The sequence below is a fragment of the Bordetella tumulicola genome, assembly GCF_965138755.1.
Taxonomy (GTDB): Bacteria; Pseudomonadota; Gammaproteobacteria; order Burkholderiales; family Burkholderiaceae_B; genus Bordetella_A; species Bordetella_A tumulicola.
The window spans coordinates 80,819-196,161 of sequence record NZ_CBCSFP010000012.1 but is presented as its reverse complement, the minus strand read 5'-3'; the positions used below and the strand labels follow the sequence as shown (position 1 = coordinate 196,161).

General features: G+C 56.3%; 88 protein-coding genes and 3 pseudogenes (1 of these 91 cut by a window edge). 28 read left to right on the top strand and 63 right to left on the bottom strand.

The features are described from left to right. From ACNAZS_RS22980 to ACNAZS_RS22970, 3 genes and pseudogenes are all read left to right on the top strand, one after another. A pseudogene (locus ACNAZS_RS22980) lies at window positions 1-3,182 on the top strand (type I polyketide synthase); its annotated part reaches 191 nt to the left of the window's first position; the annotation flags it as partial. Between the two features lies 1 nt (window position 3,183). Next, a partial coding sequence (locus tag ACNAZS_RS22975) for an SDR family NAD(P)-dependent oxidoreductase (protein WP_415792843.1) occupies window positions 3,184-7,603 on the top strand: 4,420 nt, incomplete at its 5' end. A gap of 16 nt (window positions 7,604-7,619) precedes the next feature. Then, entirely contained in the window at window positions 7,620-8,972 is a 1,353-nt protein-coding gene (locus ACNAZS_RS22970; protein ID WP_415792855.1) for an aminotransferase class I/II-fold pyridoxal phosphate-dependent enzyme, read from the top strand. Window positions 8,973-8,993: 21 nt separating this feature from the next. Here ACNAZS_RS22970 and ACNAZS_RS22965 read toward each other — a convergent pair whose 3' ends face one another. Continuing rightward, on the bottom strand, window positions 8,994-10,292 hold the full coding sequence (locus ACNAZS_RS22965) for a capsule biosynthesis protein (RefSeq protein ID WP_415792842.1): 1,299 nt from the start codon (window positions 10,290-10,292) through the stop codon (window positions 8,994-8,996). Between the two features lie 415 nt (window positions 10,293-10,707). Between ACNAZS_RS22965 and pgi the strand changes: the two genes are divergently transcribed. Both pgi and ACNAZS_RS22955 read left to right on the top strand, forming a co-directional pair. Then, entirely contained in the window at window positions 10,708-12,324 is a 1,617-nt protein-coding gene (gene pgi / locus ACNAZS_RS22960; protein ID WP_415792841.1) for a glucose-6-phosphate isomerase, read from the top strand. Between the two features lie 50 nt (window positions 12,325-12,374). After that, window positions 12,375-13,298 (top strand): glycosyltransferase family 2 protein, encoded by a 924-nt coding sequence (locus ACNAZS_RS22955; protein ID WP_415792840.1) that lies wholly within the window; start codon window positions 12,375-12,377, stop codon window positions 13,296-13,298. 199 nt (window positions 13,299-13,497) lie between these two features. Here ACNAZS_RS22955 and ACNAZS_RS22950 read toward each other — a convergent pair whose 3' ends face one another. Genes ACNAZS_RS22950 through gmd form a run of 5 tightly spaced genes read right to left on the bottom strand, consistent with a single transcriptional unit; the run spans window position 13,498 to window position 18,657 of the window. Continuing rightward, a complete protein-coding gene (locus tag ACNAZS_RS22950) occupies window positions 13,498-14,904 on the bottom strand; it encodes a mannose-1-phosphate guanylyltransferase/mannose-6-phosphate isomerase (protein WP_415792839.1) in 1,407 nt (468 codons plus the stop codon). A gap of 38 nt (window positions 14,905-14,942) precedes the next feature. Then, entirely contained in the window at window positions 14,943-15,398 is a 456-nt protein-coding gene (locus ACNAZS_RS22945) for a GDP-mannose mannosyl hydrolase (RefSeq protein ID WP_415792838.1), read from the bottom strand. Between the two features lie 30 nt (window positions 15,399-15,428). Next, window positions 15,429-16,595: a DegT/DnrJ/EryC1/StrS family aminotransferase gene (locus ACNAZS_RS22940; protein ID WP_415792836.1), complete on the bottom strand. Its 1,167-nt coding sequence runs from the start codon at window positions 16,593-16,595 to the stop codon at window positions 15,429-15,431. Next, the gene (locus tag ACNAZS_RS22935; RefSeq protein ID WP_415792835.1) at window positions 16,588-17,517 is read right to left on the bottom strand and encodes a GDP-L-fucose synthase family protein; all 930 of its coding nucleotides are present in this window, start codon (window positions 17,515-17,517) and stop codon (window positions 16,588-16,590) included. The genes ACNAZS_RS22940 and ACNAZS_RS22935 overlap by 8 nt, the downstream gene beginning before the upstream one ends. An 18-nt stretch (window positions 17,518-17,535) precedes the next feature. After that, the gene (gene gmd / locus ACNAZS_RS22930; RefSeq protein ID WP_415792834.1) at window positions 17,536-18,657 is read right to left on the bottom strand and encodes a GDP-mannose 4,6-dehydratase; all 1,122 of its coding nucleotides are present in this window, start codon (window positions 18,655-18,657) and stop codon (window positions 17,536-17,538) included. 966 nt (window positions 18,658-19,623) lie between these two features. On the opposite strand from gmd, the gene ACNAZS_RS22925 reads away from it, so the two are divergent. Then, complete coding sequence (locus tag ACNAZS_RS22925) at window positions 19,624-19,914, top strand: transposase (protein WP_415792832.1); 291 nt, start codon at window positions 19,624-19,626, stop codon at window positions 19,912-19,914. A 791-nt stretch (window positions 19,915-20,705) separates the two neighbouring features. Here ACNAZS_RS22925 and ACNAZS_RS22920 read toward each other — a convergent pair. The 11 genes and pseudogenes from ACNAZS_RS22920 to ACNAZS_RS22870 form a co-directional block, all read right to left on the bottom strand. After that, window positions 20,706-21,650: a Hint domain-containing protein gene (locus tag ACNAZS_RS22920; protein WP_415792831.1), complete on the bottom strand. Its 945-nt coding sequence runs from the start codon at window positions 21,648-21,650 to the stop codon at window positions 20,706-20,708. 514 nt (window positions 21,651-22,164) lie between these two features. Next, window positions 22,165-23,697, bottom strand: coding sequence for a DUF2442 domain-containing protein (locus tag ACNAZS_RS22915; protein WP_415792830.1), 1,533 nt, complete (start codon window positions 23,695-23,697; stop codon window positions 22,165-22,167). A gap of 1,287 nt (window positions 23,698-24,984) precedes the next feature. Continuing rightward, window positions 24,985-25,711, bottom strand: a pseudogene (gene tnpC / locus ACNAZS_RS22910) (IS66 family transposase); the annotation flags it as partial. A 54-nt stretch (window positions 25,712-25,765) separates the two neighbouring features. Further along, complete coding sequence (tnpC, locus tag ACNAZS_RS22905; protein ID WP_415792854.1) at window positions 25,766-27,301, bottom strand: IS66 family transposase; 1,536 nt, start codon at window positions 27,299-27,301, stop codon at window positions 25,766-25,768. Between the two features lie 66 nt (window positions 27,302-27,367). Further along, the gene (gene tnpB, locus ACNAZS_RS22900) at window positions 27,368-27,676 is read right to left on the bottom strand and encodes an IS66 family insertion sequence element accessory protein TnpB (protein ID WP_415792853.1); all 309 of its coding nucleotides are present in this window, start codon (window positions 27,674-27,676) and stop codon (window positions 27,368-27,370) included. 20 nt (window positions 27,677-27,696) lie between these two features. Next, on the bottom strand, window positions 27,697-28,089 hold the full coding sequence (locus tag ACNAZS_RS22895; protein WP_415792829.1) for a transposase: 393 nt from the start codon (window positions 28,087-28,089) through the stop codon (window positions 27,697-27,699). 88 nt (window positions 28,090-28,177) lie between these two features. Continuing rightward, window positions 28,178-28,594, bottom strand: a pseudogene (locus tag ACNAZS_RS22890) (transposase domain-containing protein); the annotation flags it as partial. A gap of 75 nt (window positions 28,595-28,669) precedes the next feature. Continuing rightward, window positions 28,670-29,005: an IS66 family insertion sequence element accessory protein TnpB gene (gene tnpB / locus ACNAZS_RS22885; protein ID WP_415792828.1), complete on the bottom strand. Its 336-nt coding sequence runs from the start codon at window positions 29,003-29,005 to the stop codon at window positions 28,670-28,672. A 169-nt stretch (window positions 29,006-29,174) separates the two neighbouring features. Continuing rightward, window positions 29,175-29,354, bottom strand: coding sequence for a transposase (locus ACNAZS_RS22880; protein WP_415792827.1), 180 nt, complete (start codon window positions 29,352-29,354; stop codon window positions 29,175-29,177). A gap of 1,603 nt (window positions 29,355-30,957) precedes the next feature. Continuing rightward, window positions 30,958-31,233 carry a hypothetical protein gene (locus tag ACNAZS_RS22875; RefSeq protein ID WP_415792826.1) on the bottom strand — a complete coding sequence of 92 codons (276 nt, stop codon included), beginning with the start codon at window positions 31,231-31,233 and terminating at the stop codon, window positions 30,958-30,960. 883 nt (window positions 31,234-32,116) lie between these two features. Next, window positions 32,117-33,154 (bottom strand): polysaccharide pyruvyl transferase family protein, encoded by a 1,038-nt coding sequence (locus tag ACNAZS_RS22870; RefSeq protein ID WP_415792825.1) that lies wholly within the window; start codon window positions 33,152-33,154, stop codon window positions 32,117-32,119. A 1,144-nt stretch (window positions 33,155-34,298) separates the two neighbouring features. On the opposite strand from ACNAZS_RS22870, the gene ACNAZS_RS22865 reads away from it, so the two are divergent. Further along, entirely contained in the window at window positions 34,299-35,807 is a 1,509-nt protein-coding gene (locus tag ACNAZS_RS22865; RefSeq protein ID WP_415792824.1) for a glycosyltransferase, read from the top strand. Window positions 35,808-35,958: 151 nt separating this feature from the next. Here ACNAZS_RS22865 and ACNAZS_RS22860 read toward each other — a convergent pair whose 3' ends face one another. The 11 genes from ACNAZS_RS22860 to ACNAZS_RS22810 all read right to left on the bottom strand — a co-directional run bounded on the left by ACNAZS_RS22860 (window position 35,959) and on the right by ACNAZS_RS22810 (window position 53,693). Further along, a complete protein-coding gene (locus ACNAZS_RS22860) occupies window positions 35,959-37,260 on the bottom strand; it encodes a hypothetical protein (RefSeq protein WP_415792823.1) in 1,302 nt (433 codons plus the stop codon). 63 nt (window positions 37,261-37,323) lie between these two features. Beyond that, complete coding sequence (locus ACNAZS_RS22855) at window positions 37,324-38,106, bottom strand: glycosyltransferase family A protein (protein ID WP_415792822.1); 783 nt, start codon at window positions 38,104-38,106, stop codon at window positions 37,324-37,326. Next, complete coding sequence (locus ACNAZS_RS22850; protein ID WP_415792821.1) at window positions 38,107-43,659, bottom strand: glycosyltransferase family 2 protein; 5,553 nt, start codon at window positions 43,657-43,659, stop codon at window positions 38,107-38,109. Next, window positions 43,660-44,691, bottom strand: coding sequence for a hypothetical protein (locus tag ACNAZS_RS22845; RefSeq protein WP_415792820.1), 1,032 nt, complete (start codon window positions 44,689-44,691; stop codon window positions 43,660-43,662). A gap of 497 nt (window positions 44,692-45,188) precedes the next feature. After that, window positions 45,189-46,355, bottom strand: coding sequence for a nucleotide sugar dehydrogenase (locus ACNAZS_RS22840; protein ID WP_415792819.1), 1,167 nt, complete (start codon window positions 46,353-46,355; stop codon window positions 45,189-45,191). Between the two features lie 456 nt (window positions 46,356-46,811). Further along, window positions 46,812-47,810 (bottom strand): polysaccharide biosynthesis/export family protein, encoded by a 999-nt coding sequence (locus ACNAZS_RS22835; RefSeq protein WP_415792818.1) that lies wholly within the window; start codon window positions 47,808-47,810, stop codon window positions 46,812-46,814. Window positions 47,811-47,916: 106 nt separating this feature from the next. Further along, window positions 47,917-49,029 carry an ABC transporter permease gene (locus ACNAZS_RS22830; protein WP_415792817.1) on the bottom strand — a complete coding sequence of 371 codons (1,113 nt, stop codon included), beginning with the start codon at window positions 49,027-49,029 and terminating at the stop codon, window positions 47,917-47,919. Window positions 49,030-49,045: 16 nt separating this feature from the next. Beyond that, the gene (locus ACNAZS_RS22825) at window positions 49,046-49,702 is read right to left on the bottom strand and encodes an ABC transporter ATP-binding protein (protein ID WP_415792815.1); all 657 of its coding nucleotides are present in this window, start codon (window positions 49,700-49,702) and stop codon (window positions 49,046-49,048) included. 3 nt (window positions 49,703-49,705) lie between these two features. Beyond that, window positions 49,706-50,503, bottom strand: coding sequence for an ABC transporter permease (locus tag ACNAZS_RS22820; RefSeq protein ID WP_415792814.1), 798 nt, complete (start codon window positions 50,501-50,503; stop codon window positions 49,706-49,708). 118 nt (window positions 50,504-50,621) lie between these two features. Then, on the bottom strand, window positions 50,622-52,769 hold the full coding sequence (locus tag ACNAZS_RS22815) for a glycosyltransferase family 2 protein (protein WP_415792813.1): 2,148 nt from the start codon (window positions 52,767-52,769) through the stop codon (window positions 50,622-50,624). A gap of 6 nt (window positions 52,770-52,775) precedes the next feature. Further along, the gene (locus ACNAZS_RS22810; RefSeq protein ID WP_415792812.1) at window positions 52,776-53,693 is read right to left on the bottom strand and encodes a glycosyltransferase family 2 protein; all 918 of its coding nucleotides are present in this window, start codon (window positions 53,691-53,693) and stop codon (window positions 52,776-52,778) included. Window positions 53,694-53,827: 134 nt separating this feature from the next. Between ACNAZS_RS22810 and ACNAZS_RS22805 the strand changes: the two genes are divergently transcribed. Beyond that, entirely contained in the window at window positions 53,828-55,054 is a 1,227-nt protein-coding gene (locus tag ACNAZS_RS22805) for an RNA-guided endonuclease TnpB family protein (RefSeq protein ID WP_415792811.1), read from the top strand. A gap of 25 nt (window positions 55,055-55,079) precedes the next feature. Here the strand turns inward: ACNAZS_RS22805 and galU are convergent, their stop codons facing one another. From galU to rfbB, 6 genes are all read right to left on the bottom strand, one after another. Next, window positions 55,080-55,916, bottom strand: a complete 837-nt coding sequence (gene galU, locus ACNAZS_RS22800; protein ID WP_415792810.1) for a UTP--glucose-1-phosphate uridylyltransferase GalU — start codon at window positions 55,914-55,916, stop codon at window positions 55,080-55,082. A gap of 201 nt (window positions 55,917-56,117) precedes the next feature. Then, window positions 56,118-58,112: a capsular polysaccharide biosynthesis protein gene (locus tag ACNAZS_RS22795; protein ID WP_415792809.1), complete on the bottom strand. Its 1,995-nt coding sequence runs from the start codon at window positions 58,110-58,112 to the stop codon at window positions 56,118-56,120. Window positions 58,113-58,124: 12 nt separating this feature from the next. Continuing rightward, window positions 58,125-58,673 (bottom strand): dTDP-4-dehydrorhamnose 3,5-epimerase, encoded by a 549-nt coding sequence (gene rfbC, locus ACNAZS_RS22790; protein ID WP_415792808.1) that lies wholly within the window; start codon window positions 58,671-58,673, stop codon window positions 58,125-58,127. A gap of 3 nt (window positions 58,674-58,676) precedes the next feature. Next, window positions 58,677-59,555 carry a glucose-1-phosphate thymidylyltransferase RfbA gene (gene rfbA, locus ACNAZS_RS22785; RefSeq protein ID WP_415792807.1) on the bottom strand — a complete coding sequence of 293 codons (879 nt, stop codon included), beginning with the start codon at window positions 59,553-59,555 and terminating at the stop codon, window positions 58,677-58,679. A 26-nt stretch (window positions 59,556-59,581) separates the two neighbouring features. Continuing rightward, window positions 59,582-60,490 carry a dTDP-4-dehydrorhamnose reductase gene (gene rfbD / locus ACNAZS_RS22780; protein WP_415792806.1) on the bottom strand — a complete coding sequence of 303 codons (909 nt, stop codon included), beginning with the start codon at window positions 60,488-60,490 and terminating at the stop codon, window positions 59,582-59,584. Beyond that, window positions 60,487-61,563: a dTDP-glucose 4,6-dehydratase gene (gene rfbB, locus ACNAZS_RS22775; protein ID WP_415792805.1), complete on the bottom strand. Its 1,077-nt coding sequence runs from the start codon at window positions 61,561-61,563 to the stop codon at window positions 60,487-60,489. Before rfbB ends, rfbD begins: the two co-directional genes overlap by 4 nt. Window positions 61,564-61,852: 289 nt before the next feature. Between rfbB and ACNAZS_RS22770 the strand changes: the two genes are divergently transcribed. Next, the gene (locus ACNAZS_RS22770) at window positions 61,853-62,773 is read left to right on the top strand and encodes a glycosyltransferase family protein (RefSeq protein ID WP_415792804.1); all 921 of its coding nucleotides are present in this window, start codon (window positions 61,853-61,855) and stop codon (window positions 62,771-62,773) included. Between the two features lie 4 nt (window positions 62,774-62,777). On the opposite strand, the gene ACNAZS_RS22765 is transcribed toward ACNAZS_RS22770, so the two are convergent. The 6 genes from ACNAZS_RS22765 to ACNAZS_RS22740 all read right to left on the bottom strand — a co-directional run bounded on the left by ACNAZS_RS22765 (window position 62,778) and on the right by ACNAZS_RS22740 (window position 69,336). Next, window positions 62,778-63,569, bottom strand: coding sequence for an SDR family NAD(P)-dependent oxidoreductase (locus ACNAZS_RS22765; RefSeq protein WP_415792803.1), 792 nt, complete (start codon window positions 63,567-63,569; stop codon window positions 62,778-62,780). A gap of 156 nt (window positions 63,570-63,725) precedes the next feature. After that, window positions 63,726-64,229 carry a Dps family protein gene (locus ACNAZS_RS22760; protein ID WP_415792802.1) on the bottom strand — a complete coding sequence of 168 codons (504 nt, stop codon included), beginning with the start codon at window positions 64,227-64,229 and terminating at the stop codon, window positions 63,726-63,728. Between the two features lie 47 nt (window positions 64,230-64,276). Then, window positions 64,277-65,242: a LysR substrate-binding domain-containing protein gene (locus tag ACNAZS_RS22755; protein ID WP_415792801.1), complete on the bottom strand. Its 966-nt coding sequence runs from the start codon at window positions 65,240-65,242 to the stop codon at window positions 64,277-64,279. Window positions 65,243-65,297: 55 nt separating this feature from the next. After that, the gene (gene recG, locus ACNAZS_RS22750; RefSeq protein ID WP_415792800.1) at window positions 65,298-67,751 is read right to left on the bottom strand and encodes an ATP-dependent DNA helicase RecG; all 2,454 of its coding nucleotides are present in this window, start codon (window positions 67,749-67,751) and stop codon (window positions 65,298-65,300) included. Window positions 67,752-67,795: 44 nt separating this feature from the next. After that, window positions 67,796-68,185, bottom strand: a complete 390-nt coding sequence (locus tag ACNAZS_RS22745; RefSeq protein WP_415792799.1) for a Rid family detoxifying hydrolase — start codon at window positions 68,183-68,185, stop codon at window positions 67,796-67,798. A gap of 254 nt (window positions 68,186-68,439) precedes the next feature. Next, on the bottom strand, window positions 68,440-69,336 hold the full coding sequence (locus ACNAZS_RS22740; protein WP_415792798.1) for a LysR family transcriptional regulator: 897 nt from the start codon (window positions 69,334-69,336) through the stop codon (window positions 68,440-68,442). A gap of 146 nt (window positions 69,337-69,482) precedes the next feature. Here ACNAZS_RS22740 and ACNAZS_RS22735 point away from each other — a divergent pair, with 146 nt between their 5' ends. The 5 genes from ACNAZS_RS22735 to ACNAZS_RS22715 all read left to right on the top strand — a co-directional run bounded on the left by ACNAZS_RS22735 (window position 69,483) and on the right by ACNAZS_RS22715 (window position 73,666). Further along, entirely contained in the window at window positions 69,483-70,835 is a 1,353-nt protein-coding gene (locus tag ACNAZS_RS22735) for an acyclic terpene utilization AtuA family protein (protein ID WP_415792797.1), read from the top strand. Window positions 70,836-70,882: 47 nt separating this feature from the next. Beyond that, window positions 70,883-71,287: an AtuA-related protein gene (locus ACNAZS_RS22730; protein ID WP_415792852.1), complete on the top strand. Its 405-nt coding sequence runs from the start codon at window positions 70,883-70,885 to the stop codon at window positions 71,285-71,287. Window positions 71,288-71,334: 47 nt separating this feature from the next. Next, complete coding sequence (locus ACNAZS_RS22725) at window positions 71,335-72,297, top strand: Bug family tripartite tricarboxylate transporter substrate binding protein (protein WP_415792795.1); 963 nt, start codon at window positions 71,335-71,337, stop codon at window positions 72,295-72,297. A gap of 148 nt (window positions 72,298-72,445) precedes the next feature. Further along, the gene (locus ACNAZS_RS22720) at window positions 72,446-73,042 is read left to right on the top strand and encodes an NAD(P)H-dependent oxidoreductase (RefSeq protein WP_415792794.1); all 597 of its coding nucleotides are present in this window, start codon (window positions 72,446-72,448) and stop codon (window positions 73,040-73,042) included. Window positions 73,043-73,063: 21 nt separating this feature from the next. Further along, window positions 73,064-73,666 carry a TetR/AcrR family transcriptional regulator gene (locus ACNAZS_RS22715; protein ID WP_415792793.1) on the top strand — a complete coding sequence of 201 codons (603 nt, stop codon included), beginning with the start codon at window positions 73,064-73,066 and terminating at the stop codon, window positions 73,664-73,666. Window positions 73,667-73,706: 40 nt separating this feature from the next. Here the strand turns inward: ACNAZS_RS22715 and ACNAZS_RS22710 are convergent, their stop codons facing one another. Then, on the bottom strand, window positions 73,707-74,483 hold the full coding sequence (locus ACNAZS_RS22710) for a ferredoxin--NADP reductase (protein ID WP_415792792.1): 777 nt from the start codon (window positions 74,481-74,483) through the stop codon (window positions 73,707-73,709). A 289-nt stretch (window positions 74,484-74,772) separates the two neighbouring features. Here ACNAZS_RS22710 and ACNAZS_RS22705 point away from each other — a divergent pair, with 289 nt between their 5' ends. From ACNAZS_RS22705 to ACNAZS_RS22695, 3 genes are all read left to right on the top strand, one after another. Next, complete coding sequence (locus ACNAZS_RS22705) at window positions 74,773-75,813, top strand: Fe(3+) ABC transporter substrate-binding protein (RefSeq protein WP_415792791.1); 1,041 nt, start codon at window positions 74,773-74,775, stop codon at window positions 75,811-75,813. Between the two features lie 157 nt (window positions 75,814-75,970). Continuing rightward, on the top strand, window positions 75,971-77,641 hold the full coding sequence (locus tag ACNAZS_RS22700) for an ABC transporter permease (protein ID WP_415792789.1): 1,671 nt from the start codon (window positions 75,971-75,973) through the stop codon (window positions 77,639-77,641). Window positions 77,642-77,645: 4 nt separating this feature from the next. Next, complete coding sequence (locus tag ACNAZS_RS22695; RefSeq protein WP_415792788.1) at window positions 77,646-78,425, top strand: ABC transporter ATP-binding protein; 780 nt, start codon at window positions 77,646-77,648, stop codon at window positions 78,423-78,425. A 51-nt stretch (window positions 78,426-78,476) separates the two neighbouring features. Here ACNAZS_RS22695 and ACNAZS_RS22690 read toward each other — a convergent pair whose 3' ends face one another. The 3 genes from ACNAZS_RS22690 to ACNAZS_RS22680 form a co-directional block, all read right to left on the bottom strand. Continuing rightward, window positions 78,477-79,478 carry an RpnC/YadD family protein gene (locus ACNAZS_RS22690; protein ID WP_415792787.1) on the bottom strand — a complete coding sequence of 334 codons (1,002 nt, stop codon included), beginning with the start codon at window positions 79,476-79,478 and terminating at the stop codon, window positions 78,477-78,479. Between the two features lie 154 nt (window positions 79,479-79,632). After that, the gene (locus ACNAZS_RS22685) at window positions 79,633-80,517 is read right to left on the bottom strand and encodes a pirin family protein (protein WP_415792786.1); all 885 of its coding nucleotides are present in this window, start codon (window positions 80,515-80,517) and stop codon (window positions 79,633-79,635) included. 273 nt (window positions 80,518-80,790) lie between these two features. Further along, window positions 80,791-81,489 (bottom strand): pirin family protein, encoded by a 699-nt coding sequence (locus tag ACNAZS_RS22680; protein ID WP_415792785.1) that lies wholly within the window; start codon window positions 81,487-81,489, stop codon window positions 80,791-80,793. 168 nt (window positions 81,490-81,657) lie between these two features. Here ACNAZS_RS22680 and ACNAZS_RS22675 point away from each other — a divergent pair, with 168 nt between their 5' ends. Then, entirely contained in the window at window positions 81,658-82,569 is a 912-nt protein-coding gene (locus ACNAZS_RS22675) for a LysR family transcriptional regulator (protein WP_415792784.1), read from the top strand. 136 nt (window positions 82,570-82,705) lie between these two features. On the opposite strand, the gene ACNAZS_RS22670 is transcribed toward ACNAZS_RS22675, so the two are convergent. From ACNAZS_RS22670 to ACNAZS_RS22640, 7 genes are all read right to left on the bottom strand, one after another. Next, entirely contained in the window at window positions 82,706-83,506 is an 801-nt protein-coding gene (locus ACNAZS_RS22670) for a hypothetical protein (RefSeq protein ID WP_415792783.1), read from the bottom strand. 174 nt (window positions 83,507-83,680) lie between these two features. Continuing rightward, entirely contained in the window at window positions 83,681-85,243 is a 1,563-nt protein-coding gene (gene ntrC, locus ACNAZS_RS22665) for a nitrogen regulation protein NR(I) (protein ID WP_415792782.1), read from the bottom strand. Then, entirely contained in the window at window positions 85,240-86,307 is a 1,068-nt protein-coding gene (gene glnL / locus ACNAZS_RS22660; protein WP_415792781.1) for a nitrogen regulation protein NR(II), read from the bottom strand. The genes ntrC and glnL overlap by 4 nt, the downstream gene beginning before the upstream one ends. A 61-nt stretch (window positions 86,308-86,368) precedes the next feature. Continuing rightward, a complete protein-coding gene (gene glnA, locus ACNAZS_RS22655; protein WP_415792780.1) occupies window positions 86,369-87,781 on the bottom strand; it encodes a type I glutamate--ammonia ligase in 1,413 nt (470 codons plus the stop codon). A 199-nt stretch (window positions 87,782-87,980) separates the two neighbouring features. Then, complete coding sequence (hemW, locus tag ACNAZS_RS22650; RefSeq protein ID WP_415792779.1) at window positions 87,981-89,198, bottom strand: radical SAM family heme chaperone HemW; 1,218 nt, start codon at window positions 89,196-89,198, stop codon at window positions 87,981-87,983. Next, a complete protein-coding gene (gene rdgB / locus ACNAZS_RS22645) occupies window positions 89,199-89,828 on the bottom strand; it encodes an RdgB/HAM1 family non-canonical purine NTP pyrophosphatase (RefSeq protein ID WP_415792778.1) in 630 nt (209 codons plus the stop codon). Between the two features lie 186 nt (window positions 89,829-90,014). Further along, complete coding sequence (locus ACNAZS_RS22640) at window positions 90,015-90,944, bottom strand: LysR family transcriptional regulator (RefSeq protein ID WP_415792777.1); 930 nt, start codon at window positions 90,942-90,944, stop codon at window positions 90,015-90,017. A 119-nt stretch (window positions 90,945-91,063) separates the two neighbouring features. Between ACNAZS_RS22640 and ACNAZS_RS22635 the strand changes: the two genes are divergently transcribed. Continuing rightward, window positions 91,064-92,224, top strand: coding sequence for an acyl-CoA dehydrogenase family protein (locus tag ACNAZS_RS22635; RefSeq protein ID WP_415792776.1), 1,161 nt, complete (start codon window positions 91,064-91,066; stop codon window positions 92,222-92,224). 35 nt (window positions 92,225-92,259) lie between these two features. Then, the gene (locus tag ACNAZS_RS22630) at window positions 92,260-93,633 is read left to right on the top strand and encodes an MmgE/PrpD family protein (protein WP_415792775.1); all 1,374 of its coding nucleotides are present in this window, start codon (window positions 92,260-92,262) and stop codon (window positions 93,631-93,633) included. A gap of 103 nt (window positions 93,634-93,736) precedes the next feature. On the opposite strand, the gene ACNAZS_RS22625 is transcribed toward ACNAZS_RS22630, so the two are convergent. Next, window positions 93,737-94,738: a hypothetical protein gene (locus tag ACNAZS_RS22625; protein ID WP_415792774.1), complete on the bottom strand. Its 1,002-nt coding sequence runs from the start codon at window positions 94,736-94,738 to the stop codon at window positions 93,737-93,739. Window positions 94,739-94,873: 135 nt separating this feature from the next. Continuing rightward, window positions 94,874-95,617, bottom strand: coding sequence for a ribonuclease PH (gene rph / locus ACNAZS_RS22620; protein ID WP_415792773.1), 744 nt, complete (start codon window positions 95,615-95,617; stop codon window positions 94,874-94,876). 298 nt (window positions 95,618-95,915) lie between these two features. Between rph and ACNAZS_RS22615 the strand changes: the two genes are divergently transcribed. Next, a complete protein-coding gene (locus ACNAZS_RS22615) occupies window positions 95,916-96,860 on the top strand; it encodes a YicC/YloC family endoribonuclease (RefSeq protein WP_415792772.1) in 945 nt (314 codons plus the stop codon). A gap of 158 nt (window positions 96,861-97,018) precedes the next feature. On the opposite strand, the gene ACNAZS_RS22610 is transcribed toward ACNAZS_RS22615, so the two are convergent. From ACNAZS_RS22610 to ACNAZS_RS22595, 4 genes are all read right to left on the bottom strand, one after another. Next, window positions 97,019-97,360, bottom strand: a complete 342-nt coding sequence (locus ACNAZS_RS22610; RefSeq protein ID WP_415792771.1) for a hypothetical protein — start codon at window positions 97,358-97,360, stop codon at window positions 97,019-97,021. Between the two features lie 22 nt (window positions 97,361-97,382). Continuing rightward, complete coding sequence (locus ACNAZS_RS22605) at window positions 97,383-98,750, bottom strand: type II toxin-antitoxin system HipA family toxin (protein WP_415792770.1); 1,368 nt, start codon at window positions 98,748-98,750, stop codon at window positions 97,383-97,385. A 19-nt stretch (window positions 98,751-98,769) separates the two neighbouring features. After that, window positions 98,770-99,072: a helix-turn-helix domain-containing protein gene (locus tag ACNAZS_RS22600; protein WP_415792769.1), complete on the bottom strand. Its 303-nt coding sequence runs from the start codon at window positions 99,070-99,072 to the stop codon at window positions 98,770-98,772. A 168-nt stretch (window positions 99,073-99,240) separates the two neighbouring features. After that, the gene (locus ACNAZS_RS22595; RefSeq protein ID WP_415792768.1) at window positions 99,241-100,734 is read right to left on the bottom strand and encodes an AMP nucleosidase; all 1,494 of its coding nucleotides are present in this window, start codon (window positions 100,732-100,734) and stop codon (window positions 99,241-99,243) included. A gap of 256 nt (window positions 100,735-100,990) precedes the next feature. Between ACNAZS_RS22595 and ACNAZS_RS22590 the strand changes: the two genes are divergently transcribed. Further along, on the top strand, window positions 100,991-101,623 hold the full coding sequence (locus ACNAZS_RS22590; RefSeq protein WP_415792767.1) for a C40 family peptidase: 633 nt from the start codon (window positions 100,991-100,993) through the stop codon (window positions 101,621-101,623). A 119-nt stretch (window positions 101,624-101,742) separates the two neighbouring features. Here the strand turns inward: ACNAZS_RS22590 and ACNAZS_RS22585 are convergent, their stop codons facing one another. After that, window positions 101,743-102,516, bottom strand: coding sequence for an SDR family oxidoreductase (locus ACNAZS_RS22585; RefSeq protein ID WP_415792766.1), 774 nt, complete (start codon window positions 102,514-102,516; stop codon window positions 101,743-101,745). A 116-nt stretch (window positions 102,517-102,632) separates the two neighbouring features. Here ACNAZS_RS22585 and gmk point away from each other — a divergent pair, with 116 nt between their 5' ends. Genes gmk through ACNAZS_RS22570 form a run of 3 tightly spaced genes read left to right on the top strand, consistent with a single transcriptional unit; the run spans window position 102,633 to window position 105,819 of the window. Then, the gene (gmk, locus tag ACNAZS_RS22580) at window positions 102,633-103,265 is read left to right on the top strand and encodes a guanylate kinase (protein ID WP_415792765.1); all 633 of its coding nucleotides are present in this window, start codon (window positions 102,633-102,635) and stop codon (window positions 103,263-103,265) included. Between the two features lie 36 nt (window positions 103,266-103,301). Then, the gene (rpoZ, locus tag ACNAZS_RS22575) at window positions 103,302-103,505 is read left to right on the top strand and encodes a DNA-directed RNA polymerase subunit omega (protein ID WP_415792764.1); all 204 of its coding nucleotides are present in this window, start codon (window positions 103,302-103,304) and stop codon (window positions 103,503-103,505) included. Between the two features lie 22 nt (window positions 103,506-103,527). After that, window positions 103,528-105,819 carry a RelA/SpoT family protein gene (locus ACNAZS_RS22570; protein ID WP_415792763.1) on the top strand — a complete coding sequence of 764 codons (2,292 nt, stop codon included), beginning with the start codon at window positions 103,528-103,530 and terminating at the stop codon, window positions 105,817-105,819. A gap of 54 nt (window positions 105,820-105,873) precedes the next feature. Here ACNAZS_RS22570 and ACNAZS_RS22565 read toward each other — a convergent pair whose 3' ends face one another. From ACNAZS_RS22565 to ACNAZS_RS22555, 3 genes are all read right to left on the bottom strand, one after another. Then, window positions 105,874-107,187: a TRAP transporter large permease gene (locus ACNAZS_RS22565; RefSeq protein ID WP_415792762.1), complete on the bottom strand. Its 1,314-nt coding sequence runs from the start codon at window positions 107,185-107,187 to the stop codon at window positions 105,874-105,876. Between the two features lie 58 nt (window positions 107,188-107,245). Next, window positions 107,246-107,755 carry a TRAP transporter small permease gene (locus ACNAZS_RS22560; RefSeq protein ID WP_415792761.1) on the bottom strand — a complete coding sequence of 170 codons (510 nt, stop codon included), beginning with the start codon at window positions 107,753-107,755 and terminating at the stop codon, window positions 107,246-107,248. Window positions 107,756-107,865: 110 nt separating this feature from the next. Continuing rightward, a complete protein-coding gene (locus ACNAZS_RS22555; protein WP_415792760.1) occupies window positions 107,866-108,858 on the bottom strand; it encodes a TRAP transporter substrate-binding protein in 993 nt (330 codons plus the stop codon). A gap of 210 nt (window positions 108,859-109,068) precedes the next feature. On the opposite strand from ACNAZS_RS22555, the gene ACNAZS_RS22550 reads away from it, so the two are divergent. From ACNAZS_RS22550 to ACNAZS_RS22540, 3 genes are all read left to right on the top strand, one after another. Further along, entirely contained in the window at window positions 109,069-109,791 is a 723-nt protein-coding gene (locus ACNAZS_RS22550) for a FadR/GntR family transcriptional regulator (RefSeq protein ID WP_415792759.1), read from the top strand. 189 nt (window positions 109,792-109,980) lie between these two features. Further along, a complete protein-coding gene (locus tag ACNAZS_RS22545; RefSeq protein WP_415792758.1) occupies window positions 109,981-112,074 on the top strand; it encodes a hydantoinase/oxoprolinase family protein in 2,094 nt (697 codons plus the stop codon). A gap of 10 nt (window positions 112,075-112,084) precedes the next feature. Continuing rightward, entirely contained in the window at window positions 112,085-113,767 is a 1,683-nt protein-coding gene (locus tag ACNAZS_RS22540) for a hydantoinase B/oxoprolinase family protein (RefSeq protein ID WP_415792757.1), read from the top strand. A gap of 99 nt (window positions 113,768-113,866) precedes the next feature. On the opposite strand, the gene glnQ is transcribed toward ACNAZS_RS22540, so the two are convergent. Together glnQ and glnP are read right to left on the bottom strand one after the other, a co-directional pair. Continuing rightward, window positions 113,867-114,595: a glutamine ABC transporter ATP-binding protein GlnQ gene (gene glnQ / locus ACNAZS_RS22535; protein ID WP_415792756.1), complete on the bottom strand. Its 729-nt coding sequence runs from the start codon at window positions 114,593-114,595 to the stop codon at window positions 113,867-113,869. Continuing rightward, window positions 114,592-115,251 (bottom strand): glutamine ABC transporter permease GlnP, encoded by a 660-nt coding sequence (glnP, locus tag ACNAZS_RS22530; protein ID WP_415792851.1) that lies wholly within the window; start codon window positions 115,249-115,251, stop codon window positions 114,592-114,594. Before glnP ends, glnQ begins: the two co-directional genes overlap by 4 nt. Window positions 115,252-115,343: the final 92 nt, after the last annotated feature.

Here is a 115,343-nt window from a genome sequence, read left to right as displayed (position 1 = left end):
GATTGGGGACGTGTCGGGTTTTGATGCGCAGTTTTTTGGTATTTCACCGCGCGAAGCGTCGTTGATGGATCCGCAGCAGCGTCTATTGCTGGAGCTCTGCTGGGAGGCGATCGAGAACGCCGGGGTCAAGCCGTCGAGTCTGCGCGGCAGTGATTGTGGCGTGTATATCGGTATCGCGAGCGCTGATTATTCGTATCGCATGTCGGATGACATGAGTGCCGTTGACGCCTCGATGGCGACCGGCAATACGTCGAGCATTGCGGCGAACCGGCTGTCTTATCTGTTTGACTTGCATGGCCCGAGCATGGCGGTGGATACCGCGTGCTCGTCGGCGCTGGTGGCATTTCACCAGGCGTGCCGCGCGATTGTCACGGGTGAGACGACGCATGCGATTGCGGGGGGCGTCAGCCTGCACCTGCATCCCTATGGGTTTATTACGTTTTCCAAGGCATCGATGCTGTCGCCCGGTGGGCGCTGCAAGGTCTTTGACGCGTCGGGCGATGGTTATGTGCGTTCCGAGGGCGGCGGCCTGTTTTTGCTGAAGGATTACGATCTGGCGGTCGCCGACGGCAATCATATTCTGGCCGTGATTGCGGGCAGTGCCGTCAATACGGACGGGCGCAAGTCGGGGCTGACCGTCCCGAATGCCAATGCGCAGATTTCGTTGATGCAGCAGGTGTACGAGCGCGCCGGCATTCCGGTGTCGGACATTGATTATCTAGAGGCCCACGGCACGGGTACGGCGGTTGGCGACCCGATCGAAACGCGCGCGATCGGCGCAGCGCTGGGTCAGCCACGTGGCGCGGATAATCCGCTGACCATCGGCTCGGTCAAAAGCAACATGGGTCACCTCGAGGCCGCGTCTGGCGTGGCGGGTTTGGTCAAGGCCGTGTACAGCCTGCAGCATCGCATGGTGCCCGCCACGATCGGCATCCAGACGCTGAATCCGGCAATCGAGTTCGACGACTGGAACATCTCGGTCGCGACGCAAAACACGCCCTTGCGCCGCAAGGGCACGCTGACAATCGGCGTGAATTCGTTCGGCTTTGGTGGCGCGAATGCGCACGTGATTCTGCAAAGCCCGCCGGTAAAGTCCAACGACCCGGCCAACAAGCTGGCCAATACGGCGGCGGTACCGGTGATCGTTTCCGGCAAGACGCCCGAGGCCCTGAAGGCCGCCGCGCGCAGCATGGCCGACGTGCTGCAAAGCCAGCCCGCTCGCGCCTTGTATGACGTCGCCTACCATGCGGCGATGCGCCGTGAATGGCACGCCGAGCGTGCCGTGGTGTACGGCACCGACAGCGAACACGTGGCGCAGGCCCTGGCCCAATTCGCCGAGGGCGACGCGCCGCGTTATAGCGTGGCGTCGGGTAGCGCGGTTGCCGACGCGCAAGGCCCGGTCTTTGTGTATTCGGGCAATGGCTCGCAATGGGATGGCATGGGCCGTCAGTTGCTGGCGGACCCCGTGTTTGCCGAGGCCGTCCACGAGATCGATACCTTGTTCGCGCCGCTGGCAGGCTATAGCCTGGGCGACGAGCTGGCGCGCACCGACAGTGCCAAACAATACGAACGCACCGAGGTCGCGCAACCCGCCCTCTTTGCGCTACAAGTCGGCGTCACGCGGATGCTGGCGCAACGCGGCATCCACCCCACGTCGGTGATTGGCCATAGCGTGGGCGAAGTCGCCGCAGCCTGGGCCAGTGGCGCACTGACGATGGCCGACGCCGTCCAAGTGATTTTCCATCGCAGCCGCCTGCAAGGCACCACCAAGGGCCGCGGCTGCATGACCGCGGTCGGCATCGACGGTGCTACCGCACAGGCCTTGCTGACCGAGCTACAGGTCACCGACGCGGTATGCGTCGCGGGCTACAACAGCGTGCGCGGCGCGACACTGGCGGGCGATCCGGCCGCCATGGCCACCGTCGAGGCCGTACTGGCCGAGCGACGCGAGTTCTACAAACGTCTGGACCTGGACTACGCCTTTCACAGTGCGGCCATGGACCCGATTCAGGCCGACCTGCAGCAAGCCCTGGCCAACGTGGTCTCGCAGCCTTGCCAGATCCCGTTCCTGTCCTCGGTCGACGGCAAGCCGCTCGACGGCACGCTACTGAACGCCGATTACTGGTGGCGCAACGTCCGCGAACCCGTGCGTTTTCATCAGGCCGTCGACACGCTGGTGTCGCAAGGCAATAACGTTTTCATCGAGGTCGGCCCGCATCCGGTGCTGCGTTCGTACGTCAACGACAGTCTCAACGCCGCCGAACGCAAGGGCGTGGTGCTGTTGACGGCCAGCCGTGGCAATGATGACCCCGCGCGTATCCACGACGCGGCCGGCCAGGCCCTGCTCAGTGGCGCGCAGACTGACTGGCAGGATCTCTTTCCCTGGGTGGGACGTCACATCGCCATGCCGGCCTATCCGTGGCAGCGCGAACGTTACTGGCATCCCATGTCGCCCGAGTCGCTGGGCCAGTTGCAACGCACTAACGTGCATCCCCTGTTGGGCTACCCGTTGCGCCAACACGAAGGCATGTGGGAAAGCCAACTCGACACCAAACTCCGCCCGTGGCTCGCCGATCACGTGGTCGGCGAGGCCGTCGTCTTTCCTGGCACCGGTTTCGTCGAGATCGCCCTGGCCGCCGCCCTGCAATGGCAACCGGGCGCCTGGGCCGAAATCGAAGAACTCGAAATCCGCTCACCCCTGCTGTTGGGGGCATCGCCCTCCAAGCGCGTGCGCGTCACGCTGGACACCGCCGATGGCGGCTTGCGTATCCAGGCCAAAGACGTGGGCAGTACGGAACCCTGGACCCTGCATGCCTCCACCCGCGTCCTGCGCGAAGCCAGCGCGGCCCTGCTGACCAGCACGCCGGTACAGTGCCCGGATCGCCCGTACGACTTTACGACTGAGAGCCATGCTCTCATGACGCGTGCAGTCGGCCTGGACTACGGCGAGGCCTTCCGCGCTATCCAGCACGGCTGGAAAGAGTCCGACGAATCCGTGCTCGCCGTGTTGCAGCCCGCACAGATCCTGCAAGACCAGTTGTCCAGCAGCCACCTGCATCCAGCGTTGCTCGACTGCTCCTTTCAGTTGATCATCCAACTGCTGCACGATGACCCCTCCTTTGATCGGGGTGTGGCCTTTGTGCCCGCCAAGGTTGGCCGCCTGGCGCTACGCGCCGATGGCGNCACGCCGCGCTACGTGCGCGCGCGCCTGTTGCGCCGCGCGCCGCATTCCCTGACCGCCGAGTTCACGCTTTACAACGCCGAGGGCGAACAAATCGCCGCCGTGCGCGAGGCCCGCTTCAAGAGCATTCGCCTGTCCAAGACGGCCGCCGATGCGTTGGACTTTGTCGACGACGCGGGCGTACCCCGCCCGCACGCCCAAGATCCGCGCAGCCATCAAAGCACGCTGGATGCCGCCACGGCCGCCGACACGTGGGCCGCGATGGCCGCGCGTGCCGCCCAGGACGAGACCCACACGCGCTACGCCCACGAAATCGAGCCCTTGCTCGATAGCCTGTGCGATCACTTCTTCATCCGTGCGCTGGGCACACTGGCCCCCAACACCAATCACCTGTACGACGACGTCGCCGAGCGCTGCCGCCAGGCCTCGCCCGAGTCCGCCGCGCTGCTGGATCACCTGCTGGCGCGCGCGACCGATTCGGGCCTGCTGGAACGCGCCCCGTCGGGCTGGACCATCAACGCCCAAGACGACGGCGCGGATGTCATCGATATCTGGAATAGCCTCCTGCGCGAATACCCGGACTACGCCCACGTCGTGCACGCGGTGGGCCGCGTCGGCTTGCATCTGGGTCCGCTGTTGCAGGGTCAAACCACACTGGATGCCATCTGCCCCGACGACGCATCCGCCAGCGCGCTGACCCGCCAGATTTTGGGTACCGAAGCGCGCGAACGCATGGGCGCCACACTGCAGACCCTGCTGACGCAAGCCCAGGCGGCGTTGCCCGCCGGGTCGCGATTGAGCGTTCTGGAAATCAGCGCGCATTCGCCGGCCTTTGCCGTGCACTGCTGCACCGCACTAGACTTCGATCTGGCCGACTACCGCTACGTCTCGACGCAGCCGCAGGCGCTGGAACACGCCCAACGCCTGCTGGACAGCCATCCCGACGCCTCGCACGGCCTGATTGGCGACGAGACCGACCTCGCCGACCATGATCTGATCATCCTGCACGCCGACGCCGACAGTCCCGATGACACGTTGCGCGCGCTGGAATATGCCCGCGCCCACCTGAAAACAGGTGGCACGCTACTGTTGCTCGGCCACCATCCCGTGGCCTGGCTGGACTTTGTCGCCGGTGGCAACCCCAACTGGTGGATCCCGGCCGACGGCGAAAATCCGCGAGCGTCGAGCCAGTATTCCGCTCGCACATGGCAAGACCTGCTGACCCAACAGGGCTGCACCTGCGGCCCCATCCAGGAATTCGTCCCCAACAGCCTCACCGGTCCGTACCTGCTCAGCGCCGTTGCCGCCGCACCCGCCTCGACGCTCGCCACCACGCGGGCGGTGCAGGCCGCGCAAGCCAACGCCGCCGCGAATATCGCCGCGAGCGTCACGACAGTCAACGCCACCCCTCATGCAGCCGTCAATGCCTCGGCAAACGGAGCCAAGAACGGCGCCGTCAACGCCACCGCGAACACCGCCACCCGGGCGACCCATTCGCCCGTTGACGCACAGGCCATCCCACCGGGCTGGCTGCTCTTGGCCGGCTCGCAAAACGCCGATCGCGTCCTGGCGCAGGCCGTGTCCACTCGTCTGAACGCCGCCGGTCATCGCACACTGATCCAGTACGACGCGGATCCCGCCGACTTTGAAGCGGTGTACGCCCAGGCCAAGCAACATCTGGCCAAACTGGATGGCATCATCCATCTCGATGGCTTGGCCCAAGCGCCCGCCGCCCAGACCAACGACGCCGCCCTGCAAACCCAGGTGCGCCGTTGCGCCCTGACCGCCGCGGCCGCCCAGACCCTGGAACATCACAGCAGCAAGGCCACCTTGTGGCTGTTGACCATCGGCGCCGCCCAGCACCTGGCCACCCCGGATGCCGAGCCCTTTAGCCTGAACGACACCGCGTTGTGGGGCTACGGCCGCACCCTGATGAACGAGGCCGCCCAGTTTGGCGTGCGCCTGCTCGATCTGCCCAACACTGACTTCAGCGACCCCGTGCTCGACGCCCTGGAACGCGAACTGCGTTGGCCCGATGCCGAACAAGAGGCCGCACTCACCGCACGAGGCGAGCGCTACGCGCCACGCCTGCACATCCAGCCACGTCCCGTCAGCGTCCAGGCGCCCGAGCACAGCGCCGACCACATCAGCCTGGGCTTTGAATTCCCGGGCCAGTTGCGCAACCTGCGTTGGGAACGTGGCCCCGCCAATGAACTCGCCGACGACGAACTCGAAGTCGAGGTCCACGCGACCGGCCTGAACTTCCGCGACGTCATGTACGCCCTGGGCCTGTTGTCCGACGAAGCCATCGAAAACGGCTTCTCCGGCCCCACCCTGGGTCTGGAATTCGCCGGCACCGTGCTGCGCGTGGGTACGAGCGCCGCGGGCGACTACCAACCCGGTGACGCCGTCGTCGGCTTTGGACCGGCCAGCTTCTCGAACCGCGTGCTGACCCAATCAAACGCGATCGCGCACATCCCGAACGACATTTCCTTCGAAGCCGCCGCGACCATCCCCAGCACCTTCTTCACCGTGTACTACGCGTTGCATCATCTCGCGCAACTCGAAGAAGGCGAAAAAGTGCTGATCCACGGCGCCGCGGGCGGCGTGGGTATTGCCGCGATTCAATTCGCGCAATCGCGTGGCGCCGACATCTACGCCACCGCCGGCTCCGACGAAAAGCGCGACTTCCTGCGCCTGCTAGGCGTACAACACATCTACGACTCGCGCTCGCTCGCCTACGCCGACGAAATCCTCGCCGACACCCATGGCCAGGGCGTGGACATCGTGCTGAACTCGCTCGCCGGCGAAGCCATCAACCGCAACCTGCGCGTGTTGAAGCCCTTTGGGCGATTCCTCGAACTCGGCAAACGCGACTTCTACGAAAACACCCGCATCGGCCTGCGCCCGTTCCGCAACAACATCAGCTATTTTGGTATTGATGCAGATCAGCTCATGCGCGAACGCCCCACCCTCACCCGCCGCCTGTTCGGTGAAATGATGGCGTTGTTCGAACAAGGCGTACTGCGTCCCCTGCCGTATCAGGAATTCGACGCCAACGACATCATCGATGCCTTCCGCTTCATGCAGCAGGCACGCCAGATCGGCAAAATCGTCATCACGTATCGCAATGGCATTCGTCATACGCAAGCCGTGCGTCACGTCACCGCGACACCCACGCCCCTGACCCTGCCCGAACAAGCCACCTATCTCGTCACCGGTGGCCTGAGCGGCTTTGGCCTGCGCACCGCGCAATGGCTCGCCGACAAGGGCGCGCGCCATCTGGTCCTGGTCAGCCGCAGCGGCCCGACCGCCGAACCCGCGCAACAGGCCATCGCCGAACTCGAGGCACGCGGCGTCACCGTGCACGCCACCGCCTGCGATGTCACCGACAGCCAGGCCGTCAACACCCTCTTGCAACACATCCACGACACGATGCCGCCTCTCAAAGGTATCGTGCACGCCGCCATGGTCATCGAGGACGGCCTGATCCGCAGCGCCACCGCCGAGCAGATCCAACGCGTCCTGGCGCCCAAAGTCCTGGGCGCCTCGAACCTGGACGCCGCGACCCAGGCCCAAGGCCAGGTGCTGGACTTCTTCATCATGTATTCGTCCGGCACCACCCTATTCGGCAACCCTGGCCAGGCTAATTACGTCGCTGCCAACATGTGGCTCGAGGGCCTGGCGCGCCGTCGCCGCGCTCAGGGCCTGACTGCGACCTGCGCGCGCTGGGGCGCGATCGACGATGTCGGTTTCCTTGCCCGCAACAAAAAAATCAAGGATGCCCTGCAAAGCCGCATGGGCGGCGCCGCACTCGCCTCCGAGGCCGCCCTGCAGGCGCTCGAAGACATGCTGCTCGCCGACGTCAGCGGCCTGGGCGTACTGGAACTGGATTGGCGCGCCTTACGGCGTTTTCTGCCCACCGCCGCCACGCCCAAATTCAGTCTCCTGGCCCGCCGCAGCAGCGACAACGGCGACGACGACGGTGACACCGGCGACATCGCCCACCTGCTCGCCACCCTGGACGACGAGGCCCTGCATCCCGTCTTTGTCGACATGTTGCGCAACGAAGTCAGCGAGATCCTGCGCGTGCCCGGCGACAAGATCAACCCGGACGTCTCCGTCTACGACATGGGCCTGGACTCGCTGATGGGTGTCGAGCTCGTCGTCGCCCTGGAAAGCCGTTTCGGCATCCGCCTGCCCGTCATGGCCCTGAACGAGAGCCCCACCCTGTCCAAGCTGGCGGATCGCCTCATCCTGCTGTTGCGTGGCGACAGTGACCATAGTGAATCCGACACCATGCTGGCCCAAGTCGAACAAGTCGTCTCGCAACACACCGACGAAATTCCGGCCGAAGCAATGGCAAAATTTGCCGATGATCTAAAATCCGGCAATATCAACGCCAAACGCATGATTCACTAGACGGGACGCTGTGAGCATTACCAAAAAAGGTCTACCGGGCCTGTCGGCCAGCATCAAAGACAAGCTGATCCAACAGGCCCTGGAGCGCAAATTGCGCCAAGCCGGCCAGGAACCCTCGTCACGCACGATGTTCCAGTCGTCCACGCGTAAAAGCGCCATTCCAGAGGCGTTTTACCGGTTTGACCAGCACCCCGGCTATCGGCAACTGCAGATCATGAACGAAGGCGCCGCCCGCATGGGCGTGCGCAGCCCGTTCTTCAAAATGCACGAAGGCACCGCCGGGGCAGACACGCGCATCGGCGGCAAGCTCTACGCCAACTACGCCAGCTACAACTACCTGGGCATGTCCGGCGACCCCGTCGTACAGGCCGCCGCCCGGCAGGCCATGGAACGCTACGGCACCTCGGTGTCCGCCAGCCGTCTAGTCTCGGGCGAGCGCCCCATCCATCGCGAACTGGAACGCGCGCTGGCCGACCTGTACGAGACCGACGACGCCATCAGCTTCGTCAGCGGCCACGCGACGAACGTCTCCACCATTGGTTATCTGTTTGGCCCGCGCGACCTGATCCTGCACGACGAGTTCATCCACAACAGCATCCTGCAAGGCGCCCAGCTATCCGGCGCGCGACGCCTGCCGTTTCCGCACAACGACAGTGCCGCGCTAGACGCCATCCTGAACGAACAACGCCACCAGTTCGAACGCGTGCTCATCGTGCTGGAGGGCATCTACAGCATGGACGGTGACTATCCCGACCTGCCACGCTTTATCGAGATCAAGCGCCGCCACAAAGCCTTTCTGATGGTCGACGAAGCCCACTCGCTAGGCGTCATGGGCAAACGCGGCTATGGCATCCGCGAGCACTTCGGTTTGTCGGGCAAAGACGTCGACATCTGGATGGGCACCCTCAGCAAAACCCTCGCGGGTTGCGGTGGGTACATCGCCGGCGAGACCGCCCTGATCGAACACCTGAAATTCCTGGCCCCCGGCTTTCTGTATAGCGTCGGCATGCCCCCCAGCGTCGCCGCCGCCTCGCTGGCCGCCCTGCGCCGCATGCAAGAGCTGCCCGAGCGTGTCGCCACCCTGCAGGCCCGCGGTCGCTATTTTCTAGAGACGGCCCAGGCCGCCGGCATCGATACGGGCACCAGCACCGGCCTGGCCGTGGTACCGGCCATTACCGCCAGCTCACTCAAGGCGGCACGCCTCTCGGCGGCGCTATTCGAACGCGGCATCAACGTGCAGCCGATTCTGTACCCCGCCGTGGCCGAACAATCGGCCCGCCTGCGGTTCTTCATCTCGTGCCTGCACACCGAAGAGCAGCTCAGCCACGCCGTAAAGAGCCTGAACGAGCTCATGCCCGGCCCAAAATAGTCCGCCGGATCACCCGCCGGGTCATTGACCGCCCGGCGTCACCCCACTGCCCTCCAGCGACTTGAAAATCGGCACATTGCGCTCCAGCGCCTGTGCCAGACGCGGGGGCGGATCCACAAATCCGCCCGGCTCGTTCACCTGATCATTCATCACCCGTCGCACAATCTCGCGGCAGGCATACTCTCGCCCCTCTGGGTGATAAAACGATCCGTGCACCTGGATCGTCGCCGCCAACGCACTGACCAACGCGTTACGCAGGGTTTTATCGACGCGCTGAGGCTTGACCCAAAACGTATCCAACGACCCTTGATGCGTCAGGCCGACGATGTCATACACCGCCATGCCCAAGACCTTGACCGGGGTGCCCGCCCGCAAACTATGCAGACCGACCGTCGAGTTAATCGTGATCACCCCGCGACTACGCCGTATCGTGCGCTTCAGATCGCAATTACTCACCGCCAGCACACGTTTTTCAACACCGTGCTGCTTGGCCAGACGCTTGACCCGCCTTTCCCAGCACTCGACGCCATTGTCCAGGGGATGCAACTTTACGATCAAATGCCCATCCGGATGCGCATGCTGCGCAAACGACGCGATCACCTCGGCGATCATATCGGCCTGACGCCGATAGCTGGAATTCACCCGCAGCTGATAATCCGCCTGGATCTGCAGCGCCAGCATCCAATAACGCTTGCGTTCCGTACGGAGACGTGTCGCCGCAATCGTGCGTGCGCGTTCCGTAAACATCTTGCGCAACGCACTGGGCAGCCAGCTTAAATAATCAATAATCGGGTGATAATATTTATCCGCGCGATACAGCGGATACCCATACGGCACCAACGACGTCAGCAGGTTATAAACCACCTCGTTCGTGGCTTCCTGTGCAAACCGGTGCGTAAAATGCTCTTTGGGCTGCGAAAAGGTACGCACCTGGCGCGCAATCTGCCGAATCACCTCTGGGTCGCTGGGAAAATGCGACAACGCACCCATCGCTCCGCGCTCCAGCGTCAGCCAATCCGGACGTAAATAACCAAATTCGACCGCGTAGGTACGTATCCCCAGGGCGGCGCCCAACTCACGCGCGACGGCGTGGTATGGCAAACGATCCGCGTAATACAAAATATCGGTAATCTGATGTTCAACCAGATATTTCCGTAAATACGCGCCCCATTTACTGAAGCGACCGCGATAATTATCGGCGCCGGGTTTGCGCCAATAAACCCAATCGCCCATCGAAAAATTGATGCGGCGCGTCGTGGCGCCCGCTGCCTCGAACTGATCACAGAGCTGGCGCCAAAACGTCGACGGAGGGCCCTGCAAAAATAATATTCTGCGCTGGGAATCAGCTATCATTCGTATCCGCTAGACGAGGCCAAAACGTCGACACCAAAAGCCGATGATTGTACCAGCCACCCTGGTGCCTCGGGCAGCACAACGCCCTGCTCATCCGGCAGTTGGGCGCGCATCTGTTACCAACCGTACCAGCGCAATTAGCTTATATGTTGCATCGCAATATTCCGTCGGCTATTCTCTCTGTGAAGTTTGCGCATTATTGCTATATATCAAGCGGCACCGTGAATATCGTGATCACAAAACGATAAAGACCCGTTACATTACTCCCAGAGAAAGAGCGTATGGTTCCAAGTGCTATGTAGCCCATGGCTACGCCGGCTTTAACGCGACATCCGCGTTAATCAGTTCAACTTATTAATTACCCGCCCCGATTGCGCACACAATGAAAGACTCAGCCACACGCCCGGCCGCAGTACCTGTGAACGACGTACCCGCCCTGTCCGCGCTACCCGAATGGCAGCAGTTTAAGGACGCGGCCGAAACCGCAGACCGCAAAGGCGGCACGCTGCGCGTCATCGAGGCGGCGGGCATGAGCATCGACCTGAGTGCCCAACCGCATTCAGACGCCTTTACCGAGGCCTCACACGCCCTGCTGCGTGTGCGCAATTTCAAGCAAATGCGCCGCGACCTGCTAGAGGGTGGCATCGTCAATCACACCGAAGACCGCGCCGCCTGGCACACCATGCTGCGCGAGCCGTCGCCCACCCCCGAGGTCGCCCACGAGCGCACCCGGCTGCTGCAATTCGTGCAACGCGCTGATAGCGAGCGCCGCTGGCGCCACGTGCTGCATATCGGTATCGGCGGCAGCGACTGGGGCTTGCGTCTGACAGTGGCCGCGTTCGGCTATACCGGCACCTGGCGCGACATTCGCTTTGTCGCCAACATCGACGGCCACGCCATCGAGGGCGGCCTGTCCGGGCTAAATCCCCACGAAACCGTCGTGGTAATCGCGTCGAAATCATTCACCACCGCGGAAACCCTGGAAAATGCCCAGCGCGCCCTGGAATGGCTGCGCGCCGCCGGGGTCAAGTACCCGGAACGCCAGCTCGTCGCCGTCACCGCCCGCCCCGCGATCGCGCGTAAATTCGGCGTCCCCAAAGACCAGATCTTTCCGTTTTGGGACTGGGTCGGCGGTCGGTTCTCGTTTTGGTCGTCAGTCTGCGTATCCACGGCGCTAACCGTCGGCACCGACGTCATGGCCGGCATGCTGGCCGGCGCCCACTCGATGGACGAGCATTTCCGTACAGCGCCTATTCATCGCAACGCCCCGGTACAGCTGGCCCTGGCCGGTGTCGCCAACCGCAGCGTACTCGGGTTCAGCTCGCTGAATGTCTCGGTCTACGATTCACGACTGTTCCACTTGGTGCCCTACCTGCAGCAGCTGGAAATGGAATCCCTGGGCAAGTCCGTCACCCTGGCCGGCGAACCGGTCGGCGTACCCACCGGCCCCGCCGTCTGGGGCATGCCCGGTACCGATGCCCAGCACACCTTTTTCCAATGGCTGCACCAGGGCGACGGCGCCGCGGTCGACTTCATCGTCTGCCAGCAGGCCGATCACCGCTGGCCTGATCACCATCAGCAATTGGTCGCCAATTGCCTGGCGCAACGCGAGGCCTTGCTGCGCGGCAAATCGTACGACGAAGTCCTGAGCGAGATCGGCAAAACCAGCGACCGTGAATACGCGGAATGGCTGGCCAAGCACAAAGTCTACGAAGGTGGCCGCCCGTCCAACCTGATTGTATTGCCCCGCCTCAGCCCCTATACCCTGGGTTCCTTGATTGCCTTGTATGAGCATAAAGTCTTCGTCCAGGCATTGATCTGGGGCATTAATCCGTTTGACCAATGGGGCGTAGAGCTAGGTAAAACACTCACGTCGCAAATACGCAAAGATTGGCAAAATATGGCCGAAGGCAAGGCTGTATCGGCGGCATCTCATGACGTCTCGACTCAGCATTGGTTACAACGCTTCGCCCCTCCGTCGGTCCAGCAAGATATCTGATCGAGCTATACTCGTTTGCTGTCCAACAATAAAAAAGATTGCGAGTGTCCTTGAAATTAAGTATCGCGGCCATCGTTAAAAACGAGGCCGACTCTTTGCTGGAATGGATTGCCTTTCACCGCGTTATCGGCGTACAGAGTTTCTTTATTGCCGATAACGATAGTAGCGACGGCACGAGTGAAATACTGGAAGCGCTCGCCGAACATGGCATCGTGCATCGGATGCGCTTTCCGACCCCCGAGGCCGGCAATGCCCAAATGCCCGCGTACGCAGCGCTGCTAGCGTATGCATGCGGGAAATGCGATGTCCTAGCGTTCATTGATGCAGATGAATATTTGCTACCGATGGATGGCAGCACATCCCTACTCCCGTTGATCGATCAACTGTTTGTCAGCCCGGATGTTAGTGCCGTGGGGTTGAACTGGGCAAACTTTGGATCCGGCGGTGCACTGTTTGCCGAGGATGGGCTAGTCATTGAACGCTTTACCAAGCGGGCAAAGCAAAGTTTTGGAGTCAATTTCCACATCAAGACGATGCTACGCCCCGAACGGGGGGTGAAATTTGCCAATCCCCATTTCGTGTATTTGTCCGAAGGACGATACGTGGACGCCACGGGTGCCGATATCACGCCACATCCTAAACATGGCAAGGGGTTAAGTAGCGAGATCGTCTGGAGCGGCGCGCGCATCAATCATTACGCGACCAAATCGCTCGAGGAATTTTTCGTCGGGAAAAGCCGTCGAGGTAGCGCTACGAAGAAAGCACGCGTCAAGCATAAAAAGTACTTTCTTAGTCATGACCGCAATGAAGAGGAATGTTTCATTGCAAAACAATTAAGCCAAGCAGTTCTCGCGGAACATGAAAAACTAAGAGAACTGATTGAAGCTACATTGAGCCAGCCTGAAAAAAAATCAACAGCCACATCTCGCTGGTATGCACTAACTCAACGTTTTCGGCAGAAAAATACGGTATAGAAGTAGAATTCTCGTAGTCCTTGATCGTGATGTTCCCATTTTTTTGGTAGGTGCTAAAAACATCATAAGGCTCGCAAACAAGCGAGCTTTTTTCTTTGTCTTGTAATCAAAATGTCATCTATAGCTATAATCAATGTTGCTGGGTTGATGATCTATATATGACGCACATAAAAATTCCAATTAAATTTGGATAAAGTATCTACACACGCCCATATTTATCTTCGAATCGAACGATATCGTCTTCAGCCAAATACGTACCAGATTGAATTTCGATAAGATGCAACGGAATCTTGCCCGGGTTCTCCAATGCATGCACTTCGCCAATCGAAATATATGTCGACTGATTTTCGCTGACCAAATACGTATTCTCCCCTTTTGTTACCTTTGCTGTGCCACTTACAACCACCCAATGTTCGGCGCGGTGGTGATGCATTTGAACGGAAAGTTTCGCGCCCGGTTTTACAGTAATTTTTTTAACTTGGTATCGATCTCCATTGCTAATAGAGTCGTATGATCCCCACGGTCTGTATACTTCACGATGAAGCAGATGTTCAGAACGATTTTTATTTTTTATTTCAGCTACTACTTCTTTTATATTCTGTGCATGCTCCAAAGTTGTTACTAAAACAGCATCTTTAGTTTCAACTACCACTAAGCCATCTACACCCAATACTGACACCAAGCGATCTTCTGCTCGAATCAAATTATTCTTGGATTTCAGTGCGATTACATCTCCCATTAGGACATTATCATTGCTATCTTTCTCACTGACTTGCCATAGAGTTTGCCACGAGCCGATATCGCTCCAACCTGCCGACAATGGGACAACGGCACCATTAGTAGTGTGCTCCATAACTGCATAATCGATAGAAATATTCGGGCTCGCCAAAAAATCAGTTTCAGTAATTCGGATAAAATCAGAATCTAAACTAGGGGTGGAAAGCGCGGCCTGGCAGGCCTGTAGTACCTCAGGACAATATTTCTCCAACTCCTCGAGATAACGGCCTGCTCTGAACATGAACATTCCGCTATTCCAAAAATAGTCCCCACTCTCTAAATACTCTTCGGCAATCTCTTTACTCGGTTTCTCAAAAAAACGAGAAATTCCAAATCCACCACATTCCAACTCCTCACCGCGCTGTATGTAGCCATATCCAGTTTCAGCTCGTTCAGGAACAATTCCAAATGTGACCAATCTTCCGGCTTCAGCGATGGGAATAGCGGTGTTTATGGCAGCATGAAATGCACCAATATCCCGGATCAAATGGTCAGCAGCTAGCACCAAGAGCAGTGGATCATCGCCGTTCATCCTAGCTTCTAAAGCCGCGAGAGCGATAGCAGGAGCGGTATTGCGCCCCTCTGGCTCCAGAAGAATATGCGGATTTGAAATACCGAGGACTCGCAGTTGCTCTGCAACCAAAAAACGATGCTGTTCATTGCAAATGACAGTCGGCCTTATGGTACTCAAGCCCTTCAATCGCCCTAGCGTAGCCTGAAGCATTGTTGATGAACCCTCCAGGTTCAAAAACTGCTTAGGATACTGTTGCCTAGAAGCCGGCCAGAGTCTTGTGCCAGCTCCTCCCGCAATAATTACTGGGCAGAGCATATTATAAGTCCTCATTGATATTTAGAGTGACCATTGGACTATAGAAGGAAACGACCATACGTTTGAGTATTAGGGTGAACGGAATCAGACTCGCATATATCTACTATAGACCACCACGAAAAATGTTCGTGTTGAGTCAATGGCAACTCTCGAATTGCATCCATCGAAAAACGATATGCAAGCGCCAAATAATGAGTGTCAACGAAATCACTAAACATGCTGTCGGAATAAAAATGTTCGAATACTCCTAAGAAAGTGGCGTTGCCACGCTCGTAAGAAATACCCAATTCCGCTCTAGTAATCCTAAAAAAAGCGTCATCTAATCGTTCATTTTTTTGAACCCGACCACCAGGCACAAACCAATATCCTTTGGCAGGACGATTAATTCGTTTACCCAACAAAATCTTCTCGCCATTTTGTTCAACGATTAGGTCGATAGATATAAGGGGTGCAGAAGAAATCACGTGCTGAAAATGGTCGTCACTTAAATACACATCACACCCCTAGCATACTTATTTCTCAACTCAGTCGCATAAACTTCTCACGTACTCGAGCTCTTTGGATACATCGTAGTGATGATTACCGATAAAAAAACCTTTCTCATCTATATAGCTAGCTGCCTCAAGATTTCCCACCGTTGTATAGTCAAACCACCGTAGAACTTCATTTTTAGCGAAGTTGCCAGCTACGATAGGGCGAACATCTATGTGCGCATTCCCCAATTTTTGCATTAGCTCTAAACGATTAATAGTTGCGTCAGGCTTTATAACTAGTGCGAAACCAAACCAACTGCTTTCGCCTACCTCTTCCTGTATATCGAGCCATGGGTGATTTTTAAAAAGTACCTGAAATTTTTCAGCATTCTTTCTACGGCCGGTAATAATGTTCGGCAATTTTTGTAATTGCTCTATCCCAATAGCACCGCTCATCTCAAGCGGGCGAAAGTTATATCCCGGCAGTACAAAACGGAATGACTCTTCGAAAGCATTGTCGCTCTTCGTTCCGCATACCAAATTATTCTTCGGCAAATTTCGAGTCCATCCATGGGCGCGAAGACATAGCGAGATATGGTATAGCTCGTCATCATCAGTGACCAGTACTCCGCCCTCCATTGTCGCAATGTGATGGCTAAAGAAACTACTAAATGTACCCATCAATCCAAACGTGCCGGCTTGTTTGCCGCCAAAAGTCGCGCCTAGCGATTCACAATTATCTTCGAGCAGAACGATATTTCGGTCACCTATAATTTCCTTAATAGCCGAAAAATCATTTGGATTACCCAATAGGTTTACTGCAAGAATAGCTCGCGTGTTCTCGTTAACCGCCTCACGTAAATCGGTCAAGTTAAAATTCAGAGTGGCCTTATCAACGTCCACGAATTTTACTTTCAAACCATATTGCTGAAGCGGGTAATAAGTTGTGCTCCAAGATACTGCGGGAACAATCACCTCATCGCCTCGTTTTAAAGGCGAGTCCTTCTTGAAGAACATTGCTGCAATCATCAACAAATTGGCAGATGATCCTGAATTGACCATCACCGCATATCTACTTCCCACGAAGTTAGCAAACCGCTGCTCAAACTCTTGGACCTCCTTGCCCATAGTAAACATGCCAGATTTAACGACCCGCTGAATTGCAGCATATTCAGCATCATCCCAAGTGGTAGTCGCCAGAGGGTAACGATTATCCATTTTTTCCGATCTCCTTAATATAGAATTCGTATGTGGCTTCCAATCCTGTTTTAAGTGTAGTGGTAGGAAGCCAGCCCCAATTTTTTGCCTTTTCAATACTTGTGAGTTTCTTGCTCATGCCAACTGGTTTAGTGAGATCATGCCTAAAAGAACCGGTAAAGCCAATGACTTCAGCAGCTGCCTGATAGTATTCATTGATCGTATAATCTACACCCAGGCCAATATTCAGCATATTCGGTAGACTATCGGCATTCTCGACTGCGGCTAACACTGCACCTGCGAGATCTTGCGCGTATAGAAACTCGCGTCGGGCTAAACCATCTCCCCATATTTCTATCTCGTCTATTCCCTGTACCTTAGCCTGATGCGTTTTATGTATGATTGCGGGGATTAGATGTGATCTGATAGGATCAAAATTGTCGTACCTTCCATACAAATTGCAAGGGATAAGGGAACGATAACAAAGTTCAGGGCGTTCTCGAGAAATATACTCAGCAAGTCGCGCAACGGCAATCTTTGCTAGAGCATAGCCCTCGTTTGTGGGCTCTAACTCTCCTGTCAGAATATCCTCTTCGCGAAGAGCATCTTGGCGATTCCGTGGATAGATACAAGAACTCGCCAAATTGATTAGACGAGGTATGGAATGTTGCGCCGCGGCGAGCAATACATTACGCCCCATATCTAGGTTATCTATAAGAAAGCGTACAGGCTCACGCATATTTGCATGAATTCCACCGACCTTACCGGCAGCATGCACGATCGCATCGGGTCGCTCCACTCCAATGTAATCAGACACCGATGAAAAGACGGATAAATCAAGTTCCGCATGAGACGGGGTCAACCATTGAAATTTGACAGCATGTGGATGTTCAAGCAGATTACGCCCAACCATGCCAGTACTGCCCGTTAGCAATATTTTCATTTTCCAAGCCTGTTCGTATTAGCGCTCAACACCAATATGCACATCAAAACCATGTTTCTTAAGTAATGCGTGTTGTTTTGCTTGCTCGAGATCGTTCATCACCATTTCTTTACACATATCTCGAACCGATATTTCTGGAGTCCAGCCTAGTTGGTTTTTGGCCTTGCTTGGATCACCTAGCAGGGTCTCAACCTCCGCAGGGCGAAAATACCGCTTGTCCACACGCACAACAACGTCACCAACTTTCAACGCAGGCGCTGAATCACCAGTAATAGACTCCACCACGCCTATCTCGTCTACGCCGTCACCCTCAAACCTCAATTGCAGACCTAACTCCTCTGCTGACCATTGAATAAAATCACGTACCGAGTGTTGCACGCCAGTCGCAATTACATAGTCATCAGGCGTATCTTGCTGCAACATCAACCATTGCATACGCACATAATCTCTTGCATGCCCCCAATCCCGTAATGCCCCTAAGTTTCCCATGTACAAACAATGCTCGATCCCTTGGCCTATATTTGCCAATCCACGTGTTATTTTTCTTGTAACGAACGTTTCACCACGTCTAGGGGACTCGTGATTAAAAAGAATACCATTGCATGCATACATACCATATGCCTCACGGTAATTCACCGTAATCCAATAAGCATATAATTTTGCTACGGCATATGGTGATCGAGGATAAAATGGAGTGGTTTCTTTTTGGGGAATTTCTTGCACTAAACCGTACAATTCTGATGTTGACGCTTGATAGAAACGAGTGTTTTTTTCAAAACCTAGCAGCCGTATGGCCTCTAATATACGTAGCGTGCCCATAGCATCAACATCGGCCGTATATTCAGGTGCCTCAAAACTTACCGCAACATGAGATTGGGCACCGAGGTTATATATTTCATCAGGTTTAACGTCACCGATTATGCGCGTCAGATTTGATGAGTCGCTGAGATCTCCATAGTGTAAAAAAAATCTGGGATTTTTTTCATGAGGATCTTGGAAAATATGATCGACTCTTTGTGTATTAAAAGAGGAAGCGCGGCGCTTGATGCCATGCACTTCATATCCCTTATCAAGCAAGAACTCGGCTAGGTAGGAGCCGTCCTGACCAGTCACTCCCGTTAATAACGCTCTTTTAGACATATATGCTCCAAAATTTCCTCGATGAGGACACGATAGACAGCTTGTCTATACTGCAGCGCAAACTTACCACATTATGGTTACACGATGGAGTACACTTCGCACTTTATACGTCAACTTGATCTCTTGATGTTGCGCCATACACCCAATTTCAGTTATTCCCTGAGGGAATGATGCTTTATAGCCAGAGTAATCCGTCGACGGCCAATTTACGTTGCAATCCTCTCAGAATCTGGTAAGAAAACTCATCAACACGGCCCTCGTGGAAGTCGTACAGCGTGGCTTTGAGCGGTTAGAACTTGCCAGATGCATACGCGGCCAAATTACACCTTGTAAGTAAGCATCCGGCCCATAGCATCTAGCGCTTCCCGTGGATCGCCGGAGAACTTGTTCCTCCGGGTACCCACAACTTTCTGCCCATAAAACGATTTTGTGGACATAAAATTGATGGGACCGACAGGCGGCGTAAATTCCATGATCATCCCATTGCGTTCAAGCGTGAGGTCGTTCAAGTCTCACTGAAGTCCGGAATGTCGGTCACACATTTAGCACTGGAGCCTGGTCTATACGCCACAACCAAAGTTAGACCGTGGCTCAAGCTGTACCGTGATGGTCGACCCTCGCTGGAGCAACAGTCCTTAATTTTGAAGGCGATGTCGCACAGGTACCATAGTGACGCCACCAATGACCACGCAGGTTCAACTGGAGATTGGGGTTTCCCTGTTTTTACCGGTTGCCAACTACCTCAATGTGTGTTCCGCAGCTTGCAATTACCCACAATTCTTGACGAGCTCCGCGCCCAATAGCAAATCGCTAAGCCGACCCATGCCTCTCCAGATAATCAAGTTGCTCGGAGGTGGATCATGCGTCTGCACCAGATAGCCGTAAGCGTCTGGCGAACCCACCTTGAGATAGCCCGCAGTCCGTAAGACTATACGTGTCCATTAAGTTAGTGGGCACGTACATACTATGGATTCACTAGAGCAGTCTGGGCGCCGACGTCGGCGTACGCATAGCGCTGAGTTCAAGGCAGAGTTAGTCGCCAGTTGCCCACAGCCCGGCGTGTCGCTAACGGCGATTGCCCTGGACCACGGCATCAATCCCAATTTGTTGCGCTGTTGGACGATTGAACATGAGCGGCTCGGGCATCATGAACTGGCAAGTGATTCACCCCCACAGCGCGATGTCGCGCGGCTCAATTCACCCCTCTACGGCTTGCGAAACCCCAAATGGTACCGACTTACTGCAGTCCCGCGGTAAGCGTCCGGCCATCCCATATTGACACGCCCGCGTAAGCGGGCGTCGTTGTCTATACGGCTGCCAGTTATGCGGCAGCAGTTCATCGAGCCGGCGGGCCGGTTGATTGTGTCTCCTGCAGAATACCCGCCAGTGTCCGCCACAGTCAGACGCGTCACTTCCTCGACCACATTGTTAATGGACGTTGTTGTGTCGATGATGGCCGTCACGCTCTAAATCCCGTACGTATGCGCATAGGCGCTGAAACACTGCCGTTGCCAATCAACTTCTTGACATAGCCGGGGCCCTTGAAATGGAGATTTACGTCGTTCGTTAAATCTTGGATCGAAAGCTGATTCATCTCGTAGTCCTCATCGGACTCAATGATGATAGGCTGGCCTTTGGCGTGCGTGATTGCTTGGGTGAACGGGGTAGTGTTCGTGACCGCACTTGCGGCTGGGCTAAAGCCGAAACTCCGAATGTTTATGACGTTACCTAGAGTCTCCCAAGCAAGGCATACAGCTAGCAGTTGTAAATAATTAGGTAATGGTCGCCTTTTCTTCTTCTGAGACGATGTGTATCTAGACGCTGGCCGGCGTTTGCTGGCGATCGTCCCAAGATGATCAGAAGACGGTTATCCATCCACGAGCTTGATCTTAGGTTAGCTAGGAGCATTGCCGGTCAGAGATCCCACCAACGGCTTGCTGATCCGAGACGGGCGCTAGGCTGTGTGGATCGAAACGCTTGAGCAAGAAGCAGATGCTAGGTTTCGGAGATACGCCAGAACAATTGGATCACGCTGAGCACCCTCACGATTAGGCTACTTTTTCAGATGGACTTTTTTTTGAAAAAAAGTTGTCAGCACGCTTAGCAATGCGAGCGCGGATTGCTGCTAATTTTTTACCACCTCGTATTACCAAGTGATCAAAGCCGGGGCGGGAGGCGCGCCGACGCATCTGGTCTTCCGGGCACAGCGTCGGCACGTCAACGTTCTGAAAAAAGTCACGATTCCCGCCGTCAGCCCAAGATTCCGAGTAGATGCCATGCGCGGTCATGACATCGAATTGATCGAGTTCCACGTGAAAGTAGGATATCTCTCGGACTGTCAGGTCTTGGACGATACTGCTGCCATTAAGCAAGTCCATCGCACGTATGAGCAGGCCACTAACGAATAGATGGTGCCATGGGGAGACTCGAATGTCATGTGTCGGCACATTCTCGTCTACGGCATGCGCTTTGATCGTAACGGGGCAGTGCGCAGCGCGATACTTGTCAGTACGAAATGCAGCAGCGCCAAAGGTGCGCCAACCAAGCCATTTCACTTCACGCCAGCCCGATAAGCATTTCACTTTATCGCCTGGTCGCAGATTCTCAATCGGCGAGGCGCCCTTGGAGGTTTCGATCAACGAGCCTTTGACAAAACACCCGGGCGGCAGCGGGTCATCGGTGTACTGCTTTTCCCATACAACAAAGGTTTCTGCATCACCGTATTGCTCGCTGGAGAGTACGTAATATTTACCGGTCGCAGGGTCTTGAAAAAGCGCGTCAGCCCAATGATACCCAACGTACTTCACAGCAGTTTCCCCCCACATTAGGTCATCGCCTGGATTGGGGTCGAACTCGGGAGTCGCCTCACTCGTTTCTGTCAGAGTCGTAGTCGGGTCGACAAGGGGAGTGGCACCGAAATAAACGTAGATATCCCCGGTGTCCCACATGTCGTATGTGGTTTCATATACATAAGTTGCCGATAAAGTTGCCATCTCCGCCTCGTCACGTAAATTTATATTCCAAATGTATCATTTGGATTCAACGGGCGGTTAGGATAACGGCCCGGGGTTTTCCCGTATACGTTCGCTAGACCACCTTGAGCTCATGCACTAGATCGTAGAGCAGGACGCTTACACGCTAATGCTCGAAACCTCAAATTTCTATCCATAAATTATTTGTGGACGGAAATTTGAGAGAACCGGATACACCGGTATTGGGTAACGCTTGCAAGCACGGTATTCATCAGAGCCTTACACACGAGCCAACAAAACCCGCTTTATGCGGGCGTATCCAAACGAGGCCGCCGCCGCTTATGTTTCATCGACGCGCCGTATGCGCTCATATCTGAGCATAGGAGCAGGTGATAACAATGTTTGCTAATCAGAATAGGCCTATCAAGCAGGCTGCGGCTGAGCCGTTGTCAGTGCACTTTGCACCCGTGAGTAAGCAGGAACTCGACAAGGTAAGAACAACCGTGGCTGGTGATGCGAGTGACAAGCACTTTCTTCACACTAAATAATCCGTCAATCGTTGATAAATATATCTAATTTTTTTTTTTAAAAAACTCTCCCCGTCCAGCTCAGGCAGCGTTTTTTTTTGGCGTATTGCTAGTGCCGAGACAGGATATTCAAGCATCAGCTTTCTTTGCTCTTCAGAGTTACTCCAATTATCCCTCAGAATATTTTCAACAAACTCTCCTACCACATCGTCTAAAATAATATTGTTCGCACCCTTCGGAACCTTAATATCATTCTGAAAAGAATATACTGTTTTTATATTTTCGCTGAGCGAAACTATTCCTGCAATGAAAGTCCCTCGTCCAGCCACCAAGGACCTTGCCTTTAGGATTTTTTGTATATCTTCACGCAATGAACTATTTTGCAAAACCATAGGAATGCGCTTTTCAAACAGGAATATTTTGAGCGCACCTATAACTGGATTCCCTTCGTCCTCAAATACAATATGAACAACTCTAGGTTTCACCAGATCTATTATTTTTTTATAATAAGAAAATGGTGGCTGCCCATATGCACGATGTGGTGTTTTATTTTTATTAAAAATATCTCCCGACCTTACGTGAATTACGAGTTCATCTTCTTTGATAACATCACTTGGGCCATAATCAAATCCCAGTCCATGCTTAAATAACTTCGCAGCATCAATATTATTTAACCTTGAACTCATCAAATATTTATGTTTTTCTGAGTAAAAAAAATGTCCTGTAAGAATAGTTTCTGCAATACGTTCCGCCCCATGAGCAGGAATACATATCTCCACTCCTGCATCCTGGCATATTACCGGGAATCCAGTAGCAAACATTTGTTCAGCCCTGGCTCCTTGTGGCAAATAAATCTTTTTTACCCCTAACTTCTTTGCAATATTTAAGGCATTGCAAAGTTGTATTAAAGCATTAGAAAAACGACCTAGATGCACAATCTCTAAAGCAGAGATGTCCGAAATTCCAACTATACTTTTTGCGTCATAAATTGAACTTCGAATACTAATATAGTGCTTACGCTTTCTATTCTCAATTATGTGCCCATTTGGATCGACTGGCAACTGGTATTCATTTGCTAATTTGCGTGTCAGATCAGCATCAAACTCCCGTTTTTCATGCAATGCAATACCAATCGTTATTTGCGACAAATGGATAGGTGGCCCTGATTTATGTCGGAAAATTTTTAAGTAATTTTTTCCTATCATTCCAACTTCAATCGGAGCGCCGTTATAAATATTATCATCACCAATATCTACATCTATTTTTTCCCAGAACACACCGTCGCCAGAAACGGCAAATTGCACACCGCGCAGGCGCTCTGCCATTTCGACAGTACCGTACCGGTTATATAAATAAATCACACCCTCTGTCGAGATCGCATTCTCAGAAAACCGAATAACCACTTCAGGCATCGGATCTTCTGCTTCAGTATGAAATATAAAATCATTACTGCGGTTAATAGTCCATGGTTTTTTTCCAAACTTAGGATGCGAAATTTCAGACGAAGCAATAATTTCAATTTGATTTTCTTTCGGTAGCATTTTTTGAATTTATTAAATATTTAAGTTCAAAGAGATGGGAAATTTAAAATGCAAGCATTCTTGTTAACTATGCCTTCGTTGCCTCTCTAAGCATTATATTAGTCACTGTAAGGTGTAGCTCAATCTTATAATGTGGTGACACTCCATCATCAATGCCACCATCAGTGCCAAATATAAATTTGTTGCCATCCGTAAGCGATTTTTTATCTATATTCGAGGATATAAGTCAGAACATTTTTGGGCGTCAAAATGCGATCATTGAGAATTTCTATCTAAGTGCATACCTCACATCGTGATACGCCCCCTGTAAGAGAGAGTTAAGAACTCAAAAAATCCAGACTCTAAGATTTGACTTTCCGAATGTGGTAGTCAGCTGGGGTTTATTATTTGAACCTACAAAGGATTACACTACGATTACTATCCTAAAAGTATCATCTGAATCACATGATCTGCGGGATGGGCAAGGTCACTTCGAGTTGAGCAGCTCGAAATTTCAAGCGATTTTAAAGTTGAAAAACGAGCATCGCCAAGTCGGACAATGATAAACCCTGTCCGCTTGGCGCGGCGTCGTTGCATGTCCTTAGAGCGTAACATGGTAATATTCACATTTGGAAAAATCCCAATTACGGCCATCGACATATAACTCGAAAAAATACCATACGTTAAAATTACATCAAACTAATTCAATACGATGTGATAATAGGAACTACGTCCTAGAGTGTTGTCGGCAACAACGATTAAGTTATTGGCCAGATCATTTGCGCGAACCAATACGTCATCGATATAGAGACGATGCCAGGGAGATACCTTGATGTCCTTATTGCGTAACGTCGTCACTAACGGCATTCCGTTTAATTTGCACGGGATCATACCTACCACGCTTTCCAAATGGAATATTGTTTATCCAGGTATGGTGATTGCCAATCTATCGACCTTCTCGCCAACCAATAGAAGCGTGAACCTTCTGTCCTACCTTAATGTTTTCAACGGTAGCTGCCTCATCCTCACTCTCGATTGGAGTTCCCTGCAAAAAGCAAGGCGGATCACCGAACTCAGCTCCCTGTACCTAAGCTTTTCTGGATCAGTTGCGATTTTCATCGCCAATTCTGGCTCGACACTATGGAAATTTACCGTAATATGCTAGAAATAGGTAAGCGGCCGGTCAAATCGTGTAGACGTAACAACGTTGGGGGCAGCTAGACCGCAGACATCAGCTCTGCGGCAAGAGCTCGCCGATCTCGCTCGCAACGAGCCCACGAACAACCAGTTCGAGCGGCCAATCGCCTACGGTCGGATTTGGTTTTCGACCCAGTTGTTGCCTATAGGTACAGCCCCGTCGTCCAGGTAGCGCGTCAGTGCCACCCATCGCTTTAGGCTGTAGTCCAACGCGCGAGCGATCGCAGATCCTTCGGGCACACACGCCAACATCCGCTTGTGCAAGGTCTTGATAACAGGGTTGGATTTGATCTGACGGACACGATGTCGTTCGTCAGCGCTAAATGTCGCCGTTTCGCGCTCGACGTCGTAAAGTGAACCGATGCACGTCAGCGCGCTCGGCCGGCTGGCTTTGATTATTGGCGAGCAGTTCATAGAGTTTGCGACGTGCATATGCCATGCAACTGATCTCGGCCACACCGGTGCTGAAGCTCGCTTTGTAGCCAGCATAATCGTCACAGACCCGCTTCCCTTTCCAGTCAGCTAGGAACGCGCGAGCATGTTCGCCGGCTCGGCTGGGCGCGAAGTCGTACACCACACCCCTGATGGCTTCATAACTTGTCGGACAGTAGGCCCACAGATAGGCCCGATGTGTTTTCTTCTTTCCCGGATCCAGCATCTGCACGGGCGTCTCATCAGCATGCAGTACGTTGTGCTCGAGCAACTCATCGCGTAGCGCGTCGACCAATGGCTGCAATCGAACACCGCATACACCCGCCCATTCGCCTAACCTCGAACGCGGCAGCGCCAAGCCTGCGCGCGCAAAGATGCTTTCCTGGCGATGCAGGGGAAGGTGGTCTGTAAGCGTCCGGCCATCCCATATTGACACGCCCGCATAAGCGGGCGTTGCTGTTTATGGTGTTTGCGGTTGCCAGTTATGCGGCAATAATTGATCGATCCGGCTGGCCGGCTGCGTAGGCAGACGCGTGAGCACGTCCTTCAGATAGGCGTACGGATCGTGGCCGTTGAGTTTGGCCGATTGCACCAGCGTCATGACGGGAGCCGCTCGTTTTCCGGCGCGCAATGAGCCGGCGAACAACCAGTTCGCCCGTCCGAGGGCAATCGGCCTGATTCGCTGCTCTATGTGGTTGTTATCGATCGGCAACTGCCCATCATCTAGATAGCGCGTGAGCGCGACCCAGCGTTTGAGGCTGTAATCGAAGGCTTTGGCCGTGGCCGACCCGTCAGGCACACGCGTGCGTTGTGCCTGCATCCAGGCGCGTAGTGCGTCAACCAGAGGCTTCGCTTTTTCCAAGCGGATTTGTCTTCGATCATCGGGGTCGAGATCTTCGACTTGGCGTTCAACCTCATACGGTTGACCAATGTATTGCAGCGCCTGCTCAGCTAGCGGACTCTTGCTCGAGGCATGCAGGTCGAAGAATTTTCGTCTCGCATGCGCCATACAACCGATCTCGGTCATGCCTTGTGTAAAACACGCCTTGTATCCGCTGTAGTCGTCACAGACGAGGCTATCGTGCCAGTCGCCCAGGAAGGTACGCGCGTGTTCACCAGCGCGACCTTCTGTAAAGTCATACACCACCGCCTTCAGGTCCTCGAACGCCCCTGGCGCATAGACCCAGAGATAGGCTCGGTGCGTACTTTTGCTGCCGGGCTTGAGCACCTGCACGGGCGTCTCGTCGGCATGGACGACGCGATGCGCCAGAATCGCTTGGCGCAAGGCATCAACCAACGGCTGCAGTTGCACACCACACACGCCCACCCATTGGGCCAGGGTTGATCTCGATAGGGATATCCCGGCACGATCGAAGATCTGTTCCAGCCGGTACAGCGGCAGATGATCCAGGTATTTAGCAACCAGCACATAGGCCAGCAAGCCCGTGGTCGCTAAGCCCTTGTCAATGACGTGGGCCGGAACCGGTGCTTGGATGAGCGTCTCGCAGTTACGACACACCCATTTACGTCGGATATGGCGTTCGACACTGGCCACACCAGGGACATAGTCCAGCTTCTCACTGATGTCCTCGCCTATGCGCTGTAATTGGCAGCCACATCGGCAGGCCGTATTCTGCGGTTCATGACGGAACTCGATACGCGGCAAGCTCTCGGGCAACGGTTTACGTTTCGGTTGCTGTTTCGGCTTGGAGGACGTCGTCTCGGTCAATTGCTCCAACTCGACTTCGATCGCGGCGATATCCGCGCAGACCGCTTCCTCCAGCAAGCTACCTTGCACGCCAGAGAGTTGTTCTCCCTTCTTACCAAACTGGTAACGGCGCAACGCAGTGATCTCGTGCGTCAACTGCGCGATCTTGGTGTCCTTGAAGAGGATCTTATCCTCAAGCGCCTGACGCTCAGCCCAACTGTCCTGCAGCAACTGACGCAAGGCGTCAGCGTCCAGGTTCGCGAGGTCGGTAGCGGCAGGCGTGATCATGGCCATGAGTGTGCCACGCCTGCCTCTGTCACGTTATTGGAGCATGCCCCGATTGCGTGATGCCGCTCACAGAATATCGATGATCCCGCCTGCCCCGATCCGGTGCCAGGACAGTCCAATGACCAAGGCCCGTAACTGTTCCTTGGTCAATTCCATGTCTGGGCTTGTCAGGTGTGGCCACGTAAAACGGCCTTGATTTAAGCGTCTGGCCGCCAGCCAGACGCCAATGCCATCGTGCACCGACACCTTCATGCGATTAGCACGGCGGTTTGCAAACAGATAAGCATGGTGTGGATGTGCAGCACCGAATACCTTGACCACCCGGGCCAGTGTCGTCTCGGTACCGGCTCGCATATCCATCGGCTCGACCGCCAGTCAGATCTGGTCGATGCGGATCATCGCATGACTTCGCGTAGCCAGGCGGCACACCGATCCGACTGGGCCATCGGCCAACGTATCGATGCGCTCAGATTGCCGCGCTGCAAATCGATCAGAATCTCCTGCTGCTGCGGAGCAGCGACTGGCGTTGCCTCAGACTTCGGTAGCCGTAGCGGAATAAATTGAGCGGCGACATCACACTGAGTCAGTGACGTTTCTGCAAGCTCATGCCGGCCCAGCCGCTCATGTTCGATCATCCATCGACGCAACAGATTGGGATTAATGCCGTGGTCCATGGCAATTGCGGTCACCGATACACCGGGCTGCTGGCGGCTAGCTATTAGCTCAGCCTTGAATTCTGGGCTATGTGTGCGTCGGCGTCGACGAGTCGGCTGTTCGGGCTGCTCCATAGTGCATACGTGTCCATCATTTTTTAGTGGACACGTATGGTCTTACGACCTCCGACCTGCCTCAAGGTGTGTTAGCCGGACGCTTACGGTAGTCTGCGTATTTGGCCATCAATACCCGCGGCAACAAGCCCGAGGTCGAGATCCCTTTGTCGATCACCTGGGCGGGCACGGGCGCCTGCACCAATGTCTCGCACGTCGCGCAGACCCACTTGCCCCGAACATGGCGTTCTACCGTGAACACGCCAGGCATGTAGTCCAGCTTCTCGGCCATATCGGCATCGATCATTTCTCCCAACAGACTGGACTGCGTGCCGTCGAGCTGCTCGCTGCGCTTACCGAATTGGTAGCGTTTGAGCATCGCCATTTCGTGCGTCAATTGATCGATGCGGGTCTGGTGGTATTTCAACTCCCGATCTCTCTCGCTCAACTGTGCCATCAAGTCGGCCGCAAACTCGCGCAGAGCTTGCGCGTCGAGTTGGGCCAGATCCGGAACAGTCGTATTCATGTCGCGCAGGGTGCCAGACCCCTACGACGTCCTCAATTGGCGCATTTCCCAATTGGCACCAGGTGTGCGGGAGTTCTACAGCACCGTGATGATTCCTTCATCTCCGACGTGCCGCCAAGGTAAGCCCAAAACCAGTGCATTCAGTTGTTCTGAACTGATAGACAGGCCCGGAGTAGCCAGGCTATTGGCCCATTCGAAGCGACCTTTATTCCGGCGCCTTGCCGCTAACCACACACCAATACCGTCATGGATCAGCACCTTGATCCGATTGGCTCGCCGATTAGCAAATACATAGGCATGGTGAGGTCGTGCACGGCCAAAGACCTTCACCACCCGGCTCAACGCTGTCTCCGTTCCCGCACGCATGTCTAGCGGCTCCGTCGCCAACCAAATCACGTCGATGCGGATCACCGCAACCACTCGGAAAGCGAGGCCGCACATCTCGCAGCCTCTTGCGTGGGCCAGTACACGCTCACCCTCGTGTCGCCGTGGACGATCTCGATACGAATGTCGGAGTCAGTCGCTGGCGTAGCGGCGGCCCGAATTGTCGGAATTGGAATGAATGATGGCGCCGGCGGGACTAATTGTCCGGACTTCGCCAAACGAAGCCATTTATGCACGCGATGTTGGCAATCATGTTGTGCTTGAGCGCCACGCTTGAAACCGACTGACCTTGTTGGCACTCCGCCACTACCTCTCTCTTGAACTGTTTTGAGTAGGACCGTCGGGTGAGCTTAATCTCCAATTCCACTCTTGTCATCGCGTCCGCCTAAATTAGGCGGACACTATCTATTGGTGTCGGTCTGGCGGCAAGGTGTGTTTACCGGGTGCTTACGAATTATCAGACTTGCACAGCAAACGTTTGGATAAAAATGCTAGGCCGATTACAGCCTATCAGCCGCGCTGACGCTCGAGGTAATGCCTACATATAGAATTGATCTATTACTGAGCCACGGTAATAAATTCATGTCATTAAATTTGCGCGGACGAAGGCCCGTCGCCTTTGACCCATAAACTGGCGGCCGTAAGATCAGATTCGAGATATCGCATGAGCAAACTCAACCTATTGCCAGTCATTAACTATGACTACCGTCCTGCATTCAAAGTCGAAGTATGATCATTAATCGAGGAGATTGCTACGCTGAAATTATCCAGCCGGTAATTTAACAATGCGCTTGAAGTGATCTCAGGCAACATTCACCTCATCGAAAAGCGCGCCAAAACACATTCCGAAAGTAAAGCTGATCGCCTTGCCCGGGCCGGGGCTGTATCATTAAACATTCCTATCTCGAATATCCGTGGACTTAAGCAGAAGCACCGAGAAGTACACAAGCAACTTAACGATAAGCGGAAATCCCGCCTGCATTTCCGCAGTACTCAAATATTATTCTGCTCAGTGAATTCGGCGGAAGTAACACGTACAGCACTCCATACCCACTCATTTTTTTATGCAGTATCGTCCGTGGCTGCGCAGACGTAGTCAGGGCGTACTGTCCCAGTTGCACCGCCCGATATACCAACTGATGGTGTACAAAATCAAGGTCGAAGATTAGCCATTCCTCTTCGAAATGTTTGATTGAGGACAACGCGACCCCACAAACACCGGGACTGCATATCGACTCCAACTGCGGTTCGATGGTGAACGGCGTTATATATCTGAGTGATGCAAAGCGATCTGCGAGGTCCTCTATGCAACGTTGACTGTAGCAACTACTGGCTCTTCGATCTTACTGATTGAGTTATCCGAAATCTCCAGACAACCGCAACGTCTTTCGTGAAATGAACGGCCGCTTCAATCCTCTTCCACCATATTACAAGAGATAGGTGGCGCGCCAACTTTGGGCACCACCTAATAGACGACATACCAACATCCCATGTCATCTCTCGAAGTTAACGAAATACGCTTCAAACAAAGTACGATTGGTTCGTCTTGATCCAGACGCAGTACATTGTGATGGTCGCGCAGAGGCTCGGGAGCGAATGGCAATCATTTTCGCTCTGCACCCATCTGCTCTAGAATCACGCAACTAAGCTAAATGGAACCCACCCCGCCGAAAAATGTGGACGAACCTGTAGGAACGGGGATGCAAGTGTTTGAGCACGAAATCGTGACCCTACGCCACTTTCCATTCTTAAATTCAGCTGCTGCAGATCTGCAGATATGAGGAAGACCAATAACATTCTCGGCGTACTTACGCCCATTCTTGCAGGTCTTAGGGACGGAAATCGTGCCTCAGTGTCTGAGAGCGGACACGTAGATCGCGGTGGCGACTAGAGCCATCGCTGCACAGTGAACTCAGCCAGGTTAGAGGCACGGCCGCCGATCATCCCGGGCCGCAATAGATTCGATACCTAGCACGTCCCTACTTTACGTTGGCGGACCCCGGCGTCGCCAGCGCTTCTATCGGCGGTTCCAACCGGCTCAGAATGTTTCGATAAAGCCGCACGGCATAGGCAGCGTCCAAACGCGCTCGTTCAACAGTAAATTTACTGACGTCTTTCTTGGTGTTATTCATGATCAACTCATCTAACACAGCGGATCTGGCGACATTACCTACTAACGTTGCTTTCACAAGCTCTAGCGCTAATTGCTGATTGGAGAGTTCTGCCGCAGCAGCTTTAGATACACGAGTTGCCATCGTTGCGCCTTCTGATATTAATTGGAAAAGAAACGGTACACGAGACTGGACTGTTATGTCACCAAACGTTGTCTATCGTTGATTTTTAAAGAATACGACTCCGCGGCTACATGACTCCCACCGTGACTGCGACGAGCATGCCGCAGATCCGTCGCCGGAGCGTGGATCAAATAGCAAATGATGTAATGACTCTTGGTACGGTTCCCTCATAAACGACGTATCGGGTGCAATCGCCAGTATCCGCTAATCCTTCAAAATATCTGTAGTGAGCAGAAGTAGGATTTCCATGATCTTGAGATTCAACATGATGAAGGCGTCCCATTACACGGACGGCCAGATCATAGTCCGGCTCAAGGAATTGGAGGAAACAACCTGACAGCCGAACGATGCATGTTGGAGAACGCTTCAAGGGTGGGATCATGTCCGAAAGGCCAGAGCCTTCAAGACCCGCTATGGATGTTAACCAAGCCCGATCCATTGATTTCATGCACAACCAATTGGCCGACGACAGTAGTATTCGGCTGCTCAATGTAGCGAATAACTACAATCGCTTGGGCTGAGCATGGGGGGAGCTTCCCTTCCCCGCCGAGCATGTGACCCGCGCGCCCTGCATCAGATTTTCGAGTAACAACAACGTACCCCGAAAAACATTCGCTATGGTAGCAACGCCAAACTCATCCGCTGAGAATGATGTTGGAATGGCGGCCTATCGCCCCGCCACTCACGCCCAACGCGACACCAAAACAGAAACTTGGTCGCAAAACGAGTTCACCCAGTTACCTCGTTCTGCTGCTCCTCACCGTTGCCCCAAAAAGTAGGCAACAGCTATTCGTTTCGATGAACGAAGCAACGATCGACAACGTTCTCGAAACAATGGCTCGGGCTAATCCACGAACGCGAGCAATGATCTGGCTTGTCCCTGTAGTCTCTGCAGCGTGGCCTCATCCTCATCAGTCCAGACCGCAGCCTCGGTAGCTGCAATGAACCGCTTGAAGTCCTCAAGCTTAGCAGTACGAAGATCAATAGCGCGTTCCGGATGGCCAATTTGGTCATAGAACCGTTTTGTCTTCTCACGCACATAAAGAGAGAACGTCGGAATACGCTGCGAATACGACGTAATAGCCAAGTGCAGATGAGAAGTAAAAAGCGCTTTCAGTCCAGCAAGACGGGGAAGAAACTCTTGCAAGTGTTGGTACGTAAGAGTCTCGCTGGACGGAGCGTGGGCAGCGAGCGTAGGCTGACGCCAACCATTCGCCACCAAAACAACATTCGACGCATGAGTGTTTGCGTAAGTCCTCACGGCCTCAGCAATCAACTCAAGATCGGGATTCTCTTGTACGTCCTTAAACTGCGCTATATCAAACTGGAGGCCGATCTTGCCGCTAGGTTTGGCCGCGAAGTCCAGGTAATCAGAACTAAGCAGCGCACAATCCGCTCCTAGCACGACCTTCTCACCACTCACACCGATGCTCGCAAGGTGATCCAAGGACTGCTGGTCTCGGACGCCGATTTTTTGTGCAATCAATGACACTCCAAAAGCGAGCATTTTGGAGCGTTCAAGAATCCAGGGGCCAGCACCAACGCTGGTGACAACAACCTTCTTGCCTGTCAGCTCGCCAGCAATGGCCGCGCGAGCAACAATATCCAGATATGACGCGCCAGGTTTCGAACCAGAGGTGTCAGACATAATTCCGCCACCGCCCACAACAATAAGATCTGCGCTCTTAAGCAACCCATCGTATGTCTCGGTGAAGCTAGTCCCCAGCCATTCAGCGTTGCTCTTACCAAGTCGCGGCACCGAGACATTGTATCCCTCCCGCTGTAAGTGCTTCGCTAGAATCGCACCGACCAAGTCATCACCGAAATTGTGAACCCGGTAGGGGCCGACCACGACAGCTTTTTTTCTACCTTTGAGAGCCATTGTTAACCACAAGAAGTTTAATGTTGGCTGATGTTAGCATAGATAATTGTGAATTTAACTACCTATAATTTACCTATTAATTCTGGGCTAGCATCACCTAATATTACCTATTAATTGCTGGGCTTGCCTCCCTTTCCAGACGGGCCAGACAGCATGATCATGCATCGAGAGAGAAGCGATAGCGCGAGGCGGAAGGCATTTCATGTACGGGCTCAAGCACGAAACATTTCGGTCGGCTGAACAGCCCAACAACAACGTATCGCACGTCGCACGGAATCTTGTCTGGTTCCTAGCGCCATAGGCGCTAGGTTGGACAGATCCGCGAGAGTAGTTGGGAGACGACGCCTAGCAAATCGCTCAAGCGCATCCAACAGTAAGAAGTCGAGAAATTTGTCAAGAATCACCCAATTCCCCCGTTGAGGATTATTGAACGACCACTGACACCAGCGATAGGACGTATGGCAGCCCCCCGCATGGCGCGATCTGCGCAAATGGTGGGAACATTATGATAGACATCGCGAGGCACAATTGAATCGGAACCAAACTTGTGGCGCTGAACAAGCGCCGCCGTCATCCGCCGGATACGGATCCCGTTCAGCACGCACAGTCGCCGCGAATTACCGGGCAGAGGCTTTATTACGGTTAAAGCACTCAATCGGACGTCGGTAGACGACTTCACTTCTGTCTGAACCGTCGAAGGCAAGCCCTACGTCACAGTAATGATGGACTTTTCCTCACGTCACATCGGGACTGCTCAACGCAAGCCGACATGATCTGACTGTTGATAGCCGACACTGGGCCGCGGTACTCGACTATATAGAAAGGTTTTACAATGCACGATGCCAGCATTCAACGCTGAGCTACGTAAACTCCATGCAGTTTGAGACGGTGGCTTGTTAGATTAAACAACCTGTCCGGAAGGACAGAGCAAGCCCAGTGCTTCAGGTCGATGGTTCGTTTTATCAACCAGAAGGCGAATTTTATACTTGCCGGGAAATTTGCGCCGAGTAATGAATAACTTAGTAAACGAACCAAAGGGTGTTGTGTACGCACCGCCACGTCTGGCGAGCGCATTGCCGCGCAGTATGCCAATTTTCAGTTCACTGAGAGGAAGTGGAGTAACCCCAGGCCGGAGCAGCTCGTCATGGCGATTAAAGTCTTTAACTCACAAGTCTACAGCAATCCTTATCAAAAATTACTTTACACTGCGATCGAATCTAGATATCAGCTCGCTTCGGGATCTCTAAGTCAGGCAATTACTCTGCAACGGCTCCATAAGCACTCGCTGTATCATATTCACTGGGAGGAGTCTCTTTTTGCACGGTGCACGACGACTGCACGAGCAGTTCGTGTACGGCAAGAGTATGTGAGGAAGTTAAAGCACTATGTTGCTTTGGGAGGAAAGGTAATCTGGACGTTGCACAACGTCAAGCCCCATGAATGGCGATTCGTCCAGACGCTTGTATCTCTACGCAAAGAACTCGCAGCGTTGTCTCATCGTATTCTGGTACATAACCAGACGGCGCTATCGACATTGCAAGCTCAAACTGGGCTTACCAGTTTATCCACAGTCAGAGTTTTGCCACATCCCGCATATTTTGACGTCTACGAGCCGGCGGATCAAACTATCGCACTCGCCGGACGGCCACCGAAGCATCCGCGCATGCTTTTGCATTTTGGCTTGGTGCGCGCTTATAAAGGTATCCCCGACTTAGTACAGAAGCTACCTGAAGAATTTATGGTGGCTCATCAATTAACCTTGCATATTTGCGGCAAACCCGTACGGGCAGATAGCTTTTTAAATGATCTGCTAGCTCAAACGCAAAGTCGTTCGGATATCAAATATAGTCTTGATAACGTGCCTGTTGCGGAAGTTGCCGAGCTTCTAAGATCTCACGCGGGGTTGATATTACCGTATCACAAAGTGCTTACCTCCGGTGTAGCCATCCTGGCGTTAACGTTGGGAGTGCCCATCGTGGCGCCTGATACTTCGGCAATGCGGGAGCTATTTCCTGAATCGTCATATATTTTGCTATTTAACCCACGCTCAACAAAGGATCTTCGCCGTGCGGTCCTGACGCTCGTGGATATGTCCGCAGAGACGCGGATGCGGATAGCTCAGGACTGCATTAAGAAAGCGCTTGCTATTCGTCCAGAACTGATAAGTAAGATACTCGGTGAAATTTATGACGAATTGCTGGGATTGACAGGAGGTAATGAGGGCCACTCATCTATAACCGCTATACACGCGCCGTTCGTTGATATTTTCCCAAACGAGACGCCGATTTCATTACAAGACCAAAGACAGGCGAGTCGAGACCGCATTGCACCCCAACATCTTCCACCATTGCTCTTCCGATTGATATCAGAGGATATGGCAATGGTAATCAATGAAACTAAATCGGATTCAGCTGCGCTTTCTAATCAGCACTTAGCGGTTGAGTTTGCGATAGCGACATTAGCTAGCAATGTCACCCGATCAACTGTGTCTGCCGATTTGATTCTCAATAATACCAAGAAAGACGTCAATAAATTCACGATCGAACAGGCGCGCTTAGACGGTGCGTACGCTGTTCGGCTCTATAAAAATATTATGAGCGCATTAGAGACGGCAGACGACAAAGCCGACACAGCTGATGCTGGCGACAAGTAGAGTGAGAGCCGATATCTCTATGTACCAATGGAGCATCGATGGTATCGGAATGTCTTTTCTTTTTTTTAGCACGAAGACGAACGGCAATGTGTCATGAGAATCGTAAGCACTTCTCCGAATAGAAATGGAGCAGCGCTTACTACTTTTAATTTTACGGGCCACTAGGCGATTTAGTCAGCTCTTTATCTAGACTCTCATTCCAAGCGCAGGAGCCGTATAATTTATTCAGAAATTTACTTTTTCGTGTCGCCTTACGGGTAACATCATTACATTGATAATCCCGTCCGTCGTTCGCGGACCAGTTCTTTTGTACATTAGGTGTTGCATCTACAGCAAGTATAGTTTGATATGCTGAAGCGGCGGAAGCCGAGCAACTTTTAAATTCGTCAGGCAACTCATTTAGCTTCTCAGCTCTTGCTAGTATGCTACTAAGCAAATCCAATACATGCATCTGATAGCCGCAATCTTTACCTTTACTATTTAAAAAATACCCGCCCTTCTTATCGTTATCGACCCTTACTCCGTAGTAAAGCCAGTGCACTTTGCCAATACCTACTGGAGCGCTCAGGAAATCTGCAAAATTTGGAGAGGTATTCGCACCAACGTGGCCGTTAGAGAATACGAGTTGATTAACTCCTGCGCGAACGGCATTATTAATCCGCTTTTTTTCAGTAGACGTATCATTCATGGAGTCCGCGATTAAACCCAAATCACGTACAACGTGTAAATTCTGATTTAGCGTGCCACCCGCTATGGAAGGAAGATCTCGTCGTGTCACTGAATGAAACCAAGTGCACTGCAATTCCGGAGATTTATCACATTTGACTGAAGTGGCGAGGCCACCTTCAGTAGTGTCTGTCAGCAAAGTATTGACAGAAAGCATAGCGATGGATCTATAAAAAGCGGCATCTCTCATGCCAATTTCTCCACCAGCCTTCTTCGACAATCTCGCAAACTGACTGAGAAAATAAGCCATTCCAGACTGTCCCATACCATTGTATGGAACCCCAATTGAATTGGTCAGCGCTACACGTTCAATACCAGGCTTTATTTTAAACTCAGCATCTACAACCTCTGCATACGTCAACCCCTTAGCATTTCCTTTATCTTTATTCGAATAAAAGCGTACATAAGGTTTCTGAAGCTCAGAAACAATTTGGTTGCGCACGAGATCTTGAATTCGAACTTTCTTACCGCTAATTGTGCGTAGCGTATCTGGTCCCCCATGATTCCATACATCACGTAATTGTCTCATGCACTGCGTCAAACCGTGCCAGTAGTCCTTCACCTCATAAACCATCGTTTTTGAGTTTACTGGGCCGCATGCCTTACTGCGAGCCACAGCTGATTGATTATAATCAGCTGACGCCCTAGCATGTGTAGCCTTATTCGAGCGCGCGGGTTCATCTTTTGCTGCAGCACCACCCGCCACAAATACAAGAAAGAAGGCCAATAGCACTCTGGTCGGGACGCAATGCATATTATCAAAAACCTTTTAAGTTTATAGTCAGCAGCATCACTCTTGAAGTGAAGCTAATCGAGCCTGCCCCCTTGAATCGAGATAAGACTCTAACGAATGTATAGCCTTGTCGTTGCCACCTTTTTCATTAAACATTAAATAAAGTGACGGGCCATTGTCGTCTGTGGCAACCAATGTATTAGCTGAATAGTCCGTATGCACCATATAAACTGGTATATCATTAATCGCTGTATGCCATTTAAACCATAGATCGTCTGCCGTACGAGCTAAACGCATCGCTTGGTGAACATTCAATACATCTCTATCAAAGAACGACGTGTGATAAAGAACACCATCCTTTCCGGTTGGCAATAAAAAGAGGCTAGGATTTTTGCCGATCTTAGCTTTCATCCAGCGACGGTATGGCACAAATCCATTAGCGTCTCGCCTCATGTTATGACCTCGGTAACTTATAATGCAATGATAGCGTCGATAATAATAGACTAACGTCGACAGCCAATCTGCCGGATAAACGGTATCATCATCAGCAGTAACGATCAACGCATTATTAACCAATGGGTCAGCCAACACAGGTAATAGCTTGCGATACGATCCAATATTTCGTGTATATAGCCATTTGATTTTATCAGTGCGCTCAAGCAATTTTTGACACTCAACAGGAATGTCAACGACTCCCTCATCCAGTAAGAACGCATCCGGTGATACGTGAACTCGTATCTCGAAATCGGTAAAATCCTGTTCTAACAAAGACACTAAAGTCAAATGCAAATTTGCCATACGACTGCTAATCGCAGCCAGACTAATGATCACTTTTTCCATTTAGCATTCCGGGCGCAAAGGGTAAGGAACCACAACAGGGGTTGTAGCACAAAGCTGTCGATCATTAATCACTGGCACTCTCATACGTTTACCAAAAGCGTCTCTGAATAGAGAAAGGAACGCCAAGTTATTGCGCGCAGTACGATTCGACAAACTGGCGGCAGTTGCAAAACAATAAAGTAAGGGATAATCGATATGAGTATATGTATGTTTGCCATAAGATGCTTTTAGCCGCTCACGAAACTCTACATCGCCGCGCGAGCGAACTTGCGCAAAACCACCCAATGCGTTGAACACATCACGCCGGAACATCGATGTCATAGTACCGTCACCACGTAGTTCAAGACTGTGTTCGAATTGAAACCTTGCCATACTGTCCACGCGGACGTGCGACGCAGTGCACAATCTGAGCAATGGATCCTGCAAAAAAGCTGCAACTTGCTTTTCAAAGCGCTGCGGATGAGCATAATCATCCCCATCTTGAATTGCAATAAATTCACCTGTAGCGATCTCCAGTGCCCGATTACGACACACATAAGGACCGGAATTTTTTACCATACGAATGAATTTGATTCGGGAGTCTAACAATGCAATGTCTTCGATGGCTTTCGAATCGACAAGGTCGCTGCCATCATCCACGACTATGACCTCAACGTCGTCGTAAGTCTGTTTCAACAAAGAAACAACTGCCAACCTCATCAAGTCCAGATCGGGGTTGTAAACGGTAACTATTGCGCTCACTCGACCCGATTCTCCTGACACAGGAGGAAGAGGTGCCTGATTGGCAAAGCCCTCGAACAAACTGTGAATAGACTCACCAATAAAAGGCATAGTCGCCACATCATGCACGTCACCCCAACGTTCGAATGCGGCCTGAATCAAATGGTTATTACGATCATAACTTGCAGCCACAATACCGACGTCATCGATGATACTGGACTCCGTGTCCTGTTGAACAGGCACATACTTACGCACAATATCGGTATCGCCAAATAGAATTGCCAAACCTAACAAATCCATGCGCGCAATCTTGGCAGGGTATGGAATTTCTCCGGAACTCAGTCCCAATTGACTAATCTCACTGGAGTAAATTCTCAATGTCCGCAACAGCGCTTGAGGTTCATGTTGCTCAGCAAAATAGATCTTTATCAATTGCACAAAGTCGTCACGTTGATGACGAATTACCGCATCAACAATACGCGGTAAAAGAGGTGCATGTGATAAATAAAACTGTATGTTTGGAACGTACTTAAATTCGTCCGGATCTAACTGTGCAGAAAATAAAGCCTCGCCGATCTCTCTGGATAAGTTGGAGGAAGTCAAAAGCTCCTTATGAGAAGACTGTTCAATCATTCCAATTAACAAGAAAAGCGTACGAGCCGAACAATACTTCCGGCACATGTCCACTAGCCTAAAGACAATCCGCTTAGCAGAGGCTTGTAGAATCATTGGAGCGATTGCCAACACAATTGCATTCAAATCACCTGGCGGCAGACTGATTGCAAACATCTCGAAAATGGGGATGATATGGTTGGGGAACCGCTTGATCAGGGCTGGAGCATTGTGTGAAAATACGCGCGCAAAATCTTCCTGACATCCAAGAAATTTGCACATATCTACAACACCAGACAAATCCTCCTCGCTCATACGCTTGGGCGTTTCAGGATCCTCCATGTAGCGCCTCAAATAAGTTTGCGCGACTAACTCTTGCCCTGTCGTTGCAGCTTTTCGCAGCAGTTCCGTAGGGAACTTATCCAATTTCAGCGGCGTCCCCGGTTGAGCTGCTGCGACGCGGTCCAGTTCAGCCAATCCTTCCCAAGACCCTCCGATACGAACCTGATCGAAAGTCTCGGCTGCTCCATACCAATGCGCGCGCACATCGCTGACGAAGCCCTTATTGTGCTCAGCGGAGTTAGCGTAGCTTCCGCCTAACAGGCGGTTGGCTTTCAATGCATTATTAGAAGCATGCTCAGCGTCAGCGCTCCCTTCAACTATGAAAGGCAATCGAGTAGCTGCGACCACATAGGAAGCGTAGTTCGAAAACTGATTCAAACTTTCCTTAATATCGTGAACCGTATAACCGCCCAATGGGAGCATGCCGAGATAGGAAACATCACCACCACTTGCAAGACTTACTCGAAATTCTGCCTCCGTGCGTTGATATGCCACTGGCACCAAAACAACAGAGCGATTACCGTTCGCGACAGATTTTCGAACAAAATCTTCTACGTACCCTGTCGGATATTTGAACGCCTCTAACAGCACAAAAACAACCGTTTCATCAGGAACTTGATGAGCCTCTAAATACTTAGCTATTTGCAACAACGGATAGCCCGTACCGCCAGATGCTAGATCTACGGAAGAGGCATCCGACGATTGCCGCATGCTGACCGTAACAGCACCTCTTGGCAAAGGTTGTAGTGACGCATCGTGGGGGAGGTCATGAAATACCAAGCAACTATTGCGAGCCTTCTGCCAAGGAGTTTCATCAGCAATTTTATACCCTCGACATTCGATTCGAACGGCTGATGAATCAGAAATCGTCGTAATATGGTGCACACGTTCTAACGCTTGTGTTGACACGACAGTGTCCGTTGCACGAGCAATTAAATCCATGCTCGCAAAGCTATCGTGTACGTCCAAAACGGACACTGAGTGTCGTACCTGCGCACCGGAATCGAGTAGGCCAGCCAAATATCCAATGGAGCCGACGCCGATATACCGTGGCTCGCTCATGCGTAACTGCCATCGAGCAGTGTGATATCCGTTCGACTTGTCTTCTAGACGTACGATACGGCAGCCAAGTTCCGAGAGCGATTGCCACTGAGACGCAACAACGGATGGCTCTTTTTGTTCTGGGTATGCCAATACTATCTCTATGGCAGCATAATCTCGCTCAATGCTAAGATTGCGAGGAATCGCGTCTAACGTATGCCACAACGCTGCTTGTTCTATCTGTTCTTCCAATTTCGAACTGCGATTTCTAGGATAGTCGGATAACAACTCTATATATTTTTTAGGTAAGCCAGATATAGGTGGTGCCACACTATTCGTGTATGCCGTACCCAATACGTTAATTTCATAAAGGTGCTGAACCGTACCTGCTAACTGTGGCCGTACGATTCCTGTCACGCTTGCTAAAAAATCGGGATAGCAATGCCAGTCCTGTCTCAGCGCAAAATCAAGTACCAAGAAACGCTCGGCTACTCCATATACACCGTCAAAAACGGCTCTTCGAGCTAATAAATAGGCGGAGGCTAAATCCCCGCTATTCGCTTTCTCGTCAATGGTGACTAATAATTCTGGGTTAGCCCCCGACTCCGGAAGCTGCACAGTTCGGGCTTGACCAGGGAGCAAAAGACCGCCATTTGTCGGCAGGACATTTAACCGTTGCTCTCCTTTCATACCCTCAATTTCAGAAAGGTCAAATCGAAAACCAATTGGCACAACCAGCGATAAACCCGTTTCCCTTGCGATGGTCTTTTGGTTGGCTACTATCGTCGCGATTGGATGTCCATCTGACGTTAACGTAACCGATACTGGCGCGCCTGGATTACTTAAATCCATGCACCAACCACTGACGGTATACGGAGTAGTGAAATGCCAAGCACCTGTCAAACCAGGTGCCTGAAATGCAACCAAATCTTCGGCCTTACCCTCAGCCAAAGCACGAAGCTGACGCCTTACTCTCTCATCAAAAGGATCAACAAAATTTGGCAGACTATGTTCTTGATTTTGCTCCGCCAAGGCCCGCGCAACGATGTGTTCTGTGTCAACCACAGCCTGACTGAATCCATCCAGCCAAATAGCTTCCCATCCAAGCTCCTTACCACGTTCAATCAACTCGGAAAATACTAAGTTATCTGCGCAACCCGCTTCTAGTCCTTGTGCGAAGACATAATCTTCAGCAGTACTTGCCAATAAGCAATATCTGTCATGAGTCTCTTCAATAGAATGGTGAACGTCTCTAAGAACGCTGCCTTGACGCACACTCGCCTCGCCACAATCATCTTTGACATATTGCGCGTACAAAACACTAGCATCTAATTTGTGATCCAACATCTGGCCAATGCTGTCACCCCATTCTGCAGAGGGAATAACGTTCGGTTGTGTCAAGACGATGACGCTACCGGAACTGGTAGCAACGCCCCGATTAAATCGGAAAGCGAGATTAGCTCGAGCCGGCACATCTACAAGCAAAATATTATCCGGAGTACGAGCCTCCAATAAAGTACGTGTCTGTAACTCATTCGCCGATGACACTAACACGAATTCCAGATCGCGGACCTTCGCGCCAATTTCCGCGCGCCAATTTTCGATAGCTTGCGCCAGTTCACCTGCGCTACTTTGCTCACCAACGGAAATAACAATCGAGAGCCTAGCTTTTCTACGAGCCTGAAGCCCTTGTTTAATCTCATTCCAATCAATTAGCAGCTTGCTGCGAACCACATGCTCCCAAGCCCCGCTTTCAGTCGATGTAATGCGATCACGGCCCCATCTATCATCATATTCGACGCCCACGAATGCAGCATATTCGGTTACCGAATCTTTGGTATAACGAAAAATTAAATCCCAGTCCACCATTCGGCGCAGAGATTCATCAAAGCCGCCCCGATTAATAGCCAATGAGCGTCGATGCACAAAAGTATTTAAATCTATATAGTTTCTCGATAACAGAGCTTCTCGGTCAAAAGACTGTCCGCGATATTTGAGACCGGAAATCCGCATTCCAGAATAAGCACAATCCAATTTCTCGGTCATCATATAGGTGACCATTGTCGAAAGAAAGGATGGGCGCCATGTATTGTCGCTATCCAAGTAAGCTATCAAGCCCCCTTCTGCATTCGACAATCCATGGTTGCGAGCCGCCGACACACCCTGATGGCTCAAAAGAAAATAGCGAATACGGGGGTCTTTCTTTGCCATTGCAGCCACGATACGAGCGGTATCGTCACGACTACCATCATCACAAACTAGAATCTCAAATTTCGGATAGTTCTGTTCCAGTACCGACTCAATCGCCTTCTGAATACGATCCCCTCGATTCCATGTTGGCATCACAACAGATACCAATGGAAGTGAAGATGTGGCTAAAGCACTGAAACGACTTGCTATTTCTTGCAGGAATTCAGCCTCCCGTGAAAGATCGAAATCAGTGTAAACACCGGTAGAGTCATTAAACATGGAAACAGAATTAGTCAATGCACTAGATGGTTTAATCTCTCGATTTTCCTTCTGCCCGAATTGCGTGTAATGTAACAATGGATTTACACCAGCTGATTGGACGTCAGGATTACTGGCAAGATAAAATTTACTATCGAATTCCGGTCCAGGATTTCTTCCCAACGACGCACCATATTTATAGTAATGAACTATCGGGTCCAAGCCCGATAGAGCGACATCAGGATACTCATTAAGGTACCACTCCTTATCAAATAAACCTGAATTTTCTATAGCTTTAATATGATTCTCATTGATCATCAGATGCGCCATTGCAATCCCTTGAATTCTTACAGAAACCCATTTTTCTCTAGCAACATTAATAGAAGACAATTACTTAACTTTCCCAAACGTCATATAGTGAACTAAGGGATTCATCTTTTGATCTAACACGGCAGGATACTCGCGGATATACCCCATTGTTGAGAACCTGGGGCCGGGGTCACGTCCTTCCATTGCACCAAATTTCACATAATGCATGGCTGGTTCCATACCACTTTTCGCAACGTCGGGATAGGTTTCAAGATACCAAGTCGCATTAAAATACTCTGAACCCTGCACTATTTCTATCTCAGCCGTCAAAGCTTTCTTCACTTTTCTTCCACCGTCGTTACCGTTCACCCAAGACTTCAATGATCGAAACAACTTCTTCGTCGAAGGTTTAACAGTTGTTCCTGTAACGCTCGCAGCTGTTACCTCGCTTTTTGCGCTCGACCATTCTTGCCGAAGAAGCTGAATCTCTTGCGACGCATCCTCGAGTTGGGAGGTTAAATTTGCCGTTTCAGTAAAATGAGCTTGTAGCTCCTGCTTAGCTTTATTTCTCTCGCGTTCAATTTGGACGATCTGTTTACGTGCGGCTAAAAGTTCGTTGCGCACAAACGCTATTTCAGCATTCAAACTTTCAGTCTCTTTTGAAAGTTCGATAATAGTCTGTTCGTATATTCCCAGCGTATCATGCTCTGCTTCACTGTGAGACAGAGCACTAGATTTATCTGCTGGACGCTCCGCATATACTGCATCTTCATGCTCGGTTGTAGAGGCTAAATTCTCCGCGAACTCTTCTTGTTTAAGCAAGCGCCCTACAGCGGCATCTCTGGCCTCAAGCATTACAATTAAATCAGCAATCTCACGATTGCGCTCATCGAGTTTAGCGGTGAAATCCTGTTGCTGACACGCCATCTCCTGAAGTTGTCTCTGCAATCGTTCAACTTGACTATTTCCAGAGTCCAGAGATTCCCCTAGGGGCGAAATGTATGCCTCAGGCTGTACCCGATTACCCTCCGCACGCGCTCGAAGCGCCTTATCGTTTGAAGAGTCATTGGAGTGATCAGAATTTCGCTCCCTACGACCATGTGAAGTGCCCATTCGCCGAATACCTCGTTCATTTGATGAACATTCGAAATTTACATCCGAAATTCATCGTAGCCATCACGCATGAGGCCGCTTATATATCTAAATCGAAAACCTAGAATATTTTTAAAAAATACTACAAAATTACTGCGCTGGTTTTATGATAAACAAAAAAACAATACATTTCATTACGACGAAATATTATAAAAAAATATTTTTATGTTTTCAAAATAGGGGCTCGGCTTCTACGCTACAGAGTTTTCTCACGAAATTCCCCTTTACAATAAGGCTCTAGATACTAGTACATATTCAAATAATCCATAACTAAAACGGATTACGTTGATCAAAAATACCTTAAAACAGTATTTATAACTCGGTACTTACAGAGACCCCATCAATCATGCGCTAATATCTGAAAAAATATCCGTCGCCTGCCTTTAAAAATCCTGCCTGAATTAACCTTATATCATTGTATAAAGTTACACTGAAGCCTTTTAAAACTACAAATCTATTTAGTCACTACCAAAAATATCCCTGGTATAAACTTTATCAGCCACATTTTCGAGTGCATCAGTCATGCGATTACTTATAATCACATCAGACATTCTCTTAAATTCCTCCAGATCCTTTATCACGCGAGAGCGATAAAATTCACTACTATCGATCGTAGGTTCATAAACAATGATCTCTACACCCTTGGCTTTAAGACGTTTCATCACGCCTTGAATGCTAGACGATCGGAAATTGTCGGACCCACTCTTCATGATAAGTCGATGAATGCCAACCACAGTTGGGTTCCGCTGCAAAATATCTTCAGCGATAAAATCCTTGCGTGTGGTGTTAGATGCAACAATAGCTTGAATTAAATTTTGCGGCACCAATCTATAGTTAGCAAGAAGCTGCTTTGTATCCTTTGGCAAACAATAACCACCATAACCAAAGGAAGGATTGTTGTACCCACTAGCGATACGAGGATCTAAACACACTCCGTCGATAATTTGCTTAGTATCTAAGCCATGAATAGCTGCGTAGGTATCTAACTCATTAAAAAATGAGACTCGCATAGCCAAGTAAGTATTCGCAAATAATTTAATTGCTTCCGCTTCGGTAGAATCCGTGTAAAGCACAGGAACGTCCTGTCTCACAGCGCCCTGACACAGTAATTCTGCGAACACTCTAGCTCGATCCGATATTTCACCAATCACGATTCGAGACGGATGTAAATTATCATAAAGCGCTTTTCCTTCACGCAAAAACTCTGGTGAAAAAAATAAGTTCTCACAACCCAATTCTTGACTTATTCTCTGCGTATAGCCAACTGGCACCGTTGATTTTATGACCATAATCGATTGCGGATTGATGGCCATAACATCACGAATCACCACCTCAATAGAGTTGGTATTAAAATAATCCGTTTCAGGATCATAATCCGTAGGTGTAGCAATAATTACATAATCAGAATCAACATACGCTTCATGCTTGTCAAGAGTAGCCCGAAAATTAAGTGGCTTATTTTTCAGATAAAACTCAATTTCCGAATCTACGATCGGAGACTCTTTGCGTTCAAGCATTTCAACTTTTTCTGGGATAATATCCAGTGCTACAACCTCGTGGTTCTGAGCGAGCAATATGCCGTTGGATAACCCAACATAACCTGTACCTGCAATAGCAATTTTCATTAAATACCCTCAATCGCTCGAAACCAGGCCTAACAATTCGTCGCTACATTATCGAAGTGTCTTGCCAAGCACAAATTACTTAAAAATTGTCAACCAACCATCAATTCTGATAGGACATTCAATGCTCATCGAAAATCCGGACTGTTACGGATTACTGTAAAGTGAACCCAACCTGCAACACCCGGTGTCTTGATTAAAATACCGAATAGCATCAAAAATCACTACCCATATCAAATTTCACACGATTAATTTCGCACTGAAGCAATCTGATTGCAGTGCCCCAAAATCATCGCTTTGTGCTAATAATGTGATATAGCAACTGTCTAGCTCAAAAGAACGTCAATAGGCTATTGACCTATAGTTTAAGGAGCTCCGTATGAACAAAGGTACGACATCACGATACCCTATTAGACATACATGAAAATGACAGTCCTATATTCAAGCCTACCGAGCAGGTTAGAACCCATTTTGCAACGTTCTTCCAGCCGCTATGGCCTGGACGATAGGCGTGATGATCTTCTGCCATTCATAGACAGCGGCATTTGTTACATAGATAGCATCTTCGGGCTGTACTAGAAACTGTTTTGCCAAGAATACAGCTGCAGGGTCACGCATATTGAGGGCGAAAACCTCCGGGGTAGCCTCTGCCGCACCTGGCATACGCGATAGGCGGAATACAAAAACTCCATGAGGATCAGCCTTGGACTCATCCAGCCATCCCGCCGTCCCAAGCACCTCTAACAAACTGGACTGATCGGACGGAAGGTCGTGCAAACCCGGTTGGCCCACAGCTCCCATAGCGACGAAACGCTTCTTCGACCTGGAAACGACAATTTCCGAACGCGGGGAAACCGGTCGATTCAGTCCATTCAATAGACTTTGGTAAGAGTAGACTTGTGCCTCTTTACCATTTCGCACGGTCACGTCAACAAGATGAGGTTCTAACACTGGGCCACCTGCCAAATTAATGGCATCCAGCAATGTCAACGGCCCTTGAAGAGCAGAAAATCTGCCAGGCGCCTTTACGGCCCCCGCAACCAACACCGAACCGGACACATCACCAAGCAGGCTGACCATCACCTGCGGGTCGGTCGCCACGTCTCGCAATCGGCGCTGAATTTCGCTTCCTACCCCATCCGGCGTCTTCCCGGCTACCGAAAATCGCCCGGCGTAGGGCAACGAAATTTTTCCTGCGGAATCAACACGGGCCTCGAACTTTGTGCCCCCCGTTGCCAACGGCGCAAACATGGCATTTTCCTCACCGATATCCGCGATGATGATCTGCAGCACGTCACCGGGTACCAAACGAATCTCAAAGGCTTTCGTCGGGGATACCGTCGTGGCAACTGGCACATCAATAGGTCGAGCGTAAGGGGCTATGGTCTCGGGCCCAAGCTCAATCAAGTCATATTGAATTGTCTGATCTTCCGGATCAGTCGAGACAATGGTCGTCATACGTGGCCCGGCACCCGATAGGATTCCCCCGGCACAACCAGAAAGCATTACTAATACCGCCAGCGCGACAGAAAGCCGAGAGGGATATCTGAAAGAAAAGACATGACTAGTCACGATGATCCTCAATGCTGGCAATTATGAATCGAGTAATACCGTAGATAAATATAAGAATAATCAGAAATGTAAATAAATTATAAATTTTTTGTGGATAAGTGTAATCTTCCGGCATATTCGGTTGAACCACTGTGATCAAACTATGTATGTTTTTATTCGCCTCAATTTTTGCGTTTTGTAAAGCAGACACACTAAGCTTATATGCTTCTTCGGCAACCTCAGCGTCGACCGTCAGTTTTCGAAAATCAGCGGCGACCACATTGAGATGACCGTCTACTGATGACGAAACTAGTGCCTTTTTCTCAAAACCCAGTTGCTTTTCGATTGCGTTTACACGGTTCTTTTGTTGGCGTACTTGTGGAGAATTGGGATTAAGCGTTGCCAGCAATACTTTTAAATTGGCCTGCTCTGTCGCCAATGTAGCTTCGAGCGTAGCAATGATTCCTGCCTGCGATTTAGCTGCCGCCTCAGCATCCAATATACTATTCTTGCTTTGAAAATCAATTAATGCAGCCCGTTTATCCTCGTAGTCACTACGCGCCTTGACTAACTCATCCTCTGCAAAACTCACTTGATCGGTTGCTAGTTGACGCGACAAATCATTAATGAATCTCTGACTCTGCCCTAACATTTCCGTCAGAGTTGAATGCGCAAACTCAGGCGTTAAACCCTGTACTTCGATCGTCAAAAGACCCGTCAACTCATTTACATGAACTGTTATTAAGCGCTGGTAGTATTCGAACAAGTCCTCGCGCGATACCTCGTCCGCGATCCAATAGAATGGATCAGATAACTGCTCCGCGAAATGCTTATGCCATTTGAGCTTATCTTCCAGCACTGCGAGTAAATCCGGCGAAGTCAAATAAGACAACAAGAAAATAGTTTCTTGCCTCGATATCTGCTTGGCGCTAGAGGCTAATATCGCGGCTCCAGCCGTTTGTTGAGTCAAACTGGACGCCCCAGTTGAATCAACCACTACGACCTGCGCAGTACTGGCATAGCGATTAACCGAAAAAAATGCATAGTAAATTATTGCAAGGACCATAGGAACCACAACAATAAATAGCAGAAGAAGTTTATTTCGTCGTTTGTTATTCCGGCTCATTATTTATTTCCACGCATTATTTTGTTCGATACATCGCGACACCCTCTGCGACATCTTCATAAACCTTTAGCTCCCCGTTATCCACCAGAAGCACCGTATCACAGAGGCGTTCAACTTCTTTCATATTATGCGTCGTGAGGAAAATTTTTGATTTTCCCAGTTTTTCACGGAATACCTCCTCGCATTTTCTTCTAAAAGTGTTATCTCCGGCGGCCATCACTTCATCGATCAAATAATAATCAAAGTCGAAGGCCATGCTCAGACCAAACGCTATACGCGAACGCATCCCAGAGGAATACGTACGGACAGGCTCATCAAACCATGAGCCGATCTCTGCAAACTCCTGAACATAACGCACTCTACGCGTCATTTCCTCGCCGACGAAGCCATAGACACGACAAACAAACTTTACATTGTCTCGTGCACTTAAGCTCCCTTGAAATCCGCCTGACTGGCCAACAGGCCAGGAAATGCTTTTATCAGTGCGAATCACGCCTGAATCAGGGGTATCTACCCCCGATAGCAATCGCATTAATGTAGATTTTCCCGCACCGTTTTTGCCGATCAGTCCAATATTTTTATCCGGTGGCACCACCATGGACAGATTTCGGAAAATATACCTTCGCCCACTCGTCGTGAGATACGATTTCGTAATATTATCGAGGGTAAACATCAGCTAAGTAATTCCTTTAATAGCCAACATTTTCGATTTTCTGATTCTAAATAGTCCCAGACCGGCACTTAGCAAGACAGCCGTGCAAATTAGTACATAGGGAAAAGACACTAAATCCAAGACAACGTAAAACGGAAATACGGCCTCCCGTATCAACTCCATCATATGCAGAAATGGATTCCAAGCTATATATGGCAACACATAGCTGGGAAAACTGGCCACTGGAAAAATCGCACCTGACGAAAAATAAAGCACCATAAAAAAGAAACGGACGAAAGTGCGTACTTCAGGAATGGCATCTACAATCACAGCGAGCACCATACCCATGCCGAAAGCCAAAGCAATCCCTACTAGCAATAAGCCGAGCCACTCCAACGGTCTATGAATGCTTACATCATAGCCATACCATGCGAACGCCGCTAAAACAAACAAGTATGAAATGCTGGCAATACAGCATTGCATTATCGTTCTAGCCACGAAAGTATCCATCGGAGTCAATTGCTTGTACGCAAATAGCCCTCGGTTAGCGGCTAGCCCCTCCATAATCAGCGTCGCAACGCCTCTAAACATGATAAAGGGCGCAATACCCGTCAACAAAAACATGGCAAATGGAATACCTTGAGTAGGCCCTCGACCACGAATGACCCCCATCACGACGACCATAATTATCAGTTGAATAACTGGCTCAGCCAACATCCAAAATGCCCCCATCCGTCGCTGACCAAAGCGCGTGCGCATTTCGCGCAACAACAGTGCAAAAATAACCGCACGAGTGATTTGAAACGGAGTGCGTGGCGTCATAGGGACGAAACTCTGGTAGATCGATATTGCATCGCAGTATACCTATGAAAACATGCGAATAAACTTAGCGAATGTTGCAAGCTGCTAAACAAATAATGGGATTCCGCTCAAACACAGCCTACTTTCTACCCCAAGGCAACATCACGTGTGGCATGCCACTCAAACTAAAGTCAGGATATTGATAGTTGAGATTCGGGTTATAGAATGGATCATGGTGCATCAAATGAGCCCAGCTCGTACGCATATACTCCACCTCGGCCCGCGCGCGCAGAGTCTGTGCCGGACTCGTGTCCTTTCCTCTAGTGATCGATTCGTGGTGATAGAGTAACGCATGAGGAGTCCACACTACCCGCTGTCCCACATCTCGTACACGTAAACAAAAATCTACGTCGTTAAAAGCAACAGTCAGTTGGATCTCGTTCAAGCCGCCTAGGGACTGATACAGGGACTTGTGCGTCAGTAGACAAGCGGCCGTCACTGCGGACAAGTCTTGTGACACCAAGGCGCGCCCACAGTAGCCCGGATCGTCTCTGTCTATGCCGGTGTGTAGATGGTTTGCGCATCCTCCGGGACCGACCGTATCCCCACCATGCTGAACAGTGTTGTCACCATACAGTAGCTTGGCGCCGACGACGCCGGTACCCTCCTGCATCAACAAGCTGACCATTTCCTCTAGCCACTCGGGTGAAATGACCTCGGTATCGTTGTTCAGCAAACAAATCAAATCCCCTCGCGCCTGCTGAACCGCAAGGTTGTTAATTTTGGAATAATTGAATGCCTCATCAAATGGCAAAATACGAATATTCGGCCTGGCCTCAATCGTCCGCAGATACGCCAATGTCTCAGGTTGGACGCTTTGATTGTCCATGACGATGATTTCGTACGCGGAATACGAAGTTTTTTGCAAAAGACGATCGATGCAGCACTGCAGATGAGCCAAGCCGTCTCGCGTAGGAATCACGATGGTGACCAGCGGTGGGGGCACTGGTAAGGCATAGCGCACATGACAACGGCCTGTGCCGGTTGCCTCTACCGACGCATGAATACCCCGTCTCTGCAAATCGGCAGCAACGACATCGCGCGTTTCGGTGCTGGAACTACGATCAACCTGTACTAATTCTTCGTTTACGTGCCACAGTGGCGCGGGCGCATGCGCCACTCGGGGTGTATCGGCTGTCAGGGCCAGCAATAGACTATGCAGTGCACCGTCTGTACTGTAAGTTGCAGCCTGTGCTACATCCCAGATGGGGGCCAACGGTCGAGTGCGCCAGGCAAAGGCGTCGCCAATATAGTTGGTCGCACGTAGTAACTCGGGCGACCAGTCCGGTTTGAAAGCGGGCTGTGACAAGCGTCCGTCAGCATCGATGCTATCGTGGTCTGCATAAACGACCGCAGGTTGACTGGCATCCGTCGTACTGTGCGCCAGCCAATATAGGGCCGCTTCGGACAGCTGTGTGCCATGGCGCAGGACGATCGTCCAGTCTGCACCAAGCCTGGTGTCTTTGGCGCCTGCAGATGCCGAACCTAGCGGGGTCACCTGAGACAAGTCAGCCAATGCCTGAACCCAGCCCTCGTACGGTAAGCGGATTCTTGAAAAATGCGGGTAGATCTGGTTGTCCAGCGTCTCGTCAATGAACGGATCCACCGCCACATCATCGCCCTCACCCGCCAGGATGACGACCTGAAAATGGGGAGGCTGCTGCCAATGGCGCAAATGCTTCAGCATTAAATGGCGGTCTTCAGGAGACACACTATAAAACTCGGCATGCCAATCGGCATAGCTACGCATATACGCGTTCGCCCTGAACCGGCAAGACACGGAATACGCGTGGTTCAGATTCGTAAACAGGGTGTGCAGCTTCAGGCCTGCCCGGGCACGGCGCTGCTGTGTTTGCCGAAAAAAGACGGGCACGATCCGCCGCAACTGGCGAAACCGATATTCCGGCCAAGACAACCGACGCAATGACACGGTGACATCGCCTGGCGTCGTTGAGTCGGATGCGGGTTTGACCCTGATAGCTCGAATACCAACGGGCACATCGACCATCTCTTGTATCTGTCCGCGCCGCGTCACCAGGACATCCACGTTTGCCGTTTGACCATCCACCAGGCTCAGCGTCAGGACGGCACTATAGGCACGATCATGTCCAACAGCCCTGCCCTGGATCAAGTACACGCCGCCAGCCGACGCGCCGTCTCCCTGCCTGGACGGCGTCAACCAGGTATCGGGAGTCTGCTGCGTAAATACGGTATTTTCAAAAAACATGCCCGATTAGCCCCGTTGCAAGCCTGATTTCAGGCTATGCAACCACTGCCGCCAGGGCGATCCTGGCGCTCGTGCTTCCAGTTCAGGGGCGATCAGGGCCTCTAAACGAGCTACTTCGGCTTTAACTGCGGGTACAAAAGTCAACATATCGTCGCACTGTTCGTTGTTTTTATCGTGCAACTCAAAGTATTTGCGATGCTTGATGCGCCCGGCTTTGGTCGCACTGCCCTTGGGGCTTTTGCGCAGCACAAATTCTTCGAATGATTTCACGACATAATGATTAATACGCATGTTCGACCAGATCACGGCTTTGCTCAAGCTGTCTTGCCGGCCATCACGAAAAATCAGATCAGTTCCCGTTGCGTCTACGTAACGCCCCTGGGTCAGCACGGCATGGTGCGGCGTCGCCCAGTGATCCACGCTGGTGGGCCTGACCACGGCCTTGTAATGCTGATTAACGGAAAACTTGATCAGCGATCGGCGTAAAAATCGCTCAATCACCAAGCCGTCTTCCCAAAAACGCTCGCCGCCGGAGCCAAAGCACGCCCAGTTCAGCGCGACCCCGCCCACGTCCGGATCCGAGAACAGCTCGGTCAGTTTCGGGACAACCGAGTTCGCACCATCCATCGGCGTGATGAACTCATCGGCATCGATGAATGCGATGGCGTCGATGTCGTCCGGGCACTCGCGCGAGAGCAAATTGTAGGCACCCAACTGCGGGCGGACGTCCGGTTCGTCCGGATAGTCCACCAGCGTAATGGGCTCGTGTCGCTGCAAGATCGACAGGATCTGACGGGTCAGGTCTGTACTATCGTTGTCGGCAATCAGAAAATGACTGAATCCGACGATCTTGTGGAACGCCAGCCATTCCAATACATAGGCGTCTTCGTTCTTGAAGATCGCACCCACTGCAAACTTCATCATTTGCTCCGAGAAACCTCGGCATTCATGCCGGGGAGGAAAGGAGCGCGGCCGTCAGGTTGTAGGATTGGTCTGACTTGACCCAATGACTGGATAAATATCCAGTCATTGGGTTTGGTTTGGATAGTCTTTGGCCCATGCAAACCAAACGTGCCTACCGATTCCGGTTCTATCCCACGCCCGAGCAAGCGATCACGCTGGCTCGCACGTTTGGGTGCGTACGCGTGGTCTATAACCACATGCTTAGTCTTCGTTCGACGGCTTGGGCCCAGCGGCAAGAACGTCTGGGGTATCACGCGACCTCGGCTGCGCTGACGGCGCTGAAAAAGACGCCAGACCACATCTGGTTGAACGAGGTCAGTAGTGTTCCGTTGCAACAAGCGCTGCGCCATTTGCAAACGGCGTTTGTTAATTTCTTCGCGAAACGCTCCGGATACGCGCGATTCAAACGGAAAGACGGCCCGCAATCGGCCGAATACACCGCCAGTGCCTTTCGCTGGGATGGCCGGTCGCTCAAATTGGCGAAGATGCGCGAGGCGCTCCCGATTCGTTGGTCCCGTCAGATTCCCAAGGCGGCCAAGGTCACCACAGTCACCGTCAGCAAAGACCCCGCAGGACGATACTTCGTCAGCCTGCTGTGCGATGACGTCGTGGCGCAGCAGGCGCCCGTCTCGGACTGCGTCGGCATTGATCTGGGGTTGTCTCATTTTGCGACATTCTCAACAGGAGAAAAAATCAATGCGCTGCAGGTCTTTCGTAAGCATGAAGCCAAGTTGGCCAAGCTGCAACGCCATCTGGCCAGGAAACAACGCGGCTCGGCTCGCCGTGCCAAGGCGAGGCTAAAAGTCGCCAAGCTGCATGCCAAGATCACAGACACCCGCAGAGATTTCCTGCACCAGCTTTCTGCCCGGTTGATCCACGAAAACCAAGTGATTGCCGTGGAAAGCTTGTCTGTATCAAATATGCAGAAAAACCGCCGTCTTGCTAAATCCATCGGTGATGCCGGGTGGGCGGAGTTCGTGAGACAGCTTGAGTACAAAGCGCGTTGGGTTGGGCGTGAGTTTGTGCGCGTGGATCGCTGGTATCCCTCCAGCAAGCGTTGCCACACTTGTGGGTACGTATTACCTAAGCTGCCGCTGAGTATGCGACGGTGGTCCTGTCCAGCATGCGGCACAGACCACGATCGCGACATCAACGCAGCGCATAACGTATTAGCCGCCGGGCTGGCGGTGTTAGCCCATGGAGAAACGGTAAGACCTGAGTGCATGAGTGTTGATGCGCAACGGCTCGGTTCTGTGAAGTGGGAATCCCTTTCCTTCAGGGAAGGGAGCAGTCAAAGGATGTTGGATCAAAATGACCGCTAGAGCTCGTTATCAGATGCCGCGGCGCTTATTCGGTAAAGCCGTGGTACTTCTTGCCCAACGCCAGCGTGGCGGAGAAGAAGCCCTGCTTGTTACCGCAGTCGTAGCGCGTACCCTCATATTGATAACCGAACACCGCACGATCGCGCAGCATGGCGGCGATACCGTCGGTCAGCTGGATTTCTCCGCCGGCGCCGGGGGTGGTTTGGCGCAGATATTCAAAAATCTCCGGCTCTAGCACATAGCGCCCCACTACGGCCTGGGTGGACGGCGCCAGCGCGGGTTCGGGTTTTTCGACCATGGAGGTCAGACGCCACGTTTCGTCGTCCAACTGCGTGCCGGCGATAATGCCGTACTTGTTGGTTTCGTGACGCTCGACGTTCTGGATACCCAAGACGCTGCCCTCGCACGAGTGAGCGACCTGTACCAGTTGGCGGGTGACGGGGATGTCGGCGTCGATCAGGTCATCGGCCAGTAGGACGGCGAACGGCTCGTTGCCGACGACGGGAGCGGCGCACAGCACGGCGTGGCCCAGGCCTAGCGGGGCCGATTGGCGGATATAGACGCAGTTGACGTGCGCGGGCAGGATGCTGCGTATGGCTTGCAACTGCTGCAGTTTGTTTTTGGCTTCCAGTTCGGCCTCGAGCTCGGGCATCGTGTCGAAATGGTCTTCGATCGAGCGCTTGTTGCGGCCCGTGACGAAGATAAGCTCGGTAATTCCTGCGGCGACGGCCTCTTCAGCGGCGTATTGAATAAGAGGCTTGTCCACGACGGGCAGCATCTCTTTGGGCATCGCTTTGGTGGCGGGCAAAAAACGGGTGCCCAGGCCCGCTACAGGAAATACGGCTTTACGGATTGGTTTCATAGCTACCTACGAGAAAACGCGAGTATGAAGGAAGGCCACTGGCAAGTCTGCAAACAAAAGCAAACTGCGCTACAAGAATATTAGCCGGGCATTTTGAAGAACTAATGTCATGCGGACTGCAACGATACATCACTGATGTAACATAAATCTACAGTAAAGTGACAAATACACATCAAAGCGCGGGTTCGGCAATATTGTGTCTCATTTCTCACGAAATAATTTGGCGATACCGTGTCGCCAACGGCTGCTCTGTCGAGGCATTTCACGCCAGGTGATCAGTTCTTGTAACACCCTCTCGGGGGTGGTGAACCGATGGGTGACCCGACTGACGTAGGTCGGATACAACATCAGAGTCCCGGCGACCAGTTCGTCGAGCGTGAGGGTGCGGCTGCGCCGGCGCCGGACATCGGGGGTGAGCCCCCTGTCGTCAGTCAACCCCCAGCCGGCGTAAAACGGCTGGCCGTAGGTCACGACGGGTTTGTGGCGCAGCAGGGCCTCGAAACCGGCCAGGGAGGTCAGGACATGGACCTCGTCGACGAGGGGCAGGATCTGCTCTAACGAGGTGTCGCCGATGATTTCATCGCAGTCGGCCAGTGCCTCGCCCTCGCCTTCGCCGGATGAGCGCAGCCCGGCCAGGACGTCGGGATGCGGTTTGTACAGGACGTATTCGTCGGGATAGGCCCGGCGCACGGCACGCAGCAGGTCGATATTGCGCCGGATGGTGCTGGCGCCGTAGCGAATCGAGGCGTCGGTTTCGACCTGGCCAACGACGAGCAAGACCCGCTGGGCCTCGGCGGGACGCGTCCAGGCGACCTGCCCCGTCAGGTTGTATTTAGTGATGCCGGCGTCGCAGATGGTCTGTCGTAACGCGGCGGCACGGGCCAGCACGGCGGGCGGAAAATCGGTGTGCGCGAGCAGGTGTTCGAGCCGGGATGGCCGAGTGGCGTCGTAATAAATACCTAGGTCGTCTTGTACCCAGGAGACGGGCCGAATCAGGTCGGCGCCCAGGCCGACGGAGCGCAGAAAGCCGTCTTCGACACGGATGACGGGCTTGTCCGATGGACGGTGCTGTAGGGCGGCGTCTTTCTTGCGGCCCCAGCTGGCGACGGTGTCGTCCTGGCTGGCGCGTTTGGCGAACCAGGCAAAATGCACGCGGCTGCCGTCGAAGAATTCCCGTACGTAGCCGTGTTTCCACCCAGAGAAACCCACGGCGGTGATGCGTTCGGGAAAGCGCTGGCGCATCCGGCGCTGCAGGGCGAGCCAGGCCAGGACGGTTTCGACTTCGCAGCGCTGGCCGGTCTCGGGATCGGCGTAGCGGCAATAGCCGATCAGGGCGGCGTGGACGAGTTGCTGCAGCGGCACTGGCTGGCGTCGCGCGGGCGCGGGCAAGTCGTCCTGCGTCAGGCCCCAGCCAGCGTAGAACGGCATGCCGAAGGTGCGGACGGGTTTGCCCCACAGCAGGGCCTCGAAACCCAACTGCGAGGTCACGGTGTAAACGGCATGGGCATCGGCCAGCAGGCCGGCGGGATGCATGTCCTGGTCCAGCAGGACGACGCGGGGGGTGGCGCGAACCTGATCGACGTTGAAGTAGCCGCGCTTGCGGCCCGAGACGACGTCGGGATGGATTTTGAGGGCGATGGTGCGATCGGGATGCTCGTCGAGTGCGGCGGCGAGCATGCGGGTAAAGGCGTCGGGCCCGGCGGCGCCGGCGGTGACCGAGGCGTCGCCGTACGTCTGGTCGACGACCAGGATATAACCGGCGGGCAGGTCGGGATGGGCGTCGCGGGTGTGGTTGTATTTGGAGACCCGCCCTTCTCGCCACGCGGTGATCAGGGCGTGGGTCCGCTGCTGTTGGGCGGTGTCTAGCGGTTGTCGGACCAGGGTCTCGAGTCGTGCGGGGTGATTGGCATCCAGATAGAGCCCCTGGTCGTCATAGACGATGGATAAGGGGGCATCCATGTAACCGAGGCCGACGGAGCGAAGAAAGCCATCCTCGATGTGACGAACGCCCAGTCCATGGCGCTCGGCATATCGCTGGGCACGCAGTGCGCTGGGGCGCTGGCCCCAGGCAACAACGCTGTCACCCGGCTGGGGCTGGGCGGATTGACGCACGAGCTCATGATCATCCAGCAAGGCGGCCAGGGTCGCGATTTTCCGTACACCGGCAGAGCAGATGATTAACCTGGGCAGCGTCATGGGCGACGACGATCAGTCAAACAGATCGGCCCGGGCAAAGGGGCCGGCCTGAAGGTCTTTTTCGGACAGGATCAGCTCTGGGGTCGTGGGCCAGTCGATGTTCAGCTGGGGGTCGTTCCAGATGATGGAGCGCTCGAGGCTCTTGTCCCAATAGTCGGTGGTTTTGTAGAGCACGTCTGCCGTCTCGGACAAGGCAACGAAGCCGTGGGCGAAACCCTCGGGGATCCAGAGTTGGCGACGGTTTTGTTCGGACAGGATTTCACCTACCCACAGCCCGAAGGTATCCGAGCCGCGACGCAGATCGACGGCCACATCGTAGATTTCGCCCGCGAGGACGCGCACGAGTTTGCCCTGGGCGCGCGGGGCCAACTGGTAATGCAGGCCGCGCACGACGCCGCGCGCGGAGCGCGAGTGGTTGTCCTGGACGAAAGCCACGGACCGCCCGAGGGCCTCGTCGACGCATTGCTGGTTGAAGCTTTCGTAGAAGAATCCCCGTGCGTCTTCGAACACTTGCGGCTCGAACAGGCGTACGTCGGGAATCGCGGTAGCGGTGGATTTCATCGGTCAGATTTCGGTGACGATATTCATCAAGTACTGACCATAACCATTTTTGCGTAAAGGTTCAGCGAGTCGAACCAATTGCTCGGCGTTGATATAACCCAGGCGATAGGCGATTTCTTCGGGACACGCGACCTTCAGGCCCTGACGGGCCTCGATGGTGGCGATGAACTGGCTGGCCTCGAGCATGGATTGGTGCGTGCCGGTGTCCAGCCACGCATAGCCGCGCCCCATCATGACGACGTCCAGCGCATTTTGCGCGAGGTAGGCACGATTGAGATCGGTGATTTCCAGCTCGCCCCGGATCGAGGGCTTGATGGTCTTGGCGATGTCGACGGCCTGGTGGTCGTAGAAGTAAAGCCCGGTGATGGCGTAGTGGGAACGCGGACGCAAGGGCTTTTCTTCGAGGCTGAGGGCCTTGCCTTGCTTGTCGAACTCGACGACGCCATAACGCTGCGGGTCGTGTACGTGATAGGCAAAGATGGTGGCCCCGGCTTGCTGTTCGGCCGTCTGGTGCAGCAGTTTGGAAAAGTCGTGACCGTAGAAGATGTTGTCACCCAACACCAGCGCGGACGGTGCGCCGTCGAGGAAGGCGTCGCCGATCAAGAAGGCCTGGGCCAGCCCTTCGGGATTGGGCTGGATGGCGTATTGCAGATTCAGGCCCCATTGGCTGCCGTTGCCCAGCAGTAGCTGAAACCGCGGCATGTCCTGGGGCGTGGAGATAACCAGGATATCCTGAATACCCGCCAGCATAAGCACACTGAGCGGGTAATAGATCATGGGCTTGTCATAGACAGGCAGCAGCTGTTTAGACACAGCCAGTGTAGCGGGGTAAAGCCGGGTGCCTGAGCCACCGGCCAAGATAATGCCCTTACGCCTCGTCATTCAGGTGTTTCCCTTGCGTTTTGTTATTACCGCGCTAACCGCGCAACCGTTTGCTGAACGCCATCTTCCCACGTTGCCAGCGACAACCCAAATGTTGTCCGCAGTTTTGCGGTGTCCAGGCGGGAATTGGCGGGCCGACGGGCTGGCAATGGATAGGCGGCGGTAGGAATCGGCAGGACAGTCTCCGGTGTCGCTTTTAGTGTTATTCCAGCGTCGCCGGCCAGTCGAACCAGCAGACGAGCGTACTCGTACCAGGATGTGTAGCCTGATGCGGCCAGATGATAGCAGCCATACGGGAAACCCGACGGTGGTGTTTCACCTAGTTGATTGTGCTGCTGATAGCGTATGAGCAACTGTGCCGTGATGTCAGCAATTAAGGCGGCGCTGGTCGGCGCCCCGACCTGATCGGCCACGATGTTTAATTCGTCGCGCTGTTGTGCAGCGCGCAATATCGTCTTGATGAAATTGCCGCCGTGTTCGCTGTGGACCCAGCTGGTGCGCAGGATCAGGTGCCGGGATAAATGACGCGCGATGCCCTGCTCGCCCGCGAGTTTGCTGCGGCCATAGCTGGATTGCGGTGCAACAGGGTCGGACTCGAGGTACGCGCCGGCCTTGTCGCCGCTAAAGACATAGTCGGTGGAATAGTGCACGAGCAGCGCGCCGGATGCCTGGGCCTCTTGGGCCAGGATCTCGGGGGCAACACCATTGATCTGCATGGCTAGATCGGGCTCTTGCTCGGCCCGATCCACCGCGGTGTAGGCGGCGGCGTTGATGATGATGTCGGGCTGCTCGGCGTCCAGCGTGGCCTTGATGGCGTCAGGCAGCGCCAGGTCGCAACGCTGGCGGTCGACGGCGATGATCTCGCCCATCCCGGCCAGACGATGTTGCAACGCATGGCCGACCTGGCCATTTTTTCCTGCGATCAGTATTTTCACGCAGCGTCCCCTGCGGATCCGTATTGCCGCGCGACCCACTGCCGGTAGTCCCCGCTGACGACGCCCTGCACCCAGTCGGCGTGATCGAGGTACCACCGTACGGTCTGCCGCAACCCTGAGTCAAAGGTCTCGGCGGGCGACCAGCCTAATTCCCGCGCGATCTTGGCCGCGTCGATGGCATAGCGCCGGTCGTGGCCCGGGCGATCCTGGACGTGCGTGATCTGCCGCGCATAAGACTGGCTGTCCGCGCGCGGATGCATATCGTCGAGCAAGGCGCAAATTGCATGGACGACTTGCAGGTTGGTGCGCTCGCTATTGCCGCCGACGTTATAGGTCTGCCCCACCCGGCCGTCTTGCAGGACACGGCGCAGTGCATGGCAGTGGTCTTTGACGTAGAGCCAATCGCGCACTTGCTGACCATCGCCATAGACGGGCAGGTCCTTGCCCGCGAGTGCGTTCAGGATCGTCAGCGGGATGAGTTTTTCCGGGAAATGATAGGGACCGTAGTTGTTGGAACAGTTGGTCGTCAGTACCGGCAGGTCGTAGGTGTGATGCCAGGCCCGGATCAAATGATCGGACGCGGCTTTTGAGGCGGAATAAGGGCTGTTGGGCTGATACGGATGGGATTCCGCAAACGGCGCATCGGATGGGGACAACGAACCATAGACCTCGTCGGTGGAGACGTGCAGAAAGCGGAACTGCTCACGCGGCGAACCACTGAGCGTGCCATAAAACGCCCGCACGGCCTCGAGCAGCGTGAATACGCCGACGACGTTGGTCTGAATAAAAGGCGCCGGTCCGTCAATGGAACGATCGACATGGGATTCCGCTGCGAAGTTCACCACGGCCCGGGGACTGTGCTCGACCAAGAGGCGATCAATACAAGCGCGGTCGGCAATATCGCCCTGCACAAAGACATGCCGGGGATCATCCCGCAGTGACGCCAGGGTCTGGCGGTTGCCTGCGTAGGTCAGTTTATCCAGATTGATAATGGCCTCGTCCGACTGGGCAAGCCAATCCAGGACAAAATTGCCACCAATAAACCCGGCACCGCCCGTTACGAGTATTGTCATCTTTCAATCAGCTATCACATAGTCAGGCAAAAGCTTGGGTGCCGTACCGCAAATGAACATTCCCCGACATTTCGGCGGGTAATGTACCATTCAACACACCAGTATAAATCTTTGCACCCAGGGAATGATGGCGCCGCTGTCTCGCATACTTCACCGTTTCAAGCCTTCGAGTCGCGGCCAAGCTATTTGGCCGCAGAATACGGTAAGTCGTTGGCTGGTTCTGCAACAAAATAACAATCCGTCTACCGATTATTACATCCGCTCTCGTCTGGAAGAAACGGGGCTCCCCGTGTCATATAAGGATCTGGATCAAGATACGCCGCATTTTGGCGATCTGGCGCCCGGGACGGGCGTAGTGATCGTGCGTTATTTGAATGCGCGATGGGTCGCCGCCCTGCGTACGCACCGTAGCCAACTGAGCTATGTGGCGTATTTTATGGATGATGATTTGCTGCATCCCAAACACTGGGCGGGATTACCACGTAGTTATATCAAGAAACTGCAAAAATATTGCGGTGCATTTATTCCGGATATTCGCGCGTTGGCGTCGGCGTATTGGTTTTCGACGCAGACACTGCAAGACCGCTATCAGTTCAAGGTGATGCAGGTCATACCGCCCCGGCCGCTGCCGTTGGGCGTGGATAATACGCCGCTGCCCTTGCGCCCGTTGGATGTGCAAAGTCCCGTCCAGATGTTTTATCACGGCTCGGCAACCCATCAGGCCGAGCTCGACTGGCTGCACCCGATCGTCGAAAGACTGCTGTATCAGTGCCCGGATCTACATTTTGAAGTGATCGGCAATCACGCGGTCAATCTGCAATTTCGCGATCTGCCCCGGACGCGGGTTTTACATCCGATGTCGTGGCATAGCTATATCAGCCATTGCCAAACGATTAATGGCCATATTGGTTTGGCCCCATTGCTGCCCTCGTCTTTTAATGAAGGTCGATCGCACAGCAAGATTTACGACATTACGCGTTGCGGGGCGATCGGAGTTTATTCGACGCCCAGTGCCTATACCAATGCGATCGTGCACGGCGAAGACGGCTTGCTACTGAAAAACGAGCCCGATTTGTGGGTGCAGACGATTGCGGAGCTGGTGGAAAATCGCGCGCGGCTAAATGCATTGCGCACAGCCGCGCATGCGCGGCATTCGACGCCTGTCATCGAGACGCCGACGCTCATGCAGACGTTGTTGACGGCGGCGTAGTCGCCTACTCGTAGCCCAGCCATTTCAGGATCTTGCCCGATACCGCAGGGTGCAGGACGGACAGCAAGAAACATCCCAGGTTCAGCGGAAACGGAAAGCTGATGCGCGCGCGATTGCGGGCCAGGCCCTGCCGGATGACGCGAGCGGCTTTGTCCGCGGGCCACAAAAAAGGTTTGGGGCCAGGCATGTCAAAGCACATTTGCGATTCGACGTAGCCGGGCATGATGACGTTGACCTTGATGCCCTGCCCCGCCAGCAGATCGCGCATGGCTTCGCCATAGACTTTGACGGCGGATTTGCTGGCACTGTAGCTGGGGGTTTCGGGCAGGCCGCGCCAGGCGGCCAGGGAACTGACCAGCGCGATTTGTCCGCCGCGCCGCGCCTGCATGGCAGGCAGGCTGGCATGCAAGGTGGCCATCGCGGCTTTGATGTTGACGTCGAACAGACGATGCATGTCGTCCCAGGTTTCACCCTGCTGCTGGGGGCCGATGTTGATATTGACGCCGGCGTTGGCAACGACGAGATCGGGGGCTTCGGTGTCACCCATCTCGGCCAGCCATTGCCGCAGGGCGTCGTGATCGCGGACATCCAGCTCGTGCAGGACGACACGGACGCCGAGCGTGCCACAGGCCTGGGCGAGCTCGTCCAGACGCGCGCGGTTGCGGCCCTGCAAGATTAGCGTCTGCGTGCCGGCCCGAGCATATTCCATGGCCAGCGCACCGCCGATGCCCCCTGTCGCGCCGGTAATCAGGACGCACGCGGGAACGTTGGCGGACGGGGTAGCGGAAGGAGTCATTCGGGTGTCGGCAGAGATGAATACGACGCCGGCCTCGCCAGGGGTCGTTTAAAGACCCCAAGGGGAAGCCGGCGGGGCTGGCGGACGGTGGACAATGGGTGTAGACCCAGGCCTGTGTCGCGCCAGGCAATGCAATGCATGCGTGGGCAGGTCTGCTTATTCGAGCAGGCTGCGCAGCATCCAGGCGTTCTTTTCGTGGATGTCCATGCGTTGGGTCAACAAGTCGGCCGTGGGCTGATCGTTAGCGTCGTCGGCAATGCTGAACGCGGCACGGGCGGTCTTGGAGACGGCCTCGTTGCCTTTGACGAGCAGACGCACCATTTCCAGGGCGTCCGGTACGTTTTGCGGCTCGGAGATCGACGAGAGCTTGGCGAACTCGCGATAGGTGCCGGGGGCGTGAACGCCCAGTGCACGAATACGCTCGGCGATGTCGTCCAGCGCGTTCCATTCCTCGGTGTACTGCGTCATGAACATCAGATGCAGGGTATTGAACAGCGGGCCGGTGACGTTCCAGTGGAAATTGTGCGTCATCAGGTACAGGGTGTACGAGTCTGCCAACACCTTGGACAGCTCGGCGCTGATCGCGCCACGGTCTTTGTCGGAGATGCCAATATTGATACGAGTACCGGCGGTGTTATCTGCCTTGGACGACTTTGCCATATAGCGCTCCTGGTAGGTGAAAGAGATGTATCTAGGATACCACCAGATTAGACGGTATCGAGTGACTTGGAGATGACTGCAGGCTCGTGATCGAGCATGGTGACGTTGGCCAACTCGCAGGCGTAAACGGCCTCGGCCAGGGCCTCGATGGCGGCCAGGCGCGGGAAGCTGCGACGCCAGGCGAGCACGACGCGGCGTTCGGGAGGACGGCCTTCAAAGGGCAAGTAGCGCAGCAGGGATTTGGCCGGTGGGTTTTCCGGGATGGCGGTGACGGGCAGGACGGTGATGCCGATCCCGGCGGCGACCATGTGGCGGATGGTCTCTAGCGAAGACCCTTCGAAGGTACGTTGGATGCCATCGCTCGCCGCGGAAAAGCGCGAGAGCTCGGGACAGACTTCGAGGACTTGATCCCGAAAGCAATGCCCCGACCCCAGCAGCAACATGGTTTGCTGTTTCAGGTCTTCGGAACTGACGCTCTCGCGATTGACCCATTCGTGATCGCGGGGCACGGCCACGATGAAGGATTCGTCGTAGAGAGGCTGCGTCACCAGGCCCGCTTCGGGCAGAGGCAAAGCCATGATCGCACAGTCGATTTCGCCCTGGCGCAGCAGTTCGACCAGACGCAGGGTGAAGTTTTCCTGCAGCAAGAGCGGCATCTGCGGGGTGCGCGCGATCTGCGTGGGAACGAGCTTGGGCAGCAGATACGGGCCGATAGTGTGGATCACCCCGACGCGTAGCGGGCCGGCCAGCGGGTCGTGGCCCTGGCGCGCGATTTCCTTGATGCTGGCGCTCTCTTCGAGGACCTTTTGGGCCTGGGTCACGATGCGCTGGCCGATGGCCGTCACACCCACCTCTGCGCCACCGCGTTCAAACAACGTGACACCGAGTTCGTCTTCCAGCTTGCGAATGGCAACGGACAAGGTCGGCTGGCTGACAAAGCAGGCCTCGGCCGCGCGGCCGAAATGCCGTTCGCGCGCGACGGCAACGATGTATTTGAGTTCGGTCAGAGTCATAGTGAATCGTACCTGCGGTGGGCCGACTTATTAGGGCGGCGGCTAAAAGGGATCTTCATGAACGCAGAAAATCTTCGCGGCCACGCATCCAACGCGTGAGGTGGGCATCAACGGCACCCGGATGCTCGGCGCGCAACCACGTGGCGGCGTCGCGCGCTTGTTCGGCAATACCAACATCACTGTCGAGATCGGCAAATCGCAGCAGCGCCATACCGGATTGGCGCGTGCCGAGAAATTCGCCGGGCCCGCGCTGCTCGAGATCGCGACGCGCGATCTCGAAACCGTCGGACGTTTCAAACATGGCGCGCAATCGCTGACGCGCGATTTGCGACAAGGGCGTTTGATACAGCAATACGCAAACGGATTCGGTGCTGCCCCGCCCTACTCGGCCGCGCAATTGGTGCAGTTGGGCGAGACCAAAACGCTCGGCGTGCTCGATCACCATGAGCGAGGCCTTGGGCACGTCGACACCAACCTCGATCACGGTGGTGGCGACCAGCAGATCGATCTCGCCGTCCCGAAAGGACTGCATGACGGCGGCCTTGTCGGCCTGCGGAAGACGGCCATGCACAAGACCGATTCGCAGATCGGGTAAATCTACGCACATGGCCTCGTAGGTATCGACGGCGGTCTGCAATTGCAGTGCTTCGCTTTCTTCGACCAGAGGGCAGACCCAATAGGCTTGCTGACCTTCGCGCACGGCATTGGCAATGTGCGCGATGACTTCTTCGCGACGGTTGTCGGAGACGAGCTTCGTGACAACGGGCGTGCGACCCGGCGGGAGTTCGTCAATGACGGAGACATCGAGGTCCGCGAAAAACGTCATGGCCAGCGTACGCGGAATCGGCGTCGCGCTCATGTTGAGTTGATGCGGGATGGTTGGGGATGAAGGGCTGGGTGCGTTGGGTACACCGGCCACCTTGGTTGCACCGGCTGCCTCGGCTACGCTGGCTACCTTGGTTGCCTTGATTACGCCAGTTGCGTTGGCCGCGTTGGCTACCTTGGTGGCGTTGACGTCGTTCGGTGCGTCGAGGTCGCTCGGTACATTGGGGTCGTTAGCGTCGCTTAGTTTGCCCCCTATCGGCGTCTCGCCTTTGCGGGTCAGGGCCAGGCGTTGGCCGACGCCGAAGCGATGTTGTTCGTCGACGATGGAAAGGCCCAGGCGTTGAAATTCGACGTGATCTTGAATGAGGGCCTGAGTGCCAACCAGCAACTGTATCGTGCCGTCGGCCGCACCCGCGGCGGCGGCACGGCGTGCTTTCGCGGACTGACTGCCTGTCAGCCAAGCCACGTTCACGCCCAGGGGCTGCAGCCACGCGACCAATTTATGGAAATGCTGTTCAGCCAGGATTTCCGTAGGCGCCATCAATGCCACCTGCGCACCACAGGCGATGGCCTGCGCGGCAGCGACAGCGGCGACCACGGTTTTGCCACTGCCCACGTCGCCTTGCAAGAGACGATGCATGGGGTACGGTTGCGCAAGATCGGCGGAGATTTCGCGGACGACGCGCTGCTGGGCGGCGGTAAGCTTGAATGGCAGCGTTTGGTATAGGCGAGAGACCAGATCGCGAGGAATGGCGGAGGCGGTCGGGGCCTGTTTGGCAGCCGATTTACGTATGGTGATAGGCGCGGGAGTTTCCATCACTGGCGCAGCCGACAATACGCCGTCTGGCTGAGGCGGCAATGGCACCGCCCGGATCGTGCGACGGGCAGCGCGCGCGGCGGCCAGCGATAACTGCTGGGCCAGCAGTTCGTCAAACTTGATGCGATGCCAGGCGGGATGGCCGCGTTCGATCAGGTCTTGTTCAGAAACGCCTGGTGGTGGCGCGTGCAGGAACCGGATCGCGGGTTCGAACGACATCAGGTCGTAACGCGCCAGTGCGACAGGGGGCAACGTGTCGCTCAGGTCGGCCTCGTTTAGCGCCTGGGCGATGGCCTTGCGCAGGGACGGCTGAGACAGCCCGTCGGTGCTGGGATAAACGGGGGTCAACGCCTCGGGCAGCGCCGCATCGGCGCTGGTCATGCGAGGGTGAACCATCTCGCGGCCAAACAGGCCGCCCCTGACCTCGCCGCGCGCTCGCAAACGGCGCCCAGGGGTGAGCTGTTTTTGTTGACTAGGATAGAAATTCAGCCAGCGCAGTTGCAGCTCACCCGTGTCGTCGGCGATGACGGCGGTGAGCTGACGGCGGGGCCGAAACAGGACTTCGCTGCGCAGGATCTCGCCCTCGACCTGGGCAGGCGCGCCGGGGCGCAACGCGCCGATGGGCACGATGCGCGTCTCGTCTTCGTAGCGCAGCGGTAAATGCAGAATACAGTCGCCGGGCGTTGCCAATCCCAGACTGTGCAGCTTGCGCTGCACGTCTGTCAGTCCGGTGCCTGCTTTAGGACCTGCTGTAGGGCCTGCATTCGGGCCTGCATTGGGGCCTGGTTTGGCACCCCGCTTGGCGCTGGGTTTAGCGCCGGGCGAGGCATTGGCACGAGGACGGGCGGCGGCGGTGGCCGACGACATAGGCAATCAATCAGGACGCTTGACTCAAGCGTACGTCCAATGCGTTAGGGCAGAACCAGGATGGCTTCGACCTCGAACTGCGCTTCCTTGGGCAGGCTGGCCACACCGATGGTGGAGCGCGCCGGAAACGGTTGCGGGATCAATTCGGCCATGATGGCGTTGGCGGCGGTGAACTTGTTCAGGTCGGTCAGGAACAGGGTCAGTTTGACGATGTCGCTCAATGTACCGCCCGCCTCTTCGATGACCGCGGTCATATTGGTAAAGGCCTGACGAACCTGGGCTTCGAAGTTTTCCGACACGAGCTCGCCGGAGCTGGGCTCCAGGCCGATCTGGCCCGAGAGAAATACGGTCTTGCTGCCCGTGGCAGAGACTGCTTGCGAGTAAGGGCCGACCGCTGCCGGGGCCGCATCGGTATGGATGATTTGCTTGCTCATGGGCCGTATCCTTGAAGAAAAATCAATCTTGATAGACTGGACTATTAGAGTTTATCTGGCTATAGGTATTTGCGAAAGGTTGGCTGTGTTGAGGGTAAGAAAAAATGCCCCCACGCGGCACCTTCGGCTTGCTGCCCTCCAGGGGGCTTTTGCCTTGGGGCGGCCCAGCGGCAAAAAAAAGATGCAGTTGCATCTTTTTTGGGTAAATCAGACCGAAATTTCACGTAATAGATGCGATCGCTTCTATTACCGGACTATGCCTCGCCAATCTGTCCGCGATGTTCCTTTAGCAGGTCATACAGGGTTTGGGCGGCGGTGGACAGGGTGCGGCCCTGGCGGCGGACGAGGTATAGCGGACGGGTGAGCGCCTTGCCCGCCAGGGGTTTGATGACAAGGTCGCCGCGACGAAAGTGAAACAGAGTCATGGCGGGAACGATGGTGATACCCAGACCCGCGGACACCAGGCCAGTGACGGTGGCGAGGTGCTCGACTTCGAGTAAGGGTTGGGCGGGGATCGCGCCCATGGCATCGTCCAGATGGCGCCGCACGCTGCTGCCGCGGGCGAGCTGGATCATGGGCCAGCGTCCCAGGTCGCGCAGCCGTATCCGGTCGCGTGTAGCCAGGGGATGATCTTTGCGACACACCAGGAAAAACCGGTCCGCGTGCAGGAACTCGCTGTCCAGGTCCGACATGTCGGCACGCTGCGCGGCGACCGCGAAATCCGCCGCGCCGCTTTGCACCAGGTCTAGACAGGGATCCAGCAAGGCATCGCGCAGTTGCAGCGTGATGCCGGGATAGTCCTGGTGAAACTGTGCCAATAGGCCCGGCAACCAACCGGCCGCCAATGATGGCAATGCCGCGACGGTAACGTGCCCGCGCCGACGGGCGGCGTGGTCGCGCAGGTCTTCGACGACCAGATCAAACTCCCCTAGCAAGCGGCGCGCGGAGGCATCCAGCACCCTGCCCTCGGCGGTGAGCTCGACATTGCGCGTGTTACGGTCGAACAGGCGCACGCCGGCGGACTCCTCTAGCGCGCGAATCAATGCGCTGAAGGCGGGCTGCGTCAGGTGACAGCGCTGGGCGGCACGAGTGAAGTGTTTTTCGTCGGCCAGGGCCACGAATGCACGGAGTTGGCGGCTAGATAGATTCATAGAAACTTTGGATGAATCAATCTTATATTTCTATTTCACTTATGAAGCAAGCGTACTTATAGTGGGGACTATGACAAGTACACGCGGGTGGAATATGTCGGTCAATGGCCTGTCCCCGCCGTGGATTCAGTAAAGAGACAAACACAATGGCTTCCCCCTTTTTGATCGGCTGCGCCACGGGTTTTTCTGGCGACCGCACGGATGGCGCGCTGCCGGTCGTGCAGGCGTTGGCCGCACGTGGCGGCGGGACATTGATTTTCGAAACGCTGGCCGAGCGGACGTTGGCCCTGGCCCAACTGGCGCGCAACGCCGATCCGGAAAGTGGCTATGAGCCGCTGCTGCGGGAGTTGCTCGCGCCGGTGTTGGCGGATTGTTTGCGGCACGATATCCGGATCGTGAGCAATTTTGGCGCGGCCAATCCGCCGGCTGCCGCGCGGGCGATTGCGGCATTGGCGCGAGAACAGGGGTTGCCCGCTCCGCGTATTGCCGTGGTGCATGGCGATGCGTTGACGACGCCGGAGCAACGTGCGTTATTGCGCGAACGAATCGGCGCGACGTTTGACGAGATGGACGTCGTCAGTGCCACGGTCTATCTGGGGGCGAACGAGATTGCCGAGGCGTTGCGCGCCGGCGCACAGATCGTGGTGGCCGGACGCGTGGCGGACCCCTCATTAACGGTTGGCCCTGCCTTGGCGCATTACGGTTGGGCACTAGACGATTGGCAGCGACTGGGCCGCGCCACAATGGCCGGGCATATGCTCGAATGCGGCCTGCAGGTCACGGGGGGCTATTTCTGCGTGCCGGGCCTCAAAGAAGTCCCCGATGTGCATGTGGCCGGCTACCCCATTGCCGAGATCGATGCGGATGGCGGGTTTGTGATTACCAAACCGGATGGGACGGGCGGCGCGGTCGATGCGCGCACGGTCAAAGAACAACTGTTATACGAAGTACACGATCCCGCGCGCTATTTGACACCAGACGTGGTGGCGGATTTAAGCCAGGCAACAGTGCGGGTACTGGGACCGGATCGCGTAGCCGTGACGGGCATCACCGGACACGCGCGGCCTGACGAATTAAAGGTCAATGTGTGCCATCGCGGCGGCTGGTTGGCCGAGGCCGAGATTTCTTATGCAGGCGTACAGGCTGAGGCACGCGCCCGCCTGGCGGCGGATATCGTGCAACGGCGCCTGGGCTCGGCGCTAAAGGTACGCACGGATCTGATCGGGGTGACGAGTATTCTGGGTGACGATCGCGGCAACCTGCTGCATACGAAATCCGCCGGCCACGCCCGCGACGTACGTCTGCGGCTAGCCGCGGAACACGCCGACGCCGACATCGCACAACAGCTGCTGCGCGAGGTCACGGCGCTCTATTGCTGTGGGCCCGCCGGCGGCGGCGGGGTACGTACGTCGCTGCGCTCGCGTTTGAATATGGTGTCGTGCACGATCCCGCGCGATGCGGTGAAAAGCGGCTGGAGTTTGATGGAGGCCGCGCAATGACGACCATGAATTCGGCATCGGAAGCAACTGCGTCCTCATCCACGACGATGCACGCGCCCTCACCCACTGTCTCTGTCCCGCTCTATCGCCTGGCGCACAGTCGCTCGGGCGACAAGGGGGATATTTCCAATCTCAGCTTGATTGCGTGGGATCCCGAGTGTTACGCGGTGATGGTCGGCCAAGTCACCGAAGCGCGCGTCGCGCAATGGTTCAGCTATCGTCACCCCACGCGCGTGACACGATATGTGATTCCGAGTTTGGAGGCGATGAATTTTGTGCTGGAGGGCGTCCTCGATGGCGGCGTGAATGATGCGCTGAATCTGGATACCCACGGCAAGAGTTTGTCGTTTCACTTGCTGGATCTGCAGGTGGATGTCAGCGCGGAATTGGCGGCGCGTTTGCCGGATGTTCCAGGTGATATTTTCGCCTCACCCTTGGGATGCATCACGTAGTTGCGTAGTACCTATTTTCATTTTCTATAACAACACAGGAGACTCAAATGCGCTTGACCCCTTTACGTTTGCTTGCCGCCCTATGCACCGCATTGCCGTTAACGGTGGCGGCACAAGATTTTCCGAATAAGCCGATTACGTTTATTGTTCCGTTCGCCGCAGGCAGCGCGACGGATCAACTTGGCCGCGCGATCGGCCAGGGCGTGGCCGAGCAAATCAATCAATCCGTCGTCATTGAGAACAAGCCCGGCGCCAGCGCCATGATCGGCGCTCAGGCCGGCGCGCGTGCCGCACCGGATGGCTACACCGTATTGATCACGACCAATACGACGCACGCTGCAAACGAGCACTTGTACAAAAGCTTGTCCTACGATCCCGTAAAGGACTTTTCGCCGATCACGCTGTTGGGCAAAGGCGGCCAGATCATGGTGGTCAATCCAAAATCGTCGGCCAAAACCGTATCGGAATTTCTGGCGCTCGCAAAAGAATCGCCGGGTAAGCTGAGCTTTGGCAGCGGCAGCTCCAGCAGCCGCATCGCGGGTGAACTGCTGCAGCAAATGGCAAACGTCAAACTGCTGCACGTGCCCTACAAGAGCAACCCGCTCGGCATCACCGACCTGCTCGGCGGGCAAATCGATACGATGATCACCGACACTGCCACCGGCTTGCCGCAAGTCTCGGCCGGCAAGCTACGCGCACTGGGCTTTACCGGCAGCGAGCGCTCTCCCCTGGCCCCCGACGTGCCCACCATCGCCGAAGCTGGCGTGCCGGGTTACGAAATGGGTTATTGGTTCGCCGCGTATGTGCCTGCCGGCACGCCCGACGACGTCGTCGCCAAACTGCACGATCTGTTGGTCAACGCCACCGAACGCAAAGCGGCCAAGCAGTTCTATCAAACCACTGGTACAGCCCCGGCCACATCGACACCCAAAGAACTAGCCGAATTCCAGAGTGCCGAATCGAAGAAATGGGGCGACATTATTAAAAAGGCCGGGATTACGGCGGAGTAAATGCTTGGAGCCGGTGGCCTCGAAAATGAAGCCGCCGGCGGTGGGGCGGCGTGCCGTGAACAGTGAATTCGTGATTGGAAAACAATAACCTACTAAAGGTAGGCTACGATAAGTAGGTTATCAATCCAATCCGAGAGTCACACCGATCATGCACGCACTCATCGTTACTAGTCACCCCGATTCGGCGTCCCTCACCCACGCCGTCGCTGCCCAGGTGGCACAAGGGATCAGCGAATCCAACACACAGCATTCATTCGAAATCGCGGATCTTGCTGCGGAAGGTTTCGATCCCAGGTTTACACCGACCGATGTAGCCCTGCAACTCAAGAAAGCCGAGCCATTACCCGATGTCGCAGCCGAACATACCCGACTCGACCGTGCGGACGCGCTGGTGCTGGTCTATCCTATTTACTGGTGGTCATTTCCCGGCTTGTTAAAAGGATGGATCGACCGGGTATTTACCAATGGCTGGGCCTACGATGAAAACCCGGATGGTAAGGTGATGAAAAAGCTGCAGCACCTCCAGGTGCATCTGATCGCCATTGGCGGTGCTGATATGCGAACCTATGCCCGACACGGCTACTTTGGTGCAATGAAAACACAGATCGATCACGGGATCTTCGGTTACTGCGGCGCACGCGTGGCGACATCCGAATTGCTGCTTGCCTCCGATTCCGGATTCCCGGCGTCCCATCTCGATGCGGCCTATGCGATAGGCGGCAAGATTTTTGCGTCGGCGCAGTAACGCAATGCAGGAAAACGAATATTGATAGCCCCTAGCTCTGGTACGCCGCCGCGACGCCGTCTGCCGCGACAGGAAAGAACGCGACAGCTTCTGGATGTCGCCTGGAAGCTCATTGGTGGTGAGGGCACAGATGCGCTGACACTAGGCCAGCTTGCCAAGGCAGCGGGTGTCGCCAAGCCTGTCGTGTATGACCATTTCGGCACACGCAATGGGCTGTTGGCCGCACTGTATCAGGACTTCGATGTGCGGCAGACCGCGATCATCGACGCCGCCATCGCCGCTAGCAAGCCGACGTTAAAGGACAAGGCGCGCGTCATCACATCCTGCTATGTCGAATGCGTGCTTACGCAAGGCCGCGAGATCCCCGGCGTACTTGCCGCGCTGAACGGATCACCGGAACTCACCGCGATAAAAAGGCAGTATCAACACGCTTTCATCGAGAAATGCCAGACCATTCTGGCGCCGTTCTCCGGGCCTCAAGGCGTTTCAACCGCGAGCTTGTGGGCCATGCTCGGCGCGGCCGATGCATTATCGAATGCCGCCGCCGCTGGCGAAATTACCGAAGAACAAGCTCGAGACGAACTACTGCAGACCATCTTGGCCATGGTCAAACGCAGCAACTAGGCCTATCGGCCTATCAAGCGAGAATCCACGTTTCCGCGGATTATTTCTCTACGAACGCCCGTTCGACGACATAATCGCCCGGCTCGCCGACGCCCGGCGATACCTGGAAACCGCGGGCATCCAGCATGCCGCTGATGTCGGCCAGCATATGGGGGCTGCCGCAGAGCATGGCACGGTCGGTTTCGGGGTTGATTTGCGGCAGGCCGACGTCTTGGCAGAGTTTGCCGTTTTCGATCAGGTGGGTGATACGGCCCTGATTACGGAACGGCTCGCGCGTGACGGTGGGATAGTAGACGAGCTTGCTGCGAACGATATCGCCAAAAAACTCATTATTGGGGAGTTCTTTTTCGATGAAGTCGGCATAGGCCAGCTCGCTGGCCCAGCGCACGCCGTGCACGAGCACGATTTTTTCGAATTTCTCGTAGACGTCGGGGTCTTTGATGATGCTCATGAATGGCGCCAGGCCGGTACCGGTACCGAACAGGAACAGGTTTTTGCCGGGCTTGAGGTCATCGACGATCAGGGTACCGACGGGCTTGCGGCTGACGAGGATGGTGTCACCCTCTTTCAGGTGCTGCAGGCGCGAGGTCAACGGGCCGTCCTGGACCTTGATGCTGAGGAATTCGAGGTTTTCTTCGTAGTTGGCGCTGGCGATGCTATAGGCGCGTACCAGGGGCTTGCCCTCGACCTCGAGGCCGATCATGACAAAGTGGCCGTTGTGGAATCGCAGGGCCGCGTCGCGCGTGGTGGTAAAGGAAAAAAGCGAATCGTTCCAGTGGCGCACGCTAAGTACGCGTTCAGTATTAAAAGCTGCCATGTCGTTGAGTCAGTGCAACGCACCAGGTGCGCCAGGTAAAGTGCCGCGCTGTGCAAAAAAGTTCGCAATAGGCCGGCGCGGGGCTCAGGGTTTTCCCGATTTTACCCTGTCTTCTTGATAGCTCATCTCATTAATCCGTAATGCCCTTATAACTTTCGGGTAGAACACGGGTTCGCCCCGGGTGGAGAAAACTGTCCTGACAGGTAGTTGAAGGGGTTGCGGCTTCCTGTTATTGTCGCACCCACTTACTTGATAATCGTTTTCGTTAACATTCCACCGGAGCACCCCTATGTCGACCCGACGCTTTTTCTTGTCCCCTCTGATCGGCGCCCTGGCGCTGGCCGGTGCGGTAGTCGCAGCGCCGACCTTGGCTGCGGAGGAAGTCAGCCTGTACACGACCCGCGAGCCCAAGCTGATCCAGCCGATGCTGGACGCGTTTACGAAGGAATCGGGGATCAAGGTCAATACCGTTTTTGTGAAAGATGGCCTGCTCGAGCGCGTAAAAGCCGAGGGTGCGCAGTCGCCGGCTGATGTGCTGATGACGGTGGATATCGGGAATCTGATCGACCTGGTTGATGGCGGCATTACGCAGGCGATCAAGTCCGAGACGCTGAATTCGGTCATTCCGCAGAATCTGCGCGGCGCCGATGGCAAGTGGTATGCCCTGTCGCTGCGCGATCGCGTGTTGTACGCGGCCAACGACATCAAGCTGGACAGCTTTCACTATGAGGACCTGGCCGATCCGAAATGGAAGGGCAAGGTCTGCATTCGCTCGGGCCAGCACCCGTACAACACCGGGCTGATCGCGGCGATGATCGCGCATGATGGCGCCGAGACGACGGAGAAATGGCTGACGGGCGTCAAGGCCAATCTGGGCCGCAAGGCGACCGGCGGTGATCGCGACGTGGCGCGCGACATTTTGGGCGGCATCTGCGATATCGGTATCGCCAATGCCTATTATGTGGGCCACATGAAAAACGCCGAACCCGGCACGGATGCTCGTAAATGGGGCGACGCGATCAAGGTCGTGCGCCCGACGTTCAAGAATGGCGGCACGGGTACGCACGTCAATATCAGTGGTGCGGCCGTGGCGGCCCATGCGCCTCACAAGGAAAACGCGGTCAAGTTGATGGAGTTCCTGGTGTCGGAGCCCGCCCAGACGCTGTACGCGCAGGCTAACTATGAATACCCGATCCGCAAGGGCGTGAAACTGGACCCGGTCGTGGCGAGCTTTGGTGAGCTGAAGATCGATTCTCTGCCCGTGGCGGAAATCGCGAAACACCGCAAGCAGGCGAGTGAATTGGTTGACAAGGTCGGCTTCGACAATTAAACCGCTGGGGTTGGCAAAACTCGACAAGCGCTGGCCATCAGCCTGATCTTGTCTGAGATGCGACAATTCCATACGCTGGCGCCGACCCCGTACGCGGCGCAGGCAGTAACCGGGTGTCAGGCGCCGCAAGGGACCTGACACCAACTTTTTTTGAAGCATGCAAGCAGATACATTACCCCGCCCCTGGCGACTGCGTAGCGCCGAGCGCGGCGCGGGCTGGCTGGCGGGCGCTTTCCTGATTGCGCTGGCTGTGCTGTTGCCGCTGGGCGCGCTGGCGTGGCGGGCGCTGGACGCTGATTTTTCTCATTGGTCGCACTTGGCGACGTACGTGTTGCCGCAGGCGCTGGCCAACACCGCGATCTTGCTGGCGGGTGTCGGTGTCCTGGTCACGATGTTGGGCACCGGGGCTGCCTGGCTGGTGACGGCGTATGATTTTCCCAGTCGCAAGATCCTGACGTGGGCGTTGTTGCTGCCACTGGCGGTGCCGACGTACATCATTGCGTTTGCCTATCTGGATTTGCTGCACCCTATCGGACCGATCCAGACGGCGATCCGCGCGCTGCTGGGCTATAGCAGCCCGCGCGAGTTTCGATTGCCGGACCTGCGCTCGATTTACGGCGCGATTTTTGTGCTGGGCTTTGTGTTGTACCCGTATGTGTACCTGAGCACGCGCGTCATGTTTATGACGCAGGCGGCGAGTTTGCTCGAGGCCGCGCGTACGCTGGGTGCGGGGCGCGTAGGGGTGTTTGTGCGGGTGGCGTTGCCGCTGGCGCGGCCCGCGATCGCGGTCGGCGCCAGCCTGGCCTTGCTGGAAACGCTGAACGATATCGGCGCCTCGGAGTTCCTGGGCGTGCAGACGCTGACAGTGTCGGTGTATACGACATGGGTGACCCGGTCTGATTTGGCCAGTGCCGCGCAGATCGCGCTGACGATGCTGGCGATTGTGGTGGCCTTGATTTTGCTGGAGCGCCACGGTCGCAAACGGCAACGCTTTGCGAATACGCAGCGGATGCGGCCGATGCAGGCGCGTCGTTTGCGTGGCGGTGCCGCGTTGTTAGCGGTGGTGTTGGGCTGGATTCCGGTGTTGCTGGGGTTTTTGGCGCCGGCGGGCTATCTCGTGGTCGAGACTTACAAGCGCCTGCATCTGGTGGGTGGGGTATCTGATCAGTTGATCAATGGCCTGAAGAACACGGTCACCGTGGCGTTCGCAGCCACGGTGGTGACGCTGGTCTGCGGGCTGATTGTGGCGTGGGCGGGTCGCACGTTACGTGAAAGCGCGCACGTTAATCCGGGACGCGCTTGCGCACGAATCGCGAGCCTGGGCTATGCGGTGCCGGGGACGGTGCTGGCGATTGGATTGCTGATGCCGTTTACCTGGATCGATCGGCAACTGGGTTCGGTGTTTGGGACACAAGGCTTGATCTTGATGGGATCGGTGGGCGCGCTGGTATGTGCCTATACGATGCGTTTTCTGGCGATCTCGGTAGGTGGTATCGAGGCGGGTCTGTCGCGCATTCCACCGTCGCTGGAGCAAGCGTCGCGGTTGTTGAATGAAAGCGCCGGCGGCACGCTGCGCCGCGTCCATCTGCCTCTGCTCAAGCCCGCGCTGGCGACAGCCGCGTTGCTAGTATTTGTGGATGCGATGAAGGAATTGCCCGCCACGCTGTTGTTGCGGCCGCTGAATTTTGAAACGCTGGCAACGTGGCTTTATGCCGAAGCCGCACGCGGCACCTACGAAGAAGGTGCGGTCGCAGCGTTGGCGATTGTGGTCGCGGGATTGTTGCCGGTGATTTTGCTGGCACGTACGAATTTGAAAATGGGACATTAATACGGTGGCCGATCTGTTAGAACTCGATCGCATTTCCCTGGCCTACGACACGCCGCAAGGCCTGCGTTCCATCGTGGAAGATCTGTCGTTGGCCTTGCCTGCGGGCCATATTGGTTGTCTGCTGGGCCAGTCGGGCTGCGGCAAAACCACCATTTTGCGGGCGATTGCGGGATTTGAACCGGTACGCGCGGGACATATTGCACTGGACGGCAAGACCATTTCATCCTCAACGACGCAAGTCGCGCCCGAACAGCGCCACGTCGGCATGATGTTCCAGGACTATGCCCTGTTTCCGCATCTGACCGCGGCACAGAATGTGGCGTTTGGATTGCGCAAGCTGATGAACAAGCCTGAACGCGCCGCGCGGGTGAAGGAAATGCTGGATCTGGTGGGACTATCTGCGTCGGCGGATAGCTATCCGCATGAGATGTCCGGCGGACAGCAACAACGGGTCGCGCTGGCCCGTGCATTGGCGCCCTCTCCTGATTTGTTGCTGCTGGACGAGCCGTTTTCGAATCTGGATGTGGATACGCGCGAACGCCTCGCCTTCGAAGTGCGCGACATCCTTAAATCCACGGGACACACGGCCATCCTCGTCACGCACAATCAGGCGGAAGCCTTCGCCATCGCCGACCGCATCGGCGTGATGAACAATGGTCAGGTCATGCAGTGGGACACCCCCTACAACCTGCATCACCACCCCGCTGACGACTTCGTACACGAGTTTATCCGTCGCGAAACGCTGGTCGAGCAACGCCAACAGGCATACGCGCGCGGGCGGTAGAAGCTAAGCCGCGCTCATCTCCAAACCGCCACCAAACGACCCAATCTCGACTCAGGCAAACACGTCTTCGAGACGTTCAGCCTGCAGAATACGCAGCGCCCACTGGTTCAGCGTGACTTCATCAGCCTCGACGATGCGAGCGTGCGCCCAATCCGGCAGCATGCCGAATTTACTGGTAATTAGTGTCGTCAGCAATTCGGCAGCGCCTGTAATTTTGCCTTTCTGCAGGCCTTGTTCTCGACCTTCTTCCAAGCCCTCAGCGCGTTCGCGCTTGAGCCGCACGCGCTCGATACTGGTCACGTAAGTCATCTGGTGTTCCTCTTCGATTTGAATGACGGCGGCTTCGAATACGGGTTCTAGGTCATCTGGCAGATACAGCATGGCATCGATGACCCGAAATAGCGTACGCCTATTATCGCGCGTGAATCCCCATTGTTCCAAATGCCGAACGAGCTCGATCTTGCGTGCCAAACGGTCGTGACCGTGGCGCAGCGCGCTGGCTTCCAGTTGGACCAGCACGATCACCGCAAAGGGGTTGCGCGGCGCGAGTTCGTGCAGCTCGACCATGCGCGGGCGCCAACTTTCCAGCCAGACCACGGGAAAGGTAAAGCACAAACCACAGCCCTCGTCCTGATAGGCGTAAGACATCAGGTTTGATGCCCGCACGGCGCGATCCTCACCCCGACTGCCGCTTCGTCCCGTGAGCACGACCAGGTTGAGCAGCCGATCACCAGGATATTTCGATTTCAGCCGAATGTGATAATCAAACATACGTGCCGAAAACGTCGAATCACATCGCGTTTGAACCTCCACGTGGATCAACAGCATCTTGTCCTGGCCGTCGAGCATGCGCACGGAAACCAGCTTGTCGACATGCCGACGCCCACGCGCGGTGCTGCGCATAAGCGCCTGCAATTCCTTGTCCATGAATTTCGGCGGATGTGTCCAATCGATATGGGCATGCGTGTCTGGGCGCAGCATCAGCATGAATTCGGGGAAATACGCAGACAAGGCGTCTTTCCAGGCACTATCGTAGTCCGGGCGTTGGGCCATAAAGCATTTCGTGAGGGCTGTTAAGCGAGCCCTCTACTATCGGCCCCAGAGCCAACTGACGTCAGCCTCGGTGAATGCTTATGTCCATGCGTAATGGCCGCAAGGTGCGATCAACACGTCATGCGCGCAAGCCTCAAACTCTAACGCGGCGCCCTCATGCCTTCGGTGGCGGCAACGGGATGTATTCGGTTTCGTCACCCGGGACAACCTGGTCGAAGCGATCGCGTTGCCAGTCTTGTTTGGCTTGTTCGATGCGGTCTTTGCGGCTGGAGACGAAGTTCCACCAGACGAATCGCGGGCCGTCCAGGGGCTCACCGCCCAGAATGGCAAAGCGTACGTCATCAATGGCGCGAATGGTGACGGGTTGGCCGGCCTGGAGAACAAGCAGTTGGCCGGGTTGATAGGTCTGACCCTCGATCTCGACGGTACCGCGACTGAGATAGGCGGCGCGTTCTTCGTATTCGGCGGGAATGACGACGGTCGAGCCGGGTTGCATCATGATGTCGCCCAGGAACAAGGGCGATAGTGTCTGCACGGAGGAGGTTTTACCAAACAATGAGCCCGCCACGATTTGGGCGCGCACGCCATCACCTTCGAGGGTGGGTTGCGCGTCCAGGCCGTAATGGACAAAGCCCGGGTCGGTTTCTTCGTGCTGGCTGGGCAGGCCAACCCAGAACTGCAGGCCCGCCAATCGGTGGCCGGCGCCGCGTTCGGCGCTGGGGCTGCGCTCCGAGTGCACGATGCCCCGCCCCGCCGTCATCCAGTTGACTTCACCGGGCAGGATTTCCTGCACATGACCTACGCCGTCGCGGTGCATCATGGCGCCTTCGTAGAGATAGGTGACGGTGGACAGGCCGATGTGCGGATGCGGCCTGACGTCCATGCCCTTGCCGGGTTCGAACAAGATCGGTCCCATTTCGTCGAGGAATACAAACGGGCCGACGGTGCGCCGCTGCGCGGAGGGCAAGGCGCGGCGTACGTGGACGCCGTCACCTAAATCGCTGGTGCGTGGAACGATGAGAGTTTCTACGTGGGGCATGGAGTTCTCCGTGGTGGGCGTCGTGGGTTCTGTTTTACGACATTCTGGCAGGTGCCGGGGCAAATTGTCCCGGCGTATGCCGGGTGAGGATCGCTAAATGGCCATTAACTAGCCACTGCATGGTCTGTGAATCGCCTACGCATGGCCGGTGAATGATCTGTGAATGACCAGTGAATCGCCTATGCATGGCCGGTGACTGATCCGCCAATGACCAGTCAATGGCCCGTCAATGGCCGGCGTTCAGGATGTTGCTCGGAACGCCGGCCTTGCCGGTCAGGACAGGTCAAAGACCAGGATTTCGGCCTGTTGGCCGTCGCTCAGGCGCACAGTGGTTTCGTCGGTGAGGGCGACGGCATCGCCGGCCGACAAGGACTGACCGTTGACCTGTACCTGGCCACGCGCCACGTGCACCCAGGCTTTGCGGCCGGTGGCTAGCGGCAACTCGGCGGTTTCCGCACCGTCGAACAGGCCGACATACAGGCGCGCGTCCTGGTGGATGCGCATGGACCCTTCGGCGCCATCGGGCGAGACGACCTGACGCAAGCGGCCGCGCTTTTCGGCTTCTGGCACGGGTAGCTCTTCGTATTCGGGCTCGATGCCGGTAACGTCGGGCTCGATCCAGATCTGCAACAGGTGCGTGCCTTGGTCCGATAGCGGGTTGAACTCGGAGTGCAGTACGCCCCGCCCGGCGCTCATGCGCTGGACATCGCCCGGCCGAATGGTGGATCCGCTGCCCATGCTGTCTTTGTGCGCGATGGCACCGTCCAGCACGTAGGTGATGATCTCCATGTCACGGTGGCCGTGCGTGCCAAAGCCGCGACCGGCCGCGATGCGGTCATCGTTGATGACGCGCAGCGAACCAAAGCCCATGTGGTCCGGATCATAGTAATTGGCGAACGAAAAGGTGTGATGGCTATCGAGCCAGCCGTGGTTGGCGTGGCCACGTTCTTCGCTACGGCGCAGGGTCAGCATGGTTATCTCCTTTCAGAATATTGAATATGCAGGACTGGGACGTTTCGGTCTTTGTACTGCTGATGAATGATATTTTGCGCGTTTCAGGGTCTCTTGAGGCTGAACGGATTTGATGAGATCATTCAATTAATTTGAATATTTACTTCATGCCTTCACTGAGCCCTCGCCATGCAAGCGATTACTCCAGAATTGCTCTACATCATCGACGCGATTGCGCGCCATGGCAGTTTTGCCAAGGCAGCGCGCGAGTTGGGCAAAGTCCCCTCGGCGGTGACGTATTCGGTGCGTAAGCTCGAGGACGCGCTGGATGTGCTGCTGTTTGACCGCAGCGGGCATCGTGCACGTTTGACGCCGGCGGGCCAGACGCTCTTACAGGACGGCCGGCAGGTGTTGCAGTCGCTGGATGCCCTGGCGGGCCGAGTAAAACGGGTGGCAACGGGTTGGGAACTGGAGCTGCGGGTGGCGGTGAGCGCGGTGCTGCCGTGGCCGCCGATGTATGACCTGATCGAAGGATTTCGGGGATGCGCATCGGTGACAACGCTACGGTTATCTACCGAGGTTTTGAGCGGCACGTGGGACGCCCTGTCTAGCGGACGCGCGGATCTGGTCATCGGCGCGGATGCCGCGGGCGCGCCATCGGGCGCCTATCGGTCGCAGCCGCTGGGCGAACTGCAATTTGGATTTTGCGTCTCGCCGCGCCACCCTCTGGCGGCGTTGAACCGGCCGTTGACGGCCGCCGATATTGCGAGCTACTGCGCGGTAGTCGTGGCCGATACGTCACGTGATCTACCGCCCCGTACGCGAGGTTTGCTGAACCAGCAACCCTTGATCGTCATGCCGACGATGCAGGCCAAGATCGAGGCGCAGATACGTGGTGTGGGTTGCGGGTATTTGCCACTGAGCCTGGCCGCGCCCCATATCTCGCAAGGGCAACTCGTCCAATGCGTAACGGACGACGTGGTACCCATGACGGAGCAACTCGTCTATGCCTGGCGCGAGCAAGCCCCTGGGCAAGCCCTGACATGGTGGCTGGAAAAACTGCGTTCGCCACGGCTGAGCGAGAGCCTACTCGGTATGTGAACGCCGATAGGCAAGATCCTGCCCGGTGTGCGAGCGCGTGACCAATGTACGAGAACCTGGCCGGTATGCGAGCGCGCGGCCAATGTGCGAGAACCTGGCCGTGACGGCCAATAAGCGAAAGCCCGCCGGATTGTGATCAGCGCGACTCGGTGCTGTATTGCAGCAGGTCGAACAACGCGGCCTTGGCGTCGAGCAACGGCGCGACAATGAACTCGGCCATCCTGCCCTCGAATCGGACGGGTTTCAGGTGCTGTTCGACGATGTGATATTCCGGCCGATCGACATAGTCGTCAAACAGGATCACGCAACCCGGCGGCGCCAACATGGCGGTGACCAGAAATGAAGCGACGCGGAATCGGCCGTCGATCAACACCAACGAGGGCTTCTCGCCGGCCTGCTCCAGCCTGACCCAGGGAGCGCTGCAGTAGTTTGGCCAATCCTTGGCGTGATTTTCGTTGACGGGCCGACCCCAGTTGCCAGTCCTGCCAATATCGACATAGACGGGCACATAACGCCGGCGCGGGATCCCGTCGGCAATCAGGCGCTTTTGCACGGACTGCAAGAACATCAAATCCGAATCAACGGAATAGATGCGGCGTATGCCGGCTTGAGCGGCCATGATCGAGCTGCCGCCGGATCCATATTCCAGGAATATCTTTACGCCTTTCAAGCGCTCGGCGAGTAAGGCGATACCCGCGTCTTCCATATGCGGGATGCTGGGAATGGTCTCGGGTGACCACTGGGGAGGTTCGACAGCCTTGGGGGGGCGCTTTTTCTTTGCGTCGGCGCCCGTGGACTTGGAAGGTTTGACTTTGGGCTCTTTGATCTTTGGCGCCGTAGCCTTGGCTTCTTTCGATTTTCGGGCTTTGGGGCCTTTCGGTTTAGCCTTGGTATCGGTAGCGACTTCTTCGAGCTTTTTGCGCCTGGCTGCGGACACTGCGGACTCCCAACGGTCTAGGTGTTTATTTCAACACAATGAGCTTAGGTTCCCAAGGTTACAGCGGCGTTTTTATACCCATTTTTTTGCAGCGAAATGTATACGGCGCTCTGCGTGTAGCAGTCGGCACCGCACGGGTAGGACCGGGTTTCTACACGTGCGGGCCGAAATGGATTAGTCCTCGATACCCAGTTCTCTGAGCTTGCGAGTGATGGTGTTGCGGCCGATGCCCAAACGCGTCGCGGCCTCGACGCGGCGGCCGCGACTGGCGTCCAACGCGGTTTGCAGCAGGACTCGTTCGAACTGCCGCGTCAGCGTGGCCATGACGGCGGGCTCGCCGCGCTCGAGTCGATACTGGGCTTCGCGCAGCAGCGCGCCCTGCCAATCCGGGGTGCCCGAATCGACACGAGCGCCGCTGTTCGGTGAGCCGAACGCGGGCGCCGCGGCCGGAAAACCACCGCTGTTAACCGTATTGGGTGACGTGCCGACGGCGTAGGACTGACCGCCACTCATGGTGCCGGAGACGACTCTCCCACCCTGTGAGACGTCGTGCTGTTGCAATTCCATTGCCCGGATTTCGGGCGGCAGATCAGCGCGCTCGACAATCTGGCCGGGCGCCATGACCGTGAGCCAATGGCAGAAATTCTCCAACTGCCGAACATTACCGGGAAAGTCAAAACGCGTCAGAACAGCGATGGCGTCAGGGGTCAGGCGCTTGACGGGCACGCCCAACGAGCGTGCGCTAAGCGCCAGAAAATGGTTGGCCAGTGCGGGGATGTCTTCCACGCGCTCGCGCAGCGGCGGCAAGCGCAGTCGAATGACATTGAGACGGTGAAACAGGTCTTCGCGAAACAGGCCTTGCTCGACGCGCTGCTCCAGGGGTTGGTGGGTGGCCGCGACAATACGCACGTCAACGCGTACGGGTTGCGCGCCACCCACGCGATAAAAACTGCCCTCGGCCAACACGCGCAGCAAGCGGGTTTGCAACTCGATCGGCATGTCGCCGATTTCGTCGAGGAACAAGGTACCGCCGTTGGCTTCTTCGAAGCGGCCGCGGCGCAAGGAGTTGGCGCCGGTAAAGGCGCCGCGCTCGTGACCAAAGAGTTCGGCTTCGAGCAAGTCGCGGGGGATGGCGGCGGCGTTCAGCGCCACAAACGGGCCACCCGCCCGTGCGCCGTGGCCGTGCAAGGCCCGCGCAACGAGCTCTTTACCGGTACCCGATTCGCCGGTGATCAAGACGGTGACTTTGGATTGGGACAGGCGCCCGATCGCGCGAAATACCTCTTGCATGGCGGTGGACGCGGACTGCGTCATCATCCGCTCGCTGTTCAGTGCGGTGTCGCCCTCGCCTTCGGCTGGCTTTTCCTGGGGGCCGGATTCGACCACGGCACGTTCGATCAGCGCGACGGCTTCGTTAACGTCAAAGGGCTTGGCCAGATAATCAAAAGCCCCACCCTGAAAGGCAGAGACGGTGCTGTCCAGATCCGCATAGGCGGTCATGACGATGACGGCCAGACGGGGATGGCGCTCTTTGATTTGGCGCAGCAAGTCCAGGCCGCTGCCACCGGGCATGCGTATATCGGAGACCAGCGCGGCGGGCGTATCCCCCTCCAGGGCCTCGAGCACGTCCGAGGCTTGGGCAAAGCTACGCGTCGGTATTTCGGCACGAGCCAGGGCTTTTTCCAGGACCCAACGGATGGCCTGGTCATCATCAACGATCCAAACAGGTTTGTTCACGGTCTCTGCTCCATCGGTAAGACCAGACGGAATTCAGTATGCCTGGGACGTGATTCGAATTCGATAATGCCACCGTGCTGCTGCACGAAATCCTGGGCAAGACTCAGGCCCAGCCCCGTGCCGCCGGGCCGGGCGGTGACCAGGGGATGGAAAATGCGGTCGCGTATTGCTTCTGGGACACCCGGCCCGTTGTCGATGATGGCCAATACCAGCGCCAGTCGATGCTGACGATGCGCCAGCATCACTTGCCGAGCGACACGGGTGCGCAGCGTGATTTGAGGGGCTGGCGTGTCCGCGCTCACGCGCTGCACAGCGAGCTCCTGGGCGGCGTTACGCGTAACGTTCAGCACGGCCTGCATCAACCTGGCGGCATCACCCTCAAGGTCGGGCATGGATGCGTCGTAGTCGCGCACCAGCGTGACCTTGTCGCGAAATTCGGCCTGGATCAACGCGCACACGCGTTCGCAGACTTCGTGAATATTCACGGGACGCGCGGACAACGGGACACGCTGCGGACCACTTAACCGATCGACCAGGACTTGCAGGCGATCAGCTTCGGAAATTATGACTTGGGTGTACTCGGTGAGCGCCGCGTCGGGCAACTCGGCCTCGAGTAACTGCGCGGCGCCGCGCAAGCCACCCAGCGGATTCTTGACCTCGTGCGCGAGGTTGCGCAACAGCTCACGATGCGCCGTGATTTCTTCGACTAATCGATGGTTACGATCGGCCAGCACGCGCTGTTCGATCTCGCGCGCTTCGATGAGCACGGGCCAGGTTTGGCCGGTGAGTGACACGGTCGTGACGGTGACTTCGACGGATTCGCCCGCGCGACGTAATGAGGATAACTGTCGTACGTCGGCAAACTGACCGCCTACGGCACGATCGATGGAGGACTGTACGGTCTCTGGGTGACCAAATAATGTAGCGGCTGATAGCCCTTGCAATTGCTTGCGGGATCGGCCAAACAGGTCTTCGGCCGCAGCGTTGGCTTGTTCGACGTGCCCGCGTTCGTTCAGAAGCAGGACAGCCGTGGCCAATAGATCAAACGCATCAACATTTATCATTTGCAGCACCGGGGTGGACGGGCTGGCGGGCCGTCCCGTCCGCCCCACTAAGCCATGGACATCACAGGCTGTAATACATGTCGAACTCGATCGGGTGCGTGGTCATGCGCAGACGTTGAACTTCGCCTTCTTTCAGTGCCAGATAGGCGTCGATCATTTCGTTGCTGAACACGCCGCCACGGGTCAGGAACTCGCGGTCCTGGTCCAGGGCTTCCAGCGCCTGATCGAGCGAGGCGCAGACGGTCGGGATCTTTGCATCCTCTTCGGGCGGCAGGTCGTACAGGTTTTTGTCGGCGGGATCGCCCGGATGGATCTTGTTTTGCACGCCATCCAGACCGGCCATCATCAAGGCCGAGAAAGCCAGGTACGGGTTGGCCAGGGGATCCGGGAAGCGCGTTTCGACGCGACGGCCCTTGGGGTTGCCCACATACGGAATACGGATCGAGGCCGAGCGGTTGCGAGCCGAGTACGCCAGCTTGACCGGGGCTTCGTAGTGAGGAACCAGACGCTTGTACGAGTTGGTGCCCGGGTTGGTGATGGCGTTCAGTGCACGCGCGTGCTTGATGATGCCGCCGATGTAGTACAGGGCGAATTCGGACAGGCCGGCGTAGCCGTTGCCCGCGAACAGGTTCTGGCCGTCTTTCCAGATGGACTGGTGCACGTGCATGCCAGAGCCGTTGTCGCCAACGATGGGCTTAGGCATGAAGGTCGCGGTTTTGCCGTAGGCGTGGGCCACGTTGTGCACGACGTATTTCATGATCTGGGTCCAGTCGGCGCGCTTGACCAGCGTGCTGAACTTGGTACCGATTTCCAACTGGCCGGCGCCGGCGACTTCGTGGTGGTGCACTTCGACGGGCACGCCCATTTGCTCGAGCAGCAGGCACATTTCGGAACGCATGTCCTGGAACGAGTCGACCGGCGGCACGGGGAAGTAGCCACCCTTGACGGAGGGACGATGGCCGAGGTTGCCGCCTTCCATTTCGAGGCCGGAGGACCACGGGGCTTCTTCGGACTTGATCTTGACGAAGGTGCCGGACATGTCGGTATTCCAGGTCACGCCGTCGAACACGAAGAATTCGGGTTCCGGACCAAAGTAGGCGGTATCGCCCAGGCCGGAGGACTTCAGGTAGGCTTCGGCGCGCTTGGCCAGCGAACGCGGGTCGCGGTCGTAACCTTTGAGGTCGGACGGCTCAACGACGTCGCAGCTCAGGATCAGGGTGGGCTCTTCGCGGAACGGATCCAGGTTGGCGGTATCCAGGTCAGGAATCAGCAACATGTCGGATGCTTCGATGCCCTTCCACCCCGGAATCGACGAACCATCAAAGGCCTGACCGCTTTCGAGCTTGTCTTCGTCCACGGCACTCGTAGGCACCGAGACGTGGTGCTCACGGCCCATCGTGTCGGTAAAGCGGAAGTCCAGGAATTTGACTTCGTTGTCGGCGATCTGTTTCAGGATGTCTTTCGGGCTTGCCATGTCATCTCCATTAGATAAAAGCGCCGGGGGACGAAGCCACGTTCCGGCTGGCATAAACAGTAGAAAGCAAGATGCGTGCCAGGATCCATCACGGGGCATGGCGAGCGAAACGCATGCATAAGGGGCATCAACGCCCCATAATAGTGCATATTATGGTGCACAAACGCACCAATTTAGTGCAAATCTATTGCGGATCGGATTACAGGAACATTTCCTGCAGATCATTCAGGAAGCGCCAGCCCAGTGGAGTCGCGCGCAGGCGCGTGGGATCGGAGTCCAGCAGGCCACGCGCGGTCGCGGCTTGTAGCGCACGAGAAATCGCCGCGAGCGAGAGCCCCGTGCGCTCGCTAAACGTCGTCGCCGCCACACCCTCTTTCAGGCGCAAGGCGTTGAGCATGAACTCAAATGGCAGCTCATCAGGGCCAACCGAACGCGTCTCGGCAATATGGCTGCCGTCGCGCGCCATGGCGCCGGCCATCCAGGTGTCGGGGCTGCGCAGGCGGGCCTCGCGCACGATCCGGTCATGAAAGGAGAGCTTGCCGTGCGCGCCCGGTCCCAGGCCCAGATAGTCGCCGAACTCCCAGTAATTCAGGTTATGGCGGCTGCGAGCACCGGGTTTGGCATAGGCCGAGACCTCGTAGCGCTGCAGTCCGGCGGTGTCGAGCGCGACCTCGATGGCGTCTTGCATGGCGGCGCTGGTGTCGTCGTCGGGGAGCGTGGGCGGATATTTGGCGAATACGGTATTGGGCTCGAGCGTCAGGTGGTACAGCGACAAGTGCTCGGTACCAAACGACAGCGCCTGCTGCACATCGTCCATACAGGCGGCCATGTCCTGCCCGGGCAGGGCAAACATGACGTCCAGGTTCACGCGCGACACGGCGCGCTGCGCCATTTCAATCGCGGCGCGCGCCTGGGCGGCGTCGTGGATGCGCCCCAGTTTTTTGAGCTGGGCGTCGTCAAAGCTCTGAATGCCCAGGGACAGTCGATTGACGCCACTGGCCGCGTAATCCCGAAAGCGCCCTGCCTCGGCCGTGCCAGGATTGGCCTCCATCGTGATTTCCGCATCGGGCCAGAGGTTGAGATAAGCCCGCAGCATGGCCAGGATTTCGTCCAGCGCGGCCGCGGACAGCAGGCTGGGTGTCCCTCCGCCGAGAAACACAGAAATGACCTGCCGGCCCCAGATCGAGGGCAAGGCCTGCTCCAGATCCGCGCGCAAGGCATCCAGATAGGCGCGTTCGGGCAGCTCGGCGGGCACGGCATGCGAGTTAAAGTCGCAATAGGGGCACTTGCGCACGCACCAGGGCACATGAATATAGACCGACAGCGGCGGCAGGCTGGTCAGGGTCGCGCCGGCCGGCGTTTTCAGGCGGGTCTGGGTGGGTGCGCCGGCCTGCCGGATGGGAATGGTAATGGCCATTTATTGCGGCGCCAGTTTGGCCAGGAGTTGTTGCAACGCCCGGGCACGATGGCTCTGGCCGTTTTTCTCGGCGGGCTCAAGCTCGGCCGCCGTGCGCCCCAGGTCGGTCAGCAAAAAATACGGGTCGTAGCCAAATCCGTGATCGCCGCGTGGCGTATCGATGATTTCACCGTGCCACAGCCCCTCGCCGATCAGTGGCTGCGGGTCGTCATGCGCACGCACGAGCACCAGCAGGGCCACGTACCAGGCGCTGCGATCGGCCACGCCCACCAGATTACTGACCAGCAAGGCGTTATTGGCGGCATCGCTTCGAGGCGCGTCCGGATCGATTAGCTGTGCATAACGCGCGGAATACACGCCGGGCGCGCCATCCAGGGCGGCGACGCACAGGCCGGAATCATCGGCCAATGCCGGCAAGCCCGTCAGTTGACTAGCGTGACGGGCCTTCGCGAGCGCATTTTCAACAAAGGTGACGTGCGGTTCTTCGGCCTCAGGCACGCCAAGCTCGCTTTGCGGGATGAGTTCGATCCCCAGCGGGGCAAACAGGGCTGAGAATTCGCGCAATTTGCCGACGTTGTTCGAGGCCAGCACCACGCGGCGCAGAGAGGAATCAATAGATGCAGAGGTCATGACGGAGATTGTAGACGGGGACGTCCGTCTGGATGATGGCTACTGGTTGATAATGGGGGCGCCGTAACGACAGAGTGCACGACTTGGCGCGGGCCAGGTGCGTCGTTGCACCCGACAATGTTGCGTAATCTGGGAGATTCGCCTTGATGTCTTGGCGCATCCGTCCCTTAGCGTTTTAACGCCTTTTTAACTCGTCCCCGGCGTTTCCTCGCGTTCGTCCTCGGGGACGTCCGCCACCAGCATGTCGACCAGTTCCCTCGCAAAGGCCGGCAAGGCCTCGCGGCTACGCACGCAAATCTGCAATTTGCGTATGGCCCATTCGTCGGTCAGAGGCACGATGGAGATCTTGTGCACGCGCACGAAACGCTGTGCGACGGACTCGGGGATCACCCCGATGCCCACGCCCCGCTCGATCATGCGGCAGACGGCGTCGAAATTACCGACCTCGATCCGGAATTTGAACGTCCGCCCGAGGGCCTCGGCGGCTTGCACTAAAAACGGATGGATGGCGCTCCACTCGGACAGGCCCACGTAGTCGTTGTTCAGCGTGTCCGCAAAGGCCACGGCGCTCTCTTTGGCCAGGGGATGACCGCTGGCCGCCACCAGTACGAGCCGGTCTTTACGGTATGGGATGAATTCCAGCTTTGGGTCGGCGGTGTAGCCCGCCACGATGCCGAGATCGGCCGAGCCCTCGGCCACGGCCCGCATGATCAGATAGCTCAGTCGCTCGCGCAGCTCGACGTTCACATCCGGGTGCGCGGCCAGAAACTTCCCCAGCACGGCGGGCATGAACTCGGTCATGGCGGTGGTGTTGGCCAGCACGCGCACATGGCCTTTTACCCCGCGGGCAAACTCTTGCATGTCGCCGCGCAACTGCTCGACCTGCCGCATGACCGTACGGGCATGACGCGTCAGGGCCTCACCCGAGGGGGTCAAGGTCACGCCTTGGCTGGTGCGATACAGTAATTGCGTGCCAAAGTGCTCTTCCAGGTTTTTGATGCGCGTACTGGCCGCCGGCAAGGACAAGTGCGTTTTTTCAGCAGCGCGTGTCAAACTTTGGCGATCGCCGATATGCACAATCAGTTGCAGATCTGTCAGATCAAAGTGCCCTGCCATGTATTCCTCTGTTCTTCGGCTATTGCTAACCCGGTATTAACTAATCGTAAATTGGCAAGTCCACCCGGATTGAGGCAAAGTGCCGTTGTTATTTATTGGCCTCATCATAGAACCGAACCATGCCCAGCACTAATCACGATTATCAGGATATCCGCGAAGCCGTACGCGACTTGTGTTCGCAATTTCCTGGTGAGTACTTCCGCAAAATCGACGAGCAACGCGGTTACCCCGAGGAATTCGTCAAAGCGCTGACCGAAGCCGGTTGGCTGGCCGCCTTGATTCCGCAGGAATATGGTGGCTCGGGCCTGGGCCTGACCGAGGCCTCGGTCATCATGGAAGAAATCAATCGCAGTGGCGGGAATTCCGGCGCCTGCCACGGCCAGATGTACAACATGGGCACGTTGCTGCGCCATGGCTCGGAAGCGCAGAAACGCGAATACCTGCCCCGCATCGCAAATGGTGAACTGCGCCTGCAATCGATGGGCGTGACGGAGCCGACGACGGGCACCGACACCACCAAGATCAAAACCACGGCCGTGCGCAAGGGCGACCGCTACGTTATCAACGGGCAAAAGGTCTGGATCTCGCGTATCCAGCACTCGGACCTGATGATTTTGCTGGCCCGCACCACGCCGCTGGAGCAGGTCACTCGCAAATCCGAAGGCATGTCGATCTTTTTGGTCGATCTGCATCATGCCGTCAAGCACGGCATGGCAGTGCGCCCGATCCCCAACATGGTCAATCACGAGACCAATGAATTGTTTTTCGACAACCTGGAAATCCCCGCCGAGAACCTGATCGGCGAGGAAGGAAAGGGTTTCAAATATATTCTGGATGGCCTGAACGCCGAACGCACCCTGATCGCCGCCGAGTGTATTGGCGATGGGTACTGGTTTGTCGACAAGGTCAGCGCGTACGCCAAAGAGCGTATCGTGTTCGGCCGCCCCATCGGACAAAATCAGGGCGTGCAGTTTCCGATCGCGCGCGCGCACATCAACGTCGAGGCCGCCAGCCTGATGCGTTACGAGGCCTGCCGCCTGTTTGATGCGCACGAGCCCTGCGGCGCGCAAGCCAATATGGCCAAGCTGCTGGCCGCCGATGCCTCGTGGGAAGCCGCCAACGCGTGCCTGCAATTCCACGGCGGGTTTGGCTTTGCCAACGAGTATGACGTCGAGCGCAAGTTCCGCGAGACCCGCTTGTATCAGGTGGCGCCGATCTCGACCAACCTGATTCTGTCGTACGTGGCCGAGCATGTATTGGGCATGCCGCGCTCGTTTTAATCGCAGCGTTATCCGCAGAAATTCACACACTTATCATGACTGCCACCCCTCATCCGCACCCCAGCGCCGCCCTCGCGGAGTTTGCCGCCAACCTGCGCTTTGAAGACATTCCGGCACCCGTTCTGCGCCGCGCCGAAGATCTGTTGATCGACTGCCTGGCGTCGATTCTGGCCGGCGCCAATATGCGCCCGATCCAGGCGATGGAGCGCTATGCCGCCGCCATGGGCCCGACCGATGGCGCAGCCGAAGTCCTGATCTCCCGGCGGAAAACCTCGCCGTTATTCGCGGCGATGGTCAACGCCGCCGCCGCGCACGTCGTGGAGCAAGACGACGTACACAACGGCTCGGTGTTTCATCCCGCCGCCGTCGTCTTCCCCCCTGCCCTGGCCGTCGCGCAGGCCCTGGGCCGATCCGGCAAGGACCTGCTGGTCGCGTCCGTAGCCGGCTACGAGGTCGGCATCCGTATCGGTGAATACCTGGGCCGCTCGCACTACAAGATTTTCCATACCACCGGCACCGCTGGCACCCTGGCCGCGGCCGTGACCGTGGGTCGCTTGCTGAATTTGAATGCCGAGCAAATGCTGCACGCACTGGGCTCGGCGGGCACGCAAGCGGCGGGCTTGTGGGAATTTCTGCGCGATGCCGCGGACTCCAAGCAACTGCATACCGCCAAAGCCGCGGCCGATGGCCTGACGGCGGCCTACTTGGCCAAAGAGGGCTTTACCGGCGCAAGCCATATTCTGGAAGGCGAGCAAGGCCTGGCCGCCGGCATGTCCACGGACGCCGATCCCGCCAGGCTCGTTGATCGACTAGGCGAACGCTGGGCGCTGTCGGAGACCTCGTTCAAGTATCACGCGTCGTGCCGTCACACTCATCCGGCCGCCGACGCGCTGCAACAGGTCATGCGTGAATACAAACTGCGCGACACCGATCTCGCCGAAGTGATTACGCATGTGCATCAAGGGGCCATCGACGTGTTGGGCCCCGTGGTGGATCCCAAAACCGTGCACCAATCGAAGTTTTCGATGGGCACCGTGTTGGCACTGATCGCCCGCGAAGATCGTGCGGGTCTGGCCGAGTTCGATGCGGCATTGGGCAACGCCGACGTGGCCGCGCTACGCACCAAGGTTCGTATGGAGCTGGACCCCGAAGTCGATGCTGCCTATCCCGAGCGCTGGATCGGCAAGGTCACGGTCCATACCACCGATGGGCGCATCCTGCAGGGACGCGTGGATGAGCCGAAAGGTGATCCTGGCAATACGCTGAGCCGCGAAGAAATCGAGGAAAAGGTAATGCGCCTGGGGATGTATGCACAGGCGGCGAGCGAAGGGGAAATTCGCGATTTGATCAACACCATATGGGATTTGGAAAACATCGCCCGTATGGGGACACTATTACCGAACCGTTGAAGTCCTGGCTGAGATCCTAGTTCGGCGCTAAAGGTTATGTTTTCTGGTTGATGGGCACGTAATGTAATTACGTGCCCATCTTTTGCGCCGTGGCCGCAGCAGCTTAAAATCGGTCTACGTTGACCGTTTCGACGCCGCACGTGCTCTGTGGCGTCGAGCTCTCGCAAGCCTGCTGCGCGGTTCGCTGACTGCCACAAGCACCGCGCGTATGCTGCAACCACGCCCGTAATATTGGCCGCTTGTCAGCGCGTGCATAGTCGATTTTCAACGCATCCAACTGCCCCTCGATTTGATTCGCGTCGGTTCCCGCATCAATCCCGCGCGCGATCACCTCAAACACATCTTGCACTCGCTGCTGCTCATCGGTGGGCTGCTCTGCGATCAAGCCTTCCAGTACATCAAAATGGCCCCAAGTCAGGCCAAAATCCTCGGCATACAAAAGATGCGTCTTGGCATGGTCCAGCACTTTTCGTGACACCGAGGTAATGCTGGTCCGAAATGCAGCGCCTTCTTCGGACACAAGCAAGAACAGTTGCCCTAAATAGGGCGAATTCATATCCAGCTCGTCGCCCACCGAGGAGAACGACGCGGGATCGATCACGACAGGAAAATAGGACAACTGCCGGCCCGAGCGCTTTGATGCTCGCGCCGTGGCAGCGACACTGCGCACCACCAGATCCGCACGGCCTCCCAAACTGTAGTGCAGGCCTATGAAATGCGTCCCCGGATCACCAACCATGACCTGCGAAATACGCTCCGGATCGCGGCCGTGTACTTCCAGAATTCGGGCGGCATAGCCGCGCTGCACCAGCCATTTCCCGCCGTCTACGGCCAACCCTTGATCCCAGCGGGCGCTCGATGACAACATGCCTGGATGCACGAAGATAGTGTTCTTCTTGTTATTCGTCACGGCGCCGTCATTCGATACCGTCTGCGCCATTGGCACTGGGCAAGTGCCTTCGGTCAAGCTGGCCGATAGCGCCGCAGCCGAATCGGCAGCCGAGACCGGCACCATCAAGTCGGGGTGAGAATAATAACGGCCGCTGGAACAGCCCGCGAGACAGAGCAAAGCCACCGCGCATGACAACGTACGCAAGCCGATCATCTTATTTATACCCCTGGTTACCCAAACAACAGGGTTATATCAACAGAGATTGACTTGCGACCGCGCACGCAATGCTATCTTTTACATCGTGACCCTTCGCAACACTCTTGTGACTTTTTTAGTTGCGGCCGGGCCTTAGCGCACAGACTGCATCGCAGCGTGCTGCGCTTGCACTAATTGTGCGATCCCGTGCTCCGCCAGGCCCAGCATGGCATCCAGTTCCGAACGCGCAAACGTCGCCCCCTCGCCTGTGCCTTGCACTTCCACAAAAGCGCCCGCCCCCGTCATCACCACGTTCACGTCCGCATCGCAGGCCGAATCTTCCTCATAATCCAGGTCCAGCACAGGACGGCCGCTGACCATCCCGACGGACACCGCCGCGACCGTATCGCGAATGGGGTTCATGGTGAGATCGCCGCGCTTGATCAACAAGGCCACGGCATCCGCCGCTGCGACCCAGGCGCCCGTAATACTGGCGCAGCGCGTGCCGCCATCGGCCTGCAGCACATCGCAATCCAGATGCAGCGTGCGCTCGCCCAGCGCCTGCATATCAAACACCGCGCGCAGACTGCGACCGATCAGGCGCTGGATTTCCTGCGTGCGGCCACTTTGTTTGCCCCGGGCAGCCTCGCGATCGCCGCGCGTATGCGTGGCGCGCGGCAGCATGCCGTATTCCGCCGTGACCCAGCCTTCACCGCGCCCCTTAAGAAACGGCGGCACCTTTTCCAGCACGCTCGCCGTGCACAGCACGTGCGTATTGCCGGCGCGCACCAGCACCGACCCCTCGGCATAACGCGTAAAGCCGCGCTCCAGGCTGAACGGACGCAGTTCGTCGACGGCGCGGCCCGAAGGACGAGAGATAACGGGTGATGTGGACACAGAAGACTCCTGAAAAGAGAGGGTTTCGCGGCATTGTACGGGGGTTACCCGTCAGCCTTGGTGACGACACCATTGTCAACGCCCCATAGCAGCCATCGTTGCGACGGATCGAGGCGCGTGTGGCGCGACGTTGTCTTGCGTTGTGATGCGATGCATACCCGCATGGCTACGGAACCCAGAATGTCGGATCGGCAGCCAACGCGCATTTACAGCATCACCTACAGGCTTGCGGTATCCTGCTGGAAACAAGGGCCCACGCAGCCCTGCCATCTTTCAGATTACGTTCAGGACATTCCCCATGATTCGCAGCATGACCGCCTTCGGCAACGCCCGTGTCGATATCGAACAAGGCACCTTGGCGCTCGAAGTGCGCAGCGTCAACAGCCGTTATCTGGACTTGTATTTCCGTCTGCCCGACGAACTGCGTCACGCGGAAACACCGCTGCGCGAACTACTGACCGCCAATCTGGGCCGCGGCAAAGTCGAAGTGCGCGCGTCCTACACCCGTAGCGTCGGCACCGAATTGAGCAAGCTCGACCCCGTCTGGCTGCAACACCTGGCCACGCAACTCGAGGCCGCGCGCACTGTCCTGCCCGAAGTCGAAGCCCCTCGTCTGGCCGAGCTGTTTAACTGGCCCGGCCAACGCGGCAACGATGCCCTCGATCCCCAAGCCTGGAGCGCCGCCTGTGTACAGGCCGGGCAACAAGCACTGACGCAGCTAAAAGAAGGCCGCGAACGCGAAGGCCAACGCCTGGCCGCGATCATGATGGAGTGCGCCGACGGCGTCGCCCGCATCGTCGAATCGGTGGAAACTCATCTGCCCCAACTATTGACCGACCATCGCGAGAAGCTCGCCAACAAACTGCGCGAATCCGTGGAAACGGCGTTTCCGGGCGGCTTTAATCACATTTCGGGGACCGAGCTATCGGAACGCCTGGCGCACGAAGCCAACCTGTTCGCCCTGCGCATCGATGTCGCCGAAGAACTCGCACGATTGCGTTCGCATTTGGAAGAACTACGTCATCTGCTGGGCGGTGCTGAGAACAATGGAGGCAAGGCCGACAGCAAACGCGGCAGCGCCAAAGGCAGCGCGGGTAAGCGGCTCGATTTCCTGTTCCAGGAGATGAACCGCGAAGCCAACACACTGGGCTCCAAGGCCGGCAGCATGGACGTCACCCGCGCGGCGATGGACTTGAAACTGCTGATCGAGCAAATGCGCGAGCAGGCGCAGAATATTGAGTAGCCTGATACTCGAGGGGATCCTGAGGCGGCACGATTGTTGACGCCCTTAGATCGTATGGCAGTTGGCACGTGACGAAGATCATTAGGCAAGCCGTTCGAAAACGCTCTGACGTCCTATTTTTCCCAAGCCCGCTTCATTGCCGCCACTAGGAGCGGCACTTACCCTCTGGTACAAGCCATCACAGGACCCTGAAATTCCTGCGTGTTCCATTGGGTGTTCTCCCAATAACGGACCGTTGTCCCTTTGCTGTTTTGGACAATTTCGACGACATGGGCCGGGCCGCGGAATCGGGAGTCGTCGGTGTATAAGCGGTGACCGCCGGGTATCTGCTCGGTGCGCACGGTAGCTTGCAGAACCCACGCACTATTGATGCAGTCGAGAACGTCGCTGACCGGTTTGGCGGACTGGACGGTGGTCGAGGGTGCGGAGGCAACGGTTTCGTCCAGAGAGGTGCAAGCGGTCAACATCAGACCAACGGCTAACGCAGCTATTATTTTCATGTCGATTCCTGTGATTGGATGGCTATTTCACACGCACGGATTGCACCATCGGATGCGAGTGAAAATGCGTCAGCAGATTCTGCCGTTGGCGGTCGGTGAGTTTAGCGTGTTCGATCAAGGCGGGCCACTGCGCATGGGCGGCTTTGACGCAGTCGCTCACGGCCTTGGCAGCGGGTTTTTCGGGAATACGCAGTTGGGCACAAAAGGCGCGCAGCATGGCGGGCGATAGTGCGGGTTTTATCGTGGATTTTCCATCAGCCTGGGCACCGTCCGCTCGCGAGGTACGGCGTGGCTCCATGCTCTCGGGCATGATGCGCAAGGCATGACCCTGACACGGATGGTAGGCCGCGTAGCCAACGATATCGTAGGCGGGCGCGAACTGCGGCGTCCGGCCATCGGGATAGATCAGGCCCAGGTTTTTCAGATGCATGTCCGGGTTGCCGAGCATTTCGTTGACCGTCATGCGGCGTAAAAGCTCGTGCACGGCGGGCTCGCCCAATGACGGAAAGGCCATGAGGACGGCGGCCACGTCGAGATAGGTCGCGGCGCGGTATTTTTCCTCGGGCATGGCGCCGAGTATTTGCGCGAAGTCTTCGCAATGAATACGTTTGCCGGGTTGACGATCGTAGCGCACGACGGCCAGAAACTGCGTGCGCGCATCGGCGTCACCCAGGTCGTAGCCGTGCTCGGCGACGAGGTTTTCCAGGGGCTCGAGATAGGCCTGGCAAACGGTGGCGCCCGCTGCCTGTGCCAGTTGGAGGGAGAGCGCTTCGAGCTCGGGTAGCAGGGGCTGGCCGACGACAGGCAACTTGGCAATGATATGGGTGTCGTGCTCGCGAGTTCGCCCGACGTAGCGTTGGCCTTGCTTAATCACGCCCAGCTTGGGCTGCACGCCCGAGAGGGAAACGCCCTGCTCCATGGGATCCGCCGTGACGGTCATCTCCAGGGCGTCCTGATCTTGGGTCACATAGTGCGCGAGTTCGTTGCGCGAGAGCTCGACGGGCCGCGCGTAGACGTTGCCCGGCAGATCGCCGCCGCACGCGGCCAGCATTTCGAAATGATCTTTGGGATCGCAACCGCGCACCCGGGCGACATGATCGCGGAACACGCCCTCGGGCAACAGGTTCTGGAAAAATGCCGGCAACAGCCAGCCATTCTGCGAGGAATGGCGGCCGTTGAGCGGTTCGCTGCGCACGTCGGCCCAGAATGCGGCCTGGTCTTCGGCGGAGTCGGCCAAATAGGACACTGAGACGACAGGGGCCGCGGCCTGCCGGGCAAAGGTATCGTCGGCGACGAAACGCGTGACGACATCCGCACCCGGCATGCTGTATTGAAACAGCACGCCCACGCGCTGCGTGCCGACGAAAATCGCTAATGCTTGAACATTCATGAGGTGGCTCCGTTCAGGGTCATTCTGAGGAGGCGTCGCTCAGTTGTCGCCGCGCGACCTCGATACGGGTGGGGATCTTGGCCTTGGCGGCGCCCCCTGCGTCCATGCCGACCACCGCCCCCTTGGGGACGAGCATCATTTCCAGGCCCAGGCGGTCAGCCAGGGCGAGCAAAGTGCTGACCTTGAAATCCTGCTCACCGCTGAGGACGTTGGTCAAGGTGCGCTGCGCAATGCCCGCGGATTCGCGCAAGCCGGCTTGGGTCTGGCCCTGTTGACGTAAACGCGCCCGCAGTGTGGCGGCAATGTCGGATAGGCTGTTCATCGTGTCACCTTTTGTGAGTCACGAGAGGCTCACTATAGAGAGATAGCTATCGTTATAGCACCAAAGTAGTGTAATAACTAATATAGGTATTATTTTGCCATAAACAAGAATATAAAAATGGCACTAAAGTAGTTTATTAACTAATAATACTACTTAAGTGCCAATTATTTACTGGAAAGCGGTTTCCATAAATGTGCGCAGCTTGCGTGAATGCAAGCGCTCGGGCGGCATCTCTCGCAGGAGCTCCAATGCCCGAATTCCGATTTCCAGATGTTGGTTGACCTGATCCCGGTAAAACGCGCTAGCCATGCCGGGGAGTTTCAACTCGCCGTGCAGAGGCTTGTCTGACACGCACAGCAAGGTCCCGTACGGGACGCGAAACCGGAATCCGTTCGCCGCAATGGTGGCCGACTCCATATCGAGCGCGATCGCGCGCGACTGGGTAAACCGCTGCACGAGCTCAGTGTGGTCGCGCAGCTCCCAGTTGCGGTTGTCGATACTGGCAACGGTGCCCGTGCGCATGATGCGCTTGAGCTCCCAGCCCGACAGACCTGCGACCTCTTCGACGGCCTGTTCCAGCGCCACCTGTACCTCTGCCAGCGGCGGCACGGGCACCCAGGTGGGCAAATCGTCGTCCAGCACGTGGTCTTCGCGCACGTACCCGTGCGCCAGCACGTAGTCGCCCAGGCGCTGGGAATCGCGCAGCCCGGCGCAATGCCCGAGCATTAGCCAGGCGTGGGGGCGCAGCACGGCAATGTGGTCCGTAATGGTTTTCGCATTGGACGGCCCTACCCCGATATTCACCAAGGTAATGCCGGCATGATCGGGGCGCACCAGGTGGTACGCGGGCATTTGCGGTAACCGCGCCCCGCCCGAAGGCGGGTTGGCGGCGGCCTCGCCTCGACGCGTGATGCGATTGCCAGGCTCGACCAGCGCATCGTAGTCGCCTGTGCCGTCGGCTATCAGCGCCCGGGCGCGCGCGCAGAATTCATCCACATAGAACTGGTAGTTCGTAAACAGGACGTAGTTCTGAAAATGCGTGGGCGCCGTCGCCGTATAGTGCTGCAGGCGATGCAGGGAATAGTCCACGCGCTGCGCGGTAAACGGCGCCAGGGGGCGCGGCTCGCCCTCCCGGCCGCGCCACGAGCCATTCACAATGGCGTCGTCAGTCACGGCCAGAGCGGGTACATCAAACAGGTCGCGCAACGGCCGCCGCATTCCTTCCAGACGCTCGCCCTCGACATAGGCGCCTTCGGGGAATGCAAAATGCAAAGGAATCGGCACCTCCGACTCGCCCACCTCGACCGCCACGTGGTGGTTCTGGATCAACAGGCCGATCTGCGCCAGGTAATACTCGCGAAATAGCGTCGGCTGGGTCACCGTGGTCTGGTACACACCCGGCTCGGCCACATGCCCGAACGAGAGCCGGGTATCAATAAGATCGTAGGTCGTCACCCGGATGCGAATGGCGGGATAGCAGGCCCGCACGGGCCCGGGTAAATCGCGACCGTTCACAACGTCTTGGAATGCGGCTCGAAGATAGGCGGTATTTCGCCCATAAATCTCCATCAAACGATCAACGGCGGCCTGAGCCTGATCAAAGGATTCAAACGCCAGCGGCGGCGGAGATTTATGAAGGCCAATCGAAAAGTCAACTGTCATTTTTTTCATTTTCCCGAAAATCGCATGCTGAACACAGCATACGCCGACAATTCAGAAGTGCCATGACAGCGCAATCCTCCGCGAAGCCGCTGTCATTTTTCTTTAATCTTTCTGCATTTTGTTAGTAATAACCCTGGAATGCAAAAAACCGTTAATGCGTTACAATGCCACACGGTCGCGTTGTTTGCGTACCACATTTTCCGCCGGCTTGATGCCCTCAGCCATCCCGCCCCACTCCGAAAGTTGAAGTGTCGCAATGACTCCACCGACGCGAAAAATCCATCCGAATTTATCCGCTCTATCCTCATTCCTGGCCGCGCCGCTTTTAGCGCTTGGCCTGTCTTGGCTCCCCCCCGCTCATGCCAGCACGCCTCTCGAGGCTCTTGCTTCGGTGCAGGGTTTGCGCATGGTCGACCCCTTGACGGTGCCCAGCCTGCCCGACATGGTCGTGCGCGCGGGCCTGGACACCTTGGGCACCCCGTATGTTTGGGGTGGCGAGGATCCGGAGTCAGGTTTTGATTGCAGTGGTCTGACCCAGTTTGTGTATCGAGAGATCACGGGTCTGGAATTACCCCGCACCGCGCGCGAACAGCGCCGCGAGGGCTCGAACATCAATAAAAAAGAACTGCAGCCCGGCGACCTGGTGTTTTTTGCGACACGCGGTCGTCGTGGCGTGTCGCATGTCGGCATCTATATTGGTCAAAACCAGTTTGTGCATGCCCCCACGCGTGGCTCTACCGTTCGCGTCGACAGCCTGGACAATAAATACTGGTCACGCCACTACGTGACGGCGCGCCGTTATATCGAGATGGACGAGGCGATTTCGCCCGATACGCCGATACCCGCGCCGGTCGGCCGTCTGGTTGCAAACGTCAATATCGATCAGTAATTCGATCAATAACGACCCCGCGCGTCATGCGACGCGCCAGTTGTTTGCCATAAAAACCCATCAGGGAGCCATCGGCTCCCTGATGGGTTTCTGGCGCCTGATGCGCCCCGACGCGAAACTCAGCCTCGTCCCACAAACGGCATGTTGGTCGCCATGATGGTCATGAACTGCACGTTGGCATCCAGCGGCAGTTTCGCCATCGACACGACCGCATGCGCGACATGCGAGACATCCATGCGCGGCTCGGCGCGACGCGTACCGTCGGCCTGCAATACGCCATCGGCCATGCGCTGCGTCATTTCGGTGGCCGCGTTGCCGATGTCGATCTGGCCGCACGCAATGCCATAGCTGCGGCAGTCCAGCGAAATGGATTTGGTCAGGCCCGTCACGGCGTGCTTGGTCGCGGTGTAGGCGATCGAAAACGGCCTTGGCGCCGTCGCCGAAATCGAGCCATTGTTGATGATGCGTCCACCGCCGGGCTGCTGGGCTTTCATCAACCGAATGGCGGCCTGGGCGCACAGGAACATGCCCGTCAGGTTGACATCGACGACCTCGCGCCAGTGCTCCACGGACAGGTCCTCGATGGGGACGGCGGGAGAATTGCGACCGGCGTTGTTGAACAACACGTCCAGCCGGCCATACTCTCGCTGGGTTTCGTCAAACAACTCGCGCACCGCCTGCTCGTCGGTGACATCGGTGGGTACAACCAGCGCGCGCGCGCTATCTTCGCCCGCCGCGGTACGCGTCTGCTCGAGTTGCTCGCGTCGGCGACCCGCCAACACCACCCGAAAGCCTTGCGCTAAAAACTCGAGCGCGACCGCACGGCCAATACCGCTGCCTGCTCCGGTGACCAACGCGACTGGTGAAACGCTTGTCTGATCATTCGACTGCATATTGTTCTCCGTATTAGTCTCCAAGTCCGCAGGCACAGGGACTCGGCCTCAGAGAGTCAATATAATAGAGCGAATTTGTTATTCTTCGTTCCCTACTCAGCTTGCGTGACCGATTTATGTCAAAACACCCCGGCAATGTGTTCATGGTGGTAGCGCCCAGCGGCGCTGGCAAATCGAGCCTGGTCAAGGCCCTGCTCGACCGTGACAGCGCGATCGTTTTGTCAGTCTCGTGCACGACCCGACCGCCGCGCAACGGCGAGGTCGATGGCCGCGAATACCGCTTTATCACTGTCGAGCAATTCGAACAACTGCGCGCGGACGACGCTCTGCTGGAATGGGCTGAGGTACATGGCAATTTTTACGGCACGCCCCGCGACCGCATCGATCAGGCCACGCAACTCGGCAACGACGTCCTGCTTGAGATCGACTGGCAAGGCGCGCGCCAGGTCAGGCAGCGCTATCCCAAGGCCATCGGCATCTTTATTCTGCCGCCCTCCATCGAGGAACTCGAGCATCGCCTCAAGGCGCGTGGCCAGGACGAACCCCACGTTATCGCGCGCCGATTGCTGGCGGCAGGCGGGGAAATCGCCCATGCGCCTGAATGCGAATATGTTATTATTAATCAAGAATTTAGCGTAGCCTTGGCGGAGTTGTCTCAGATTATCAGCGCCGCCCGGCTACGTTTTTCGTCTCAGACTGTCCGCCATGCAAAGCTGTTTGCCCAGCTCGGCATTTCGGGTGACCACTGAGTCGTCCCTTTTCACAGCACGTTTCAGGTGTAATTCATGGCTCGCATCACTGTCGAAGACTGTCTGAATAGAATTCCCAATCGCTTCAAGCTCACTCTGGCTGCGACCTATCGCGCCCGCGAGCTCGCACAAGGCCACGCGCCGCGTGTCGACAGCAAAGACAAGCCCACGGTCACCGCCTTGCGCGAAATCGCAAGCGGTCACACCGGCCTGGAAATGCTGCGTAAAGTCCCGAGCTGATCCAGGCCTGGGGGGCAGCAATATGGCTTTTCCCCGGCTGAAGTACGCTTCTTCGGGCCTGCTCGCCGCGTTGCGAGCAGGGTCGCGACTCGGACGCCGCTCCGACAAGAAAAACTCACCCGTCGAACTCTCCCACACGAGAGGCGACGTCAGTCTGGCCGATCCGACCTCGATCGTCGCCTCGTTCGCCCCCCTGACCGAGATCCTCGGCAGCTATCTCGACAAAAAAGACGTTGAGCTCGTCCGCGAAGCCTACCGCTTTGCCGACCAGGCCCATCTGGGTCAATTCCGCTCGAGCGGCGCACCCTATATCTCACACCCGATCGCCGTCACGGAAATCTGCGCGGGCTGGAAACTCGACGCTAACGCGCTATGCGCGGCGCTGCTGCATGACGTCATGGAAGACCAGGACGTCCCCAAACACGAACTGGCCGAAAAATTCAGCCCTGAGGTGGCCGAGCTGGTTGACGGGCTATCCAAACTGGACCGCCTCGATTTCGCGACCAAGGCCGACCAGCAGGCCGAGAGCTTTCGCAAGATGCTGTTGGCCATGGCGCGCGACGTCCGCGTCATCCTGATCAAGCTGGCCGACCGCCTGCACAACATGCGCACGCTGGAAGCAGTCAATCCGGAAAAGCGCCGCCGCGTGGCGCGTGAGACCCTCGAGATCTACGCACCCATTGCACATCGTTTGGGCCTGAATGTGCTGTTTCGCGAACTGCAGGATCTTTGCTTCGCGGCCATGTACCCCAACCGCTATCAGGTGCTTTACAAAGCGGTGCTTGCCGCGCGCGGCAATCGGCGCGAGGTCATCGGCAAGATCAGCGATGCTGTGCGTGCCGCCCTGCCCGCTGCCGGTATCGAGGCAGAGGTCTCGGGTCGTGAGAAAACCCTGTTCGGCATCTATCACAAGATGGTCGACCAGAAAAAATCGTTTTCCGAAGTGCTCGACATCTACGGATTCCGGGTCATCGTGCATACGCTGCCCGAATGTTATCTGGCGTTGGGCGCCCTGCATCAGTTGTACCGCCCGGTGCCGGGCAAGTTCAAAGACTATATCGCGATCCCCAAGGTCAACGGCTATCAGTCGCTGCACACGACACTGGTGGGTCCGTATGGCACGCCCGTCGAATTCCAGTTTCGTACACGCGATATGCATCACATCGCCGAGGCAGGTGTGGCGTCGCACTGGTTGTACAAGGGTGTCGACATCACACTCAACGATCTGCAAAAGCGCACGCACCAATGGTTGCAGTCGCTGCTGGACATCCAGAGCCAGACCGGCGACTCGGGCGAGTTCCTGGAGCACGTCAAGGTCGATCTGTTTCCCGACGCAGTCTATGTGTTCACCCCGCGTGGCAAGATCATCTCGCTGCCGCGCGGCGCGACACCGGTGGATTTTGCATATGCGATTCACACCGACATCGGCAATCAGGCTGTCGCCACCAAGGTCAACAACGAGTTCGTGCCCCTGCGCACCGAGCTCAGTAGCGGCGATGTGGTCGAGATCGTCACGTCGCCCGCATCACGACCCAATGCGCAATGGCTGAACTACGTCCGCACCGGTCGTGCGCGCTCGGAGATTCGTCATTACCTGCGCACGGTCAAATACGAAGAATCGGTCGCCTTTGGCGAGCGTCTCCTCGAGCACGCCCTGCAAGAGCTGCATCTGAATCTGCCATCCAAGGACGACCCGGCCTGGCAGAAACTCGCCCGCAGCACGGGCGCGACCTCGCGCGAAGAGATCCTGGCGGATATCGGCCTGGGCAAACGCCTGGCCGCTGTCGTCGCGCGCCGCTTTGCACCCGAACATCAGATCGTCGCGACCACGGCCGCCGCGGTCGATGAAATCACCTCGGCTCGCAGCGCCCCGATCCTGATCAAGGGCAGCGAGGGCCAGGCGGTGCAATTGGCGTCATGCTGCGGCCCCCTGCCGGGAGACCCCATCATCGCCGGCTTGCGCCTGGGTCAAGGCCTGGTCGTCCATACGACCGATTGCCCCACTGCGGTGCGTCTGCGTGCCCGGGAACCCGAGCGCTGGGTCAACGTGGCCTGGGATGTCCACACGGCCAAGCACTTCTCGACGCGACTGGATATCATCACCCGCAACGAGCGCGGCGTGCTCGGCCGACTGGCCGCCGAGGTCACGGCCACCGATGCCAACATCGTGCAGATCACCATGCACGACGATGCGGTCTCCACCGTATCGCTGCACCTGACCGTCCAGGTCGAAAGTCGCAAGCACCTGGCGCAAGTTATTCGTGCCATCCGGCACGTGCCACAGGTGCAAAAGATCGTTCGCGTCAAAGGTTGACGCTTGGGCCGCGGCTGACAGCCTGGGTCTCAGGCGTCAGCCTTATTTCATCGATCAGCCGTGTTGCATCAGGCTCGGCAGATACGTAACGATGCCCGGAAAGATCGTGATCAACGAAATCGCGATCACCAGGAGCAGGCAGAACGGTATAGATGCCTTGGTAACCTGCCAGATATCGCGCCCTGTCATGGACTGCAGCACAAACAGGTTGAAACCCAGGGGTGGCGTGATCTGCGCGATCTCGATGATGATGACGATGTAGATACCGAACCAGATCAGATCAATACCAGCGGCCTGCACCATCGGCAAGATCACGGCACTGCTCAGCACGAGGATGGATATCCCTTCCAGAAAGCAGCCCAGTACGAGGAAGAACAGCGTCAGCACGGCCAGCAGCATATAGGGCGACAATGCCATGCTTTCGACCTTGGCGGCCAGCACCTGCGGGATGTTCAGGTATCCCACCGAAATCGACAGCACGGCGGCGCAGGCCACGATGAAGGAGATCATGCACGAAATCTTCATCGCCGACATCAGACTGTCGCCCAGGCTTTTGAGTGACAAGGTGCCACCCAGTTTCGCCAATGCCATCGCACCTAGCACACCGACCGTAGCGGCCTCTGTGGGTGTGGCCACCCCGCCGTAGATCGCACCAATAACCGCGACGATCAGCAGCATCACGGGGATCAGTCGGCGCGAGTTCCGTAGCTTGGCGCCAAGGCTCAGCGCGGGGTCGCGCGGCGGAATCTTGGACGGATTCAGCAACGACCACACCATCACATAACCCATGAACAGGGCGATCAGCAACAGGCCCGGCAGGATGCCGGCCATGAACAGACGCGCCACCGATTGCTGGGCCGTGACGCCGTAGACAATCATGATGATGGAGGGCGGAATCATCAGGCCCAGTGTGCCGGAACCGGCCAGGGTGCCAATCATCATTTTCTCGTCGTAGCCCCGTTTCTTTAGCTCGGGCAGGCTCATTCGTGCCACCGTGGCGCAGGTCACAGCCGAAGACCCGGCCACCGCCGCCATGATGCCGCAGCCCAGGATATTCACGTGCAACAGGCGGCCCGGCAGCCAACTGACCCAGGGGCCGAGCCCCTTGAACATATCTTCGGACAGGCGCGTGCGGAACAGGATTTCCCCCATCCAGATAAAGAGCGGCAACGCAGTCATCGGCCAACCCCAGCTGGCGTCCCACATCGAGGAGACGATCAGCGACCCCACTGGCGCGGTAGTAAATACCGCCAGGCCCACCACGCCGATTGCCAATAGCGCAACCGCTACCCAAACACCGCTAGCCAAGAGCGCCAGTAACACCACCAGCAGCGTCCCGGATGCGATCACCGTCGAATATTGATCCATGCTTTATTCCCGCGTGAAGAGTGTGAGCCAGGTCGCGCGACCAAGGGCCGCGAATGCGCTATTCCAGCGCCGCGTCACTGTTCTTGTCGTAGCTCGGCTCTTCGCCGCGAGCAACAGCCAGTGCGGCATCAACGAGCGCAATCGTCAGAATGATGAGCCCCAGCGCCAGTGCGGATTGCGGGATCCAGAACGGAATGGCAAGCAACCCCGGACTGACATCGTCAAACTCGTACGATTGCCAGGTAAACAGCACGGCCTGCCACGCGATAAACGCCATCAGCAAAGCGGTACCCACGCAACACCACAGCTCAAGTGCTTTGCGCGTACCACCGGTCAGACGACTGATGATCAGGCCAACACGTACGTGGCCACCGTCCTTGAATGTATAGCCCAGCCCCAGGAAAGTGGAAGCCGCCATGAACAATCCCGACAGCTCTGTCGAATCGACCGTGTAGCCGAGCGAGCGACCGACGATCTGCGTAATGATGGAGATGCCGATGCCGGCCAGGAACGCGGCGGCCAGTACGCCGCTAGCCGTATACAGGCCGTCTAGTATTTTCCTCAACATAATCTTGTACAGCTCCAGAAGATGCGGGACGAGCGAAGCATGGCGCTTCGCATGCTGTTAAGCCCTGCGTGCCGTTAATGGGCCGCAGGCAGGGCTTAACATCTATGGGTCTATTTGGCCGCCTTGGCCTTGGCCGCCAAATAATTGTCCAGCACCTCTTGTTCCTCGGGGCTGGCGTTCTTGCGCCAATCGTCCATCATGGTCTTGCCCACGTCGGCCAATACCTTCTGGACCTCCGGGCCGGCCTCAGTCACTGTCATGCCGTTCTTGCTTAACGTTTCAACCGTTTCCTTGCCGGCCTTTTCGCTCATTTCGAAGCCGCGTTTGGTGGCGCGCTCGCCGGCTGCCAACACGATCTTGCGCAGCTCTGGATCCAGCGCACGGAACGCACGCTCGTTCACGAGAATGACGTTCTTGTTATGCAAGGTACCTGTGTACATGAAGTATTTGCAGTTGTCCCATACCTGGGTATCGATTCCGGTTTGTGCACTGGTGAACAGCGAATCGATCAGCCCAGTGGCAAATGCCTGCGATATCTCGGCGAACGGCAGAATAGTGGCCTGAAAGCCGAGCATTTCGCCCATTTTTTGTGTGGGCGGCGAATAGATGCGCAGCTTTTTCCCTTTGAAGTCCTCAGGGCCCGATATCGGTGTCTTGGTGTAAAAGCCCTGCCCCGGCCACGCCACATAGGTGATGGCGCGCAGACCATTTTTCTTGAGCAGTTTGTCGAAGTACGGCTTCTGCGCTTCGGTCAGTAATGCAGCTTCTTCGTAATTGGCGGCGATATTGGGCAGTCCATCCAATGCATACATCGGGTTTTCATTGCCGTACACACCCAGGCGGACTTCGCCAGCCTGGATCTGGCCCGCCTGAACCGCGCGCTTGATCGCATCGTGCTTGATCAGGGTGTCGTTCGAGCGCAAGTCGATCTTCAGTTGGCCCTGGCTTTCGGTTTCCACCTCTTTGATGAACTGGCGGATATTCTGGGTCAGGAAACTGGACTCCGGATAGCCGGAGGCCATGGTCCAGGTCGTTGCCGCGGAAGCGGCCACCATGGGCGCAGCGCAGAGTGCCACGGCCAAGAGCTTGCGTAAGAACTGCATGGAAATCCCCTTATGAGTTGATCTTGAACAGATACTGTTTCCAATGTGCCGCCCAGCGCGCTGAACGCGACTCGCGATTCATTGTATTCATACACCTCCCGTCATACAACTCAAAATTAACATCACTTGTTTGGTGCAAATTTAGGATTTAATGCACCATGTTTTTCCCTATAGTGGGTACTTTTTCGCCGCATTCACGGAGCCCGTGACTTGAATAGCAAAAAGCAAAGCAAGCCCCGCACACGACTCACCGACGTCGTTATCCGGGCCCTGTCTGAACGCTTGGACACACAGACCTACCGCCCCGGCGAGCGCCTACCCTCCGAGCAAGCGCTATGCCAAGAGTTCAACGTCAGCCGGACGGTGATCCGCGAGGCCATGTCGTCGCTGCGATTGGGTGGCCGCGTCATCAGCAGCCCAGGCCTGGGCGTGTTTGTTGCCGAAGACCATGACCCGCCGATCCACTTTGATATTCAAAGCCCCGCCGACAATCGCCGTGCGCTGCACATCATGGAAGTCCGGGTCGGCCTGGAGGTAGAGGCCGCCGGATTGGCTGCGGAACGACGTACCCCAACGGATATGGCCGATATCGTGCGGGCATTCGACGAATTCAATGCCGCGGAAAATGACTCTGCGTGCGCCGTGCAGGCGGATGTCAATTTCCATCTGGCCATCGCTCGCGCCTCGAATAATCCGCACTTCGCACATCTGCTGAAATCCGCGGTCAAAGAAATGGAACTGGACATGAAGATCAAGCACCGGGGAAAATCCGAGCAAGAGCTGCGTGATTACGAAAAGCGCGCGGCCCGCGAGCACGGCACCATCATGTCCGCCATCATGCGCGGCGATACGACGGCGGCACGCACCGCCATGGCCCGCCATCTCGGCGAAAGCGTTGCCCGCTACCGCAAGCGACTGACCACCAAGCCTTGACAAGCAGCCCACCCGCAAGCCGAAGGTGAAACGTAGGGCGTTTTCTGTTTTCAGACAATCGCCGATTGACCACCTGTATGACAGGTATCATCATATGTAGTGTCGCTTTAGTGTCTGCTCATGTCATCCGACCCGGGACGCCCGCGCCGGTGCCATGGCCATAATTTCTTGTGTGCACAGGAGAACGCAGTGTCATCACAGCAACAGAAAGCCCGTGTGGGGGTCGATATCGGGGGTACGTTTACGGATGTTGCCCTCGAGCTTGCAGGCAAGCTCTACTCCACGAAGATCTTGACCGACTACGAAGCCCCCGAGCGCGCTATCGTTCAAGGCCTGCGAGACGTGGCCGAGGCCGCAGGCATCTCGCTGTCGGATATGGGATTGATTATTCACGGTACGACCCTCGCGACCAATGCGCTGATCGAGCGTCGTGGTGCCCGCACCGCTTTTATCACGACCGAAGGTTTTCGCGATGTGCTGGAGATGCGCTCGGAAAGCCGTTTCGAACAATACGATCTGGATATCAAGCTGCCGCCTGCGCTGATCGACCGTCGTGATCGCTTGACGCTGCGCGAACGCATCGACGCATCCGGTAATGTGTTGATCGCGCCTGCCGAGGCCGACGTCCAGGCTTTGGTCGAGCGGATCGAGGCCGGCGGCTACGAGAGCGTGGCGATCGGCTTCATCCATGCCTATGTCAACGATGCGCACGAACATCTCATGCGCGAGGCGCTCAGTCGGCGCCTGCCGCACTTGTCGATCTCGATCTCGTCCGAGGTATCACCGCAGCTACGCGAATTCGAACGCTTTAATACCGTTTGCGCCAACGCCTATGTGCGGCCCCTGATGCAGTCCTATCTGGACCGGCTGGTACACAAGATCCACGAAGCCGGCGCCACTTGCCCCGTCTTTATCATGCATTCCGGCGGCGGCATCATTTCCGTGGATAGTGCGTCGCGCTTTCCGGTGCGTTTGGTGGAGTCGGGCCCCGCTGGCGGTGCCATCTTTGCCGCCCACATTGCCGCACGCTATCAGCTCGATTCGGTACTGTCTTTCGATATGGGAGGCACCACTGCCAAAATCTGCCTGATCGACGATCAGACGCCCAAGACCGCCAACACCTTTGAGGTCGCGCGCACCTACCGCTTTAAAAAGGGCAGCGGTATGCCAATCTCCATTCCCGTCGTCGAAATGGTGGAGATCGGCGCGGGTGGCGGGTCCATCGCCGGATTGGACGTGATGCGCCAGATCCGCGTGGGTCCGCAAAGTGCGGGCTCCGAGCCCGGCCCGGCCTGCTACCAACGCGGTGGCGAACATCCCACTGTCACCGACGCTGACTTGTTGCTGGGGCGACTGGATCCCGACAACTTTGCCGGCGGATCGTTTTCCTTGTCGACAGAATTCGCGCAGACCGCCGTGCTGAACAGCGTCGCGCAACCGCTTGGGCTGTCCGCTCAGGACGGCGCGTACGGTATCGCCGAGGTCGTGGACGAGAACATGAGCAATGCCGCACGCGTGCACACGGTGGAAAGCGGCCGAGAGATCTCCAAGTACACGATGATCACCTTCGGCGGCGCGGGTCCGCTGCACGCCGCCCGTTTGTGCGAAAAGACCGGCATTGAGCGCTTTCTGGTGCCGCCTGGCGCGGGCGTGGGCTCCGCCATTGGCTTTCTGCGATCACCCTTCGGTTATGAAAGCGTACGCAGCGCCAATGTTCGCCTGACGCAATTTGATTGCGCCGCCGTCAATCAACTGCTGGCGCAATTGCGCGACGAGGCCATGACCTTCGCGCGGCAAGGCGACTCCAGTGAGTCCCCCGTGGTCGAGGCCAAGGTCTACATGCGCTATGTCGGACAGGGTTGGGAAATCCCCGTGATGCTGCACACCACGGAATTTGCCGAACATGATGTGGCACAGCTTCGCACCGATTTCGAGGCTGCCTATACCCGCTATTTTGGGCGCCCGATCGATGGACTGGACATCGAAGCCATCAGTTGGGCGGTCAAGGCCAGCTCGCCGCTGCCGCCGGTTGAGCGCCTGGCGCTGCTCGATGCGAACGCCACGGCTACCGTCATCGGCCAGCGCCGTATCTTCGATGCCAAGCTGCGTCAAATGGTGGATGCCGCCATCGTTGAGCGCGCAGGCCTGTTGCCCGGCACGCGCATCGCCGGCCCGGCCATCGTCGTGGAGCGTGAAACCTCGACGTTGATCACCGCGTCTTTCGAAGCCATCGTCCAAGCGGACGGATGCCTCCTGGTTTCAAGCAAACACACCGCCGCCTAAGGAGCCGATCATGAGCACCGACAATCTGCAGAATATCCACATGCAAGTCATGTGGAACCGCCTTATCTCGGTCGTGGAAGAACAGGCGTTGGCACTGATACGAACGGCCTTCAGCACCAGCGTACGCGAGGCCGGCGACCTGTCGGCCGGGATCTTCGACCAACAGGGACGCATGCTGGCGCAGGCCGTGACAGGCACGCCGGGCCACGTCAACACGATGGCCGACGCCGTACCCACCTTTATCACCGACATCGGCCCCGACAACATCTTCGAAGGCGATGTCTACCTGACCAACGACCCCTGGAAAGGCACGGGCCATCTCCATGACTTCACCGTCGTCACGCCCTCTTTTTTCAATGGCCAATTGATCGGCTACTTCGCCGCGACGGCACACGTCGTCGACGTCGGTGGGCGAGGTTTTGGACCGGATGCCCGCGAGGTTTACGAGGAAGGCATATGCATACCGATCATGAAATTCGCCACGCGCGGCGAAATCAACCGTGACCTGGTCACCATACTGCGCAGCAATGTCCGCGAGGCCGACAAGGTGGTGGGTGACCTGTATGCCCTGGCCGCGTGCAACGATACCGGCCATCGCCGCCTGCTCGAGATGCTGCGCGAATTCGAGCTGAACGATCTCGAAGGCATCGGCAGCTTTATCCTCGAACGCAGCCTGAGCGCCACGCTGGAGCGCATCGCGGCGCTGCCGAAAGGCAAATACGCCAATGAAATGACGCTGGACGGCTACGATCAGCCCGTGACCCTCAAGGTCGAACTGGAGGTCGGTGCCGACGGCCTGGTCGCGAACTTCGACGGCACGTCGCCCGCCAGCCCTTTCGGTATTAACGTGCCTCTCGCCTATGCCAAGGCGTACGCCTGCTACGGTCTGAAGTGTGTCATTGCACCCGAGGTGCCGAATAACACCGCCTCCCTGGCACCCTTCTCCGCCATTGCGCCGGAGGGTTGCATCCTGAACGCGCAACGCCCTAGCCCCGTCGCGGTACGCCATGTTTTGGGCCATTTCGTGCCGGACCTGGTGCTGGGCGCGCTTCACCATTTCCTGCCCGAACGCATCCCTGCCGAAGGATCCGGCGCGCTATGGAACCTGCACGTCAGCGCGCGCGCCGCAAACCCCGACGCGAACCTTCCACCGGCCGAGATTCTGATGTTCAACAGCGGCGGCACCGGCGCCCGTCCGACGCTGGACGGTTTGTCGTCCACCGCGTTTCCCAGTGGCGTGCACGCAATGTCGGCCGAGGCCACCGAGCAGACGGGACCCATCGTCGTCTGGCGCAAGGAATTGCGCGAGCATTCCAGTGGCGCCGGCCGGTACCGTGGCGGCCTGGGCCAAGTAATGGAGCTGGGTCCGCGCGACGGCTATGTCTTTCGCTTCAATGCCATGTTCGACCGCATCGGTAATCCAGCACGTGGCCGGGCCAACGGCCAATCGGGTAAACCGGGTAAGGTCTCGCTTAGCGACGGCACCATCTTGCGCGGCAAGGGCACGCAGCATGTCCCGCCGGGTGAACGTCTGGTGCTGGAATTACCCGGTGGCGGGGGGTTTGGTGCGCCGGCCGAGCGTGATCGCGAATCGCTTCGCCACGACTTGGCCAATGGCTATATTGACGAGGCCGACCTGCTGAAGGACTACGGTCTAACAGCGGAACAGCTGAATGCCGAGGTCAATAGCTGATCGCCATAAAAGCGCCCCGACATCCACGGTGCGCTGCGCCCCAAAAGTCAGGATAGATATCCAACTTTTGGGGCGTCTCTTTGCAGGGGTTCGAAGTATTCAGCTCACGTGCTGCAAAAAGTCTTTCAACCGCTGGCTGGGTGGATTCAACAGCAATTCCTGGGGTGGCCCGTCATGTGCGACGACGCCACCGTCGATGAAGATCAATCGACTGCCGACCTTGCGCGCGAATTCCATTTCGTGGGTTACCACCACCATGGTCATGCCCTCCTCGGCCAAGTCGCGCATGACCTTGAGCACCTCGTGGCGCAGCTCGGGATCCAACGCTGAGGTCGGCTCGTCGAACAGCATCAGTTTTGGCTTGATCGCCAAGGCGCGCGCGATGGCAACGCGCTGCTGCTGGCCACCCGATAGCTCGGCGGGATAGTGGTTCATGCGGTCGGCCAGCCCGACCTTGCGCAGGATTTCTTCGGCGAGCGCTCGGGCTTCGGCACGCGATACACCACGCGTGTGGCGCGGGCCGAACATGACGTTTTCGAGCGCGGTCATCTGTGGAAACAGATTGAACTGTTGAAACACCATCCCGGCCTCTCGGCGGATTTCGCGCACCTGGGCGGGGCTACCCTTGACACTGACGCCATCGACCAGCAGGTCGCCGCCCTCGATGGTTTCAAGGACGTTGATGCAACGCAGGAAGGTGGACTTGCCCGACCCCGATGGCCCGACCACAACAACGACCTCGCCGGCGTCGATATTCAGGGTGATGCCATTGAGCACCGTCGCGTCACCAAAGCGCTTGGTGACCTCGTGAAATTCGACCATGCTCATAGTATGCGCATCCTTTTTTCAACCCAGCGCAGCCCCAGAGCCATCGCCCCCGTCAGCGCCAGATAGATGAGGGCGACCGCGGACCAGATCTCGACGGCACGGAAATTGGCCGCCATGATTTCCTGACCCTGGCGGGTGAGCTCGGCAACCCCGATGACGATAAACAGCGAGGAGTCTTTCAGGCTGATGATGCACTGGTTACCCAACGGCGGGATCATGCGCCGAAATGCGACGGGCCCGATGATATGCAGCAAAATTTTGTAGAACGGCAGGCCCATCGCCTGCCCGGCCTCTTTCAGGCCCTTGTGCACCGAGAGCAGCGAGCCGCGCACGATCTCGGCGATATAGGCGCCCGAGTTGATGATCAATGTCGCGATCGCCGCCCACACCGGATCGACCCGCAAGCCGGGCACAAGCAGGGGCAAGGCAAAGTAGATGAACATGACCTGCACCACGATCGGCGTGCCGCGAATGACCCCGATATAGACTTGTGCAATGATCGATAACACGACGTGCCCATAGGCACGCGCCACGCCCGCCAGCGCCCCCAGGACAAAGCCACCCGCCAGGCCCGCCAGGGTGATCTGGATGGTCATGAACATGCCATCCATCAGATTGGGCCAGGCGTCTAGAACGACAGACCAGTCGATATCCACGGTCTTCCCCTCGGTGATTGACTTGTGCGGGGCACACTCTGCCAGGCGCAAGCGATGCTGATGCGGGTGTTGNNGCGAGCGTGGGCTCGCGT

What these genes read in the sequence shown, in the direction of transcription:
- pgi (WP_415792841.1), top strand. Translation starts at nt 10,708, where the DNA reads ATGAAAGACTCAGCCACACGCCCGGCCGCAGTACCTGTGAACGACGTA.
- ACNAZS_RS22950 (WP_415792839.1), bottom strand. Translation starts at nt 14,904, where the DNA reads ATGCTCTGCCCAGTAATTATTGCGGGAGGAGCTGGCACAAGACTCTGG.
- ACNAZS_RS22940 (WP_415792836.1), bottom strand. Translation starts at nt 16,595, where the DNA reads ATGGATAATCGTTACCCTCTGGCGACTACCACTTGGGATGATGCTGAA.
- ACNAZS_RS22935 (WP_415792835.1), bottom strand. Translation starts at nt 17,517, where the DNA reads ATGAAAATATTGCTAACGGGCAGTACTGGCATGGTTGGGCGTAATCTG.
- gmd (WP_415792834.1), bottom strand. Translation starts at nt 18,657, where the DNA reads ATGTCTAAAAGAGCGTTATTAACGGGAGTGACTGGTCAGGACGGCTCC.
- ACNAZS_RS22925 (WP_415792832.1), top strand. Translation starts at nt 19,624, where the DNA reads ATGGATTCACTAGAGCAGTCTGGGCGCCGACGTCGGCGTACGCATAGC.
- ACNAZS_RS22920 (WP_415792831.1), bottom strand. Translation starts at nt 21,650, where the DNA reads ATGGCAACTTTATCGGCAACTTATGTATATGAAACCACATACGACATG.
- ACNAZS_RS22915 (WP_415792830.1), bottom strand. Translation starts at nt 23,697, where the DNA reads ATGCTACCGAAAGAAAATCAAATTGAAATTATTGCTTCGTCTGAAATT.
- tnpC (WP_415792854.1), bottom strand. Translation starts at nt 27,301, where the DNA reads ATGATCACGCCTGCCGCTACCGACCTCGCGAACCTGGACGCTGACGCC.
- ACNAZS_RS22895 (WP_415792829.1), bottom strand. Translation starts at nt 28,089, where the DNA reads ATGGAGCAGCCCGAACAGCCGACTCGTCGACGCCGACGCACACATAGC.
- ACNAZS_RS22880 (WP_415792827.1), bottom strand. Translation starts at nt 29,354, where the DNA reads ATGACAAGAGTGGAATTGGAGATTAAGCTCACCCGACGGTCCTACTCA.
- ACNAZS_RS22875 (WP_415792826.1), bottom strand. Translation starts at nt 31,233, where the DNA reads ATGGCAACTCGTGTATCTAAAGCTGCTGCGGCAGAACTCTCCAATCAG.
- ACNAZS_RS22870 (WP_415792825.1), bottom strand. Translation starts at nt 33,154, where the DNA reads ATGGCTCTCAAAGGTAGAAAAAAAGCTGTCGTGGTCGGCCCCTACCGG.
- ACNAZS_RS22865 (WP_415792824.1), top strand. Translation starts at nt 34,299, where the DNA reads ATGGCGATTAAAGTCTTTAACTCACAAGTCTACAGCAATCCTTATCAA.
- ACNAZS_RS22855 (WP_415792822.1), bottom strand. Translation starts at nt 38,106, where the DNA reads ATGGAAAAAGTGATCATTAGTCTGGCTGCGATTAGCAGTCGTATGGCA.
- ACNAZS_RS22845 (WP_415792820.1), bottom strand. Translation starts at nt 44,691, where the DNA reads ATGGGCACTTCACATGGTCGTAGGGAGCGAAATTCTGATCACTCCAAT.
- ACNAZS_RS22840 (WP_415792819.1), bottom strand. Translation starts at nt 46,355, where the DNA reads ATGAAAATTGCTATTGCAGGTACAGGTTATGTTGGGTTATCCAACGGC.
- ACNAZS_RS22835 (WP_415792818.1), bottom strand. Translation starts at nt 47,810, where the DNA reads ATGACGACCATTGTCTCGACTGATCCGGAAGATCAGACAATTCAATAT.
- ACNAZS_RS22830 (WP_415792817.1), bottom strand. Translation starts at nt 49,029, where the DNA reads ATGAGCCGGAATAACAAACGACGAAATAAACTTCTTCTGCTATTTATT.
- ACNAZS_RS22825 (WP_415792815.1), bottom strand. Translation starts at nt 49,702, where the DNA reads ATGTTTACCCTCGATAATATTACGAAATCGTATCTCACGACGAGTGGG.
- ACNAZS_RS22820 (WP_415792814.1), bottom strand. Translation starts at nt 50,503, where the DNA reads ATGACGCCACGCACTCCGTTTCAAATCACTCGTGCGGTTATTTTTGCA.
- ACNAZS_RS22815 (WP_415792813.1), bottom strand. Translation starts at nt 52,769, where the DNA reads ATGTTTTTTGAAAATACCGTATTTACGCAGCAGACTCCCGATACCTGG.
- ACNAZS_RS22810 (WP_415792812.1), bottom strand. Translation starts at nt 53,693, where the DNA reads ATGATGAAGTTTGCAGTGGGTGCGATCTTCAAGAACGAAGACGCCTAT.
- ACNAZS_RS22805 (WP_415792811.1), top strand. Translation starts at nt 53,828, where the DNA reads ATGCAAACCAAACGTGCCTACCGATTCCGGTTCTATCCCACGCCCGAG.
- galU (WP_415792810.1), bottom strand. Translation starts at nt 55,916, where the DNA reads ATGAAACCAATCCGTAAAGCCGTATTTCCTGTAGCGGGCCTGGGCACC.
- ACNAZS_RS22795 (WP_415792809.1), bottom strand. Translation starts at nt 58,112, where the DNA reads ATGACGCTGCCCAGGTTAATCATCTGCTCTGCCGGTGTACGGAAAATC.
- rfbC (WP_415792808.1), bottom strand. Translation starts at nt 58,673, where the DNA reads ATGAAATCCACCGCTACCGCGATTCCCGACGTACGCCTGTTCGAGCCG.
- rfbA (WP_415792807.1), bottom strand. Translation starts at nt 59,555, where the DNA reads ATGACGAGGCGTAAGGGCATTATCTTGGCCGGTGGCTCAGGCACCCGG.
- rfbB (WP_415792805.1), bottom strand. Translation starts at nt 61,563, where the DNA reads ATGACAATACTCGTAACGGGCGGTGCCGGGTTTATTGGTGGCAATTTT.
- ACNAZS_RS22765 (WP_415792803.1), bottom strand. Translation starts at nt 63,569, where the DNA reads ATGACTCCTTCCGCTACCCCGTCCGCCAACGTTCCCGCGTGCGTCCTG.
- ACNAZS_RS22760 (WP_415792802.1), bottom strand. Translation starts at nt 64,229, where the DNA reads ATGGCAAAGTCGTCCAAGGCAGATAACACCGCCGGTACTCGTATCAAT.
- ACNAZS_RS22755 (WP_415792801.1), bottom strand. Translation starts at nt 65,242, where the DNA reads ATGACTCTGACCGAACTCAAATACATCGTTGCCGTCGCGCGCGAACGG.
- recG (WP_415792800.1), bottom strand. Translation starts at nt 67,751, where the DNA reads ATGTCGTCGGCCACCGCCGCCGCCCGTCCTCGTGCCAATGCCTCGCCC.
- ACNAZS_RS22745 (WP_415792799.1), bottom strand. Translation starts at nt 68,185, where the DNA reads ATGAGCAAGCAAATCATCCATACCGATGCGGCCCCGGCAGCGGTCGGC.
- ACNAZS_RS22740 (WP_415792798.1), bottom strand. Translation starts at nt 69,336, where the DNA reads ATGAATCTATCTAGCCGCCAACTCCGTGCATTCGTGGCCCTGGCCGAC.
- ACNAZS_RS22735 (WP_415792797.1), top strand. Translation starts at nt 69,483, where the DNA reads ATGGCTTCCCCCTTTTTGATCGGCTGCGCCACGGGTTTTTCTGGCGAC.
- ACNAZS_RS22730 (WP_415792852.1), top strand. Translation starts at nt 70,883, where the DNA reads ATGCACGCGCCCTCACCCACTGTCTCTGTCCCGCTCTATCGCCTGGCG.
- ACNAZS_RS22725 (WP_415792795.1), top strand. Translation starts at nt 71,335, where the DNA reads ATGCGCTTGACCCCTTTACGTTTGCTTGCCGCCCTATGCACCGCATTG.
- ACNAZS_RS22720 (WP_415792794.1), top strand. Translation starts at nt 72,446, where the DNA reads ATGCACGCACTCATCGTTACTAGTCACCCCGATTCGGCGTCCCTCACC.
- ACNAZS_RS22710 (WP_415792792.1), bottom strand. Translation starts at nt 74,483, where the DNA reads ATGGCAGCTTTTAATACTGAACGCGTACTTAGCGTGCGCCACTGGAAC.
- ACNAZS_RS22705 (WP_415792791.1), top strand. Translation starts at nt 74,773, where the DNA reads ATGTCGACCCGACGCTTTTTCTTGTCCCCTCTGATCGGCGCCCTGGCG.
- ACNAZS_RS22700 (WP_415792789.1), top strand. Translation starts at nt 75,971, where the DNA reads ATGCAAGCAGATACATTACCCCGCCCCTGGCGACTGCGTAGCGCCGAG.
- ACNAZS_RS22690 (WP_415792787.1), bottom strand. Translation starts at nt 79,478, where the DNA reads ATGGCCCAACGCCCGGACTACGATAGTGCCTGGAAAGACGCCTTGTCT.
- ACNAZS_RS22685 (WP_415792786.1), bottom strand. Translation starts at nt 80,517, where the DNA reads ATGCCCCACGTAGAAACTCTCATCGTTCCACGCACCAGCGATTTAGGT.
- ACNAZS_RS22680 (WP_415792785.1), bottom strand. Translation starts at nt 81,489, where the DNA reads ATGCTGACCCTGCGCCGTAGCGAAGAACGTGGCCACGCCAACCACGGC.
- ACNAZS_RS22675 (WP_415792784.1), top strand. Translation starts at nt 81,658, where the DNA reads ATGCAAGCGATTACTCCAGAATTGCTCTACATCATCGACGCGATTGCG.
- glnL (WP_415792781.1), bottom strand. Translation starts at nt 86,307, where the DNA reads ATGATAAATGTTGATGCGTTTGATCTATTGGCCACGGCTGTCCTGCTT.
- glnA (WP_415792780.1), bottom strand. Translation starts at nt 87,781, where the DNA reads ATGGCAAGCCCGAAAGACATCCTGAAACAGATCGCCGACAACGAAGTC.
- hemW (WP_415792779.1), bottom strand. Translation starts at nt 89,198, where the DNA reads ATGGCCATTACCATTCCCATCCGGCAGGCCGGCGCACCCACCCAGACC.
- rdgB (WP_415792778.1), bottom strand. Translation starts at nt 89,828, where the DNA reads ATGACCTCTGCATCTATTGATTCCTCTCTGCGCCGCGTGGTGCTGGCC.
- ACNAZS_RS22640 (WP_415792777.1), bottom strand. Translation starts at nt 90,944, where the DNA reads ATGGCAGGGCACTTTGATCTGACAGATCTGCAACTGATTGTGCATATC.
- ACNAZS_RS22635 (WP_415792776.1), top strand. Translation starts at nt 91,064, where the DNA reads ATGCCCAGCACTAATCACGATTATCAGGATATCCGCGAAGCCGTACGC.
- ACNAZS_RS22630 (WP_415792775.1), top strand. Translation starts at nt 92,260, where the DNA reads ATGACTGCCACCCCTCATCCGCACCCCAGCGCCGCCCTCGCGGAGTTT.
- ACNAZS_RS22625 (WP_415792774.1), bottom strand. Translation starts at nt 94,738, where the DNA reads ATGATCGGCTTGCGTACGTTGTCATGCGCGGTGGCTTTGCTCTGTCTC.
- ACNAZS_RS22615 (WP_415792772.1), top strand. Translation starts at nt 95,916, where the DNA reads ATGATTCGCAGCATGACCGCCTTCGGCAACGCCCGTGTCGATATCGAA.
- ACNAZS_RS22610 (WP_415792771.1), bottom strand. Translation starts at nt 97,360, where the DNA reads ATGAAAATAATAGCTGCGTTAGCCGTTGGTCTGATGTTGACCGCTTGC.
- ACNAZS_RS22605 (WP_415792770.1), bottom strand. Translation starts at nt 98,750, where the DNA reads ATGAATGTTCAAGCATTAGCGATTTTCGTCGGCACGCAGCGCGTGGGC.
- ACNAZS_RS22600 (WP_415792769.1), bottom strand. Translation starts at nt 99,072, where the DNA reads ATGAACAGCCTATCCGACATTGCCGCCACACTGCGGGCGCGTTTACGT.
- ACNAZS_RS22595 (WP_415792768.1), bottom strand. Translation starts at nt 100,734, where the DNA reads ATGACAGTTGACTTTTCGATTGGCCTTCATAAATCTCCGCCGCCGCTG.
- ACNAZS_RS22590 (WP_415792767.1), top strand. Translation starts at nt 100,991, where the DNA reads ATGACTCCACCGACGCGAAAAATCCATCCGAATTTATCCGCTCTATCC.
- ACNAZS_RS22585 (WP_415792766.1), bottom strand. Translation starts at nt 102,516, where the DNA reads ATGCAGTCGAATGATCAGACAAGCGTTTCACCAGTCGCGTTGGTCACC.
- gmk (WP_415792765.1), top strand. Translation starts at nt 102,633, where the DNA reads ATGTCAAAACACCCCGGCAATGTGTTCATGGTGGTAGCGCCCAGCGGC.
- rpoZ (WP_415792764.1), top strand. Translation starts at nt 103,302, where the DNA reads ATGGCTCGCATCACTGTCGAAGACTGTCTGAATAGAATTCCCAATCGC.
- ACNAZS_RS22570 (WP_415792763.1), top strand. Translation starts at nt 103,528, where the DNA reads ATGGCTTTTCCCCGGCTGAAGTACGCTTCTTCGGGCCTGCTCGCCGCG.
- ACNAZS_RS22565 (WP_415792762.1), bottom strand. Translation starts at nt 107,187, where the DNA reads ATGGATCAATATTCGACGGTGATCGCATCCGGGACGCTGCTGGTGGTG.
- ACNAZS_RS22560 (WP_415792761.1), bottom strand. Translation starts at nt 107,755, where the DNA reads ATGTTGAGGAAAATACTAGACGGCCTGTATACGGCTAGCGGCGTACTG.
- ACNAZS_RS22555 (WP_415792760.1), bottom strand. Translation starts at nt 108,858, where the DNA reads ATGCAGTTCTTACGCAAGCTCTTGGCCGTGGCACTCTGCGCTGCGCCC.
- ACNAZS_RS22540 (WP_415792757.1), top strand. Translation starts at nt 112,085, where the DNA reads ATGAGCACCGACAATCTGCAGAATATCCACATGCAAGTCATGTGGAAC.
- glnQ (WP_415792756.1), bottom strand. Translation starts at nt 114,595, where the DNA reads ATGAGCATGGTCGAATTTCACGAGGTCACCAAGCGCTTTGGTGACGCG.